Annotated in this window: 118 protein-coding genes and 1 riboswitch (2 of these 119 only partly in view); of the genes, 47 read left to right on the top strand and 71 right to left on the bottom strand. The window is 70.1% G+C overall.

All coding sequences use genetic code 11. From position 1 onward, the window contains the following. The 5 genes from IEZ09_RS07755 to IEZ09_RS07735 all read right to left on the bottom strand — a co-directional run. Positions 1-188, bottom strand: the start of a protein-coding gene (locus IEZ09_RS07755) for a Gfo/Idh/MocA family protein (protein ID WP_189252898.1). The gene continues 724 nt to the left of window position 1, outside the view; 188 of the gene's 912 nt are visible here — the first part of the coding sequence; its start codon is at positions 186-188; the stop codon falls past the left edge of the window. Positions 189-192: 4 nt separating this feature from the next. Then, positions 193-1,260, bottom strand: a complete 1,068-nt coding sequence (locus tag IEZ09_RS07750; protein ID WP_189252897.1) for an ABC transporter permease — start codon at positions 1,258-1,260, stop codon at positions 193-195. A gap of 1 nt (position 1,261) precedes the next feature. Continuing rightward, positions 1,262-2,131: an ABC transporter ATP-binding protein gene (locus tag IEZ09_RS07745; RefSeq protein ID WP_189252896.1), complete on the bottom strand. Its 870-nt coding sequence runs from the start codon at positions 2,129-2,131 to the stop codon at positions 1,262-1,264. A 70-nt stretch (positions 2,132-2,201) separates the two neighbouring features. Beyond that, entirely contained in the window at positions 2,202-3,047 is an 846-nt protein-coding gene (gene fdhD, locus IEZ09_RS07740; protein ID WP_189252895.1) for a formate dehydrogenase accessory sulfurtransferase FdhD, read from the bottom strand. A 393-nt stretch (positions 3,048-3,440) separates the two neighbouring features. Continuing rightward, on the bottom strand, positions 3,441-4,688 hold the full coding sequence (locus IEZ09_RS07735) for an MFS transporter (protein ID WP_189252894.1): 1,248 nt from the start codon (positions 4,686-4,688) through the stop codon (positions 3,441-3,443). Positions 4,689-4,750: 62 nt separating this feature from the next. On the opposite strand from IEZ09_RS07735, the gene IEZ09_RS07730 reads away from it, so the two are divergent. Continuing rightward, complete coding sequence (locus IEZ09_RS07730) at positions 4,751-5,920, top strand: molybdopterin molybdotransferase MoeA (protein WP_189252893.1); 1,170 nt, start codon at positions 4,751-4,753, stop codon at positions 5,918-5,920. On the opposite strand, the gene IEZ09_RS07725 is transcribed toward IEZ09_RS07730, so the two are convergent. The 9 genes from IEZ09_RS07725 to IEZ09_RS46275 form a co-directional block, all read right to left on the bottom strand. Then, positions 5,906-7,087 carry a 4-hydroxybenzoate 3-monooxygenase gene (locus IEZ09_RS07725; protein WP_189252892.1) on the bottom strand — a complete coding sequence of 394 codons (1,182 nt, stop codon included), beginning with the start codon at positions 7,085-7,087 and terminating at the stop codon, positions 5,906-5,908. The genes IEZ09_RS07730 and IEZ09_RS07725 overlap by 15 nt on opposite strands. Beyond that, positions 7,084-7,719, bottom strand: a complete 636-nt coding sequence (locus tag IEZ09_RS07720; protein WP_189252891.1) for a 3-oxoacid CoA-transferase subunit B — start codon at positions 7,717-7,719, stop codon at positions 7,084-7,086. Before IEZ09_RS07720 ends, IEZ09_RS07725 begins: the two co-directional genes overlap by 4 nt. Continuing rightward, complete coding sequence (locus IEZ09_RS07715; RefSeq protein WP_189252890.1) at positions 7,716-8,360, bottom strand: 3-oxoacid CoA-transferase subunit A; 645 nt, start codon at positions 8,358-8,360, stop codon at positions 7,716-7,718. Before IEZ09_RS07715 ends, IEZ09_RS07720 begins: the two co-directional genes overlap by 4 nt. Further along, on the bottom strand, positions 8,357-8,698 hold the full coding sequence (locus tag IEZ09_RS07710) for a carboxymuconolactone decarboxylase family protein (protein WP_189252988.1): 342 nt from the start codon (positions 8,696-8,698) through the stop codon (positions 8,357-8,359). The genes IEZ09_RS07715 and IEZ09_RS07710 overlap by 4 nt, the downstream gene beginning before the upstream one ends. Further along, positions 8,695-9,432 (bottom strand): alpha/beta fold hydrolase, encoded by a 738-nt coding sequence (locus IEZ09_RS07705; RefSeq protein ID WP_189252889.1) that lies wholly within the window; start codon positions 9,430-9,432, stop codon positions 8,695-8,697. Before IEZ09_RS07705 ends, IEZ09_RS07710 begins: the two co-directional genes overlap by 4 nt. Continuing rightward, positions 9,429-10,544, bottom strand: coding sequence for a lyase family protein (locus IEZ09_RS07700; protein ID WP_229812329.1), 1,116 nt, complete (start codon positions 10,542-10,544; stop codon positions 9,429-9,431). Before IEZ09_RS07700 ends, IEZ09_RS07705 begins: the two co-directional genes overlap by 4 nt. Positions 10,545-10,546: 2 nt before the next feature. Beyond that, positions 10,547-11,038, bottom strand: coding sequence for a dioxygenase family protein (locus IEZ09_RS07695; protein WP_189252888.1), 492 nt, complete (start codon positions 11,036-11,038; stop codon positions 10,547-10,549). Continuing rightward, positions 11,031-11,768: a protocatechuate 3,4-dioxygenase subunit beta gene (gene pcaH, locus IEZ09_RS07690; protein WP_189252887.1), complete on the bottom strand. Its 738-nt coding sequence runs from the start codon at positions 11,766-11,768 to the stop codon at positions 11,031-11,033. The genes IEZ09_RS07695 and pcaH overlap by 8 nt, the downstream gene beginning before the upstream one ends. 65 nt (positions 11,769-11,833) lie before the next feature. Continuing rightward, complete coding sequence (locus tag IEZ09_RS46275) at positions 11,834-12,661, bottom strand: cellulose binding domain-containing protein (protein ID WP_229812328.1); 828 nt, start codon at positions 12,659-12,661, stop codon at positions 11,834-11,836. Positions 12,662-12,887: 226 nt separating this feature from the next. Between IEZ09_RS46275 and IEZ09_RS07680 the strand changes: the two genes are divergently transcribed. Next, positions 12,888-13,295: a ribonuclease domain-containing protein gene (locus IEZ09_RS07680; RefSeq protein WP_189252886.1), complete on the top strand. Its 408-nt coding sequence runs from the start codon at positions 12,888-12,890 to the stop codon at positions 13,293-13,295. 36 nt (positions 13,296-13,331) lie between these two features. On the opposite strand, the gene IEZ09_RS07675 is transcribed toward IEZ09_RS07680, so the two are convergent. Beyond that, on the bottom strand, positions 13,332-13,901 hold the full coding sequence (locus tag IEZ09_RS07675; protein ID WP_189252885.1) for a P-loop nucleotide/nucleoside kinase family protein: 570 nt from the start codon (positions 13,899-13,901) through the stop codon (positions 13,332-13,334). A 131-nt stretch (positions 13,902-14,032) separates the two neighbouring features. On the opposite strand from IEZ09_RS07675, the gene IEZ09_RS07670 reads away from it, so the two are divergent. Both IEZ09_RS07670 and IEZ09_RS07665 read left to right on the top strand, forming a co-directional pair. Then, positions 14,033-14,872 carry an SGNH/GDSL hydrolase family protein gene (locus IEZ09_RS07670; protein WP_189252884.1) on the top strand — a complete coding sequence of 280 codons (840 nt, stop codon included), beginning with the start codon at positions 14,033-14,035 and terminating at the stop codon, positions 14,870-14,872. Between the two features lie 100 nt (positions 14,873-14,972). After that, positions 14,973-15,920 carry a class I SAM-dependent methyltransferase gene (locus tag IEZ09_RS07665; protein ID WP_189252883.1) on the top strand — a complete coding sequence of 316 codons (948 nt, stop codon included), beginning with the start codon at positions 14,973-14,975 and terminating at the stop codon, positions 15,918-15,920. A 9-nt stretch (positions 15,921-15,929) separates the two neighbouring features. Here the strand turns inward: IEZ09_RS07665 and IEZ09_RS07660 are convergent, their stop codons facing one another. Continuing rightward, entirely contained in the window at positions 15,930-16,541 is a 612-nt protein-coding gene (locus IEZ09_RS07660; protein ID WP_189252882.1) for a TetR/AcrR family transcriptional regulator, read from the bottom strand. 70 nt (positions 16,542-16,611) lie between these two features. Between IEZ09_RS07660 and IEZ09_RS07655 the strand changes: the two genes are divergently transcribed. The 3 genes from IEZ09_RS07655 to IEZ09_RS07645 are packed head-to-tail and all read left to right on the top strand — an operon-like array spanning position 16,612 to position 19,981. Next, positions 16,612-17,469: a metal-dependent hydrolase gene (locus IEZ09_RS07655; RefSeq protein WP_189252881.1), complete on the top strand. Its 858-nt coding sequence runs from the start codon at positions 16,612-16,614 to the stop codon at positions 17,467-17,469. Then, complete coding sequence (locus IEZ09_RS07650) at positions 17,469-18,365, top strand: PDR/VanB family oxidoreductase (protein ID WP_189252880.1); 897 nt, start codon at positions 17,469-17,471, stop codon at positions 18,363-18,365. The genes IEZ09_RS07655 and IEZ09_RS07650 overlap by 1 nt, the downstream gene beginning before the upstream one ends. Next, positions 18,362-19,981 carry an SDR family oxidoreductase gene (locus IEZ09_RS07645; RefSeq protein ID WP_189252879.1) on the top strand — a complete coding sequence of 540 codons (1,620 nt, stop codon included), beginning with the start codon at positions 18,362-18,364 and terminating at the stop codon, positions 19,979-19,981. Before IEZ09_RS07650 ends, IEZ09_RS07645 begins: the two co-directional genes overlap by 4 nt. Here IEZ09_RS07645 and IEZ09_RS07640 read toward each other — a convergent pair. The 10 genes from IEZ09_RS07640 to IEZ09_RS07600 all read right to left on the bottom strand — a co-directional run bounded on the left by IEZ09_RS07640 (position 19,967) and on the right by IEZ09_RS07600 (position 26,898). Continuing rightward, the gene (locus tag IEZ09_RS07640; RefSeq protein ID WP_189252878.1) at positions 19,967-20,383 is read right to left on the bottom strand and encodes a tetratricopeptide repeat protein; all 417 of its coding nucleotides are present in this window, start codon (positions 20,381-20,383) and stop codon (positions 19,967-19,969) included. The two genes, IEZ09_RS07645 and IEZ09_RS07640, sit on opposite strands and share 15 nt — an antisense overlap. 56 nt (positions 20,384-20,439) lie before the next feature. Beyond that, the gene (locus IEZ09_RS07635; protein ID WP_189252877.1) at positions 20,440-20,871 is read right to left on the bottom strand and encodes a YbaB/EbfC family nucleoid-associated protein; all 432 of its coding nucleotides are present in this window, start codon (positions 20,869-20,871) and stop codon (positions 20,440-20,442) included. Then, positions 20,868-21,836 (bottom strand): hypothetical protein, encoded by a 969-nt coding sequence (locus IEZ09_RS07630; RefSeq protein WP_189252876.1) that lies wholly within the window; start codon positions 21,834-21,836, stop codon positions 20,868-20,870. The genes IEZ09_RS07635 and IEZ09_RS07630 overlap by 4 nt, the downstream gene beginning before the upstream one ends. Beyond that, on the bottom strand, positions 21,833-22,126 hold the full coding sequence (locus IEZ09_RS07625) for a hypothetical protein (protein ID WP_189252875.1): 294 nt from the start codon (positions 22,124-22,126) through the stop codon (positions 21,833-21,835). The genes IEZ09_RS07630 and IEZ09_RS07625 overlap by 4 nt, the downstream gene beginning before the upstream one ends. A 48-nt stretch (positions 22,127-22,174) precedes the next feature. After that, positions 22,175-23,656, bottom strand: coding sequence for a carboxylesterase/lipase family protein (locus tag IEZ09_RS07620; protein ID WP_189252874.1), 1,482 nt, complete (start codon positions 23,654-23,656; stop codon positions 22,175-22,177). Between the two features lie 47 nt (positions 23,657-23,703). Then, positions 23,704-24,672, bottom strand: a complete 969-nt coding sequence (locus tag IEZ09_RS07615) for an NAD(P)-dependent alcohol dehydrogenase (RefSeq protein WP_189252873.1) — start codon at positions 24,670-24,672, stop codon at positions 23,704-23,706. Positions 24,673-24,948: 276 nt separating this feature from the next. Continuing rightward, a complete protein-coding gene (locus IEZ09_RS07610; RefSeq protein ID WP_229812327.1) occupies positions 24,949-25,545 on the bottom strand; it encodes a VOC family protein in 597 nt (198 codons plus the stop codon). Beyond that, a complete protein-coding gene (locus IEZ09_RS46270) occupies positions 25,542-25,982 on the bottom strand; it encodes an oxidoreductase dimerization domain-containing protein (protein WP_229812326.1) in 441 nt (146 codons plus the stop codon). The genes IEZ09_RS07610 and IEZ09_RS46270 overlap by 4 nt, the downstream gene beginning before the upstream one ends. After that, the gene (locus IEZ09_RS46265; RefSeq protein ID WP_229812325.1) at positions 25,979-26,443 is read right to left on the bottom strand and encodes an FAD-dependent oxidoreductase; all 465 of its coding nucleotides are present in this window, start codon (positions 26,441-26,443) and stop codon (positions 25,979-25,981) included. The genes IEZ09_RS46270 and IEZ09_RS46265 overlap by 4 nt, the downstream gene beginning before the upstream one ends. Next, on the bottom strand, positions 26,443-26,898 hold the full coding sequence (locus tag IEZ09_RS07600; RefSeq protein ID WP_308202377.1) for a VOC family protein: 456 nt from the start codon (positions 26,896-26,898) through the stop codon (positions 26,443-26,445). Before IEZ09_RS07600 ends, IEZ09_RS46265 begins: the two co-directional genes overlap by 1 nt. Positions 26,899-26,995: 97 nt before the next feature. On the opposite strand from IEZ09_RS07600, the gene IEZ09_RS07595 reads away from it, so the two are divergent. Further along, a complete protein-coding gene (locus tag IEZ09_RS07595; RefSeq protein WP_229812324.1) occupies positions 26,996-29,650 on the top strand; it encodes a helix-turn-helix transcriptional regulator in 2,655 nt (884 codons plus the stop codon). A gap of 167 nt (positions 29,651-29,817) precedes the next feature. Here the strand turns inward: IEZ09_RS07595 and IEZ09_RS07590 are convergent, their stop codons facing one another. The 7 genes from IEZ09_RS07590 to IEZ09_RS07560 all read right to left on the bottom strand — a co-directional run bounded on the left by IEZ09_RS07590 (position 29,818) and on the right by IEZ09_RS07560 (position 39,176). After that, positions 29,818-30,813 (bottom strand): hypothetical protein, encoded by a 996-nt coding sequence (locus IEZ09_RS07590; protein WP_189252870.1) that lies wholly within the window; start codon positions 30,811-30,813, stop codon positions 29,818-29,820. A gap of 40 nt (positions 30,814-30,853) precedes the next feature. Next, entirely contained in the window at positions 30,854-32,140 is a 1,287-nt protein-coding gene (locus IEZ09_RS07585) for an L-serine ammonia-lyase (protein WP_189252869.1), read from the bottom strand. Continuing rightward, a complete protein-coding gene (locus IEZ09_RS07580; RefSeq protein WP_189252868.1) occupies positions 32,137-33,096 on the bottom strand; it encodes a hypothetical protein in 960 nt (319 codons plus the stop codon). The genes IEZ09_RS07585 and IEZ09_RS07580 overlap by 4 nt, the downstream gene beginning before the upstream one ends. Continuing rightward, positions 33,093-33,995 carry a TolB family protein gene (locus tag IEZ09_RS07575; RefSeq protein WP_189252867.1) on the bottom strand — a complete coding sequence of 301 codons (903 nt, stop codon included), beginning with the start codon at positions 33,993-33,995 and terminating at the stop codon, positions 33,093-33,095. Before IEZ09_RS07575 ends, IEZ09_RS07580 begins: the two co-directional genes overlap by 4 nt. Continuing rightward, positions 33,992-35,191 carry an MFS transporter gene (locus tag IEZ09_RS07570; RefSeq protein WP_189252866.1) on the bottom strand — a complete coding sequence of 400 codons (1,200 nt, stop codon included), beginning with the start codon at positions 35,189-35,191 and terminating at the stop codon, positions 33,992-33,994. The genes IEZ09_RS07575 and IEZ09_RS07570 overlap by 4 nt, the downstream gene beginning before the upstream one ends. Positions 35,192-35,263: 72 nt before the next feature. Further along, positions 35,264-37,360 carry a metallophosphoesterase family protein gene (locus tag IEZ09_RS07565; protein ID WP_189252865.1) on the bottom strand — a complete coding sequence of 699 codons (2,097 nt, stop codon included), beginning with the start codon at positions 37,358-37,360 and terminating at the stop codon, positions 35,264-35,266. A gap of 139 nt (positions 37,361-37,499) precedes the next feature. Beyond that, positions 37,500-39,176, bottom strand: coding sequence for a S8 family serine peptidase (locus tag IEZ09_RS07560; protein ID WP_229812323.1), 1,677 nt, complete (start codon positions 39,174-39,176; stop codon positions 37,500-37,502). Between the two features lie 192 nt (positions 39,177-39,368). On the opposite strand from IEZ09_RS07560, the gene IEZ09_RS07555 reads away from it, so the two are divergent. After that, positions 39,369-40,289 carry an XRE family transcriptional regulator gene (locus IEZ09_RS07555; RefSeq protein WP_189252864.1) on the top strand — a complete coding sequence of 307 codons (921 nt, stop codon included), beginning with the start codon at positions 39,369-39,371 and terminating at the stop codon, positions 40,287-40,289. Here IEZ09_RS07555 and IEZ09_RS07550 read toward each other — a convergent pair. From IEZ09_RS07550 to IEZ09_RS47810, 10 genes are all read right to left on the bottom strand, one after another. Beyond that, a complete protein-coding gene (locus IEZ09_RS07550; protein ID WP_189252863.1) occupies positions 40,280-40,924 on the bottom strand; it encodes a TIGR03943 family putative permease subunit in 645 nt (214 codons plus the stop codon). The two genes, IEZ09_RS07555 and IEZ09_RS07550, sit on opposite strands and share 10 nt — an antisense overlap. Continuing rightward, positions 40,921-41,850 carry a permease gene (locus IEZ09_RS07545; protein ID WP_189252862.1) on the bottom strand — a complete coding sequence of 310 codons (930 nt, stop codon included), beginning with the start codon at positions 41,848-41,850 and terminating at the stop codon, positions 40,921-40,923. Before IEZ09_RS07545 ends, IEZ09_RS07550 begins: the two co-directional genes overlap by 4 nt. Before the next feature lie 149 nt (positions 41,851-41,999). After that, a complete protein-coding gene (locus IEZ09_RS07540; protein ID WP_268247608.1) occupies positions 42,000-43,322 on the bottom strand; it encodes an LLM class flavin-dependent oxidoreductase in 1,323 nt (440 codons plus the stop codon). A gap of 2 nt (positions 43,323-43,324) precedes the next feature. Continuing rightward, positions 43,325-44,482 carry an ROK family transcriptional regulator gene (locus IEZ09_RS07535; RefSeq protein WP_189252861.1) on the bottom strand — a complete coding sequence of 386 codons (1,158 nt, stop codon included), beginning with the start codon at positions 44,480-44,482 and terminating at the stop codon, positions 43,325-43,327. Beyond that, complete coding sequence (locus tag IEZ09_RS07530) at positions 44,479-44,832, bottom strand: 4Fe-4S dicluster domain-containing protein (RefSeq protein ID WP_189252860.1); 354 nt, start codon at positions 44,830-44,832, stop codon at positions 44,479-44,481. Before IEZ09_RS07530 ends, IEZ09_RS07535 begins: the two co-directional genes overlap by 4 nt. Continuing rightward, complete coding sequence (locus IEZ09_RS07525) at positions 44,829-46,382, bottom strand: FAD-dependent oxidoreductase (protein WP_189252859.1); 1,554 nt, start codon at positions 46,380-46,382, stop codon at positions 44,829-44,831. The genes IEZ09_RS07530 and IEZ09_RS07525 overlap by 4 nt, the downstream gene beginning before the upstream one ends. 11 nt (positions 46,383-46,393) lie before the next feature. Further along, positions 46,394-47,236, bottom strand: a complete 843-nt coding sequence (locus IEZ09_RS07520) for an ABC transporter permease (protein WP_189252858.1) — start codon at positions 47,234-47,236, stop codon at positions 46,394-46,396. Beyond that, positions 47,233-48,036, bottom strand: a complete 804-nt coding sequence (locus IEZ09_RS07515) for an ABC transporter ATP-binding protein (protein ID WP_189252857.1) — start codon at positions 48,034-48,036, stop codon at positions 47,233-47,235. The genes IEZ09_RS07520 and IEZ09_RS07515 overlap by 4 nt, the downstream gene beginning before the upstream one ends. Next, entirely contained in the window at positions 48,033-49,037 is a 1,005-nt protein-coding gene (locus tag IEZ09_RS07510) for an ABC transporter substrate-binding protein (protein ID WP_189252856.1), read from the bottom strand. Before IEZ09_RS07510 ends, IEZ09_RS07515 begins: the two co-directional genes overlap by 4 nt. A gap of 43 nt (positions 49,038-49,080) precedes the next feature. Further along, entirely contained in the window at positions 49,081-49,164 is an 84-nt protein-coding gene (locus IEZ09_RS47810; RefSeq protein ID WP_368856141.1) for a putative leader peptide, read from the bottom strand. Between the two features lie 187 nt (positions 49,165-49,351). On the opposite strand from IEZ09_RS47810, the gene IEZ09_RS07505 reads away from it, so the two are divergent. After that, positions 49,352-50,269, top strand: a complete 918-nt coding sequence (locus tag IEZ09_RS07505) for a TauD/TfdA dioxygenase family protein (protein WP_189252855.1) — start codon at positions 49,352-49,354, stop codon at positions 50,267-50,269. Positions 50,270-50,315: 46 nt separating this feature from the next. Here the strand turns inward: IEZ09_RS07505 and IEZ09_RS07500 are convergent, their stop codons facing one another. Beyond that, on the bottom strand, positions 50,316-51,062 hold the full coding sequence (locus tag IEZ09_RS07500) for an SDR family oxidoreductase (RefSeq protein ID WP_189252854.1): 747 nt from the start codon (positions 51,060-51,062) through the stop codon (positions 50,316-50,318). A 79-nt stretch (positions 51,063-51,141) separates the two neighbouring features. Next, entirely contained in the window at positions 51,142-52,005 is an 864-nt protein-coding gene (locus IEZ09_RS07495; RefSeq protein WP_189252853.1) for an RNA polymerase sigma-70 factor, read from the bottom strand. A gap of 202 nt (positions 52,006-52,207) precedes the next feature. On the opposite strand from IEZ09_RS07495, the gene IEZ09_RS07490 reads away from it, so the two are divergent. Then, positions 52,208-52,711 carry a DinB family protein gene (locus IEZ09_RS07490; protein WP_189252852.1) on the top strand — a complete coding sequence of 168 codons (504 nt, stop codon included), beginning with the start codon at positions 52,208-52,210 and terminating at the stop codon, positions 52,709-52,711. 6 nt (positions 52,712-52,717) lie between these two features. Here IEZ09_RS07490 and IEZ09_RS07485 read toward each other — a convergent pair whose 3' ends face one another. Next, complete coding sequence (locus IEZ09_RS07485) at positions 52,718-53,515, bottom strand: IclR family transcriptional regulator domain-containing protein (protein WP_189252851.1); 798 nt, start codon at positions 53,513-53,515, stop codon at positions 52,718-52,720. Positions 53,516-53,638: 123 nt separating this feature from the next. On the opposite strand from IEZ09_RS07485, the gene IEZ09_RS07480 reads away from it, so the two are divergent. From IEZ09_RS07480 to IEZ09_RS07400, 17 genes are all read left to right on the top strand, one after another. Continuing rightward, positions 53,639-54,157 carry an enolase C-terminal domain-like protein gene (locus IEZ09_RS07480; protein ID WP_229812322.1) on the top strand — a complete coding sequence of 173 codons (519 nt, stop codon included), beginning with the start codon at positions 53,639-53,641 and terminating at the stop codon, positions 54,155-54,157. Between the two features lie 3 nt (positions 54,158-54,160). Further along, entirely contained in the window at positions 54,161-54,448 is a 288-nt protein-coding gene (locus tag IEZ09_RS07475; RefSeq protein ID WP_189252850.1) for a muconolactone Delta-isomerase, read from the top strand. 100 nt (positions 54,449-54,548) lie between these two features. Beyond that, a complete protein-coding gene (locus tag IEZ09_RS07470) occupies positions 54,549-54,836 on the top strand; it encodes a hypothetical protein (protein ID WP_229812321.1) in 288 nt (95 codons plus the stop codon). Then, positions 54,833-55,597 (top strand): 3-oxoadipate enol-lactonase, encoded by a 765-nt coding sequence (gene pcaD / locus IEZ09_RS07465; protein ID WP_189252849.1) that lies wholly within the window; start codon positions 54,833-54,835, stop codon positions 55,595-55,597. The genes IEZ09_RS07470 and pcaD overlap by 4 nt, the downstream gene beginning before the upstream one ends. Next, a complete protein-coding gene (locus IEZ09_RS07460; RefSeq protein WP_189252848.1) occupies positions 55,590-56,708 on the top strand; it encodes an acetyl-CoA C-acetyltransferase in 1,119 nt (372 codons plus the stop codon). Before pcaD ends, IEZ09_RS07460 begins: the two co-directional genes overlap by 8 nt. Continuing rightward, a complete protein-coding gene (locus IEZ09_RS07455) occupies positions 56,705-57,463 on the top strand; it encodes a CoA transferase subunit A (RefSeq protein ID WP_189252847.1) in 759 nt (252 codons plus the stop codon). Before IEZ09_RS07460 ends, IEZ09_RS07455 begins: the two co-directional genes overlap by 4 nt. Before the next feature lie 4 nt (positions 57,464-57,467). Next, entirely contained in the window at positions 57,468-58,076 is a 609-nt protein-coding gene (locus IEZ09_RS07450) for a CoA transferase subunit B (protein ID WP_189252982.1), read from the top strand. 27 nt (positions 58,077-58,103) lie between these two features. After that, positions 58,104-58,517, top strand: coding sequence for a hypothetical protein (locus tag IEZ09_RS07445; RefSeq protein ID WP_189252846.1), 414 nt, complete (start codon positions 58,104-58,106; stop codon positions 58,515-58,517). Positions 58,518-58,634: 117 nt separating this feature from the next. After that, positions 58,635-58,949 carry an ArsR/SmtB family transcription factor gene (locus IEZ09_RS07440; protein ID WP_189252845.1) on the top strand — a complete coding sequence of 105 codons (315 nt, stop codon included), beginning with the start codon at positions 58,635-58,637 and terminating at the stop codon, positions 58,947-58,949. A 1-nt stretch (position 58,950) separates the two neighbouring features. Then, positions 58,951-59,301, top strand: a complete 351-nt coding sequence (locus IEZ09_RS07435) for a VOC family protein (protein ID WP_189252844.1) — start codon at positions 58,951-58,953, stop codon at positions 59,299-59,301. Next, complete coding sequence (locus IEZ09_RS07430; RefSeq protein WP_189252843.1) at positions 59,298-59,726, top strand: DUF3052 domain-containing protein; 429 nt, start codon at positions 59,298-59,300, stop codon at positions 59,724-59,726. The genes IEZ09_RS07435 and IEZ09_RS07430 overlap by 4 nt, the downstream gene beginning before the upstream one ends. Before the next feature lie 21 nt (positions 59,727-59,747). Continuing rightward, positions 59,748-60,647, top strand: coding sequence for an LLM class flavin-dependent oxidoreductase (locus IEZ09_RS07425; protein WP_189252842.1), 900 nt, complete (start codon positions 59,748-59,750; stop codon positions 60,645-60,647). 72 nt (positions 60,648-60,719) lie between these two features. Continuing rightward, positions 60,720-61,091, top strand: a complete 372-nt coding sequence (locus tag IEZ09_RS07420) for a YciI family protein (RefSeq protein WP_189252841.1) — start codon at positions 60,720-60,722, stop codon at positions 61,089-61,091. Continuing rightward, complete coding sequence (locus tag IEZ09_RS07415) at positions 61,088-62,281, top strand: RNA polymerase sigma factor (protein ID WP_189252840.1); 1,194 nt, start codon at positions 61,088-61,090, stop codon at positions 62,279-62,281. The genes IEZ09_RS07420 and IEZ09_RS07415 overlap by 4 nt, the downstream gene beginning before the upstream one ends. Further along, positions 62,281-63,075 (top strand): carboxymuconolactone decarboxylase family protein, encoded by a 795-nt coding sequence (locus IEZ09_RS07410; protein ID WP_189252839.1) that lies wholly within the window; start codon positions 62,281-62,283, stop codon positions 63,073-63,075. Before IEZ09_RS07415 ends, IEZ09_RS07410 begins: the two co-directional genes overlap by 1 nt. 64 nt (positions 63,076-63,139) lie before the next feature. After that, positions 63,140-63,475, top strand: coding sequence for a VOC family protein (locus tag IEZ09_RS07405; RefSeq protein WP_189252838.1), 336 nt, complete (start codon positions 63,140-63,142; stop codon positions 63,473-63,475). A gap of 89 nt (positions 63,476-63,564) precedes the next feature. After that, on the top strand, positions 63,565-63,975 hold the full coding sequence (locus tag IEZ09_RS07400) for a MarR family winged helix-turn-helix transcriptional regulator (protein ID WP_268247607.1): 411 nt from the start codon (positions 63,565-63,567) through the stop codon (positions 63,973-63,975). Here IEZ09_RS07400 and IEZ09_RS07395 read toward each other — a convergent pair. Beyond that, on the bottom strand, positions 63,972-64,907 hold the full coding sequence (locus IEZ09_RS07395) for an NmrA/HSCARG family protein (RefSeq protein WP_189252836.1): 936 nt from the start codon (positions 64,905-64,907) through the stop codon (positions 63,972-63,974). The two genes, IEZ09_RS07400 and IEZ09_RS07395, sit on opposite strands and share 4 nt — an antisense overlap. Before the next feature lie 49 nt (positions 64,908-64,956). Next, positions 64,957-65,334 carry a winged helix-turn-helix transcriptional regulator gene (locus IEZ09_RS07390; RefSeq protein WP_229812320.1) on the bottom strand — a complete coding sequence of 126 codons (378 nt, stop codon included), beginning with the start codon at positions 65,332-65,334 and terminating at the stop codon, positions 64,957-64,959. Positions 65,335-65,408: 74 nt separating this feature from the next. On the opposite strand from IEZ09_RS07390, the gene IEZ09_RS07385 reads away from it, so the two are divergent. Continuing rightward, positions 65,409-65,795 (top strand): RidA family protein, encoded by a 387-nt coding sequence (locus tag IEZ09_RS07385; protein WP_189252835.1) that lies wholly within the window; start codon positions 65,409-65,411, stop codon positions 65,793-65,795. 11 nt (positions 65,796-65,806) lie between these two features. Here IEZ09_RS07385 and IEZ09_RS07380 read toward each other — a convergent pair whose 3' ends face one another. From IEZ09_RS07380 to IEZ09_RS07370, 3 genes are read right to left on the bottom strand one after another with little or no spacing between them, the layout of a single operon-like run. Next, on the bottom strand, positions 65,807-66,241 hold the full coding sequence (locus IEZ09_RS07380; RefSeq protein WP_189252834.1) for a hypothetical protein: 435 nt from the start codon (positions 66,239-66,241) through the stop codon (positions 65,807-65,809). Further along, entirely contained in the window at positions 66,238-66,603 is a 366-nt protein-coding gene (locus IEZ09_RS07375; protein ID WP_189252833.1) for a hypothetical protein, read from the bottom strand. The genes IEZ09_RS07380 and IEZ09_RS07375 overlap by 4 nt, the downstream gene beginning before the upstream one ends. A gap of 40 nt (positions 66,604-66,643) precedes the next feature. Then, positions 66,644-67,432 carry a polysaccharide lyase family protein gene (locus tag IEZ09_RS07370; protein ID WP_189252832.1) on the bottom strand — a complete coding sequence of 263 codons (789 nt, stop codon included), beginning with the start codon at positions 67,430-67,432 and terminating at the stop codon, positions 66,644-66,646. 83 nt (positions 67,433-67,515) lie between these two features. On the opposite strand from IEZ09_RS07370, the gene IEZ09_RS07365 reads away from it, so the two are divergent. Continuing rightward, positions 67,516-68,031 carry a geranylgeranyl reductase family protein gene (locus IEZ09_RS07365; RefSeq protein ID WP_189252831.1) on the top strand — a complete coding sequence of 172 codons (516 nt, stop codon included), beginning with the start codon at positions 67,516-67,518 and terminating at the stop codon, positions 68,029-68,031. On the opposite strand, the gene IEZ09_RS07360 is transcribed toward IEZ09_RS07365, so the two are convergent. From IEZ09_RS07360 to IEZ09_RS07330, 7 genes are all read right to left on the bottom strand, one after another. Beyond that, the gene (locus IEZ09_RS07360) at positions 68,028-68,531 is read right to left on the bottom strand and encodes an SRPBCC domain-containing protein (protein ID WP_189252830.1); all 504 of its coding nucleotides are present in this window, start codon (positions 68,529-68,531) and stop codon (positions 68,028-68,030) included. The two genes, IEZ09_RS07365 and IEZ09_RS07360, sit on opposite strands and share 4 nt — an antisense overlap. A 76-nt stretch (positions 68,532-68,607) precedes the next feature. After that, positions 68,608-69,681, bottom strand: a complete 1,074-nt coding sequence (locus IEZ09_RS07355; RefSeq protein ID WP_189252829.1) for a S1 family peptidase — start codon at positions 69,679-69,681, stop codon at positions 68,608-68,610. 8 nt (positions 69,682-69,689) lie between these two features. Continuing rightward, positions 69,690-72,404, bottom strand: a complete 2,715-nt coding sequence (locus tag IEZ09_RS07350; RefSeq protein WP_189252828.1) for an AbfB domain-containing protein — start codon at positions 72,402-72,404, stop codon at positions 69,690-69,692. A gap of 8 nt (positions 72,405-72,412) precedes the next feature. Further along, positions 72,413-73,363 (bottom strand): ABC transporter permease, encoded by a 951-nt coding sequence (locus IEZ09_RS07345; protein WP_189252827.1) that lies wholly within the window; start codon positions 73,361-73,363, stop codon positions 72,413-72,415. Next, a complete protein-coding gene (locus IEZ09_RS07340) occupies positions 73,360-74,292 on the bottom strand; it encodes an ABC transporter permease (protein ID WP_189252826.1) in 933 nt (310 codons plus the stop codon). Before IEZ09_RS07340 ends, IEZ09_RS07345 begins: the two co-directional genes overlap by 4 nt. Then, on the bottom strand, positions 74,273-75,763 hold the full coding sequence (locus tag IEZ09_RS07335) for a sugar ABC transporter ATP-binding protein (protein WP_189252825.1): 1,491 nt from the start codon (positions 75,761-75,763) through the stop codon (positions 74,273-74,275). Before IEZ09_RS07335 ends, IEZ09_RS07340 begins: the two co-directional genes overlap by 20 nt. Continuing rightward, on the bottom strand, positions 75,753-76,790 hold the full coding sequence (locus IEZ09_RS07330; protein WP_189252824.1) for an ABC transporter substrate-binding protein: 1,038 nt from the start codon (positions 76,788-76,790) through the stop codon (positions 75,753-75,755). Before IEZ09_RS07330 ends, IEZ09_RS07335 begins: the two co-directional genes overlap by 11 nt. A gap of 136 nt (positions 76,791-76,926) precedes the next feature. Here IEZ09_RS07330 and IEZ09_RS07325 point away from each other — a divergent pair, with 136 nt between their 5' ends. Then, on the top strand, positions 76,927-77,916 hold the full coding sequence (locus IEZ09_RS07325) for a LacI family DNA-binding transcriptional regulator (RefSeq protein ID WP_189252823.1): 990 nt from the start codon (positions 76,927-76,929) through the stop codon (positions 77,914-77,916). 34 nt (positions 77,917-77,950) lie between these two features. On the opposite strand, the gene IEZ09_RS07320 is transcribed toward IEZ09_RS07325, so the two are convergent. From IEZ09_RS07320 to IEZ09_RS07305, 4 genes are all read right to left on the bottom strand, one after another. Beyond that, positions 77,951-78,448 (bottom strand): O-acetyl-ADP-ribose deacetylase, encoded by a 498-nt coding sequence (locus IEZ09_RS07320; RefSeq protein ID WP_189252822.1) that lies wholly within the window; start codon positions 78,446-78,448, stop codon positions 77,951-77,953. A gap of 13 nt (positions 78,449-78,461) precedes the next feature. Then, positions 78,462-79,727, bottom strand: coding sequence for a prolyl oligopeptidase family serine peptidase (locus IEZ09_RS07315; RefSeq protein ID WP_189252821.1), 1,266 nt, complete (start codon positions 79,725-79,727; stop codon positions 78,462-78,464). Between the two features lie 6 nt (positions 79,728-79,733). After that, the gene (locus IEZ09_RS07310) at positions 79,734-80,108 is read right to left on the bottom strand and encodes an STAS domain-containing protein (protein WP_189252820.1); all 375 of its coding nucleotides are present in this window, start codon (positions 80,106-80,108) and stop codon (positions 79,734-79,736) included. 98 nt (positions 80,109-80,206) lie between these two features. Beyond that, on the bottom strand, positions 80,207-81,151 hold the full coding sequence (locus IEZ09_RS07305) for a helix-turn-helix transcriptional regulator (protein WP_189252819.1): 945 nt from the start codon (positions 81,149-81,151) through the stop codon (positions 80,207-80,209). A gap of 172 nt (positions 81,152-81,323) precedes the next feature. Here IEZ09_RS07305 and IEZ09_RS07300 point away from each other — a divergent pair, with 172 nt between their 5' ends. Both IEZ09_RS07300 and IEZ09_RS07295 read left to right on the top strand, forming a co-directional pair. Next, a complete protein-coding gene (locus IEZ09_RS07300; RefSeq protein ID WP_189252818.1) occupies positions 81,324-81,845 on the top strand; it encodes an isochorismatase family protein in 522 nt (173 codons plus the stop codon). Positions 81,846-81,910: 65 nt separating this feature from the next. After that, positions 81,911-84,226: a hypothetical protein gene (locus IEZ09_RS07295; protein ID WP_229812319.1), complete on the top strand. Its 2,316-nt coding sequence runs from the start codon at positions 81,911-81,913 to the stop codon at positions 84,224-84,226. A gap of 41 nt (positions 84,227-84,267) precedes the next feature. On the opposite strand, the gene IEZ09_RS07290 is transcribed toward IEZ09_RS07295, so the two are convergent. Then, positions 84,268-84,471: a hypothetical protein gene (locus tag IEZ09_RS07290; RefSeq protein ID WP_189252816.1), complete on the bottom strand. Its 204-nt coding sequence runs from the start codon at positions 84,469-84,471 to the stop codon at positions 84,268-84,270. Here IEZ09_RS07290 and IEZ09_RS07285 point away from each other — a divergent pair. The 4 genes from IEZ09_RS07285 to IEZ09_RS07270 all read left to right on the top strand — a co-directional run bounded on the left by IEZ09_RS07285 (position 84,470) and on the right by IEZ09_RS07270 (position 88,991). After that, positions 84,470-84,949 (top strand): nucleotidyltransferase domain-containing protein, encoded by a 480-nt coding sequence (locus IEZ09_RS07285; RefSeq protein WP_189252815.1) that lies wholly within the window; start codon positions 84,470-84,472, stop codon positions 84,947-84,949. The genes IEZ09_RS07290 and IEZ09_RS07285 overlap by 2 nt on opposite strands. 233 nt (positions 84,950-85,182) lie before the next feature. Next, positions 85,183-86,445, top strand: coding sequence for a cytochrome P450 (locus IEZ09_RS07280; protein ID WP_189252814.1), 1,263 nt, complete (start codon positions 85,183-85,185; stop codon positions 86,443-86,445). Positions 86,446-86,468: 23 nt separating this feature from the next. After that, entirely contained in the window at positions 86,469-87,191 is a 723-nt protein-coding gene (locus tag IEZ09_RS07275) for a class I SAM-dependent DNA methyltransferase (protein WP_189252813.1), read from the top strand. A gap of 60 nt (positions 87,192-87,251) precedes the next feature. Then, complete coding sequence (locus IEZ09_RS07270; RefSeq protein WP_189252812.1) at positions 87,252-88,991, top strand: hypothetical protein; 1,740 nt, start codon at positions 87,252-87,254, stop codon at positions 88,989-88,991. Here IEZ09_RS07270 and IEZ09_RS07265 read toward each other — a convergent pair. After that, entirely contained in the window at positions 88,971-89,366 is a 396-nt protein-coding gene (locus tag IEZ09_RS07265; protein ID WP_189252811.1) for a nuclear transport factor 2 family protein, read from the bottom strand. The genes IEZ09_RS07270 and IEZ09_RS07265 overlap by 21 nt on opposite strands. A 55-nt stretch (positions 89,367-89,421) precedes the next feature. On the opposite strand from IEZ09_RS07265, the gene IEZ09_RS07260 reads away from it, so the two are divergent. Both IEZ09_RS07260 and IEZ09_RS07255 read left to right on the top strand, forming a co-directional pair. Further along, the gene (locus tag IEZ09_RS07260; RefSeq protein WP_189252810.1) at positions 89,422-89,994 is read left to right on the top strand and encodes a PadR family transcriptional regulator; all 573 of its coding nucleotides are present in this window, start codon (positions 89,422-89,424) and stop codon (positions 89,992-89,994) included. 15 nt (positions 89,995-90,009) lie between these two features. Further along, positions 90,010-90,318: a hypothetical protein gene (locus IEZ09_RS07255; protein WP_189252809.1), complete on the top strand. Its 309-nt coding sequence runs from the start codon at positions 90,010-90,012 to the stop codon at positions 90,316-90,318. On the opposite strand, the gene IEZ09_RS46260 is transcribed toward IEZ09_RS07255, so the two are convergent. Next, positions 90,272-90,706 (bottom strand): GNAT family N-acetyltransferase, encoded by a 435-nt coding sequence (locus tag IEZ09_RS46260; protein WP_229812318.1) that lies wholly within the window; start codon positions 90,704-90,706, stop codon positions 90,272-90,274. The genes IEZ09_RS07255 and IEZ09_RS46260 overlap by 47 nt on opposite strands. Before the next feature lie 73 nt (positions 90,707-90,779). Between IEZ09_RS46260 and IEZ09_RS46255 the strand changes: the two genes are divergently transcribed. From IEZ09_RS46255 to IEZ09_RS07230, 4 genes are all read left to right on the top strand, one after another. Beyond that, positions 90,780-91,292: a hypothetical protein gene (locus IEZ09_RS46255; RefSeq protein WP_229812317.1), complete on the top strand. Its 513-nt coding sequence runs from the start codon at positions 90,780-90,782 to the stop codon at positions 91,290-91,292. A 60-nt stretch (positions 91,293-91,352) separates the two neighbouring features. Beyond that, positions 91,353-92,645: a PepSY-associated TM helix domain-containing protein gene (locus tag IEZ09_RS07240; protein ID WP_189252806.1), complete on the top strand. Its 1,293-nt coding sequence runs from the start codon at positions 91,353-91,355 to the stop codon at positions 92,643-92,645. 133 nt (positions 92,646-92,778) lie between these two features. Next, positions 92,779-93,786, top strand: coding sequence for a YbaB/EbfC family nucleoid-associated protein (locus tag IEZ09_RS07235; RefSeq protein WP_189252805.1), 1,008 nt, complete (start codon positions 92,779-92,781; stop codon positions 93,784-93,786). A 65-nt stretch (positions 93,787-93,851) separates the two neighbouring features. Then, complete coding sequence (locus tag IEZ09_RS07230) at positions 93,852-95,171, top strand: M28 family peptidase (protein ID WP_189252804.1); 1,320 nt, start codon at positions 93,852-93,854, stop codon at positions 95,169-95,171. 27 nt (positions 95,172-95,198) lie between these two features. Here the strand turns inward: IEZ09_RS07230 and IEZ09_RS07225 are convergent, their stop codons facing one another. Further along, positions 95,199-97,163, bottom strand: coding sequence for a putative bifunctional diguanylate cyclase/phosphodiesterase (locus IEZ09_RS07225; protein WP_189252803.1), 1,965 nt, complete (start codon positions 97,161-97,163; stop codon positions 95,199-95,201). Positions 97,164-97,347: 184 nt separating this feature from the next. On the opposite strand from IEZ09_RS07225, the gene IEZ09_RS07220 reads away from it, so the two are divergent. Together IEZ09_RS07220 and IEZ09_RS07215 are read left to right on the top strand one after the other, a co-directional pair. Further along, positions 97,348-98,349 carry a sugar ABC transporter substrate-binding protein gene (locus IEZ09_RS07220; RefSeq protein ID WP_189252802.1) on the top strand — a complete coding sequence of 334 codons (1,002 nt, stop codon included), beginning with the start codon at positions 97,348-97,350 and terminating at the stop codon, positions 98,347-98,349. Positions 98,350-98,417: 68 nt separating this feature from the next. Beyond that, the gene (locus tag IEZ09_RS07215) at positions 98,418-99,791 is read left to right on the top strand and encodes an amidohydrolase family protein (RefSeq protein ID WP_189252801.1); all 1,374 of its coding nucleotides are present in this window, start codon (positions 98,418-98,420) and stop codon (positions 99,789-99,791) included. On the opposite strand, the gene IEZ09_RS07210 is transcribed toward IEZ09_RS07215, so the two are convergent. The 5 genes from IEZ09_RS07210 to IEZ09_RS07190 all read right to left on the bottom strand — a co-directional run bounded on the left by IEZ09_RS07210 (position 99,788) and on the right by IEZ09_RS07190 (position 106,942). Continuing rightward, complete coding sequence (locus IEZ09_RS07210; RefSeq protein ID WP_189252800.1) at positions 99,788-100,771, bottom strand: alpha/beta fold hydrolase; 984 nt, start codon at positions 100,769-100,771, stop codon at positions 99,788-99,790. The two genes, IEZ09_RS07215 and IEZ09_RS07210, sit on opposite strands and share 4 nt — an antisense overlap. Positions 100,772-100,811: 40 nt before the next feature. Beyond that, positions 100,812-103,304, bottom strand: a complete 2,493-nt coding sequence (locus IEZ09_RS07205) for a helix-turn-helix transcriptional regulator (protein ID WP_189252799.1) — start codon at positions 103,302-103,304, stop codon at positions 100,812-100,814. Positions 103,305-103,338: 34 nt separating this feature from the next. Further along, a complete protein-coding gene (locus IEZ09_RS07200; RefSeq protein WP_229812316.1) occupies positions 103,339-104,223 on the bottom strand; it encodes a DUF5829 family protein in 885 nt (294 codons plus the stop codon). Positions 104,224-104,303: 80 nt separating this feature from the next. Continuing rightward, positions 104,304-105,998 carry a glycosyl hydrolase family 8 gene (locus IEZ09_RS07195; protein ID WP_189252798.1) on the bottom strand — a complete coding sequence of 565 codons (1,695 nt, stop codon included), beginning with the start codon at positions 105,996-105,998 and terminating at the stop codon, positions 104,304-104,306. 113 nt (positions 105,999-106,111) lie between these two features. Next, positions 106,112-106,942 (bottom strand): patatin-like phospholipase family protein, encoded by an 831-nt coding sequence (locus tag IEZ09_RS07190; protein WP_229812315.1) that lies wholly within the window; start codon positions 106,940-106,942, stop codon positions 106,112-106,114. Positions 106,943-107,006: 64 nt separating this feature from the next. Then, positions 107,007-107,087, top strand: a riboswitch (S-adenosyl-L-homocysteine riboswitch). A 13-nt stretch (positions 107,088-107,100) separates the two neighbouring features. Here IEZ09_RS07190 and metH point away from each other — a divergent pair. Together metH and IEZ09_RS07180 are read left to right on the top strand one after the other, a co-directional pair. Next, positions 107,101-110,673: a methionine synthase gene (gene metH / locus IEZ09_RS07185; RefSeq protein WP_189252796.1), complete on the top strand. Its 3,573-nt coding sequence runs from the start codon at positions 107,101-107,103 to the stop codon at positions 110,671-110,673. 116 nt (positions 110,674-110,789) lie between these two features. Further along, positions 110,790-110,807: the 5' end (the start) of a sugar ABC transporter substrate-binding protein gene (locus IEZ09_RS07180; RefSeq protein WP_189252795.1), read on the top strand. 1,017 nt of this gene lie beyond the right edge of the window; 18 of the gene's 1,035 nt are visible here — the first part of the coding sequence; its start codon is at positions 110,790-110,792; the stop codon falls past the right edge of the window.

The following is a 110,807-nucleotide window of genomic DNA, read 5'->3' as shown; positions in this document are numbered from 1 at the left end:
ACGTACACCGCGTCCACATCGGACAGCACGTCGGCCAGCGACGTGACGACGGGGACGTCGAGCGTGCGGGGTGCGACGTCGACGCCCGCGACGACGGTGTAGTCGGGATGCGACCGCGCCGCCGTCAGCATCCGGGTGCCCATGGCGCCCAGGCCGACGACGGCGAGGCGAATCGGATCAGCGATCATGCGCCTATTCTGCCGGTGCCCAGGCCCGCGACAGCTTCACCCGCGCGCCGGTCTGCAACAACGATCCGGTGTAGAGCCTGGACGCGACCAGCAGGATCACCACGACGGTCGTGGCCAGGAGACCGAGCGACACCAGCGCCTCCCACGGCTGCGCCTGCTGGGCGAACATCCGCACCGGCATCGCCACCGCCGCCGTGAACGGCACGAACGACATCACGGAGAGCACCGCGGCGTTCTCGTAGAAGAACTGCACCCCGAAGTACGGCCCCATCACCGCGAGCATCACCAGGCCCATCGTCGAGCCGAGGTCCTCCTGACGGCTGACCAGCGCGCCCGCCACCGCCCACATCGACGAGATCAGCACGAACCCGAGCATCAGGAACGGCACGAACCACCCCAGCGCGGGCACCACCACGGCGAGCAGCTCGGCCAGCCCGGCGACGCGCAGTGCGATCGGTGCGGCGAGCGCCAGCACCACGACCTGGCACAGCGTGAGGATCGTGTGCCCGAGGATCTTGCCGGCGAGCAGCGCCCGCACCGGCACCGTCGACACGAGGATCTCCACGATCCTGGTCTGCTTCTCGGTCACGGTGCTCTGCGCGATCGCCGCGCCGCCCATGCCGAACATCAGGAACACCAGCCCGAACACGATCACCGTGACGGACCGCTGGCCGGAGCTCACCGCCGAGGCGTCCAGCAGTTCGACGGGAGGCGAGGCGACGAGCTGCCGGATCACGTCGTTCGGCGGGTCGTTCAACGCGATGACCTTGATGCCGCTGCCGTCCGGCACGATCGCCGCCTCGACCTCGTCGGCCCTGACCAGGTCCGCGGCCGCCTGCACGTCCGCGACCTCGCGGACGTCGAGGTGCTTGCCCTGCACCACCTGCACGGCCGAGCCGACCGCAGCGACCTTCGGGTCGTCGTCGCCGAACACCGTCGGCAGCACGGTCAGCGCGAAGAGGCCGACGATCGTGGCGACGAACCCGATCCAGAACCCCTTGGTGCTGACGAAGGTCTTCATCTCGCGCTCGGCGACCAGCCAGGTCGCCTGGGCGAAGGAAGCACGGGCCATCTCAGATCACTTCCTTGAAGATCTCGTCGAGCGTGGGGACGACCGGCGTGAACGAGCAGACCTCACCGCGTTCCAGAGCCGCTTTGAGCACCTGCTGGGGCTCGGACTCGAACACCGCGCGCGGCCCGTCGAGCTCCACGAGCGTCGTGCCGGGCACGTCGCGGACCCAGCCCGCGTCCTCCGCGACGACGATCTCGTAGCGGTCTCCCGCGTGCGTCCTGCGCAGTTCCTCGCGCGACCCGTTCGCCGCGATCCGTCCCTTCGAGATGATCACGACGTCGTCGCAGAGCCGCTCCACGATCGCGAGCTGGTGGCTGGAGAACAGCACCGGCACGCCGTTCGCGGCCCGCTTGCGCAGCACGTCGAGCACGGTCTCGACGGCGATCGGGTCGAGGCCGGAGAACGGCTCGTCGAGGATCAGCACGTCCGGGTCGTGCACCAGCGCGGCCGCGATCTGCACGCGCTGCTGGTTGCCCAGCGACAGCTGCTCCAGCCGGTCGTTCGCGCGGTCGGTCAGCTCCAGGTCGTCGAGCAGCCGGTCGGTGTTGCGCTGCGCGACCTCCCGGTCGACGCCGTGCAACCGCCCGAGCCACGTGATCTGCTCGCGCACCTTCATCTTCGGGTACAGGCCGCGTTCTTCCGGCATGTACCCGAAGTGCGGCCGGTTCTGCGCGGTGACCGGCTTCCCCTGCCAGCTCACCGAACCCCCGTGCGCGGCGAGCACCCCCAGCACGATCCGCATCGTCGTCGTCTTGCCGGATCCGTTGGCACCCAGGAAGCCGGTCATCCGGCCGGGCTTCACGTCGAAGCTCACCTCGTCGAGGACGCGGTGGTCGCCGAAGCTCCGGCTGATCCCCCTCACAGTCAACATGCCAGGAAGGGTAGGCGGGTGCCGTTCAAGATCGCGTCCGTCGCGGGGCATCATCCGCGCGGAGGACTCCTTACGGACTAACGGGCCCCTGTGTCACTCCCAGGCGGTGGCCTCCTGTGTAGACGTTCATCGACGTGCCGCGCAGGAACCCGACCAGCGTGACCCCCATCTCCTCGGCCAGGTCGCCGGCGAGCGACGACGGCGCGGACACCGCGGTGAGCACCGGAATCCCGGCCATGACCGCTTTCTGCACGAGTTCGAACGACGCCCGGCCGCTGACCATCAGCACGGTGCTCGTGAGCGGCAGCCGTCCGGTGCGGGTGGCCCAGCCGACGACCTTGTCCACCGCGTTGTGCCGGCCGACGTCCTCGCGCAGGCACAGCAGATTTCCCTTGTCGTCGAACAACCCCGCGGCGTGCAGGCCGCCCGTGCGGTCGAAGACCCGTTGTGCGGCACGGAGTTTCGCGGGGAACTCGGTGATCGTCCTCGGGTCGAGCCTGATCGGGTCGGCCGCCACCTGCCAGGTCGCGGTGGTGCGCACGGCGTCCAGGCTCGCCTTGCCGCACAGCCCGCACGACGACGTGGTGTAGAAGTTGCGCTCGATCGACGGGTCGGGTGGCGCGACGCCGTCTCCGAGTCCGACGTCGAGCACGTTGTAGGTGTTGCCGCCGTCCGCCGTGGCGCCCGCGCAGTAGCGGATCGACGCGATGTCGGACGGGCTGCGCACCACGCCCTCGCTGACCAGGAAGCCCGCGGCGAGGTCGAAGTCGTCACCGGGCGTGCGCATGGTCACGGCGAGCGACCTGCCCCGCACGCGGATCTCCAGCGGTTCCTCGACCGCCAGCGTGTCCGGCCGCGCGGTGGCCGCGTCGTCCACCAGCCGCACCACGCGCCGCCTGCTCGTCACCCGTCCCATCACTTGCCTCCCTGCAGATCGCGACGCACTCGTCGAGCAGGCGCCGCAACACCTCGTCCCCGCTCAACGCCCGCACCGCCCTGGCCACCACCCAGCTGCGCGGCCACCACCCCGGCGCGTCGATCCCGCTCCGGCGCACGCAATGGGCAACCAGTTCGTGTGCGGCCGGCGCGTTGTCCGTGCCGATCATCCTGGTGGCGAACGGCAACAACTTCCTCCGGCCGTCCCTTGTGGACTGGTCGTTGACGCACCGCGCCACACAGGCCAGCACCGGGTGCACGCAGGCGGGCCGGTCCGACCACACCTCGCCCGCGAGCACCGACGTGAGCTCCATCAGGCAACAGCCCTCGGCTGGAGTCCGGTGCCAGCCCCTGGACAGGACGGGCACGCGGTTCACAGCCGCGGCCTTCCCGGCTGCGAGAGGTGACGCGTGAGCACCGCGCCCGCGAGCCCCAGCACCCCGGCCGCGACGAACGCGAACCCAGGGCCCTGCGACGCGAGCACGATCGCCGCGATGAGCGCCCCCGCCGCCTTCGCGGTGTAGAGCACGCCGAAGTTCTGGGCCCCGTTCGTCTCGCCGAAGTACTCCCTGGTGACGCCGACCAGCACCGAGTAGCAGCACCCGGTGCCGAGGCCCGCGAGCGTCGCGCCCAGCAGCAGCCCGGCGACGTTCTGGGAGTACAGCAACACGAACTGCGCGAAACCCCCGGTCGCCAGCGTCCAGACCAGCGCCCTGCGGCGGCCGACCCGGTCGGAGATCCACCCGACCAGCACCCGTCCGGTCCCGGTGGCGGCGGCGAGCGTGGCCAGCGCGACCGCCCCGAGCACCTTGTCACCCACGAACAAAGGCAAGTAGGCCAGGTCGTAGAGCGAAACCGCCGCCGCGAACGCCACACCGCCGTACAGCCACCAGAACGTGCCGCACCGCATCGCTTCGTGCGTCCGGAACTCCTTGAGCGCGAACCGGTTCGGCACCCGCGCCCGGTCCAGGGCCCATTCCCGCGGCCGGACGTGCGGCGGCCACCAGTGCTCGGGCGGGTCCTTCATCACCGCGCCCGCGACGGCCACCACCGCGGTGATCGCGATCGCCGCCGGCGTGAGGAACCCGTCGACGTTCGTGAGCAGGAACCCCGCCGCGAGCACGAACGGCACCGACCCGTACGCGAAGGCACCGCTGACGAACGCGACCTTCCGCGTGACGCGCTCCGGGTACCAGCGGACGATCGTGCCGAGACAGGTCGCGTAGACCAGGCCCGCGCCGACGCCCCCGAGCACCGAATACCCGACGAGCCGGCCCTGCCCGAGCGTCACCAGCCCGGCGCCGCACAGGATCGCGCCGATCCACAGCGCGCCGGTCGGCGTCAGCCTGTTCTGCCGCCGCAACCAGGCCGCCGGAAACGCCGTGCCCGCCTGGCACACGGTCCACAGGGCCAGCGCCCAGAACAGCTCCGGCACACTCCACCGGTCCTGCAGCCGAGGGATCAGCGCCCCGAACCCGTACTGCCCGATGCCGGCCGCGAGCATCGCCGCCCAGGCCGCCCACAACACCGCGCGACGCGACCGCCCCGACACCTCGACGTCGGTCTCCCCCACCCGGTAGAGCCTGCCGACGTGATCACGCACGTAAGTCGCGACTGGCATGCCCTTCACCCCGTTCCGAGGATTGCATACAGTATGAGGTAGGCTATACCACGGGAGCCCTGATGACCATGCCCTGGAATCTCGCCCGCCAGACGGCACGCGAGGCGGTCAAGCCGCTGGAGGCCGTCGAGGTCGCGCTCGCCGACGCGCTGGGCCTCGCCCTTGCGTCCGGGGTGCGGGCCTTGGCGAGTCAGCCGGCCTGTGACACGTCGGCGATGGACGGGTACGCGGTCGCCGGGTCTGGGCCGTGGACTGTCGTGGGGCGGGTGGCTGCCGGTGATCCGGTGCCTGGGGCGACGGGAGCGCCGGTGCCGGGCAGGGCGGCCACCGGTGAGCCGGTGCCGGGGATGATCCGGGCTGGTGAGGCGTTCGGGGTGGCGACGGGAGCGCCGGTGCCGGGCGGGGCGGACTCGGTGGTCCCGGTCGAGGTGTGTTCGGTCGAGGGTTCGCGGCTGCACGGCGAGGCCGTGGTGGGCAAACACATCCGCCGCCGTGGCGAGGACTGGTCAGCCGGCGACGAACTCGTCCCCGCAGGTTCCGCCGTCACCCCTGCCGTGCTGGGCCTGGCGGCGGGCGCGGGCCACGACACCCTCCTGGTCCACCGCCGGCCCCGCGTGGCCGTGGTCGTGACGGGCGACGAACTCCTCCACTCCGGCCCGCCGCGCCCAGGCCGGGTCCGTGACGCGATCGGCCCGATGCTGCCCGGTCTGCTCGCTGGAGCGGACCTGCTCGGCACCGTTCACCTGCGTGACGACCCGTCCGCTCTGACGGATGCGCTGACATCCGCCAGAGCCGACGTCCTCGTCACCTGCGGCGCGACCTCCGTCGGCCCTGCCGATCACTTGCGACGAGTCCTCCACGAACTGGACGCGGACATCCTCGTCAGCGGCGTGGCCTGCCGCCCCGGTCACCCGATGCTGCTCGCCGCCCTCCCCGACGGCCGCCACGTGATCGGCCTGCCGGGCAACCCGTTCGCCGCACTCGCCGCCGCCCTCACCCTGCTCCGCCCCCTGCTCGACACCCTGGGCGGCCACGCGATCCGTCCACCGATCACCGCCACACTGAACGCAGGCGCGCACTCCACAGACACCCGCCTGATCCCGGTCACCAGAACCGGGATCCCGACAGGCCACGACCGGCCAGGCTCGCTGTGGGGCGCCGCGCTGGCCGACGCCCTCGCGGTCATCCCGCCCGGTCACGGCGCCGGCGAGGTCGAGCTACTTCCGTTGTGACACGGGCCAGCAGCCGGTGTACCCCTCCGCCAGGAACCGCGACCCCGCCTCCGACCCGACCACGGACGCCAGCTCACCGAGCTGGCGCCGCACGTCGAAGTCGGTCGCTCCCGGCAGCGCGTGCAGCATGGTCGTCATCCAGTACGAGAAGTGCTGCGCCTTCCACACGCGGTCCAGCGCTCGCGGGCCGTACTCGTCCAGGGCGTCGCCGTCGTTCTTCAGCAGCGCGCGTTCGATGAGCTCCGCCAGCACGCGGACGTCCTGCAGCGCCAGGTTGAGGCCCTTCGCGCCGGTCGGCGGCACCGTGTGGGCGGCGTCGCCCGCGAGCAGCAAAGGGCCGTGGCGCATCGGTTCCGCGACGAATGACCGGAAGCGCAGCACCGTCTTCTCGGTGATCGGACCTTCCTTCAGCGTGAAGCCGTCGGGGCCCGCGACCCGTGCCTGCAGCTCCTCCCAGATCCGGTCGGCCGACCACGAGTCGGGATCGGTCTCCGGGTCGCACTGGAAGTACATGCGCTGGTGGGTCTCGGTGCGCTGGCTGATCAACGCGAACCCGCGCGGCGAGTGCGAGTAGATCAGCTCGGGTGCGCTGCGCGGGGCCTCGGTGATGATCCCGAACCAGGCGAACGGGTACTCGCGGAAGCTGTGGGTGCGCACGGATTCCGGTACCTGAGCTCGGCAGATCGACCGTGAGCCGTCGGCACCGACGAGCAGATCGCAGCGCACCTCCCGGCGGACGCCGTCGCTGTCGGTGAACCGGATCGCGGGCTCGGTGATGTCGACCGCCGTGTCGCTGACGCCGAACCGCACGTCGCCGCCGTCGCGCTCGCGTGCGTTGGCCAGGTCCACGAACACGTCGGTCTGCGGGTACAGCCACACCGACTCGCCCACCAGCGCGCGGAAGTCGATGCGATGGCTCTCGCCGCCGAACCGCAGGTCGATGCCCTCGTGCGGATGTCCGTCGCGCAGCACGCGATCGGACACCCCGGTGTCGACGAGCAACCGGGCGCTGTCGGCCTCCAGAATGCCCGCACGGACGGTGTTCTCGATTTCCAGCCGTGTCCGGAAGTCGACCACGACGCTGTCGATTCCGTTGAGGGACAACAGGTGCGAGAGCATCAGCCCGGCCGGTCCCGCGCCGACGATGCCGACCTGGGTGCGCGTCATGACAGCTCCTCGGTGAGCGGGACGTCCAGCAACGACTGGAGATCGGCGAACTCGACACCGTGCAGGTCGCGCACGACGACGCCGTTCTCGGTGATCAGGAAGGTCGCGAGGTCGGTGTAGACGCGGCTGACGCAGCGCAGCCCGGTGAGCGGGTACGTGCACTCCGGCAGCAGTTTCGGCTTTCCGTCGCGGGTCAGCAGGTTCATCATCACGAACACCTGCTTGGCGCCCACCGCGAGGTCCATCGCGCCACCGACCGCGGGGATCGCGTCGGGTGCCCCGCTGTGCCAGTTCGCGAGGTCGCCCCGCGCCGAGACCTGGTACGCGCCGAGCACGCACACGTCGAGGTGGCCGCCGCGCATCATCGCGAACGAGTCGGCGTGGTGGAAGTACGACGCCCCCGGCAGCTCCGTGACGGGGATCTTGCCGGCGTTGATCAGGTCGAGGTCGACGTCGTCGCCGTGCGCCTGCGGGCCCATCCCGAGCATGCCGTTCTCGGTGTGCAGCACCACTGCGCTGTCCGGCGCGAGGTGGTCAGCGACCTCGGTGGGCTGGCCGATGCCGAGGTTCACGAACGCCCCGGCCGGGATGTCCGCCGCGACCAGCTTCGCGAGCGTCTGCCGGTCGATCATGCCGCACGTCCGATGTGGACGATCCGGTTGACGTAGATGCCCGGCGTGACGACGTGTTCCGGGTCGATCTCCCCGAACTCCTCGACCTGCACGACGGTCGTGGTCGCGGCGGCGGCCATGATCGGCCCGAAGTTCCTGCCCGTCTTGCGGTAGACGAGGTTGCCGAACCGGTCCGCCCGGTGCGCCTTGACGAGCGCCAGGTCGCCCTTGATCGGGTACTCCAGCACGTACCCCTTGCCGTCGATCACGCGGGTTTCCTTGCCCTCCGCCAGCATCGTCCCGTAGCCGGTCGGCGTGAAGAACGCCCCGATGCCCGCGCCACCTGCCCGGATCCGTTCGGCGAGGTTGCCCTGCGGCACCAGGTCGAGCTCGAGCCGCCCGGCCCGGTACGCCTCGTCGAAGTGCCGCGAGTCGACCTGCCGCGGATACGAGCACACGATCTTCACCACCCGCTTCTCCCTGATCAGGGCAGCGATTCCGGTCTCGCCGGAGCCGGCGTTGTTGCTGACCACCGTCAGCTCCTTCGCCCCGCTGTCGAGCAGCGCCTCGATCAGCTGTACGGGCTCCCCGGCAGGCCCGAACCCGCCGATCAGCACGGTCGACCCGTCCGCCGTGTCCGCCACGGCCTCCAGCGCGTTCACGCCTCCTCCTTCAGGGCCTGCCGCGCGACCGAGAACGCGTGGTTGGCAGAGGGAACCCCGCAGTAGATCGCGCTCTGCAGGATCACCTCACCGATCTCCTCGACGCTCAACCCGTTGCGCCGCGCCGCCTTCACGTGCAGCGCGAGTTCTTCCCAATGTCCCCGCGCGATCAACGCCGTCAGCGTGATCGCACTCCGCATCCGCCGGTCCAGCCCCGGCCGCGTCCAGATCTCGCCCCACGCGTACCGCGTGATGAAGTCCTGGAAGTCCCGCGTGAACTCGTCCGGCGCCGCCCGGTCCACGTGCGCGTCCCCGAGCACCTCGCGCCGCACCTTCATGCCGTCGTCGTAGGACACCGCATCTCCTCGATCAACACCGCCGCCACGCCCGCCGGATCCTCTGCGGGCGGCAGGTGCCCGCAGCCCGCGAGCACCCGGTCGGCCGTCTCCGGCGACACCACGACGTCGTGCTCTCCGACCAACACCCGCACGGGCTTCACCGCGTCGCCTGCCCGGTAGCGGCCCAACGCCTCGCACGCCAGCGCGTACGACTCCTGGTCCGCGTCGGCCAACGCCCGCAGCAACGCCCCGGCGACCTGTGGCGCCCGCTCGACGAACCCCGGCGCGAACCACCGCTGCGCCGATCCCTCGACCATCACCGGCGTCCCTGCCCTGCGCACCAGCGCGGCCCGCTCCCGCCACATCGCCGGCTCGCCGATCCGCGGCGCCGCCCCGATGCACACGAGCGTCTCGAACGGACTCCCGGCACGCGTCGCCAGTTCGAACCCGACAGCGCCGCCGAACGACACACCGGCATACGCGACGGGCCTTCCACCGGCCAACGCCTCGACGCGACCTGTCAGCTCGTCGGCGATGTCCTGCACGGTGAACGGCTCCGCGGCCGGTGTGCCGGAGCCGTGGCCGGGCAGATCCCAGCCGATCACCTCGAACCCGCTCAGCGCCCTTGCGCAGTCCCGCCACAGCAGGGCGACGGACGTTCCCAGCGAAGGCCCGACGACCAGCAGCCGCTCCGAGTCCTCCGCACCGGCGAGTCTCGTCAAGGCCAGCGTCACCTCGCCTCCCACCGCTTCAGCACCTCGTCCACGAACGACTCGGCCGCCCCGAGATACGAGGCCGGATCCGTCCCGCCACCCCGCTCGGCCAGCAGCTCGCCGGCGGCGTCGGCGGCCCGGCGCGCCATCACGTCCGCGTGCACCTCGAGCCCCTCGACCAGTTCAGCCGCCTGCGACGCCGCCACGACCGTCAGCTCCAGCAACGCGCGCAACGCCGGCCACTCCGCGTGCCAGGCGCCGTCAGGCCGTTCGTCCACGGCCCGCGCCGAACACAAGTGCAGCTGGGCTCCCAGCTGCGGAGCCTGCAACGCGGCGCTGTTCACCAGCACCGACAACACCGGGTTCCGCTTGTGCGGCATGGTCGACGAGCCACCCCGCCCGGCCACCGCACCCTCGCGCACCTCGCCGATCTCCGGCCGTCCCAGCGTGAGCAGATCCGCGGCCATCACGCCGAGCGCGTCGCACGTGCGCACCAACGCGTCGCCGAGCTTCGTGACCGGAGCGCGGTAGGTGTGCCAGGGCAGGCCGGGCCACACCAGTCCCAGGTGGTCCGCGAACTGGGCGGCAGCCGCGATCGGGTCCACGACCGACGCCGCCTTGGACAACGTCCCTGCCGCACCTCCGCACTGCACCGGCAGGGTGCGCGACACCACGTCCAGTTCGTCGAGGACGTCCAGCACACCCACCAGCCACCGGGCGGCCTTCAGCCCGAACGTGATCGGCACGGCGAACTGCGTCAGCGTCCGCCCGGCCATCACGCTCGACCGGTGCTCGCCGGCCAGCCGGGCGAGCGCCGAGCCCACCAGCCGCAGATCCCCGGACACCCGGCCCAGCACGCGGCGGGCCAGCACCATCAACGCCGTGTCCAGCACGTCCTGACTGGTCAGTCCGGTGTGGACAGTTCCGGTGACCCGTTCCCGCAGGGCCGAGACCAGCGGCAGCACCGGATTGCCCGCCGCCTCGACCTCGACGGGATCCAGCGAGGGCTCCCACGACCCGAGCGAGACCTCGGTCCCGAGCACCCGAGCCCACGCGACCTCGACGTCCAGCATCGCCCTGACCAGCGCGGCGTCCTCCACCAGTCCGGCAGCGCGATACGACCCCGGCAGCACGATCAGGTCCGCGGGAAGGTGAGGAACACCGTCTCGGACGGCCCCTGCAGGTGGATGTCGAACCGGAGACGGCCGTCCGCCTCCCGCGTGGCGATCAGGCCCTCCATCGCGCCGGGGGCGTCCGGCAGGTAGATGCGCGTGAACAACCGGTCGAGCAGCCCGCGGGCGAACACCGTCACCGCGAAGAACGGCAGGCCGGGCTCGACCGTGCTGAACCAGTAGTGCCCTGCCGCGTCCGTGCAGGACCGGCCCCAGCCCGTGAAGGCCGCCCCGCCCCGCCGCAGCGAGCCGCCGACGGCAGGCACCACGCCGGACGCGTCGGCCTGCCGGATCTCGATCATCGCGTCCGGCACGGGGTCCCCGGCGCCGTCGTGGACGTACCCGTGCAGCACCACGGACCCCGCCGAGCCGAAGGGCACCAGCTCGGAGTCGCCGGGATAGGCGAGCGCGTGGTGGAAGAACGGCCCGACCGTCTGGCCAGGGGTTTCAGTCATCGGACGGCTCCAGGTAGGTCGCGTGGCTGCCGGTCAGCACGATGTCCCAGCGGTAGCCGAGCAGCCACTCGTGCTCGGAGTGCTCGTGGTCGTAGGTGGCGATCAGCCGGGACAGCGCGGCCGGGTCGGTGATCGACTGGGCGATCGGGTCCAGCGCCAGCAGCTGGTCGCCGGGGAAGTACATCTGCGTGATCAGTCGTTGGGTGAAGTCGGTGCCGAACAACGAGAAGTGGATGTGCGCGGGACGCCAGGCGTTGTGGTGGTTGCGCCACGGGTAGGGGCCCGGCTTGATCGACGTGAACGAGTACCAGCCGTCGTCGTCGGTGAGGCAGCGGCCGACGCCGGTGAAGTGCGGGTCCAGCGGCGCTGGATGCTGGTCGCCCTGGTGGGAGTAGCGACCGGCGGCGTTGGCCTGCCAGATCTCGACGAGCTGGCGGCGCACCGGGCGGCCGTCGCCGTCGAGCACCCTGCCGTGCACGCGGATGCGTTCGCCGATGGGCTCGCCGCCGCGCTGGATCGTCAGGTCGGCTTCGACCGGCGCGACGTCGGAGTGGCCGAAGACCGGGGCGAGCAGCTCCGCACCCTCGGGGTCGACGAGCCGCAGTTCCTTGGTCGGATGGCGCAGCAGGGTGCTGCGGTAGGGCGGGAAGTCCAGCAGCGGCGCACCCTTCGGTGAGTCGGCCTGGATCTTCGCGATCTCGTCGCTGATCTCGTGCTGGCTGGTCGTCACGGGATCGAACGCTAGGGACGCGCACCGGATCCCGTCGACCACCGGTTTCCACTGAGTGGAAGACCTCAGCCGGTTGTGCAGGCAGCGCCGTTCAGCGTGAAGGCGGTCGGCACCGAGTTGGGGCCGGTCACCGAGCCGTTGAAGCCGAGCGACACCGAACCGTCGGGCACGATCAACGCGGTGTAGCCGGCGTTGGTGACCGTCACGTCCGCGCCGGACTGGGACACCGCGGCGTTCCACATCTGCGTCACGGTCTGCCCGTCGGCGAACCGCCACCGCAGCGTCCAGCCCTCGATCAGCGCACCGCTGACGTTGCGCACCGTCACCTCGGCCTGGAACGCGCCGGGCCATTCACTGTTGACCCGGTACACGACGACACAAATGGGCGCCGGTGGAGGCGGCGTGGTGGAGGTGGACGGAGGTGCGGGTGTCGACTTTGGACATTCCTGCGCCCACAGTCCGAGCTTCGCCTGCTGCGCCTTGGTTTCCGCTTCGACAAGCGGCCCACCGTCCACGCCGGAGGTCCGCAGCATGCCGCTGCGCACGGCCAGCAACGCGAAGTCGGTGCCGTCGGGCAGGAGCAGCGACACTTCCCCCGGCGTGATGCTGGAGACGCGAACTTCCTTGTTCAGCAAGGTCTTGGTCGTGAAGTCCAGCGCGGCGGCGGCAGCGCAGGAGGACGGCTCGGCGAGCGACGAGATGCGCGCACGGGTGCCGTCGGCCAGTTCCACGGTGCGGCCGTCGAGGACGGCACGCACCTTTGTGGACGAACCCGGCTCGGCAGGCGAAGAGGAAGTCGCTCGTGGTGCCGGCGAGGGCTTGCCGTCCTGCGCGGCCGTGCATGCCGCGGTGAACAGGATCAACAGCACCACCAAGTGCTTCCGTGCTGCCATAACGCAAATCTATCCCCGGTGGCAGCGCACGCAATCGCCTGTTCGGAGTTGATCAACTCGGGCGTTCAGAGGCGTGGTTGATCCAAAACAGCGCACGACGGCGCCGACTGTGCGAACGTGAAGAGGCCACAGCCGTTCCGCGGCCGGTTTCCTGCCGTTCACCGGCTCGTGGTGATCAACAGAAAAGATCACGACATCCACGATCCCTGCCGATGGAGGTCTTGAAGTGCAAACCCTGCAACCGCACCGGACTCGTCGTCTGTTCGCCGCTCTCGCCGTCGTCGCGGCCGTGCTCGGCGTGACCACCGCGATCGCACCCGCCGCCGACGCCGCCGTGTACAGCTCCTGCACGCAATCGCGCTGTTCGGCCGCGCGCTCCGCCAACTCGACCTGGGCGTCGATGGGCTACCCGGGCCGCGGCTGGCACGACTGGCCGAACGGGCAGTGCAACTACACCGGTGGCACGTTCTTCAACCGCGAGGGCCAGCTGCCGGCCGGCCACAGCTACCAGGAGCTCGACGTCTACCCGCGGCGCTGCAACGCCTCCCGGGACGCGTACCGGATCGTCGTCGACCACACCACCGGCGTCGTCTACTTCTCGCCGGACCACTACGCGAACTTCTACCGCCTCTGAGAGGACGAACCGGCCGGGGCGCGCGTCCCGGCCGGTTCACCTTCCCAGCGCGTCCAGAACGCGTTCGAGCGAGCTGTCCGGCGTCTCGACAGCCGAGTCGAGCACCAGGTGGGCTTCCTCCCACGGCTCCCACAGGCCGCGCATCCGCTCGACGTGCGCCCAGGGAACCGTTGCGTGCCAACCGGGAATGCCCCGCGACCGGCCTTCGACCCGTTCGCGGTGCAGGCGTTCGTCCGAGCAGACGCACTCGACCCCGACGAACACGCCGCCGAGCCGTCCGGTGAGCTCACGCAGGCGTGCGCGCGCCTCTCGGGTGTGCCCGGCCACGTCGACGACCACGTCGATCCCGAGCTGCACGTGCCGGGCGATCGAGGCGACGACGTTCAGGTCCACCAGCGCCCTCGCGGTCTCGTCGCTCAGCTCGCGGAACGGCGTCATCGTGCCCAGCAGCCAGTCCATCGAGACGATCGGCCACTTCAGGTGGCGGGCGAGCGACTCCGCGAGGGTGCTCTTGCCCGCGCCCGGGATGCCCGCCACCAGCACCACACTGGGGCGCTCGGCGGTCGGCGTGAGGTCGAGGTACTGGGCGTGGGCACGCTCGGTCATACCCCCATCTGAACATCAACCGGGGCCTCCGGTGATCGCTGTTCGCTCTCGGAGCAATCCGCCGTCAACACAGAGTCCTCACGGCGCGTTTCGTAGCCTCGGCACATCGGTTCCGGCGAAAGGGAGTGGGTGTGCGGAGGTTTGCGCTGGTCGCGGCGTTGTTGACGGCGCTGGGCGCATGCACCTCGACTCCGCCCACGCCGGCTCCCACGCCTGAGCCGACGACGAGCACCCCGCCCGTTCAGCGGACCTACGTGTCGATCGGCGACTCCTACGCCACCGGCTTCGCCCCCGGCGGCACCGGGGAGAGCTTCGCCCAGATCCTCGCCAAGCAGTCCGGCCTCGAGCTGGTCAACTTCGCGTGCAACGGCGCCACCTCCGCCGACCTCGCCACGAAACCCGCGTGCGGGCAGGGCGCGGGCGGCAAGACCCAGCTCGACGCGGCCGTGGACACCTTGCGCGCCGGCAGGACCAGCCTCGTCACCATCGTGATCGGCGGCAACGACCTGGCACCGTGCGCGATCGCCCAGGACCCGCTGCAGTGCGCGACCACGACCGTCGCCGGCATCAGGACCAACGTCGCCGCCACGCTCGCCAAGCTCCGCGCGGCCGCGCCGGACGTGAAGATCATCGGCCTCACCTACCCGGACGTCTTCCTCGGCGCGTGGGTGAACCCGTCGATCCCGAACGGCAAGAACATCGCCCGCCTGTCGGTCTCGATGTTCCAGGACTTCAACAGCACGATCGCCGCCGAGTACGCCAAAGCCGGCGCCAAGTTCGCCGACGTCACGAGCACGACCGGCGGCTACGGCGCCCTGACCGACCTCACCCAGGACCCGAAGTACGGCCAGATCCCGGCCTCGGTGGCCAAGGTGTGCACGCTCACCTACTTCTGCGACCGCACCGACGTGCACCCGACGCCCGCCGGCCACCAGGCGATCGCGGACGCCGTCAGCGCCGCCGGTCGCTGAACTCCCTGCGGGGTCGGCCCCGTATTACCCGAAAGACTCTGTCGGTGGACAGCGCCGCCTGACAGGCTCTGGAACCGTTGCCGCAGCGAGGAAGTGTTCGATGACAGTGCTCCCGCAAAGCATGGACGCCCTGCACCGGCTCAGCGACGCCGTCGACGGCTTCCTGCGCAGTGAGAAGGAGTTCAACCTCGGCGATCCCGCGACGCAGATGCTGGTCGGCGGCCGCTTCCGCACTCTCGGCACGCAGATCGGTGCCGCCGCGCTCGCGGGCGTGCCGGACGAGGACATCGCCGCGATCGTCCAGCCGGCCAGGTCCGCGTGCGCGCGTTCACCCTTCATGCGCAGCGAACAGGAATGGGCCCGCGGCTATCCCGGCGACCACCAGCTGGTCGAGCACGTGATGGCCCAGGCCAACGGCGCCGCACCGGGCACGCTCGCCTGGCACGTCGAGGCCAGCCTGCAGCACTCGGCGATCACCCAGCAGCTGCGCAACCGGGTGATGCACCAGGCCAGGCTGATCAGCGACGTGCTCACCGCACCGCGCAACGGCCCGCACTCGGTGCTGCTGATCGCGTCCGGCGCCGCCCCCGACCTGCGGCTCATCCCGCCGGGCATCGTCCGTCCCGGCGACAGGTTCGTGCTCACCGACGTCGACCCGGACGCGTTGTCCCTGGCCCAGAAACGCCTCGGCCTGTTGAACGACTTCACCACCGTCGTGCCGGGCAACGTCTTCCGCGCTCTCGGCCCGCTGGCCGAACTCGGCCCGTTCGACCTCGTCGTGGTGAACGGCCTCTACGACTACCTCAACGACCGCGCGGCTGTTCGGCTGACCGAGGCCGTGCTGACCAGGTTGTGCCGTCCGGGCAGCACGTTCTACTTCTCCTGCACCGCGGTGGGGAACCCGTTCCGGTGGCCGTTGGAATTCCTGATGGAGTGGTCGCTGATCGAGCGCGACGAAGCGGCCGTGCGCGCCCTGCTGCCGGGACGCAACGTGTCCGTCGGCGCCGACCCGACCGGTCTGGCACTGCTCACCCACGTGCGGGTGTGAACCCCTTCATCACCGCAGCCCGTGCGCGATCCGGGCTACGAACGCCACCAGCCGGTCAGGCGTGAACTTCTCCGGATCGGTCAGCACCAGACGGCCGGACATCTCGGCGAGCGCGAGCATCGCGTGTCCCAGCAACGCCGAGTCCAGGTCGTCCAGCCCGCCCAGTTCCTTGAGACCCAGGGCCGCCAGGTCCTCGATCTGGGCGAGCACCCCGGCGCGCACCAGTTCGACCTGCGCCCGGAACTCGCGGGGCGTGCCTTCCGGCGGCAGCAGCACGAGCCGCCACCGGTCCGGAGCCTCGACGACGGCGTTCACGAAGACGCGGACCGCGTCGGCGAACGCGTCGTCCGGTGAGCGGGTCGCGAAGTCGGTCGGGAGAGCGGCCAGGACCTGTTCGGTCGCGCGGGCCGCCTCGCGTTCCAGCAGGGCGCTGATCAGTTCGGCGCGGTTGGCGAAGAGGTCGTAGAGGACGGGTTTGGTCACGGCGGCCTGTTTGGCGACGGATTCCATCGTCACCGTGTCGAAGCCTGCCGGAATCAGGCTCAGGGCGGCGTCCAGCAGCTGCTCGCGGCGCTGTTCGGGTGGCAGGCGGCGGGCGTACTTCCGGCGCGTTGTGCTCACGAACCCATATTGCTACGGTGGCGTAGCTTTCACAAAGCTACGCGGGCGTAGTAATTGGCGGAGGTACGTGATGGAGCCGGACAACCTCGTTCTGCAGCCTCGTGACGTGCGGTTCGACTGGTCGACCCTGCCGATGCACTGGGTGCCGGACGAGCCGGTGGCCACGCACGTCATGAACGTCCTGCACCTGCTGTTGCCCGAAGGCGAGCGGTGGTTCGTGCGAACGTTCCAGCAGGCCGTGCCGTTGATCAGCGACGACACGTTGCGCGAGGACGTGCTCGGCTTCATCGGGCAGGAGGCGATGCACGCCGAGGCGCACAGCGAGGTGCTCGACCACCTGCTCGCGAACGGGCTCGACCCGCGGCCGTTCACGCGGCAGATGGAGCACGTGTTCCGCCGGATCCTCGGGCCCAGGGCCGGGCTCAGCGACGAGCAGGCGCGCGAGCAGCTGATCGAACGGGTCGCGATCGTGGCGGCCGTCGAGCACTTCACGGCCTACCTGGGCGACTGGATGCTGAACGCCGACGCGCTCGACCGCGCCGGCATCCACCCGGTCATGCTGGACCTGCTGCGCTGGCACGCGGCCGAGGAGGTCGAGCACCGCAGCGTCGCGTACGACCTGATGTGCCACCTCGACCGCCGGTACGTGCGCCGGGCGCGGACCATGCTGCTGGTGGCGCCGGTGTTGTTCTGGCTGTGGGTGCGGGGCGCGCGGTTCATGGTCAAGGCCGACAGGACCACGAAGGTGCGGCTGACCTGGCGCGAGGCGATGCGGGCCGGGCGGCGCGGGCTCCTGCCGAAGCTGTCGGAGATCTTCCGGGCGTTCCTGCGGTACTTCCACCCCGCCTACCACCCGAAGCAGGAGGGCTCGACGGCGCAGGCCGTCGCCTATCTCGCGTCCTCCCCCGCCGCCCGCGAGGCGCACTGATGCTGCGAGGGCTCACGAGGTTCGGCACCCTCTACGACGCCGCGGTGCTGCGGATCGGCGGCCGGGCGCGCCCCGGAACGGCGCGGGATGCCTTGTGGCTCACGGTGGTCGGCCGAGAGGAGGTCGCGGACGGCGTCGTCAGCCTGAGGCTCGGCGGACCCGCGCTGCCCGCGTGGCAGCCCGGTTGCCACGTCGACCTGCACCTGCCGTCCGGCCTGCGCCGCCAGTACTCGCTGTGCGGCGACCCGGAGGACGACACGTACCGGATCGCGGTGCGCGCGGTCGGCGCGGGCTCGCGCGAGGTGCAGGCACTCGGCGTCGGCGACCGGATCCAGGTCAGGGGACCGCGCAACGCCTTCCCGTTCGCGGGCATCGGGCCTGTCGTGTTCGTGGCGGGCGGCATCGGGATCACGCCGATCCTGCCGATGGTCCACGCGGCCGCGCGGGCGGGCCTCGACTGGCGGCTCGTCTACTGCGGCCGGTCGACCACAGCCATGCCGTTCCTGGACGAACTGCCGATCGGCCGGGTCGACATCAGGATCGGGCGCGGCGGACCGCTCCTGACCGACGCGGACCCGAACGGCGCCGTCTACTGCTGCGGCCCGGCATCGATGCTCGCCCAGGTGCGGGAGGAGTTCTCCTCGCGCTGGCTGCACTTCGAGCGCTTCAGCCCGCCGCCGATCGTCGGCGGGCGGCCGTTCACGGTGGAACTGCGGCGCAGCGGGGTATCCCTGCACGTACCCGCCGACCGGTCGGCGCTGGACGTGATCAGAGACTTCCGGCCGTCGGTCGCCTACTCGTGCCGGCAGGGGTTCTGCGGCACGTGCGACGTCGGCGGCGTGCGGATCTGCGTGGACAGGCCAACCGGTGACCGGCTCGTCGTGGAGGAACTGTGAACGTGCGCTCCGGAGAAGTCGACCTCGCCGTCCAGGTGCGCGGCACGAGCGGCCCGACGGTCGTGCTCGTGCACGGCTATCCCGACACGCACACCGTGTGGGACAGGGTCGCGGCGATCCTGGAGAAGGACTTCCGGGTCGTCACCTACGACGTGCGCGGGGCCGGCGAGTCGACACCACCGTCCACTGAGGACGGTTACCGGCTCGAACACCTGGCGCGGGACCTGTTCGCGGTGATCGACGCGGTCAGCCCCGACGAACCGGTGCACCTGGTCGGCCACGACTGGGGCTCGATCCAGTCGTGGGAGGCGGTGACCGAGCCGGGAGCGCGGATCGCCACGTTCACCTCGATCTCCGGGCCGTGCCTCGACCACATGGGCCACTGGTCGCGCCAACGCCTGTCGATCGCTCACCTCCGGCAGTTCCTGGGGTCCTGGTACATCGGCACGTTCCACCTGCCGGTGCTCGCGCCGCTGTTCTGGCGCCTCTACCTCGGCCCGCGCTGGGGAGGCGTGCTCCGGCGCATGGAGGGCGTCAGGACGACGCCCGCGCCCACGATCACCAGGGACGCGGTGCGCGGAATCGCGTTGTACCGGGCCAACATCCGGCGGGTCATGCGCGCACCGCGACACCGCCACGCGCCCATGCCGGTGCAGGTGATCCAGCCGACCCGCGACCGCTTCATCCAGACCGGTCCCCTCGACCTGGAGCGCTGGGTGCCGTCGCTGCGCAGGCGCAGGATCGTGGCAGGGCACTGGGCCCCGCTCAGCCACCCGGAACCGCTCGCCAGGATGATCAGCGAGTTCATCACGGACTCCGCTCCCCCGCGCGAGCTCGTCGTGATCACCGGTGGCGGCAGCGGCATCGGCAGGGCGACCGCGGTGGCGTTCGCCGAGACCGGCGCGAAGGTCGTGGTGTCCGATGTGGACTTCACGGCGGCCAAGGCCACCGCCGAGATGATCGACGGCCACGCCTACGAGGTCGACGTGCGCGACGAGGCGGCGGTGAGGGCCTGGGCCCGGCAGGTCGCCGACGAGCACGGCGTGCCGGACGTGGTCGTGAACAACGCCGGCATCGGGCACTCCGGGTCGTTCCTGTCGACGTCGACCGAGCAGTGGCAACGGGTGCTGGACGTCAACCTGTGGGGCGTCGTGCACGGTTGCCGTGCATTCGGCGAACTGATGGTGGAACGCGGAGAGGGCGGTCACATCGTGAACCTGTCCTCGGCGGCGGCCTACACGCCGTCGAAGATCCTCTCCGCGTACGCGACCAGCAAAGCCGCGGTGTTCATGCTGTCGGACTGCCTGCGGGCAGAGCTCGCGCCGCACGCCATCGGCGTCAGCGCGATCTGTCCCGGCCTGGTGAACACGAACATCACGGCCACCACGACGTTCTCCGGCGTGAGCGCCGAGGAGCAGAGCCGCAAGCAGGCCCGCGCGTCCCGCCTCTACGCCCGCCGCGGCTTCGGCCCCGAGGGTGTGGCGCGCGAGATCGTGCGCGCGGTTCGCCGCAACCGTCCCGTGGTGCCGGTGACGGCGGAGGCGAAGGCGGCACGACTCGCCAGCCGTGCGGCGCCGGGCCTGCTGCGCGCGTTCGCCAAGCTAGACGTCGGCTAGCTCCCCGCCGAACGCGGCGGCGAGCCGGAGCCAGGGCGCGGCCTCCTCCGGCCTGCCCTGCCGCTCCAGCGTGCGTCCGAGCAGCAGGTGCGCGTAGTGCTCGACCGGGTCGCGGTCCACGATCACGCGGAGCTGCGCCTCGGCCTTCCCGAGCTGCGCCGAGTGGTAGTAGGCGCGGGCCAGCAGCAGGCAGAGGTCCGTCTGGAACGGCACTTCCTCGACGATCCCGGCCAGCAGCTGCGCGGCCCTGGTGTAGTCCTTGGCGGCGAACAGCAGTTGTGCTCGTTCCCACCGCTCGGCCGTCGTCTCGACGTGATCGGTGTCGAACAGGTGCGTCGCGGTGACCCAGCGGTCGGCCGCGACCTCACCGTTCGCCTGGTACTCGGTGAAGTTGTCCCTCATCGAACCTCCCTTCCGGACGACTGCAACGTCGCCCGGCGGGAGGTATTCCCGTGCCGCTACCAGGCCTCGTCGCGCATGATCGGCCGGTCCGTCTCCTCCTCGCGCGGCTCCGGCCGACGTGAACGTGCGGGCGGCGGCGCGGGCGGTTCCGGCAGCAGCGGGGGCATCTGCTTGACCAGCCCCTCGTTGTGCAGCTGGGTGTAGGTGCGCCGCACGGCGGCTCGCGGACCGGCCGCCGCCTGCTGCGTCACGGACGTGATCAGCGCCGCGAGCTCGCGCGGGTCCAGCCGGTGCACGCCCGGCGCGAGGAACAGCGACGTCAGCATGCCGCCCGCGTCGACACGAGCCCGCACCAGACCGTCCGGAGAGGACGCTTCGCCGGTCTCGGTCACCGACTGCCGTTCCGCCGCGTGCAACGCCTCCCGGCGGCGCTTCGCCTTCTCCAGCAGGAAAGCGCCCTGGGCCACCAGATCCTGCGGCGAGGTCATCGCATCACCTGCTCCGGGTAGACGTCCAGGCCGGTCTCGTCGTCGATGTCGCTGTCCGGACCGGTGTCCTTCGGCGGCTGCTCGACCAGCGGGCCGCCCGGTGCGGGCAGCTGGTGGCCGCGCTGGTACTCCTCGGGCAGCCCGAAGTCCTTCGGGTCGAAGCTCGGCGCCGTCACGATCTCCGGACGCGGGGGCCGCGTCTCCTCCATGTGCGACCCGATCATCGACTCGGTCACGGCGCGGAAACCCGCCTCGATCTTCTTGCGCGCGTGGCGCACCTCTTCGATGATCTGCTCGCCCTGATCCACCATGCTCGCCAGGACGTGGAACTCGTCGGACGCCCCGATCTGCTCCATCGAGACGCCGATGGTGCCGGACAGCGCCTCGACCGCCAGTCCCGTCGCGGCGCCGCCGGTCACCACGGAGCCGATCGCGGCGACGAAGGCGGTCGCGATCGCCAGGCTGATCTTGAGCTGGGCCTGTTCCGCCGCCTCGAGGCCGGAGAAGACGCGCTGCACCATGGCCACCACGTCCTTGCGCATCGCGACGACCAGGCCGCGGTAGGCCTCCACCAGGACGGCGATCGCGTCGAGGGCGTCCTCGTACCTCCTGATCGCCAGGGTCATGGAGTTCAGGTACACCTCGAACTGCTCCGCCGCGGCTCCGTGCCACTCGCCGACGTAGGTCTTCACGTCCGCGAGGTGCTTCTCCTTCACCGCGATCATCAGGTCACGGCCGGCGCGCATCGCCTTGGCGATCTCGTCGGCCGGGTGCTGGGACCCGGAGGCGAAGAGCCGGAACATCTCCTCCATGCGCGGGATGTAGTTCGGGAGCTGGTCCTCTTCACCCTCGAAGTCCGCGTAGACGGAGAGAAGCTGCATCATCGCCGGGCCGAGCTGCTCGACGGCCCGGCGCCACTCGCCGTCGTCCTCGACGTTCGCGTCGAAGTGCCCCTCGAAACTCATGCCTGACCATCCGCCTCTCGGTACCTCTGGGCGATCTCGCGCAGGGCGCCGGCGGCGAGCCGCACGGTCTCGCTGTTGTCCGCCGCCAGGCGCTTCATGAACTCGGCGGTGATCCGGAACTCGGTGCCGACCTGGTCGAACAGGTACCTGCCACCGGGCCCGTGGTCGTCGCCGCTGAGGAAGGCCTCGTTCTCCTTCTCCAGGGCGCCCGAGATCCACCCGTGCACCGAGTCGAGCGAACCCGCGACGTGCGATTCCAGCGTCTTCGCGGCCTCAACGAGGTTGGTCACTTCGACGGCGAATCCATCCATGGCCGCAAACTAGCGCCAATGGGTAGATCAACTTCGCAGATCAGCGGAAATGGGCACGAACCGGTGGTCCTGCCAGATCCGCCGGGACTCCTCCTCTGGGTACGCGGTCACCTGGTCCTCGACGTCGAAGACCCGCGTCAGGCGATCGGCCGAGTAGGCGGGCCAGCCGGGATCGCCGCTGGTCGCGAACGCCGTCCACGCGCCACGCAGGCGGTCCGACAGTGCCTGCGCTTCCGGCGTCACGTCACCGATCAGCATCGCGGGCTGCCCGCGGTCGAGGTTGCCGAACATCAGCGGCACGTCGAGACCGTGGCACGCGCCCAGCACGCCGCCCATGCCGGGCGCGGGCCAGGCCAGCACGTACACGTGAGCCTTGCCTCCCGCCGCGACCTGGGCCTCCGCCAGCCGCAACGACGGCATCCGGAACAGCCAGTCCGAGCAGACCAGCTCGTACAGCTCGTCCGGGCCCGCGTCCGGGAAGCTCTCGCGGTAGCGGCGGGCGCCGTCCCTGCCGGGCGCGAAGACGTCCAGCGCGGTGGCCGCGTGCTCCTCGGTCACCTCGCCGAGCATGCCGTCGATCATGGTGAGGATGCGCTGCTCGTGCCGCGTGTGGCCGACGATCAGCTCGACGTCCTTCGCCGCGCCGGCGGCGACCGCCTCCCACGGGGTGACCGGGAGGATCTCGCCGTCGACGACCGGCGCGAACGGGACCTGCTTGTGCGCCGCCTGGCCCCACCGCCCGGTGAACTGCCCGATCTTGGCCAGGATCTCGTCGCACACGGTCGCGAGCAGCTCCGGCTCCACAGTGGACAGTTCGGCGGGCAGCAGGCCCAGTTCGGCGGCGCAGGCGGCCGCGACGTCCGCGGCCAGCTCCGGCGTGAAGAACGGGCCGGGCACGCTGCAGGCGATCGCGCGGTGGAAGAGCCCTGCCGCACGCGGCATCGCGAGCAGGGCGGCGACCGAGCCACCGCCCGCGGACTGGCCGAAGATCGTGACCCGGCCGGGGTCGCCGCCGAACGCGCTGATGTTGTCGCGCACCCACTCCAGGGCGGCGACCTGGTCCAGCAGGCCCCGGTTCGGCGGCGCGCCCTCGACGTGCGCGAAGCCCTCGATGCCGACGCGGTAGTTGAACGTCACGACCACCACGCCGTCCTCGGTGAGGCGCGTGCCGTCGTACTCGGGGAGGCCGGAGGTGCCGAACACGTAGGCACCGCCCTGGATCCACACCATGACGGGGAGATCAGCGGTGATGTCCGGCGACCAGACGTTCACGGTGAGCCAGTCGTCACCGACGGCGCCCATCCGGTCCATGCCGAAGATGCCCGGCTGCGGTGGCGGCGGTCCGAAGGCCAGCGCCTCCCGCACGCCCTCCCACTCGGGCGCCGGGTGGGGTGCGGCGAAGCGCAGAGCACCGACCGGGGGCGCGGCGAACGGGATGCCGCGGAACACCGCGACGCCCGATTCCATCGCGCCCCGAACCATTCCGCCGCTGACTCGAACCTCGACCATGCGCGGATAGTGGTCGTTGGGCCCGCGCGGCGCCACGCAATTTCCGATCAGGCGGTGACCACGACCTTCGCCCGCGCGTGCTCCTTCTCGACGTGCCGGATCGCGTCGGGCGCGTCGGTCAGCGGATACGTCCGCTCGATCACCGGCACCAGCTTCCCCGACTCGGCGAGCTCGCGCAGCGCGGCCAGGTTCTCCTTGCCGGGCTTGGCTTCCAGCACCACGATCCGCTGCCGGGCGAACGGCGCGAGCACCTTGCCCTGGATGATCAGCCGGTACGGCCCGAACAACGCGCCGCCGGTGAAGCTGCCTCCCCCGGACAGCACGAGCGTCCCGTCCGGGGTCAGCACACCCCGCAGCTCGCTCATCGACCGGTTGCCCACGAGGTCGAAGACCAGGTCGTACCGCTCGCCGCCGCGAGCGAAGTCCTCAGCCGTGTAGTCGATCACGTGGTCCGCACCGGCCGAACGCACCTGCTCCACGTTGCGCGTGCTGCACACGCCGGTGACAACAGCCTTGCGCGCCTTGGCGATCTGCACCGCCATCAGCCCGACCCCGCCGGACGCACCGTTGATCAGCACCTTCTGCCCGGCCTGCAGCTCGCGCAGCCCCAGCCACGCGGTGTTGCCCGCCAGCGGCAGCGTCGCCGCCTGCTCGAACGTCAGGTTCGACGGCTTGCGTTCCACCCGGTCCTGCGACACGCACACGTACTCGGCGAAGGACCCCTCGACCTCACCGAACACCTCGTCCCCCGCCCGCAGCAGCCCGTTCACCCCAGGCCCGACCGCCTCGACCACACCCGCGAAGTCGAGACCGCGGATCCGCGTCTTCGGCCCGCGCAACCCCAGGAACAGCCGCGCGAAGTACGGGTCGCCCCGCATCACGTGCCAGTCGGCGGCGTTCACCGACGACGCCCGCACCCGCACGAGCACCTCACCGGCGCCCGGCACGGGCCGGTCGACCTCGCGCAGCTCCAGCACGTCCGCCGAGCCGTATCTGTCCTGGACGATCGCCTTCATCGCGGCCTCCCTCGCGTTGGCACGAAAGGTAGGCCGCGACTGCGCGCGTTCACATCAGGGACGACCCCTAGTGGCAGCACAAAGCGCGCTTGTTCTTCGTGACACCCCGCGACCTAGTGGCGCGTCTCGGAACGTTGGCGAGGTAATCCACGCTCAGCAGGGCACCTCGCGGCACCGCCCCCACGCCCCCGTACAACCAGTACGAGGACGTGGGGGCGGTGCCGCGATGCACCCGTCTGACCGCGAATTCCCCCGGCAACGTTCCGAGCCACACCACTAGCGCGGCAGCTCCTCGCCCGTCTGCTCCTTCACCAGGTACTCGGCGTACCAGTCGGGCCAGTTCTCGTCGTACTCCCCGCCGTTGCGCTTCTCGTGCTCGCCGTGGGCCAGAGCGGCCCTGCGCAACGCCGACGCGAGGTCGGCGATCGACCCGTAGGACGTGTCGTCGGCGTCGACCCGGCCGGGCAGACGCGTGGTCACCTCCTGCAGGATCCACGTGTTGCCGTCCGGATCCGCGAATTCCGCGCGGGTGAAGTAACTGCGGCGCTCGGGGTCCGCGCCCTCGACCGGGCCGTCCGGGCCGCCGTGGTAGAGCGGACCGACCTTGATTCCGGCGGCGAGCAGGGCCTCGTGCGTCTCCACGATGTCCGAGACGACGAGGAAGTGCCGTCCTGAACCGGGTTCCGCGGTCGTGACGCCCTCACCGAAGTGGATGGACGTGTCGGAGCCGTGGGGGGTGAACTGCACGACCCACGGCGGCGTGACGTCGAGCCTCCAGCCGAGGCGGCTGTAGAACTCCTTGGCGCGCTCCACGTCCGTGACGGGGATGACGGTGACCTCGAGCTTCATGTCGATCTCTGCGAGCTTCTTCACTTCGCTGCTTCCTTTGCCAGATCGCGGAGGGCGTTGAGGAACGCCTCGGAGAAGGTGGGGAACGGTTGGATGACGTCGAGCAACACGGACAGCGGGACCTTCGCGCGGATCGCGAGGGTGGCCTGCTGGAGCCACTCGCCCGCCTCGGGGCCGACGGCGTGGGCGCCCGTGAGGACTTCGCCGTCGGAGACGAGGGTCAGGAAGCCGGGCCGCGTGGCGTACTCACGGGTGTAGGTGGCCGTGCGCGCGACGCCGGACAGGTGGACGGTTGCGGTGTACTTTCCTTCTGCCGCACCGACTGCGGCCACCTGCGGGTCGGTGAACACCACCCGCGGGACGGCGTCGTAGTTCACCTCGGTGTCGTGGCCGAGGATGTTCGCGGCGGCGACCCGGCCCTGGTACTTGCCGGCGTGGGTGAGGTTCCACTGGCCGGTCACGTCGCCTTGTCGCCGCGCAACCGCGTGCCGTCCGGGAGGTCGAGCACGTACTCGTCGTTCTCGGAACGGGCCGCGGTGGCGTGCACGCCGAGGTGCAACTCGACACCGTCCGCGGTCAGTTCCTCGCCGAGCGCGCGGCCGGTCGCCTCCGGCTCACGTGGCAGCAGCCGGTCCGCACCCTCGACGAGGGCGACCTCGGACCTCGACACTCGTCGCCTCAGCTCCTCGTCGCCACCGGCAGGCGGCCGCGGGTCGAGGGCATAGGGCTCGAAACCGTTGGCGTCGAACCGGATCCGCGCGGCATCGCCACGGACGCCACGATGAACTTCGGCCCCGGCCTGTGGGCCGTCGAGCAGCTCGCGCTCGATGATCGCCACCCGCAGTCCTCCGCCGGCGACGGCGGCGGCGAAGTGCTCGCCGGGTGATCCGCCACCGATGACGATCACGTCGTAGGAGTTCATCACACCCGTCCGGGAAGGCGAGTCGTGACCTCCTGCAGCACCCAGCCGTTGCCGTCGGGGTCGCTGAACGAGGCGTAGGAGGAGTAGCTGCGGCGCTGCGGGTCAGGCCCCTCGACCCGCGCGGTGGTGCCCGCGTGGTGGAAGACACCACCCTGGTCGTGGAAGACCTCGCTGATCCGCACACCGCGGCTCGCCAGTTCCTCACGGGCGGCGACGATGTCGTCGACGATCAGGTACAGGCCCTGCGCGCTGCCCGGCTCGGCGTCGGTGACGCCGCTGCCGAAGATCACCGACGCGCCCGATCCCGGCGGGGTGAGCTGCACGACGCGCAGCCCGTCCTCGGCAGTGAAGTCGGCGTCGAGGCGCCAGCCCAGCGTCTTGTAGAAGTGCTGGGCGCGGTCCACGTCCGCCACCGGGATGACCGCCACCTCGAGCTTGAAGTCCATCTCGTTCATCTCCTTCGTCGTCGATGACCCGAGACTGCTCCGGCCAGGGACCCCTTCGAACCCGTGGAACACCCTGGTGTCCCCCCTGGCACGTAGGCTCGGGCCCGTGTCGGACGATCTCCTGGGCAGACGCACAGAGGGCGAAACGCTGGACCGCCTGTTGACGCAGGCCAAGTCGGGTGCGGGCCAGGTGCTGGTGCTGCGGGGCGAGGCAGGGATCGGCAAGACCGCGCTGCTCGACCACGTGTCGGCGCGGGCCACGGGGTTCCGCGTGACCAGGGCAGCGGGTGTCGAGGCCGAGAGCGCGTTCCCGTACGCGGGCCTGCACCAGCTGTGCGTGCCGTTCCTCGACCGGCTCGACAAGCTGCCCGCACCCCAGCGCGAGGCGCTCGGCACGGCGTTCGGGATGGCGTCCGGGCCTCGGCCGACGCGGTTCATGGTCGGTCTGGCGGTGCTGACGCTGCTCGCCGAGGTCGCCGACGAACAGCCGCTGGTGTGCCTGGTCGACGACGCGCAGTGGCTCGACTCGATGTCGTCGGCGGTGCTCGGGTTCGTCGCGCGCAGGCTGCTCGCCGAACGGATCGTGCTGGTCTTCGGGCTGCGCGAGGACAACGACTACCTCGACGGGCTGCCGGAGCTCCTGGTGCGGGGTCTGGACGACGCGGACGCCCGCGCGTTGCTCGACTCGGTGATCAAGGGGCCGGTGGACGGCCGGGTGCGCGACCGGATCGTCGCCGAGGCCCGCGGCAACCCGCTCGCGTTGCTGGAGCTGCCGCGCGAGATCGCCGACGGGCTCGACGCCGGGCCGCTGACCAGCAGGATCGAGCAGAGCTTCGTCCGCCAGATCGAACCGCTGCCCGCCGGCACACGTCTGCTCATGCTGACCGCGGCCGCCGAACCGCTCGGGGACGCGACCCTGCTGTGGCGCGCGGCCGGGCTGCTCGGGCTGGGCGCGGACCCGGCAGCGGCGGCGCTGGGGACCGGGCTGATCGAGTTCGGGGCGCGGATCCGGTTCCGGCACCCGCTGGTGCGGTCGGCCGTGTACCGGTCGGCGTCCGCTGTGGACCGTCAGCGCGTGCACCGGGCGCTGGCGGACGTGACCGATCCCGCGATCGACCCCGACCGCCGCGCGTGGCACCGCGCCCAGGGCACCACGTCACCGGACGAGGAGGTCGCCGCCGATCTGGAGAACACCGCGTCACGCGCCCAGGCCCGCGGCGGGCTGCTCGCCGCGGCCGCGTTCCTCGAACAGGCGGCGGTGCTCACCCCGGAACCCGGCCGCAGGGCCTCCCGCGAGCTCGCCGCCGCGCGCGCCAAGCGTGACGCGGGTGCGCTGGACGCCGCGCTGCGGTTGCTGTCGGCGGTGGAGGCCGGTCCCCCGGACGAGCGCCGCAGCGCCGAGGTCGAGCACCTGCGCGGGCACATCGCGTTCGACCAGCGCCGCGTCGCCGAGGCCGCTCCCCTGCTGTTCAGCGCGGCCAGCCGGCTCACCCCGTTCGACGCCGACCTCGCCCGCGAGACGCACCTGGAGGCGCTGTCCGCGGCGATCTGGGCCGGGTCCGCACAGGCCGGCGCCGCCCGCACCGCTCCGCCGCCGCGCACCCCGCCGTGCGCGATCGACCTGGTCCTGGAGGCGCTCAGCACCCGCGTCACGTCGGGCTACGCGGCGTCCGTTCCGCACATGACCCGCGCCTTGGACGAGGTGCGCGCCTTGAAGGTCGGCGCGGAGGACATCAGGCGCCTGCCGTGGCTCTTCGGCTACCGCGCGGGCGGCATCCTCGCCACGGAGATGTGGGACTTCGAGACGCGCCACGCGTTCGCCCAGCAGCAGGTCCGCCTGGCCCGCGACGCCGGTGCCCTGGTGCAGCTGCAGTTCGCGGTGAACTTCCTGGCGGACAACGAACTCCTGGCGGGCGAACCGGCGGCCGCGCAGGCGTTGATCGAGGAGGACCAGCGGATCTCCGAGGTCACCGGCACGCCGCCGGTCGCCTACGCGGTGCTGCTGCAGGCCGCCTACCGCGGTGAGGACCTGGCCACCACCGTTGGCGCGCAAGCACGTGCGGACGGCCAGGGACGCCTGGCGGTCATCGCGGACTGGACGCTCGCGATCCTCCACAACGGACTGGGCCGGCACGACCTCGCCCGCGACGCCGCGGCGCGCGTGGTCAACTCCGACGCCCTGGTCTACAGCGGACTGGCCACCGCCGAACTCGCCGAGGCCGCCTCCCGCACCGGTGACGCCGGGCTGGTTTCCGAGGCGTTGGAACGGTCTTCGGCATGGGTCGACACCGGCTGGTCGTTGGGCCTCAAGGCTCGTCTGCGCGCGTTGAACGGTTCCCCTGACGGCTTCCGGGAGTCGATCGACTGCTTCGCCCGCACGGGGCTGAAGACCGAACTTGCCCGTGCTCACCTGCTGTACGGCGAGTGGTTGCGCCGCGAAGGCCACCGCGTCGAGGCTCGCGACCACCTCCGCACGGCCCACGAAATGCTTGTGGCGTGCGGGATGCAGTCGTTCGCCGAGCGGGCCTGGCGTGAGCTGCAGGCCACCGGCGAGACGGCCCGCAAGCGCACAGCCGAGCCCACCGACGAGCTGACCGCGCAGGAGTACCAGATCGCTCGGCTGGCGCGCGAAGGGTACTCGAACCCCGAGATCGGCACGCGGCTGTTCATCAGCCCACGCACCGTGGAATGGCACCTGCGCAAGGTGTTCGGCAAGCTCGGGGTGACGTCGCGGAGGCAGCTCCGCGACGCCACGTTCTGAGGTTCTAGTGGTGTGGCTCGGAACGTTGCCGGGGGAATTCGCGGTCAGACGGGTGCATCGCGGCACCGCCCCCACGTCCTCGTACTGGTTGTACGGGGGCGTGGGGGCGGTGCCGCGAGGTGCCCTGCTGAGCGTGGATTACCTCGCCAACGTTCCGAGACGCGCCACTAGCTCCACTTCACCGCGGTCAGCGGTGCCGTGCCCTCGCCGGTGTAGCCGACGATCACGCCGTTGTTGTTGATGCTGACGGCTTCGGCCTTGCGAGCGCCGTTCGGGCGGCCGAGGTCGGTCCCGTTGCCACTGGTGTCCCAGCGCATCGGGATGTTGTCCGACGTCGTGACCGTGGTGAAGCCGACCGCGACGCCGTGGTCGTTGATGCCCCGCGGGTGGGTGTTGCCGTGGCCGTACATCGTGACGATCTTGCCGTCGACGTCCCACCGCACGCCGGACACGGCCTGGTTGTTCGCGGTGAAGGCCTCACCGACCACCTCGCCGTGCCGGTTGACCGCCCTGGCGTAGCTCGTGGCGCGGTCGGCCAGGCCGGCGAGCCTGGTGAAGGTGCCGTCGGGGTTCCAGCGCACCGCGGTGGACTCCCGCCCGAGCGCGTAGACGTAGCCGACGGCGTACCCGTTCGAGGCGCCGGTCAGCACCGCGCTGGTCATGCCGTCGGGCATGGGCAGCAGGGTGAGCGCGCCGGTGCCGTCCCACTTGACCGGCAGTTGCGAGCTGTTCCCGTCGAACACCGTGCCGTAGACGGTGCCGCTGTCGTCGATCGCCTGCCCGCTCGCGAAGGCGTAGCCGGGGTACGAGTCCAGCAGCTGGTACGTGCCGTCCGGGTAGAACCGCGTCGCCGTGCTGCTGACCCACGGCTCGAACGCGCTACCCGCCATCACACCGTTGTTGTTGATCGACGTGAGCCTGGTGTTCAGTCCCGCCGGACCGGCCACCTCGGTGGGCGCGCCGTCGTACTTGACGCCGCGTTCGGGCTTGCCGCTGGCACGGGATCTGCCCACCGCCACGCCCGCGTCGTTGATCGCCTGCGCGGAGTGCCACGTGCCGCCTTCGAGGCCACCGAGGTCGGTGGCGGCCGCGTGGGCCGGCGTGGTGACGACGACCGTCGCCAGGAGTGCCGCGGACAGCGCAAAGCCGAGCCTTCGGCTCATCGAAACCCCCAGAGTTCGCAAATCGAGCGTGGCCACCGTATCAGCACTCCACGACGTTCACCGCCAGGCCGCCGCGCGCGGTCTCCTTGTACTTGTCGCTCATGTCGGCACCGGTTTCGCGCAACGTGGCGATGGCATCGTCGAGGTGGACGAAATGGGCGCCGTCCCCGCGCAACGCCAGGCGTGCCGCGGTGATCGCGGTCACGGCGGCCACGGCGTTGCGTTCGATGCACGGGATCTGGACCAGGCCGCCGATCGGGTCGCAGGTGAGGCCCAGGTGGTGTTCGAGGCCGATCTCGGCGGCGTTCTCGATCTGGCGGACCGTTCCGCCCAGCACGGCGCAGAGCCCGGCCGCGGCCATCGCGCACGCCGAGCCGACCTCGCCCTGGCAGCCGACCTCGGCACCGGAGATCGAGCCGGTTTCCTTCAGCACCACGCCGATCGCGCCCGCGGTCAGCAGGAAGTCGGAGACGCCCGACGCCGAGACGAAGCGCGTGTAGTAGTGCAGCACGGCGGGCACGATTCCGGCGGCGCCGTTCGTCGGCGCGGTCACCACGCGGCCACCGGAGGCGTTCTCCTCGTTCACCGCCAACGCGTAGAGGCTCACCCAGTCCTGCGGTTCGGCGTCGCTGACGGACAACGTCTCCAGCAACGCCTTGGCCCGGCGCGGCACGTTCAGGCCACCGGGGAGCACGCCGTCACGGGCACAGCCCCACCGCACGCACTCCTGCATCACGCGCCAGATCGCGGCAAGCCCACTGTCCACTTCGGACTCCGGACGCCACGCGCACTCGTTGCGCCGCATCAGCTCGGCGATCGACAGTCCGGCGGACTCGCACGCGGTGACCAGATCGGCGCCGGAGCGGAACGGATGCGGCACCGGCGGCGGGTCGGCGACCTCGTCCAGCGACGACACCACGAACCCGCCCCCGACCGAGTAGTAGGTGCGGGAGTGATCACCGGCCTCGAACACCATGCCGTTCGGGTGCTCGGGCAACGGGCGGGAGTCCAGCACCACGCACGCCCGCACGTACCGCTCCCCCAGCAGCCGCACCTCGCCGCTCGCGCGAATGCGGGCGATCCTGGCCGGGATCGACGCGATGTCCACGTCCTCCGGGCGGCTGCCCTCCAAGCCCAGCAGCACGGCGACGTCCGAGCCGTGGCCGAGACCGGTCGCGCCCAGCGAACCGTGCAGGCGGACCGTCACCGACGAGGCGCCCGGCGGCACCGTGAGCGCGAACATCCGAGCCGCGCGCATCGGGCCCACCGTGTGCGAGCTCGACGGGCCGATGCCGATGCTGAACAGGTCGAACACGCTGGTCTTCACAGTTCCCCCACGTCGATCGTGTGCCAGGTCAACGCTGTGTTGTCGCCGGTCGACCACCACACGGCGTTCCCGCGCGCGACGACGGTGCCGAACGACGAGGCGAGGTCGGCGAGCTGGCCGCGATCCACGTCGTACAGGCACAGCGCGCCCCGCGAGTCGTCCACCAGCACGGCGAAGCGGTCGAGCAGCAGGACGTCCGGAACCGCCGGGCGCAGGCCGGAACCGCCGACGCGGCGCCGCTCGGTGCCGTCCGGGCGCATCAGGTCGAGCCGTGCGCTGCCGCCCTGGCGCAGCACCTGGACGCGGCACCACGACGGCGTGCAGTCGATCAGCTCGAAGCTCTGGCCGTGCACCACCGTCCTGGCCGCCGTGCGCACGTCGACCAACGTCGACGGGCCGCCCTGCTCGATCTCGGCACTGGTCGCGTACGGCCACTCCGTGAGCGCCAGCTTTCCTTGCAGCACAACCGTTTCCACCGCTCCCCCGGTCAGCGCGACCGTGCGGATCTCGGTGCTGCCTTCCGGCCCGGCAGCAGCCCAGCTGACATGGTCGTCGTGCACGACCACGTCGTACTGCGACTCCAGCACCACCACGTTGCCGATGTCCGCGGTGATCAGCTCGGCCACGGAGTCGGCCATCCTGAACAGCCCGGTGCCGCGCTCCAGCCACACCAGCGACGTCGCGGCCAGCGCGTACTGCGCAGGGCCCTCGCGCACCACGGAACCGTCGACCACCAGCCGGCCACCGGACTCGCCCGCACGCAGATCCGGTGACAGCGGGGCGAAAACGGCGCCGCCGGGCAGGTTTCCCGGCACCGTGGAGATCCGCGCACCCGGCCAGGCATCGGTCACGGCCGGTGCCACCGCGGGACGGCCGGGTGCGCGGACCGGCCCCGGCGCGACGACCAGTGCAGCCGCTGCCAGGGCAGCCACGACCAGCGCCACCCGGTGCGTCATCGGGCCACCGCTGGTGAAGCCGCGTCCGCGTGGACGAGCTCGGGACTCCCGCCACCGGACGCGGGCACCTTCCAGATGGCCCTGTCCCGCCCGTAGGCCACCCAGGAGTCGTCGAGCCACTGCGGCTGGTCGTCGACGTGCTGCGGCTCGGCCAGCGCGACATCCGTGCCGGAAGCCAGGTCCAGCACGTGCAACCGCCAGAGGTCGCCGGTCCGGAACTTGTAGGCGATGCGGCGACCGTCAGGCGACAGCGACGGGCACTCCACGTTCTCCCGCACCGACGTCAGGACACGCGTGTCCAGCGAACCGCGCACCAGCCACGTCTTCCCGCCGGACGCCGCCGTGGCGTAGAACGACCGGTCGTCCCGCGTGAACGTGATCCCCCAGTAGTTCACGTCGTCCGCGGTGTGGTCGACACCGTCCACCACGAGCCTGAAGTCCTCCAACGAGCCGTAGTGCTCACCGCGCTTCAGGTCGTAGATGCCGGCCGTCGTGGAGAACGTGCCCACGCCGCCCAGGTAGGAGTCACCGGCGCGGAACACGGTCCACATCACGACCTTGCCCGACGGCGACACCCGTGCCCGGCTCGGGGCGCCCCACTCGCTCAGCCGGAGACGTTCCCCGGCCGCGTCGAGCACCACGATCTCCGACTGCGCGGGTATCGCCGTGGCCCGCAGGCACACCAGGGTGCCCGCGGCGACGTCGACCCGCTGGCAGGCGGGCCCGGTGCGACCCGCCTGGCGCACCCGGCCCGCCGGATCGACGTACACCAGCTCGCCGCTGCGCAGGTCCAGCGACGCTTCCGCGGGCCGCGCACCGACGGCCCGCATGCCGACGAACACCGCACCCGCCACCAGCACGGCGGCCATCAGCACCACCCCCAGCACGGTTCGCTTCATCGGCGTGCTCCCACCACGACGGCGACCGCGAGCAACGCGGCGAACACCCCGAACGCGGGCGCCAGCGACAACCCGGTCGCCACCACGCCGAACAGCACCGCGCCGGCCGCACGAGCGAGCGCCTGTCCTGTTTGGACGAACGCCAGCCCGGTCGCGCGCACCGGCTCCGGCACCAACGGTCCGACGTACGCCATCAGCACTCCGTCCGTGCAGGCGTAGAACACACCGTGCGCCAGCAGGACCACCGCAGCGGAAATCCATCCGCCCCAGGAGAAAGCCATCAGCGCATAGGCGAGGAACAACACGACGTGCCCCGCGAGGAAAACCTTCCAGCGCCCGAGACGGTCGGCCATCTTCCCGATCGGCGCCGCCGCCACCATGAACGTCAACGCGGTCACCAGCGGCAGCAACGGCAGCACACCGGCCGGCAGCCCGGCGGTCTTCTGCACACCGACGAACAGGAACATGTCGCCGACCGTGCACGCGCCGAGCAGCGCGACGATCAGCACCGCCCGCCGCACCTGACGATCCCGCAGGACGTTCCACGACAACCCGGGCCGCCGGGCCGCGACCCCGGCGGGCTGACGGACGAACACCGCCAGCACCACCACGGCGAGCACCGCGCAGCAGAAGCTCACCGCGAACACCGACGTGTAGTCCATGAACAGCAGGCTCAACAACCCGAACGCCACCAGGGGCCCGAGCAGCGCACCCGCCGTGTCCAGCGCCCGATGCACGCCGAACGCCCGGCCCAGCGCGTCCGACGGCGTGGCCAGCGTGATCATCGCGTCGCGCGGCCCCGTCCGGATCCCCTTGCCCGCGCGGTCGACGCCGATCACCAACCCCATTCCGGCGACCGACGACCCGGCGAGAGGAAACCCGAGCTTCGTCAGTGCGGACAGGCCGTAACCGAAGAGCGCCACGGCTTTCGGCCGCTGCAGCCGATCGGCCAGGTGCCCACCGGCCAGCCGCAGCAACGCCGTGGCACCGGTGTAAAGCCCGTCGATCGCGCCGAGCTGCAGGTACCCGACGCCCAGCCCGTAGACCAGGTACAGCGGCAACACCGCGGTGACCATCTCGGCCGACAGGTCGGTGATCAGGCTGACGACGCCGAGCCCGATGACCGTCGCGGGAATCGGGTGGGACGACCGGTCACGATCCGAAGGTGTGCCGGCACGAACAGAGGAGACGTACATGGGGAAGCCCTTCCGGTCGAGAACGCGCGCACGGCCCCGGTGCAGGGTCCGAGACCGTGCGCACGTCTTCCCTCATCCAGTGACGCGAACGTCATCCACGGCGGACTCCCACAGCGACGCGGTGCTCGCGTCCGCCGCCTCGATGACGAGCTTCACGCTGCGCCCGGCGAACTGTGCGAGGTCGACGGTGGCGGTCTGCCACCCGCCCGCGACCTTCACACCGGACGCGCCGAGCTTCTCGAACACCTTCACCTTCGACGTCCCGTCCAGCACGTGGACCCGGAAGAAGTCCGATGTGGACGAGTTGTCGCCGTGGGCGAAGGTGTAGGAGAACGTGAGCTTGCCGCCGGACGGGACGGAGATCTGCGGCGAGGTCATCGACGTCAGGCCTCCGTCCACGTCGTTGGCGCCGTCACTGGCGCCGGCGAGCCGGCCCGTCACCAAGCAGTTCGTGCCGCTCGTGGTGGTGCCGAGCTGCTTGACCGACCCGTCGGCCTCCCTGGTCTCCTCCGGATCACCGCGTTCCCATTTGCCGGTGGTCGCGGTGTCGGAGCCGGAGGCGTTGACGACCCAGCCCTTGTCGGACTCGAAGTCGTCGGTGAAACCCGCCGGCGTGTCACCGGCGGTGACGCTGACCGACGCCGTCTTGCTGACGCCGCCCGACGTACCGGTGATCGTCGCCGTCGCCGAGCCGGACGCGGTCGCCGACGCGGTGAGCGTCAACGTGGAGGTGCCGGGCGCGGTCACCGAGGAGGGCGAGAAGGAACCGGTGACGCCCGAGGGCAGACCGGACACCGACAAGGCCACGCTGCCCGTGAAGCCACCGGTCGCGCCGACGTCGACGCTCACGGTCCTGGACGTGCCGGCGGGGACGGCCACCGACGACGGCGTGGCGCCGACGGAGAAGCTCGGCGAGCTGGCGGCCTTGTGGCACGTACCGGACACCGTGTCGGTGTAGTCGCGCCCGGACACGGGCACGAAGTCGCTGCGGTAGCCGGTCGCGGTGAGCGTGAGCTTGCCGACGCCGAAGGTGTTGTCGTTGCTGGCCTCCACCGGCCCGACCGTGCTCTGGTTGAACCTGTACAGCGCCTTGCCACCGGTGCCGATGAGCAACTGCCGCACGCCGTTCGCGTCCCTCGTGCCGTTCGACTTCGCGGGCGCGTACCGCTGGTAGTTGTGGTCGTGGCCGACGATGATCAGGTCTGCCTTGGCGTTGTAGAGCGCGTCGAAGAACGGCGTCACCGAGGTGTTGTCGCCGTGGTCGCCGCGGCTGAACCGCGGGTGGTGCCAGTAGGCCGCGGTGCACGGCTTGGTGTTCGCCGCGAGGTCGTTCTTCAGCCATGTCACCTGCGCCGAGCTCGCGTCGCGCGTGATGTTGGAGTTCAACGCGATGAAGTGCCAGTCGCCGACGTCGTAGCTGTAGTAGCCCTTGCCGCGTTCGCCCGCCCGCGCGCCGAAGTAGTCGAAGTAGCCCGCCGCGCCGGACGTGCCGTACTCGTGGTTGCCCGGCGACGGGTAGGTGATCGACTTGAACTGACCGTAGTACGGGTCGTACCTGTCCCTGAAGTCCGAGGACGAACCGCTGTCGTAGGCGATGTCGCCGGCCAGGATCAGCGCCTGCGGGTTGATGTTCTTCACCACCGGCGCCGTCTGGTTGCACGCGGAGCCGCACACGTCGCCGATCGCCGCCACGGTCGCCGTCGCCGCGGCGAGCGCCTGGGTGCCGTACTGGTAGGAGTCGACCGCGTACCTGCTGCCGCTGTCGGCGAAGCTGGGGCTCACCCGCACGCAGTCGCCCTCGAAAGCCTTGGTGTGGAAGGCTTTTCCCGGCCAGTGCGCGGCGGTGAACGTGTAGGAGCCCGACTTCGTCCCGGTGACGGTGACGGAGTCGTTGCCGCGCAACGTCAGGTCGGTGAAGCGCAACCTCAGCCACTGCGCTCCCGGCTGGCAGACCTGCCCGCCGCCGGCCGAGTTCGCGAACGCCACCGCGGCCGACTGCGTGCCGGGCTCCGCGAGCTGCGGCACCTGCGGCACGTCGGGTACCGCGGCCGCGAGCGGCTTGACGTCACCGCCGGACGGCAGCGCGACGACGGCCGCCGCCACCGTCACCACGGCCGCCGCCGCGTAAATCGTCGATGCGCGCCATCGTCCGCGCAGGAGAGATTTCATGGTGGTTCCTCTGAATGCAGGGGGAATTCCGGGAACTGGAATCGCGGGCCGATCCGCCGAGGAGTGCCGGACCGGCACGCGATTTATTCTGTTTGAGGTGACCTTAACGAGCGTTCAACGACCGTCAACGAACTGACTTTCAGGCAGCTGGATAACTCTGAATGCCGAAGTCGTCCACAGCCGCCTCCCACAACGACGCCCCGCTCGCGTCCGCGGTCTCGACGAGGAGCCTGATCTGCCTGCCCGCGTACGGGGAGAGGTCCACCGTCGCGCTCTGCCAGGAGCCCGCGCGTTCGGAAGCCGCGCCGAGCCGCTCGAACACCGTCGTGGCGGTGCCGCCGTCGAGAACCTTGATCCGCAGGTAGTCCGCGCTCGACGAGTTGGAGCCGTGCGCGTAGGTGTAGGAGAAGGTGAGCTTGCCGCCGGCCGGGATGCTGATCAGCGGCGAGGCGGCGGAGGTGACACCGCCGTCGACGTCGTTCGCACCGTCGCCGCTGCCCGCGAGACGGCCGGTCACGAGACAGTTCGTCCCGCTCACCGTCGTGCCGAGCTGCTTGATCTGGCCGTTGCTCGCGGTCGTCTGCTCCGGGTCGCCGCGCTCGAACCGGCCGGTGGTCGCGGTGTCCGTGCCGGCCGGGTTCATCGTCCAGCCCTTGTCGGACTCGAAGTCGTCCGCCCACACCGGCGGCGTGACCGGCGCGCACAGCGCGTGGAGCAGGCGGTCCGGCGAACCGGATCCCGCACTGCCGACGACACCCGTTGTGGCGCAGGAAATCAGCGCGTCGCGCACCTGCTGCGGCGTGGCGGCAGGGTTCTTCTCGAGGTACAGCGCGGCGGCGGAGGCCACCAGCGGTGAGGCCATCGAGGTGCCGCTCTTGGTGGCCGTGGCGGTGTCGCTGGTGTTCGTCGCCGAGACCACGCTCGTGCCCGGCGCGAAGATGTCCAGGCAGGACCCGTAGTTCGAACTGCTGTTGCGGGTGTCGGAACTGGTGGTGTTGCCGACGGTGATCGCCTCGGGAACGCGGGCGGGGCTGTAGTTGCACGCGTTGGCGCCGTCGTTGCCCGCCGCGACGACGTAGGTGAGGCCGGCGGCGATCGAGTTGCGGACTGCCGTGTCCTGCACCTGGTTCGCGGTGCCGCGCAGGCTCATGTTCACCACCGCGGGCTTGACCGCGTTGCGCGTCACCCAGTCGACACCGGCGGTGACGACCGAGTCGGGGCTGGAGCCGCCACATCCCAGCACTCTGACGGCGTGGATGGTCACGTTCTTCGCGCCGCCGTAGGTCGTGCCGCCGATCGTGCCGGCGACGTGCGTGCCGTGGCTGTTGCAGTCGCTCGCGTCGCTGTCGTTGTCGACGACGTCCCAGCCGTGCGAAGCCCGCCCGCCGAACTCGCGGTGGGTGATCCGGACCCCCGTGTCGACGACGTAGACGTGCACACCCTGGCCGGTCGCGTCGTAGTTGTACGTGCCGTTCAACGGCAGATTGCGCTGGTCGACGCGGTCGAGGTTCCACGGCGCGTTGGTCTGCGTGGCCGTTGCCTGGACGTAGGTGTCCTGGACGACCTTCGTCACGGCCGGGTCAGCCGCGAGCCTCCTCGCCTGAGCCGCGGTCATGCGGGCCGAGAAACCCTTCACCGCGGACGAGTAGACGTGTGTGGCGCCGTGGCGCGCGGCCAGGTCGAGCCGGTCGGTCAGCACGATGTAGCTGTCGGGCACGGCCTGCGCGCCCTGCGGCACCACGACCTCACCCGCCTTCGCGGGTGCGGGGACCAGAACCGCGGCGACGAGCGCCACGGCAAGAGGGAGTGTTCGCACGGAATGCTCCTGGAACTGAGGAGGACGAATGATCTCCTCGGTACCGGCCATCCCGGTCGAGCGATGACGATAGGAACGCCCGGTTGAACGGTCAATTGACCGGAGCGTCAAATCTGGAAATTCTCTGAACGCGATCTCAGAGGTATTGTCTGCGCGTACGATCTGGCGCGCCGCCCGAGAAGGGAGCCGCTTGTGACAGCTGAAGCGACAGTCAGAGCGGGCGCCGAGTTCGGCGCCGCGCTGCGGTGTGCGATCGAGCGCAGCGGCCTCAGCCTCAACGAGATCAGCCAGCGGTTGCGCGAACAGGACACGCCGGTCAGCGTGAGCGCGCTCAGCTACTGGCAGAACGGCGAGAACCGGCCGGAACGGGCGAGTTCCCTGGCCGCCGTGGCCGCGCTCGAAGCCATCCTGGGCCAGGCCCCCTCGACGCTCACGGCGCTGCTGGGCCCGCGCAGGCCTCGTGGCCGGTGGACGAACCGGCAGGGCCTCGCGCTGACGTACGACCAGATCTGGCAACGGCCGGACAGCGTCGCGAAGGCGCTGGCGAAGGTCGACGCGACACCGGACGACCTGGACACGCCGCACCGGCTCTCGCAGTACATCTCCTACCGGGTCAACGCGCAGGGCTTCGAGGAGTCCATGCGGGTCCGCCGGATCGTGCGGGCCGACCACGACGACACGACGCGGTTCGTGTTCGTCACCCGGTGCATCACGCTGCCGCAGCCGCCGGCGGTCACGTTCACCGAAGGCTGCCGGGTCGCCCGGTTCCGCGCGGACGTGCCCAGCTCGACGTGCGTGTTCGAGTTCGTGCTCGACAGGCCGTTGCAGGCCGGTGAGCTCGCGGCCGTCGAGTTCGCGTTGCGCTTCCCGCCCGGCCAGGCGAGCAGGCACGCGCAGATCGCGCTCTACCGGCCCGCACGGGAGATGGTGCTGCACATCGCGTTCGACCCGGCCAACCTGCCGGAGACGTGCTTCGGCTTCTTCCAGCCGCGCAGCGCACTCCCGCGCGAGCACCAGCCGGCGGTGACGTTCGACGAGCACACGACGACGTACCAGTTCATCACGCTGGACCCGATGCCCGGCCAGTACGGCATCAAGTGGAGCTACTCGTAGGGCCGTTCCGGCTGCGCGATCTCGACCGTGCTCTCCACGTCGACGAACGGGATCTTCTCGCCGTTCACCCCGTCCTCGATCGCCGAGTCCACATAGGACCCGACGATCTCGATCCAGGTGTCGTCCGGCAGCGGTTCGGCGTTGCGCAACGCGATCTTCACCGGCCTGCCGTCGGCGGCGCAGCAGGTGAGGATCATCCGCACCAGCAGCGGTTCCCCGTTCGGCCCGGTCGCGGTGAAGCCGACGAGCTTGATCCTGCGGCCCCTCAGGGTGCGGCCGCCGTCGAACACCGCGCGGCTCGCGTAGTCGAAGACCTTGACCTCCACCGGATCCCCGTCCGGCAGCGGCGGGTACTCGTCGGCCTGCTTCAGCACCGTGCCCGCGTTGTTCGCGGCGTAACTGCCGAGCGACGGAGGCGAGACGAGCACCAGCGCCAGCACCGGAACCAGCAGCAACCAACCGGCACGCGGCTGATGTCCTTTCGCGGTGGCGAACAACACGATCAGCACGACCGAGATCACCAGCAACGGCCAGAGTCCCGCCTTGACGTAGCTGACGTACTGGCCCGTCACCCAGACCCGTGCCGTCGCACCGGCCAGCAGCAGGAGGATCACGACCGCCGCGGCCCGGTTCACAGCAGCACCCCCACGGCCACCGCCGACGCGGTCGCGACCACGAGCGTGGCCGGAGCGAAGCGGATCGCGAACCCGCGGCCGAACATCCCCGCCTGCATCGCGAAGAGCTTCATGTCGACCATCGGCCCCACGACGAGGAACGCGAGCTTCGCCGTCGTCGAGAACTGGGTGAAGCTCGCCGCCACGAACGCGTCGGCCTCGGAGCAGATGGACAGCAGCACCGCCAGTCCCGCCATCGCGACCACCGCGAGCCACGGCTCGTCGGCGACGATCTGCAACCACCGCCCCGGCACCAGCACGTTGAGCGTCGCCGCCACCATCGCGCCGAGCACGAGAGACCCGCCCGCGTGCAGGAAGTCGTGCCGCGCCCGGCTCAGAAACCCGTGCGCGTGGTCGTGCTCGGGCATCCTGATCCACTCGGTGCGCCCCCTGCGCAACCACAACCAGCCCATGACGGTCGAGGCGAGCAGGCTGGCGGCAGCGCGGCCGAGCACCATCCCCGGCTGCCCGGGAAACGCCACCGCCGTCGCCACCAGCACGACCGGGTTCACCGCAGGCGCCGCCAGCAGGAACGTCAACGCCACCGAGGGCGCGATCCCCTTGCGCAGCAACGCCCCCGCCACCGGCACCGACCCGCACTCGCAGCCGGGCAGCACCACACCGGCGGCCGCCGCGGCGGGCACAGCGAGCACAGGCCGGCGCGGCAGCACCCTCACCAGGAGGTCACGCGACACGAACACCGCGATGGCGGCCGACAGCGCGACCCCCAGGGTGAGGAACGGCAAGGCCTGCAACACGATCGAGACGAACACCGCCGCCCACGTCTGGACGATCGGTGCCTGGAAGATCTCGTGGCCGCGCAGCAGCAGGCCGGCGAGGAGGACCGCGGCCAGCACCTCCACCGGCCCGATCCGTCGTTCGCCCATGGTGAGTGACGGTAGGGGGTGGACGAGGTGCTGGGCGCAAAACCGTTCGCGGCACTGGACAATGTCTGGACGGTCAGCCCGCAGCGCCAGGCCGTAGTGGTCGCGCAGGGTGCGCCCGGTGTGCTCGGTGCGAAACACCGCCCAGACGGTCAGCCGACCGCGTACCGGCTCACCGGCCGCGCCAACCCGTAGTGGTCACGCAACGTACGCCCGGTGTACTCGGTGCGGAACAGCCCCCGCGCCCGCAACAACGGCACCACGTGGTCAACGAACTCCTCCAGCCCGGACGGCAGCAGCGGCGCCATCACGTTGAACCCGTCCGCCGCACCGCTGCGGAACCACAGCTCGATGTGGTCGGCGATCTGCTCGGGCGTGCCGGCCACCACCTGGTGCCCGCGCCCACCACCCAGCCTGCCGAGCAGCTGGCGCAACGTCAGCCGCTCGCGCACCGCCAGGTCGCGCACCAGCTCGAACCGGCTCTTCGCGCCGTTGATGTCGGTCACCGGCGGCAGTTCCGGCAGCGGCGCGTCGAGCGGATGGCCGGTGAGGTCCACGCCGATCATGTCGGTGAGCTGCCGCACCGCGCGTTCCGGAATGATCAGTGACGTGAGCTCGTCGGCGAGCGCCGCCGCCTCCCGTTCCGTGCCGCCGAGCACCGGCACGATGCCGGGGAGCACCTTCAGGCTGTCGGTGGAGCGGCCGGCGGCGACGACGCGGCCCTTGAGGTCGCGGTAGAACGCCACGGCTTCCTCGTGGGTCTGCTGGGCGGTGAAGACCGCCTCCGCCCAGCGCGCGGCGAAGGCCTTGCCGTCCTCGCTCGACCCCGCCTGCACGAGCAGCGGATGTCCCTGCGGGCTGCGCACGGCGTTCAGCGGGCCGCGCACGGAGAAGAACCGGCCCTTGTGCCCGATCTCGTGGACCTTGGTCTCGTCGGCGAACACGCCGGAGTCCTGGTCGACGATCAGCGCGTCGTCCTCCCACGAGTCCCACAGCGCGGTGACCACGTCGAGGAACTCGTCCGCGCGTTGATAACGCTCGCCGTGCTCGGTGTTCTTCTCGCGGTTGAAGTTCTGCGCCGACCGGTCCTGCGCGGTGGTGACGATGTTCCACCCCGCCCTGCCGCCGCTGATGTGGTCGAGCGACGAGAACAGCCGCGCCAGGTTGTACGGCTCGCTGAACCCGGTCGACGCGGTGGCGATCAGTCCGATGTGGTCGGTCACCTGGGACAGCGCGGTCAGCAGGGTGAGCGGTTCGAACCGGCCGGCCGCGGTGTGCCGGACATCGCCCCAGATCTGGACGCCGTCGGCGAGGAACACCGAGTCGAACGTGCCGCGTTCGGCGATCTGGGCGAGGTTCTGGAAGTGCGCGACGTCGTCGAGCGCCTTCGGGTCGGTGCGCGGATGCCGCCAGGCCGCCTCGTGGTGGCCCACACCCATCAGGAACGCGTTGAGGTGCAGCTGACGTTCGGTCACTTTCAGACTCCTGCCAACGAGAATTGCAGCGGATCGGCGTACAGGGCGCCGAGCTGGACGGCACCGGCTGCCACCCCGAGCACGTCCACGCCGAAGCTGCTCGGCAGCACGAGCTCTCCGGACGTGCACAGGCTCGACGCCGCCGCCACCTCGGCGCGCAGGGCGTCGACGCACTCGGGCAGCCAGTTCGTGCCGATCTCGGTCACGACGAGCACGTCGGGGTTGATGAAGTCGAACAGCACGGCGGCGGCCCTGCCGATGATCCCGGCGCGTTCCACCAGCACCGCGACGGCGGCGGGATCACCGGCCTTGGCGAGGTGGGCGAGGTCCATCATGGACGGTCGCCCCACCACGCCGGCCTGCCAGGCCCTACGTGCCCACGCCTGGTCGGCCACGGTGGCCTGCAGACAGCCGGAACGGCCGCACGGGCAGTCGACCGCGGGATCACCCAGCGCCAGGTGCGCCACGTCGCCCGCGGCCGATCGCGCTCCGCGGTGGGGTGTGCCGCCGGTGACGATGGCCGCGTCGACCACGTTGCCGACGAACAGGTGCAGCATCGACTCCCGGTTCCCCGCGCGGCCGAAGAGCTGCTCGGCCTGGGCGAGCGCACGGGCGTGGCTGTCCACGAGCACGGGCAGCCCGGTGCGCGCGGTCAGCAGCTCCCGCAACCGCACGTCGCGCCACCCGAGCGAGGCGTGCTGGACCAGCACGCCCTGCTCGGTGTCCACCCAGCCGCCCGCCGCCACGCCGAGCCCGATCGGCACGAGGCCGGGCAGCTGCTTCTCGTGCAGCCGCAGCAACCGGTCGGCGGCCGTGGTCAGCACGGCGAGCGGGTCGGACGGGTCGCGGTGCGCGATCTCCTCCCGGGTGAGCGTCCGGCCGCGCAGGTCGAGGAACGCCAGCGTGCAGTACTCGTGCGCGACGTGCAGTGCCGCCACGACGTGCCTGCCGGTGTCGATGTCCACCGGCACGTGCGGCCGTCCGATGCCCTGGTACGGCACGGGATGGGCGGCCTCGACCAGCAGGCCGGCGTCGGCGAGCGCCGAACAGGTGCGGGTGACCGCGGCGGGGCTCAGTCCCGTTTCGCGGGCGATCGTGCTGCGGGCGATCGGGCCGTGCCGCAGCAGGGCCCGCAGCGCCGTTCCGGCCGGCGTGGTCATGAGATCAGCGGCGGGCCGGACGGGGACAGCGCGGGCCCGACCGCCCGCGCGGCTGCGGGCGTGCGGCCCCTGCCCCAGCCGATGTCCCTGCGGTAGCTGCCGAGCAGTCCGGTGCGGCGCAGGTGTTCCTCGTCGTGCGCGAACGACGCCTCCGGCAGCGGATGCGTGTGCGGGGCGACGAACAGCGCGTCGGCCGGGCAGTTCGCCTCGCACTGGAAGCACGTCTGGCAGTCCGACTGCCTGCTGATCACCGGCAGACCGTCGGCGCCCCGGTCGAAGACGTTGGTGGGGCACACGAGGATGCACTTGTCGCAGGCGATGCACTGCTGCGTCGAGATCAGTTCGATCATGCCGCCACCTCCGGGCGCGCCCACACCCGGTCCAGGCCGCCACTCGTGATCCTGTGGTGCTGCGACGGATCCAGCTCGGGGTGGTCCAGCCGCTTGGCCATGCCCCGGCTTTCGTTGCGCACCAGGGCCGACGTGTACATCCACCGGGCATGAGCGACCATCGCTGCGGCCTGCCGTGCCGGCACCGACGCGATGCCCGCCGACTCCACCGAGCGCAACGACTCCCAGACACCGTCCAGCACGCCCAGTGCGTCGCGCAGCACATCGCCGTGCCGCAGGTAGTTCTTGTCGTACGGCAGCACCTCGGCCTGAACCGTGCGCACGGCCTCGGCGATGTCGACGTCCGACGACCTCCCGGCAGGCCGCAACCCGGCACCACCGGCGGCCTGGACGCGCCGGGCACCCCTGCCGATCGAGCGGGCGAACCGGGCCGCGGCACGCCCCGACCACGACCCGGACGAGATCGCCCAGGCCGCGTTGTGGCTGCCACCGCCGGTGAACCCGCCGCAGATCAGCTCCCTGGTCGCCGCGTCACCGGCCGCGTACAGGCCGGGCACGGTGGTGGCGCAGCCGTCGTCGACGATGCGGATGCCGCCGGTGCCGCGGACCGTGCCCTCGGCGAGCAAGGTGACCGCGAACGGGTCGGTGAACGGGTTGACGCCCAGCCGGTCGAACGTCAGGAAGAAGTTGGGCTGCGCCAGGCGCATCGCCTTCTGGGCGGCCTCGTCGGCGAGGTCGAGCTTGCAGAAGACCTTCTCGGACAACAGGGTGCGTGCGATCACCGACCGGCCGCGCTGGCTGCCCGCTCCCTCCAGCACCGAGCCGTCGGCGCGGTAGAAGGTCGCGTAGTTGTAGAACGCGGTCTTGGTGACCGACGTGTGCTCCGGCGCGATGCCGTAGGAGTTGGAGAACTCCATTCCGGACAGTTCGGCGCCCGCCTCGGCCGCGAACAACGCGCCGTCGCCGGTGTTCACGTTGCAGCCGAAGGCCTTGCTCAGGAACGCGCACCCGCCGGTCGCGAGCACCACCGCACCGGCGCGGACCCGGAACGGCCGGTCCGCCTGCCGCTGGTGCCCCGCCGCTCCGGCCACCGCGCCGTCGAACGAGGTCAGCAGCTCGGTGACCGGGCTGTGGTCCAGAATCGTGACACCGGCCCTGCGCACGCGGATCCGTTGCCGTCGCATGTACTCGGGGCCCTGCAGGCCGTTGCGCAGCGACGTGCCGTCCGGCCCGACGGGAAACGGGTACTTCGCGTCGGCCAGCTCGTTGACCCGCTCGTAGGTCTCGTCGAGCACCCTGGCCATCCAGCGCCGGTCGGCGAGATAGCCGCCGAGCGCCTCCCTGCTCGCCATCGCGGCCTCACGGGCATCGGGTTCCGGCGGCACGTACCAGACTCCGGTGCCGACCGAGGCCGTCGCACCGCTGGTGCCGCAGTAGCCCTTGTCGGCCAGCACGACAGCGGCACCTTCCTCGGCCGCCTTCAACGCGGCCCAGGTCGCGGCCGGTCCTCCGCCGACGACCAGCACGTCCGTGGTGAGTTCGAGGGTCATGGCACGCCTCCTCAGGCTCCGACGGGAACGCGCCACGAGGTGAAGCGGCGTTCCAGGGCGACCAGCAACTGGTTGAACAGCACACCGATGGCGGAGATCGTGATGATGCCCGCGTACATCTGCGGGATGGCGAAGTTGTACTGCGAGGCGTTGATCAGGTAGCCGAGCCCCGCCTTGGCGCCGATCATCTCCGCGGCCACCAGCACCAGGATCGACACCGCGCCCGCCAGCCGGATGCCGGTGAACACCGTGGGCACCGCCGCGGGCAGGATCACCTTCTGGAACAGCCGGAAGCCGCCCAGGTTCATCGACTTCGCGAGGCGCAGCAACGTCGGGTCGACACCGCCGACCGCGCTGATCGTGTTCAGCAGGATCGGCCAGGTGCAGGCGTAGAAGACGATCGCGATCTTCGAGGTCTCGCCGATGCCGAGCAGCAGCACGAAGACCGGCAGCAACGCGAGTGCCGCGGTGTTGCGGAACACCTCCAGCAGCGGGCCGAGCACCGTGGACACCGGCTTGTACCAGCCGATCAGCAACCCGAGCGGGACCGCGCCCGCCACCGCGAGGCCGAAGCCCGACAGCGACCGCACGAGGCTCGCCCGCGTGTTCTCCAGCAGCTGACCGCTCACCAGGAGGTCCCACCACGCGCCCAGCACCGTGGAGAACGGCGGCAGGAAGGTGGCGTCGACCAGGCCGAGCCTTGGCGCGACCTCCCACACCACCAGCAGTGCCGCGATCGCGACGGTCTTGCCGGCGCCGGTCAGCAGCGCGTCCAGTGCGCGGCGAGTCCGTTGTGGACGGACGGCGACCGGTGTGGTCCTGGTCGCGGGACGGGCTTCCAGCAGTGCGGTCATGTGCCCACCACCTCCTTCTCGAGTTGCTGTGCGCGGGTGACCTCGTCGTGCAGCAGGTCCCAGATGCGGTGCCGGTAGCGGGCGAACTCCGGACTCGACCGCGGGTCGTCGGTGCTGAGCCGGTCGCCGAGGTCGATCGGCACGACCTCCTTCACGCGGCCCGGCCGCGACGTCAGCACCGCCACGCGCTGGCCGAGCAGCACGGCCTCGTCGATGGCGTGCGTGATGAACACGATCGTCTTGCCGGTGCGCTGCCAGATGCGCACCAGCTCGTCCTGCAACGATTCCCTGGTCTGCGCGTCGAGCGCGGCGAACGGCTCGTCCATCAGCAGGACGGCCGGGTCGTACGCGAGGCTGCGGGCGATCGCGACCCGCTGCCGCATGCCGCCGGAGAGCTGGTGCGGGTGCCTGTCCTCGAACCCGCTGAGGCCCACCAGGTTCAGGAACTCCGCGGCGCGCTCCGCCCGTTGCCTGCGCGGCACACCCGTGGCCTCCAGGCCGAACTCGACGTTGCCCTGCGCGGTCCGCCACGGCAGCAGTGCGTACTGCTGGAACACGATGCCGCGGTCCAGCCCCGGTCCGGTGATCGGGGTGCCGTCGAGCAGGATCTCGCCCTCGGAAGGCGAGGTGAGGCCGCCCAGCAGGTCCAGCAGGGTGGACTTGCCGCAGCCGCTCGGGCCGACGAGCACCAGGAACTCGCCGCGGGCGACGTCGAGGTCGATGCCGTCGACGGCGGTGAACTCGGTGCCCTTGACCGGAAAACGCTTCGTGACGCCGCGGAAGCTGATGTGCGGGCTCATTTCGCGAGCTCGTTGTACTCGTTGGTGTAGAGGTCGGCGAGCGTGACCTGACCGGCCTTGATCTCACCGCGTTCGGTGAGCCAGTCGACCCAGACCTGCAGCTCCCTGTCGAGGATCTTGCCGCCCTTCTCCGCGACGCCGGTGGACTTCCAGTACTTGAGTGCGCCGGGGTCCTCGTTGCGGCCGCGCCTGGTGAGGATCTCGACCTTGCGCGCGACGACCTGCTCCGGTGGTGTGGTGCGGCTCCACTCGATCGCCTTGGCGACGCCGGAAACGAAGGTGCGCACGGTGTTCGGGTTGTCCCGCAGGAACTTCTCGGTGAACACGTAGGTGCCGGCGGTGAACGCGCCGAGGAGGTCGAAGTCGGAGAAGAGCTTGCGGATGCCGCCCTTCTCCAGTGCCTTGTCCCGCAGGATTCCGCCGAGCACACCGACGTCGATCTGCTTCTGCCGCACCGCCTGTTCGGTGTTGACCGGCGGCACGACCGTCGCCTCGACCTTCTTGGCCTCGTCCTGGCTCAGCCCGTTGCGCTTGAGGTAGATGCCGAGCATCGCCTCGTGGTGCGCTCCGAGGGTGTTCATGCCGATCTTCTTGCCGATGAGGTCCCGCGCCGTCCTGATCGGACTGTCCTCCAGCACGTAGAAACCGCTGTAGGCCTGGGCGTCGGACCCGTAGTAGCCGATCACGGACCTGATCGGCGCTCCGGCGGCCTTGAGCTTCACGACCGCGCCGTTGAAGGCACCGCCGAAGTCGACCTGGCCGGTGGCCGCCGACTGGATGTCCTGCGGGCCGCTGGTGGTGTTGCCGACCCACTCGAGCTTGACGTCACCCAAGTAGCCGAGGTCGGCGGCGAGCTCCGGCAGGGTGACGTCGCCCGCCCAGCCCTGGTAGCGCAGGGTCCTGGTCTCCTGCCCGGCCCCGGCGGCGGTCGAGCAGCCGACGGTGGCCGTCGTGAGACCGAGCAGGGTGAGTCCGAGGAAGTTCCGTCGTGTGGTGGTCACGGCCGATTCCTTTGCTGAACGGGGGGGAATTGACGGTTGGGGTTCAGCGACCGGCGCGACAGAATGCGCTGGCGTGCCGTCGGAGATCGACGTGCCGGCGCGAGGTGAGGAAGGCGGCTTGGCTCACGGCGCAGAGCGTCACATCAGCCCGGACCAGGGTCAACGACGCGAGCGGACGTCTCACATGGTGAAGCCGCCCTGGACAGCTGGACCTAAATTTCCCGCCGCAAGAAAGTCGTCCGCTTCGTGGGACGAACTTATTTTCCCAGCGTGCAAACTAGATCCGGCCGACGCACAGCCGGAATGGTTGAGGCATGACAGCGCAACTCACCAGAACGATCACCGTCCACCGACTGGGAGCGCACATCGGTGCGCGCATCGACGGCGTTCAGCTCTCCGGCGACCTGCCGGCGGACACCGTGGCCGAGATCAGGGCCGCGTTGCTGGCGCACAAGGTGGTGTTCTTCTCCGGCCAGCAGCACCTCGACGACGCGGGGCAGCTCGCGTTCGCCCGCCTGCTCGGCCAGCCGACACTCGCCCACCCCACCGTCAAGGGTCAGGACCACGCTCAGGTCCTCGCCATCGACTCGGAGTACGGCAAGGCCAACAGCTGGCACACCGACGTGACGTTCGTCGACAGGGTGCCCGCGATCAGCATCCTGCGCGCGATCGAACTGCCCCCGTACGGCGGCAGCACCGTGTGGGCCAACACCGTGCAGGCGTACGCGGATCTGCCGGAAGCGTTGCGGGCGCTGGTGGACCGGTTGTGGGCGGTGCACACCAACCTCTACGACTACGCGGGACACGTGGACTCGACCCGCATCGGCGGCATCGACGTCAAGGAGCAGTCGTACCGCGACGAGTTCCGCTCGCACGTGTTCGAGACCGAGCACCCGCTGGTGCGCGTCCACCCGGAGACCGGCGAACGCGCGTTGTTGCTGGGCCACTTCGTGAAGCGGATCGTGGGCGTGACGCCGGCGGAGTCGCAGGCGATCTTCGCCCTGCTGCAGCAGCGGGTGACCCGGCTGGAGAACACGGTGCGCTGGCAGTGGTCCGACGGCGACATCGCCATCTGGGACAACCGCGCCACCCAGCACTACGGTGTCGCGGACTACGACGACCAGCGCCGCCGGCTGCACCGGGTCACCATCGCGGGTGACGTGCCGGTCAGCGTCGACGGCGTGGCCAGCACGCCGGTCACCGGGGACGCGGCCCACTTCTCCGCGCTGTGACGGCCGTTGCGGTGGACGGGCCGCCCGGCCCGTCCACTGTGGACGCTCAGTTGCCCGCGGCCAGCCACTCCTTCAGGCTGGTCGGCTGCAGCTGCGCGCCCGCGTTCGGCACGAGCTGCTTGCCGGTCAGCGGCGTGCCGAAGTACCGGGCCTGCGGGTCGCCCACGACCTCGCGCGCGTCGTCGCGCGCCTGGAGCACCGTGCGGATCCAGCCGTCGAGCGTGAACTCCTCCGGTCCGCCGATCTCCTGCACGCCGTTGATCGGGCCGGCCGCCGCGGTCCTGGCGACCACCGCCGCGACCTCGGAGGCCGCGATCGGCTGCACGCCGCCGTGGGGCAGGCGCACGACGCCGTCGACGGTGGCCGAGTCCGCGATCGCGCCCGCGAACTCGAAGAACTGGGTCGCGCGGACGATCGAGTACGGCAGCCCGGACGAGGTGATCAGCTTCTCCTGAGCCACCTTCGCCCGCAGGTAGCCGGAGTCGGGCAGCTCGTCGGTGCCGACGATCGACAGCGCGACGTAGTGGCCGACGCCCGCTTCCTTGGCTGCCGTCGTCAGGTTCGTCGTGGCGGTGGTGAAGAAGTTCATGACGTCGTCGTCGGCGAACGACGGCGAGTTCGACACGTCGACGAGCACGTCGGCGCCCCGCAGGACCTCCTCGACGCCCTCACCGGTCACCGTGTTGACGCCGCTGTCCGGGGACGCGGGCACGGCGTCGTGCCCGTGCTCGGCGAGCCGCTTCACCACCTGGCTGCCGATCAAGCCGGTGCCGCCGATGACAACGATCCTCATGAGTCCGTCCCTCTCGTCAGCCCGCCCCGTGCGGGTGTTCACGAGCTAAGACCGGACAGCCCTCGCCGTTGTGACAGGCCTACTGGAAGGCGTTCAGCTTTTCCGGGTTGACCAGCCACATCACCTGATCGATCCCCTCCGAGGAGGCCGTCACGGTGATCACCGCGTAGGTGGTGCCGTCCTTGCGCAACCGGACCGCGCTCAGGCCGTTCGCGTCGACGAAACCGACGTCCGCGCCCGCCCAGAACTTCGGCGCCCACGCCGCGAAGATCTTCGCGAGGGTCGCCGCGCCGAACAGCGGCCGCCCGGCCGCGCGCACCGCGCCGTTGCTGTCGGAGTAGCTCACGACGTCCTCGGCGAACAGCTTCTCGAGTGCGGCCAGGTCGCCGGCCTGCGCGGCCGCCACGAACGCCTCCAGCAACTTGCGCTGCTCGGCGGGTTCGACGGGCACCCTGCGCTCGTCGGCGAGGTGCTTGCGCGCCCTGCTGACGAGCTGCCGCGCCGCGACCTCGCTGGTCTGCACGATCTCGGCGATCTCCCGGTACGGGTAGTCGAACGCCTCGCGCAGCACGTACGCGGCCCGCTCGGTCGGCGTGAGCTTTTCCAGCAGCAGCAACACCGCGAGCTCCAGCACAGCGCCCCGCTCGGCACCGAGCTGCGGGTCGGCGGCCGTGTCGACCGGCTCCGGCAGCCACGGTCCGACGTAGGTCTCCCTGCGGGCGCGCGCCGTCTGCGACTCGTTGATCGCGAGCCGGGTGATCGCCGTCGCCAGGTAGGCCTCGGGATTGATCACCGACGCGCGGTCCGCGAGCTGCCAGCGCACCCAGACCTCCTGCACCAGGTCCTCGGCGTCGGCCACGCTGCCGGTCATGCGGTAGGCGATGCCGAACAGCCTCGGCCGAGCCGCCGCGAACGCCGACTCGGCCTGCTCCAGCTGCGTCATCGCACCGCTCCCCTCGTTCGATCGCCACCGTAGCGCCGATCGTCGAAGCGGTTCATGTGGCGGCCGGCACGCGGGTCGCTCACACGTCCAGCAGCACCGAGACGATCGCCAGCCCGATGCCGCGACTGCCGCCCGTGACCACGTACGGCGCGTCCCGCCAATCCCAGGCCCACGAGATCATCGTGGTGAAAGACTTGGCCGCGTGACCGAACGAATCAGCCCGCCGCTTCAGGGAGACGAGCGCGAGACCCTGCGCGCGTTCCTCGACTTCCACCGCGCCACCCTCGCGATGAAGTGCGAAGGCCTGTCCGACGACGACCTGCGCCGCCGTTCGATGCCCCCGTCCACGCTGACGTTGCTCGGCCTGGTGCGGCACATGGCGGAGGTCGAGCGCACCTGGTTCCGCAAGGTGATCAACGGCGAGGACATCCCGCTGGTGTGGTCGGACGAGAACGACTACCAGGTCGCCTACGACGGCTCGCGGTCGAGCCGCAGCGAGGCGTTCTCCGCCTGGCAGAACGAGGTCGAGCACGCGCGCAGGATCGAGCGCGAGGCCGAGTCGCTGGACGTCACGGGCTACCAGCCGCGGTGGGAGGAGCACGTGTCGCTGCGGCTCGTGATGCACCACCTGTGCCACGAGTACGCGCGCCACAACGGCCACGCGGACTTCCTGCGCGAGGGCATCGACGGCGTCACGGGGGTGTGACGAACCTCAGTAGAAACCGTCGCGTCGCGCCGTGCTGCGGTGCCCCAGGTCGGCGCTGATCCGTTCCGCGGCGTCCAGCAGCAACGGCACCACGTCGCTGCGGAGCGCCTCGACGGACGACCGCCCGACGGACGTGGAGGACGCGAGGGCCGCCACGACCTCGCCGGTGCGGTCGCGGACCGGCGCGGACACCGAGAGCAGGCCGATCTCCAGCTCCTCCGCCACGATCGACCAGCCGTCCGAGCGAACCTGCCGCAGCACGGCGCGAAACGCGTCGGCGTCGGTGACCGTGTGCTTGGTCAACGCGGGCAGTCCTGCCGCGATGACCTCGTCGACCACGACGTCGGGCGCCCACGCGAGCAGCACCCGGCCCATCGACGTCGCGTACGCGGGGATCCGGGTGCCGATCGACACGTTGATGCTCATGATCCGCCGCACCGGCACGCGCGCCACGTACGCCGCGTCGCGTCCGTCCAGCGCCGCCAGCGACGCCGATTCACCGGTTTTCGCGGACAGCTCCAGCAGGTGCGGCTGCGCGATCTCGATCATCGCGTGCGACGCCGAGTAGTGCTGCCCGATGCTCAGCACCCGAGGCGTCAGCGACCACCTGCTGCCCGTGGACCGCACGTAGCCGAGTCGTTGCAGCGTCAGGAGAATCCGTCGGACGGCCGGGCGTGACAGCCCCGTGGCCGTGGCCAGCTCGGCCAGGGTCGGGTTCACCCTCTCCTCGTCGAACGCGAGCAGCACGGCGAACCCGCGTTCGATGCTCTGGATGAAGTCGCGGTCGTCCGGATCGCTCGCCATCGCCCCATCCTCCCGGTTGACAGTTCAACGAACGCGGGGCACCCTCGTGTAACCGCAAGGCGTACAAGGTGTACGCATATCGTACATGAAGGCCGGAGATGGAACTCGATCACCGCACAATCCGTGGGTGCGCAGGACCCAGCCGACGACGTGCGCCGGGTGTGCGCGATCGCGGAGATCGCCGTGATCCGGGTGGACCTGAACGCCCGTGGGGACCGGCTGACGGCGCTGGCCCACCTGCCGAAACCGGTCGACGCGGGTGCCGAGCTGGTCGAGCAACCGGTGCCGGGCGCCGGGGTCGAGTGGCTCGCGGAGATCAACCGCGCGCTGCCGATCCCGGTGATTGCCGACGAGTCGCCGCGCACGCCGTCGGACGTGTTCTCGGTGAAGACCACCAAGTCCGGCGGGTTGCGCGCGACGGCGGCCATCGCATCGATCGCCGTGGTGGCGGGTATTCCGTGTCACGGTGGCACCTCGATCGAGAGCACGTGGGGCAGCGAGCTGTTCGGACCGTTGCTCGTGCGCGAGGAGCTGCCGGCCACGCCGCTGCGTTGCGCAGGCGGCAACCTGCACCTGCCCGACGGACCTGGGCTCGGCATCGAGCTCGACCCCGCCGCCGTCGCGGCCTTCACCAGGAGGTGACCGTTGCTCTTCCACGTGCGCATGGACGTCTCGCTCCCCCACGATCTCGACCACAACCGCCGCGCCGAACTCATCGCCGCCGAGAAGGACCGCGCGGTGGAGCTGCAGAAACTGGGCGTGTTGCCGCATCTGTGGCGAGTTGTCGGACAGTACGGCGACATCGGCATCTTCGACGTGCCGTCCAACGACGAGCTGCACGCGTTCCTGTCGTCGTTGCCGCTGTGGGAGTTCATGCGGGTCGAGGTGACGCCGCTGGCGCAACACCCCTCCGACCTGGCGGCTCAACCATGACGGCGGTCCGCGAGAGCCCGACCTGGCGATCCCCTGGCCGACGTGCCCGCGGACCGGCCGGGCTGATCGCGGCAGCGCGGGAGGTGGCGGAGGATCGCCGGTGGTGCTGGTGACCTTCGACCCGCATCCCGCGCGCGTCCTCTGGCCGCCGCGCGACACCGCCGCGTTGTCCACCGTCGACCGGCGCACCGAGCTCGGGCGCTCCCTCGGCGTGGACGCGGTGCTGGTGCTGCCGTTCACCCGCCGTTCCGCCGCGCTCTCGCCGGCGCGGGGGACGCCGGACGGGCGGCTCGCGCACTTGATCGTCTCTTCTGGTTCTGTGGTGGTGGCCGGTCCGGATGGTCCGGCCGTGCTCGAGTTCATCGACCGCCAGGGGGAACATCAGTGATCCACTACACCGTCGACGGTCCGGACGACGCCGAGGTGCTCGTGCTCGGCCCGTCGATCGGGACCTCGCTCGGCCTCTTCGACGCCCAGGTCGCGGCTTTCGCCGACCGGTGGCGCGTGGTCAGGTTCGACCTGCGCGGCCACGGCGGCTCCCCGGTGCTGCCCGGCCCGTACACGGTCGCCGACCTCGCCGGTGACGTCCTGGAGCTGCTCGACCACCTGCGGGTGCGGCGGTTCCACTACCTGGGCGTGTCCATCGGCGGAGCGATCGGCCAGTGGCTCGCGCTGCACAGCGACCGGCTGCTGACGCTGACGATCTGCGCCTCGGCCGCCCAGTTCGCCGATCCGCCGCAGTGGCCGGCGCGTGCGGCGACGGTGCGTGCGCAGGGCACGTCGGTCATGGTGCCGTCCCGCCTGGGCACCTGGTTCACACAGGAGTTCGCGGAGCGCGAGCCTGCCGAGGCCGAGCGCCTGCTGGACATGCTGCGCGCCACCGCCGCCGAGGGCTACGCGGGCTGCTGCGAGGCCATCGGCACGTTCGACGTGCGGGACGAGCTGGGCCGGATCACCGTGCCGACGCTCGTGCTCGCGGGCGGTGACGACCCGGCCACCCCGATCGACACGGTCCGGGCGATCGCGGACGGGATTCCCGGCGCGTCGTTCGCGGTCGTGCCGGACGCAGCGCACCTGCTCACCGCCGAACGCCCCGAAGTTGTGAACGCGATGGTCGCGGACCATCTGACAAGGAGAGTTCATGCGTGACGCCGTCATCTGCGAGCCCATCCGCACACCGGTGGGCCGCTACAACGGTGCGATCAAGGAGCGCACGGCCCAGGAGCTCGGGGCGATCGTCGTGCAGGAGCTGATGCGCCGCACCGGACTTGATCCGTCCGATGTGGACGATCTGGTCCTCGGCCACTGCTATCCCACCATGGACGCTCCGGCGATCGGCCGCGTGGTCGCTCTGGACGCGGGCCTCGGTGTCGGTGTACCGGGTGTGCAGCTGGACCGCCGGTGCGGGTCCGGCCTGCAGGCCGTGATCAACGCGGCGATGGCCGTGCAGACCGGTGCGCAGGACCTCGTGCTCGCGGGTGGCGTGGAGAGCATGTCGAACGCGGGCGTGGAGGCCCTGTCGCGCGGCAGGGTCACCGCGGGCGGGGTCAACTTCCCGGTGCCGGGCGGGATGCTGGAGACCGCGGAGAACCTCCGGCGCGAGTACGGCATCTCCCGCTCCGAGCAGGACGAACTGGCGTTGCGCAGCCACGAACGCGCGGTCGCCGCACGGGATCGTTTCGCGGACGAGCTGGTCCCGGTCGGCGACTTCGCCGTGGACGAGCACCCGAGGCCGGGTTCGACGCTGGAGAAGCTCGCGTCGTTGAAGCCGGTCATGGACGTCGAGGGCGCGACCGTCACGGCGGGCAACGCGAGCGGGCAGAACGACGGCGCCGCGATCTGCGTCGTCACGCACCCGTCCAGGGCCGCCGCGCTGGGTCTGCGTCCGCTGGCGCGGCTGGTGTCGTGGGCCTCTGCCGGTGTCGAGCCCTCGCGGATGGGCATCGGGCCGGTGCCGTCGTCCGCGCGGGCGTTGCGGATCGCCGGTCTGAAGCTCGACGACATGGACCTGATCGAGCTGAACGAGGCGTTCGCCGCGCAGGTGCTGGCCGTGACGCGCGAGTGGGGACTCTCCGACTTCGAGCGGCTCAACGTCAACGGCTCCGGCATCGCGCTCGGCCACCCCGTCGGCGCGACCGGTGCGCGGATCCTCGCGACGATGCTGCGCGAGCTGGAGCGTCGTGACGGCCGCTACGCCCTGGAAACGATGTGCATCGGCGGCGGGCAGGGGCTCGCGGCGGTCTTCGAGAGGGTGTCATGAACAAGGTCGTGGCGTCCGCGGCGGATGCGGTGTCCGATGTGGACGACGGTGCCACCATCGCCGTGGGCGGGTTCGGGTTGTGCGGGGTGCCGAAGGTGCTCATCAACGCCCTGTACGACAAGGGTGTCGGCTCGCTGGGCATCGTGTCGAACAACTGCGGCGCGATGGACCAGGGCCTCGCGGTCCTGCTGTCCGCGGGCCGGATCGCCCGCGTCACGGGCTCCTACATCGGCCAGAACAAGGAGTTCGCCCGCCAGTACCTCGCGGGCGAGATCGAGGTCGAGCTGATCCCCCAGGGCACGCTCGCCGAACGGTTGCGCGCGGGCGGCACCGGCATCCCGGCGTTCTACACGCCCGCCGGTGTCGGCACGCTCGTCGCCGACGGCGGCCTGCCGTGGCGCTACCACCCGGACGGCACCGTCGCGGTCGCCTCGCCGGCCAAGGAGGTTCGGGAGTTCGACGGTCGCGAATACGTCCTGGAGCACAGCATCCGCACCGACTTCGCGCTGGTGCGGGCCGCTCGTGCCGACCGGTTCGGCAACCTGGTGTTCGAGAAGTCGGCCCGCAACTTCAACCCGCTCGCCGCGATGGCGGGCCGCGTCACGATCGCCGAGGCCGAGGAGCTCGTCGACGTCATCGACCCCGACGAGGTGCATCTGCCGGGCATCTTCGTGCAACGGGTCGTGGAGCTGTCGCCGGAGCAGGTCGCCGACAAGAGCGTGGAGTTCAGGACGGTGCGCCGTGTGGAGTCGTGACGAGATGGCGGCCCGCGCGGCCGCGGAGCTGCGTGACGGCGAGTACGTCAACCTCGGCATCGGCGTGCCGACGCTGATCCCGAACCACCTGCCACCCGGCGTCGAGGTGGTGCTGGAGTCGGAGAACGGCATCCTCGGCGTCGGCCCGTACCCGCTCGACTCCGAAGTGGACCCGGACCTGATCAACGCGGGCAAGGAGACGGTGACCGTCCTTCCGGGAGCGTCGTTCTTCGACTCGGCGCTGTCGTTCGGCATGATCCGCGGCGGCCACGTCGACGTGGCGGTGCTCGGCGCGATGCAGGTGTCGGCCCACGGCGACCTGGCGAACTGGGCGGTACCTGGCAAGCTCGTCACCGGCATCGGCGGCGCGATGGACCTCGTGCACGGCGCGCGCCGGGTGATCGTCGTGATGACGCACAACGCCAAGGACGGCAGCCCGAAGCTCGTCGGCGAGTGCACGCTTCCGTTGACCGGCAAGGCGTGCGTGGACCGCGTGATCACCGACCTGGGCGTGTTCGACGTGACCACGGACGGTCTGCGACTCGTCGAACTCGCGCCGGACGTCACGTTCGACATGGTGCTGGAACGAACCGATGCGGCGATTTACCGCTGACTAACCGGCACGCGCCACCGTGGGGCAATGCGCAAAGTCATGGTGATCCTGCCCGCGGTGGCGCTCTCCGTGCTGGGCCTCACGAGCACCGCCCAGGCCGAACAGGCGCCGGGGTGCTCGTCGACGGTGCAGATCGGCTCCACCGGGTACGTGAAGAAGGGCAGCACGATCATCGCCTCGGTGAAGCAGTTCAAGGGCTGCGGCAAGAACTGGGCCTACACCTACGTGTGGGACTCGTGGGCGGCCAAGCCGGGCAGCTTCTCCTCCAGCGCCGAGATGGTCGTGAACGGCAGGCGCGACCTGAGCAGCACCGTCAACGGCACCAACGACCAGGACGTCTGGTCCAAGGGCACCAACACGCTCACCAAGTGCACCAGGGCGTACGGCGAGGTGTGGGGCGACGGCAACGTCTACTGGGGACAGACCGACGAACGCTGCTAGTAGTTGCTGATGTTGCCGTCCGGATCGCGGACGTGGACGCCGTGTCCGGCGGTCAGACGGGCGGTGGGCAACAGCAGCGGTTGTTATTTCGGATTGTTCCTAAGTAGCCTGGTGGGCGTGACCGAGCCGGTTGATCTCGACGAGCTGTTGCGGGCGGCGGCCAGCAAACCTCGACGACGCATCCTCGCCGAGGTGTGGGGACGCGAACGGGGCGCGGGCGAACTCGCCGACCAGCTCGGCCTGGCTCCCGCGAGCGTGTCGGAGCACCTCAAGGTGCTGCGCAAAGCCGGACTGGTGACCATGCGAGTCGATCACACGTACCGGCTCTACCGAGCCTGTCCCGAGCGGTTGCACCGGCTTGCCGACCTGCTGCGGACCTTCCCGGCTCGCGATGACTCCCGTACCGGCGACCAGGCTTCCGGAAGGACATGACATGGACGAACAAGCAGGGCCCCGAGCGAACGCGGTGGTGCACTTCGACATCAGCGGCCCCGCCGACGAGGACCTCCGCCGTTTCTACGGCGGCCTGCTGGACTGGCAGGTCGACGCCAAGGGCCCTGGTTATGCGCTGGTGCAGACGCCCGGCGGGTTGCGCGGCGCGATCGTCGGCAGCGAACAGCCCGGCCTCGCGCTGGGTGTCGCGGTCCCCGATCTCGATCAGGCCGTGCAGAGCGCCCTGGAGCTGGGCGAAGCCGTGGTCATGCCACCCACCGACAACGGCTGGGTGACCAAGGCGCAGGTCACCGATCCCGCGGGCAACCTCCTCACCCTCATCCAGGCGTGACCGGCCGCAGCGGCGCGGGAGGGTACTCGGGCACGCCCCTCGCCAAGAAGATCGGGATCAGGCCGGGTGACCACGTCCGCTTCGTTCACCGGCCCAGCCAGTGGGAAGTGCCGGACATGGCCGACAGCTGCCGGGTGTCGGAGGGCACCGGCGGAGCCGACGACACCGATGTCACCCTCGCCTTTCACACGTCGTTCGCCGCTCTGGCCACCGAAGCCCCCGGTTTGGTCGACGACCTTGCCGATCACGCGATGCTCTGGATCGCCTGGCCCCGCCGCGCGGCGGGGCACCACAGCGACATCACCGAAAACGCCCTGCGCGAACTCTTCCTCCCGCTCGGTGTCGTCGATGTGAAGGTCGCCGCGCTCGGTGACGACTGGTCGGGGCTGAAGTTCGTCCGCCGCAAGGAGAACCGGCGTTCCTGACCAGGCCCTAGGGTGGCGGTCATGGGGATTCGCCTGTCGGTGCTGGACACGTCGCCGATCGTCCAGGGCTCGACACCGCGGGAGGCGCTGCACAACACGATCGATCTCGCGGAGCTGGCGGAAGAGCTGGGGTTTCACCGGTACTGGGTGCCGGAGCACCACGGCATGCGCGGGGTCGCCAGCTCCGCGCCCGCCGTGCTGGTCGGACACCTGGCGACCGTCACGTCCCGCCTGCGCGTCGGCGCGGGCGGGGTGCTGCTGCCGAACCACCCGCCGCTCGTGGTGGCCGAGCAGTTCGGCACGCTCGCGGCGCTGCACCCCGGCCGGATCGACCTCGGCATCGGGCGTGCGCCTGGCGGGCCGCCGCACGTCGTCGCCGCGTTGCGCCGGAGCGCGGAGCCGTACCGCGACCAGGTGGCGCAGCTGCTGGCGTTGCTCGACCCGGCGGACACCGTCGCGGTGCCGGTGCAGGGCGGCAACGTGCCGGAGCTGTGGCTGCTCGGTTCCTCTCCCGGCACCGCGGAACTCGCCGCCTCGCTGGGCGTGCCGTTCGCGTTCGCCCGGCACCTCAGCCCCGATCTGTCGTGCAAAGCCGACCTGGTCAGCGTCTCGGTGATCGCCGCGGACGATGACGAACGGGCCGAGTGGCTGGCCGGGCCGATCAGGACGAAGGTGCGCAGCCGCCGGGAGGGCACCCGGATCCTGTTGCCCAGCCCGGAGGAGGCGGCCGCGCATCCCGGCCCCGACGACGGCCGTGTGCTGGTCGGCGGGCCGGAGACGATCACGCGCAAGCTCCAGGCGGTGCTCGACGAGACGGGCACCCCCGAGCTGATGATCACCTCGCCGATCTACCACCACGCGGACCGTCGCCGCAGCTACGAGCTGGTCTCGTCGATCGCGGGGGCGCTCACCGCGCCGTGAGAAACAGGTCGTGCTCGAATGTCGAGTTCCGGAGAGCTCGTTCGTCCTCGGAACGACGACTGGAGGGCACGCATGCACTACATGTTTTTGATCTACAACTGCGAGGACCGGCCGAAGCCCGGTGACCCGCGGTTCGAGGAGATCCTCACGCGGGTCAACGCGTTCGCCGACGAGTGCCGGCGGCGGGGTGTCTTCGTGGGCGGCGACCCGCTCAAGCCGGTCAGCACGGCGACGACAGTGCGGGTGAAGGCAGGCAAGGCGGTGCTGACGGACGGGCCGTTCGCCGAGACGCACGAGCACCTCGGCGGGTACTACCTGCTCGACTGCCGTGATCTCGACGAGGCGCTGGAGCTGGCCGAGATGGTGCCGCAGGCGCACTACGGCGCCACGATCGAGGTGCGCCCGGTCGACCACATCCCCGGCCTGAACCACGGGGTGGCATGAGCGACCTGGCGTCGGCCGCGGTCGAACGGGTGTACCGCGAGCACCGGTCCCGGATGCTCGCGGCGCTCGTGCGGGCGCTCGGCGACTTCGAGCTGGCCGAGGACGCGCTGCAGGAGGCGTGCTCGCGGGCGTTGCGCACCTGGCCGCGTTCACAGGTACCGGACGACCCGTTCGCGTGGCTGCTCACCGTCGCCCGCAACCACGCGCTCGACCGGCTGCGGCATGTCCAGATGGCCCGCACCAGGCTGCCCGCGCCTCCGGAGCCGGTCACGATGACCGAGAAGCAGCTGGTCGACCTCGGTGACGAACGGCTGAGCCTGATCTTCACCTGCTGCCACCCCGCCCTCAACGAGGAAGCGCGGCTGGCGCTGACGCTGCAGGCGGTGGCGGGTTTCACGGCGGCACAGATCGCGCGGGCGTTCCTCGTCGCCGAACCAGCGCTGGCGCAGCGCCTGGTCAGGGCCAAGCGCAAGATCCGCGACGCCGGCATCACCTTCGAGGTGCCCGCGGACCACCTGCTGCCCGAACGGCTCTCGGGCGTGCTCACGGTGATCTACCTGATCTTCACCAGGGGCTACACGACGGCGGACGCCGAGCTGCGCCAGGAGGCGATCCGGCTCGCCAAGCTCGTCGCCACCCTGATGCCGGACGAACCGGAGGCGCACGGGCTGGTCGCGTTGCTGCTGCTGCACAACTCCCGCAGCGCCGCGCGACTGACGACCGAAGGCGACGTCGTGCTGCTCGAAGACCAGGACCGCGCGCTCTGGAACGTCGAGGAGATCGCCGAGGGCATGACGCTGCTCGACCGCGCACTGCGGTTCGGCACGCCCGGCCCGTACGTGCTGCACGCCGTGATCGCCGCCCTGCACGTGCAGGACCCCGTCGACTGGTCGCGGATCGCCGCCCTCTACGCCGAACTCCTGACCGTGGCACCGACCCCGGTGATCGAGCTCAACCACGCGGTCGCCGTCGCGATGGCCGACGGACCGGAGGCGGGGCTGAAGCTGATCGACGGCATCACCGGCCTGAACGACTACCACCTGCTGCACTCCGCCCGCGCCGACCTGCTGCGCCGCCTGGGCCGGCGCGACGAGGCCGTCGCGGCGTACCGGCTCGCCCACGAACTGGCGGTCAGTCCCGCCGATCGCCGCTTCCTCGCCGGGCGCCTGCGTTCCCTGGAGGTTCCCTGATGAGGCTCACCGTGCTCGACCGCGGCCACCGCCTGCCCGCCCGGTTGTTCTTCGGCTTCACCGGGCTGGTGTCGCGCGTGCCGATGTCCGACGTGCCGAAAACCCTGTTGTACCGCCCCGATTTCTTCGGTGCGGTGTTCCTCGACCTGAGCGCGAAGGCGATGCGCGGCCCGTCGTTCTGGACGGCGGGCGAACGCGAGTACCTGGCGAAGCGCACGGCAGAGCGCCTGCAATGCCCGTACTGCGCGGTCACCCACACCGAACTGGTCCGGATCGCCGGTGATCCTTCCCCGTTGCGCCAGGAACTTCTCGCCGCGTTGTCCTTTCTCGACGACCTCACGCCACCGGACCTGCCGCGCGACGCCGCGGTCGACGCGTTGAACGTGAGCCTGATCTGGCAGGTCGTGAACCGGCTCGCGAACGCGTTCGGCTTCCGGCTGTTGCCGGGCCAGCTGGAATCCGGCACCCGCTCGCTGCACAGGTTCGGTTACCGCTTCCCGCGCTTCCTCACCGGTCCGGGCGAAGGCAGCACCGCCGAGCTGCGTCGCGCGGTGCTGGAGGCTCCTGCCCACACGCCGCCGGAACTGCGCAGGGCCGCCGCGGCCGGTGACGCCTGGGGTTCTTACGCCGCAACGGTTCGCACCGCCTCCCACCGCATCACCGACGAGGACGTCGAGCGGCTCAAACACGACCACACCGAGGACGAGATCTTCGAGGTCACCGTCGCCGCCGCCGTCGGCGTCGGCGCGGCTCTGGACCACCAAGAAAAAGGTCTCGAAGTTCTCGGCGGCTGATGTCGAGTTCCGGCCCGTTCGCTCGTCCTCCGCTCAAAGCACGACAAACCAGAAGGAGCGAGAGATGTCCGGACAGGTCAACTGGTTCGAGCTGCCCGCGGAGGACACGGCACGGGCACGGGCGTTCTTCGCCGGCGTGTTCGGCTGGGAAACGAGCCCGATGGGCGAGGACTACCACGTGATCACCAACGGCGCGTCGGGCGCGATCGCCGCCAAGGACGCCCAGCTCACCCAGCCGCGCATCTACTTCCACACCACCGACATCGAGGCGTCCGTGCGCAAGGTCGCCGAGCTCGGCGGCAAGAGCGACGACGTCCAGACCGTGCCGGACGTCGGCCGCATCGCCCACTGCTGGGACGACCAGGGCACGCCGTTCAGCCTCTACGAACCGCGGAACTGATCACCGGAGCGGCCCGTCCGGCGACGGGCCGCTCGATCCCGCGTTCAGTCCTCTTCGGACTGACGTCCAGGCGGGCTACCATGCTGGGCATGTCGGACATCGGCGTGCTCTCCGCGCACCTGCTCTCGAGCTTCCAGAAGGAACTCTTCACCCGCCTCGCCGAGGCCGGCCACGAGCACCTGCGCCCACGCCACGGCGCGATCATGGCCTACCTCACCGCAGAAGGCGCCCGCGCGAGCGAACTGTCCGAACGCTCCGGCCAGCACAAGCAGGTCGTCGGCACGCTGATCGACGAGCTGGAACGCCTCGGCTACGTCACCCGCCTGCCCGACCCGGCGGACCGGCGGGCGAAACTCGTCGTGCCCACGGAGCTGGGCCGCGACCAGATCGTCCAGGCCGCGAAGATCATCAAGGACATCGAGGCCAGGTTCGCCCGCCAGGTCGGCGCGGAGCGGTTCGCCGCGTTCAAGGAGGTGTTCGCGGAGATCGCCGGGCGTTAGACCGCGATCTCCGCACGGTGTGCGGCGAGGAACTCCTTGAGCGTCAGCCACGACGGCACGAACGACCGCGTCAGCTCGACGTCGCGACGGCTCAGGACGTGCTCGGAAAACTCCGTGTAGTACTGGAACATGTTGCCCAGCTCCTCAGCGGCGGGAAACCCGAGCGCCCGGAAGTCGTTGTGCGACAGGGGCGCGTACTCGACCTTCTCGCCCAGCACCTCGCTGAACGCGGCCGCCACCTCGTCCCCGGTGAGGTGCTCGGAGCCGAGCCCGATCGTGCGCCCGATGGTCTCCGCCGGCCGCTTGAGCACGCTCACCACCGCTTTGCCGATGTCCTCACCGGCGATCCCGGAGATCCGGCTCTCCCCCATCGGCAACGACAGCCGCAACGTGCCGTCCTCACCCCGCCGGGGCGCCAGGTCGCGCAGCAGGTTGTTCCAGTAGAACGACAACCGCACGTACGTCGTCGGCAGCCCTGCCTGCTCGAACAACGCGTCCGCCTCGCCACCCTTCACGTCGAAGTGCGGCACCTTGTACTTCCCGTCCAGCGTGGGCATCCGGTCGTCGTCCAGCGAGATCGCCTCGCGGGTGTCCTCCAGCGTCGACCACACCACGTGCTCGAGCCCCCTCGCCGCCTCGACGAGGTTGCCGACCTCCTCCAGCTCCTTGGCCGCCGACAGGTGCGTGAAGAACGGCGTCACCAGGTAGGCCCCGTACGCGCCGTCGAACGCCTTGCGCAGGCTGCCGACGTCGTACAGATCCGCCGCCACGACCTCGGCCCCCAGGCCGGCGAGCTCCTCCGCCGCGGCCGAGGAGGTGCTGCGGCTCAACGCCCGCACCGCGAACTCCCCGTCCGCCAGCAACGCCCGCGCCACCGCTCCGCCCTGCACGCCGGTAGCGCCCACCACAGCCACGATCTTCTTCTCGGTCATGCCACCACCATATAGTCACTAGTCAGTGACTATCAAGTTTGATGACCACCTAACCGTCGAACCGGCTTCGTGCCTCCTCGATCTCCCCGAGATACCGCTGCGTCCAGTCGCACATCGCGTCAACGGTCGCCCGCAACGCCTGCCCCGGCTCGGTGAGCGTGTAGTCCACTCGGGGCGGCACAGTCGGATGCACGACGCGGGTCACCAGCCCATTGCGCTCCAACAGCCGCAAGTTCTGGGTCAGCATCTTGTGGCTGATGCCGTCGACCTCGACCTTCAGCTCGGTGAAGCGCTTGGTCGAGTCGCCGATCGTCTCGATGATCAGCAACGCCCACTTGTTGGCGATGTCGGAGAAGATCTCGCGCGCCAGCGAATCCGCACGCGCCAGATCCCCGCTGAGCTGCTTGCTCACCTTCAGGTTCCCCACTCACGAAAAAGTGCGTTCTTCCAGTTCAGCGTTCACTCTCCTACGGTTCCCCAGTAACCACAAGAGAGGAATTCATGCCCATCACGCTGATCAACCCCGAGGGCCTGCCGGAGATCGACGTCTACCACCAGGTGGCCGTCGCGACCGGGACGAAGACGATTTACGTGGCCGGCCAGGTCGCCTGGGACGCCGAGCCGGACCTGACAACGCAGACACAGCAGGCCTACGGAAGCGTTCACACCGCGCTCAAGGCCGCGGGCGCGTCCTTGAAGGACCTCGTCAAGATCACGGTGTACGTCGTGGACTGGACGCCGGACAAGATGCCGGAGCTGCTCAAGGGCATCGAGAACGCCATGAGTGCAGTGGGCGAGACCGCGAAGCCGCCCGCGACGCTGATCGGTGTGGCCGCGCTGGACGTGCCGGAGCACCTGGTCGAGATCGAAGCGGTCGCGGTGATCTGACCGGCCGAGTCTCAGCAGAACTCCGCGAGACCGTCGGTCACCCTGACCGACGCGGTGGTGCGCCCGGCCGGACTGTGCCGGTCGGGCCCGTACTCGGGCAGCCGCTTCATGCCGAGGCGCACGCTCGTTTCGTGGGCCAGGACGTGCTGTGCGCACTCGCAGCCGTGGTCGAGCGGAGCAGGACACGCGAAGGCGGAGCGCAGCCGGTCGATGTCGGCGGTGACGAGAACCGCCGACCAGACCATGACGTCGTCCTCTTCGCCGAACACCACGAAGTCGTCGTAGTCGAACGAGCGGAGCTCGCCCACGTCACAGGCGGCGCAGAACAGGACCCGCGAGTAGTTGTGCTGACGCTCCCAAGGCCCGCGCTCGCGGATGCCGATCACGACTTCCTGTTCGCCGTGGCAGATCAGGCAGTTGTCCGACGGCGTGCGCCACTTGTTCATCGGCGCACGCTGATCAGCAAGGCCAGCGCCGCGGACAAGGCGACCAGCGCCGAAACGACGAGCTGGTTGAGCCAAACGACCCAAATGCCGCCGTCTGCCGCGCGCAACGCCACGATCAGCAGCCACAGCGCCAAAGCGATCGTGATCGGTTGCGCGAGCGGCACGTCCAGCGGTGCCATCGCCCGCACCATGCCGAGCAGCATCAGCACGACGGCCAGCCCCATCGACCACCAGTAGGGCCGGAATGCGTGTGTGGACGCGCTGAAGTGCAGGACCGGTGGCGCGGCGATCAGCCACACGCCGGCCAGGAAGGCGGCGACACCGGCCCTGCTCTCGACAGTCCGTCCGTGCAGGTCCCCCACGCGAACAATTCTCACCTCCGGCGGACCTGAAGGGAACACCTCATTCGTCGCGGAACGCCTTCATGTTGCGCAGCAACAGGTAGGTGTCCTGCAGTTGCGCGGAGTCGCCGAGCGACCGGTAGATGCCCCACTTCGGATGCGCCTGGTCACCGCCCAGCCACGTGTCGAAACCGGACCGCGACGCGTCGACGACCGTGGTCGCGCCGTCCTTCAGCGTGAAGCGCAGCCTGCCGGAGTCGGCGACCTTGATCTCGATCGCGACGTCGATCCACCTGTTGCGCAACGGCGACAACGGCGTGCTGCCGAGTTTCGCCTGTCCCGCACCGAAAAGCCGCATCTCGACCGACTCGGCCGAGCCCGAGCGGAACAACGACATCGTCACGACGGGCGAGGCCACGCCGGAGTGCTTGACCTGGAAGATGTGCGTGAAGCTGGTGGTGCCCTTCAACGAGCTGGGGATGTACATCTGGTAGGTGTAGCGCCAGGTCTCGCCCTTCTTCATGTCGTGGCGGGTGCCGCCCGTCTGGATCGCGCGGACCTCCTGGCGCTGCCGGTCGGATCCGTCCCGATCGGACTTGTGCATCACGAACCGGTACTGGTCCTGCTCGGCGAAGATGTGCGTGGCGGACGGGTGCGAGTTGGCGCGGTCGTCCTCGATGCCGACGAACGCCTTGAGGCCGGCCGTCGCGGGGTTCGCCGCCCACTTCTGCACGAACGCCGTGGCGCCCACGTCGGCGGACGCGACACCGGACGCGACACCGGCGGCGAACGGCGTCGCCGCGACGGCGAGCGCTCCTCGCAAAGCCGTGCGGCGGGTGAACAACTCCATCGGTTCCTCCTCGAACCAGAAGTTCGAGGCGGCGGTGCAGACCACGATCTGCGACAGACCTCCGACGTGTCAAGGGCTCACATTTGTGGAGCGCCCCCGGCTACATCGCGTGGGTCATCGACGACGGCGAGCACGCTCACGTCGGGCTGGCCGGACGCGCCGACCGGTTCACCGCGCCACTCCCCCAGCTGCTGCAACGGTTCCGCGACAGCTTCCCCACGCCGGAACCCGCCGGACCGGTCCAGCGGCGTGGCGGGCCGATCCCGGTCGGCGGGCTGCTGCGCAGAATCGTGTCGCCGCAAGGGCTGCTGGTCGGGGACGCGGCGGGCGCGGTCTCCCCGCTCACCGCCGGCGGGCTCGACCCGTGCATGCGGATGTCCGAGCTCGCCGCCTCGGTCACGTTCGACTACCTGCGCAGCGGCAACAGGTACGTCCTCGAGCACTACGACGCCGCGGCGATGCGCCGCCGCTACCTCGTCCGGTCGACGATGCGCCGCGGGCTGTCACTGGTCCGCGGCCCCGGCCTGGCGGAGTTGGCGTTCACCGGGCTGCGCACCCCGATCGGGAAGGCCGCCGCCAAGCGGATTCTGTTCACTTAGGACTCGGCGATGCGCTTCAGGGCGGCGTTCTCGGCCTGCATGCCGTCCCGCATCGCCTTGCCCATGAAGTGGTCCGTCCCGCCGGACAGGATGCCGTCGATCAGCAGCTCGTTGGACAGCAGCACGGTCCCGTCCGGCTGCGTCGTGAGCGTGCGACAACGCTGGCCGTAGACGAACCACGCGTTCCACCCGGCGTCCTTCCAGCAGAACCGCTGGCCGGGAACGCCGTTCAGCACGGTGTGCTTCGCGGCCATGGTGATCGAGCCGAGGACGACGTCGACCTTCACCTCGTCGCCGGGCGAGGTGCCGCCCGCTGCCCTGACCACCCACGGGTTCCAGCTCGCGTACCCGGGAAAGTCCGTGATGAGGCCGTAGACACGCTCCTGCGACGCCGAGATGACCGTGTCGACCCGGTAGACCACCGAGTGCTCGCCGGGTGCACGGGGATCCAGCGGGGAACCGCTCGCCAGCACCGCGAGCACCAGACCTGCTGCCAGCACGTGATCACCTCGGAAGATCCACCGGGACGCAGACGTGAAGAAAATACGCGTTAGCGTCCCGGTGGACAACGGCCGATCAGGCGGTCAGCAGGGTGAGCCCGTAAACACGCAGGATCTCGTTGACGGGCTGGAACCAGGTGCGGCCGCCGCTGGAGCAGTTGCCGTACCCGCCGGACGTCACGCCCTGGGCCTGGTCACCGGTGATGAACGAGCCACCGGAGTCGCCCGGCTCCGCGCAGACGCTGGTGCCGACCATCTCGTAGACGGCGCCCTGCTGATAGTTGACCGTCTCGTTGCGGCCCTGCACGACGCCGCAGTGCCAGTGCGTGGTCGAGCCCGAACGGCACACCGACGTGCCGGGCGGAGCCTCCCACGAACCGCGGACGAGCGCGTCGCTCACCTGGCCCCAGCCGAGCACGACGGGCACGTTCCACCAGCCGCCGCCGGTGCGGACCCAGCCGTAGTCGTTGGTGGGGAAGGAAGAACCGACGAACTCGCCCTGCCACGACCGGTCCCAGCCGTAGACGTTCCAGGCACCGACGTTGCAGTGACCTGCGGTGACGTACCCGCCGTGCACCGAGAAGCCGATCGAGCACCGGACGTTGCCGGTGTAGAACGGGTCACCGCCCACGGTCCCCGCCGCGAACGGCTCGGGTCGCTGGACGCCGTCGGTGTTGACGACGACATCCTTGGGCAGGGCCGAGACATCGGCACCCGGCAGTGCGTCGACGACCACGGCGCCGCGCTGGACGTCGACCCGCCACCCGACGACGTCCTTCGACACCGCACCGGCCTTCGACAGTCTGTCGATGCCCGTCTTCACCGCGTTCAGCGACGCGAAGGTCTTCGTCCGCACAACGGGTTCGGCGCCCGCGGCCCTGACGGCGTCGGCCTTCGCCGGGTCGGTCACCGCGACCCGCAGCTTGCCGTCGGCGAACCAGCTGCCGCCGTACGCGTCGGCGGCGGCTTCCCTGGCGGCGGGCTCGATCTTCAGCGCCACCTTCTCCTGGCGGATCCTGGTCAGCGCCTGCGCGGTGCTGATCCCGAAGTCGCGGCTCATGGCGTCGACGACTTCCGCGGAAGCCGCCGCGGCAGGGACGGTGATCGTGCCCAACACGATCGCGGACACGGAAACTATGCGTAGCAGCATGTTTTCTCCTACGGTGCCCAGGGTGAGCCCACGGCCCAGCTCACGTCCTGGTTGTACGAGGCAGGGTTGTCGTACGTGTGTGCGCCGCCGTTCGAGGCGACCCAGACCTCCTCTGCGTAGTGCCGGATGTTGGTGCCGAGCTCGTTGACCGACTCCAGCCGCACACCGCCCTCGCCCGGCTGGGCGCAGAACGTGGCGTCGCGGCGGAACAGGTCGGTGTTGTCGTTGCCGTTGAGGCGCACGCGGAAGTCCGCGTGCCGCAGGTAGTTGCCGGGGAAGTTGCGGGATTCGAGCGAGTAGCAGGTCGCGTCGGCGAGCCCGCGCCTGATCACGAACGTCGCGTCGGCCTTCAGCAGGCCGCTGCTCGATCCGGTCACGACGTCGGTGCGGGCCAGCCCGTCGCGGTGCCGCAGGTAGCGGTCCGTGAAACCGGGCGTGGTGACCCGGAACGACCGGGCCTGGTCCAGCGGCAGGTCCGCGCCGCTGCGCCACAACGCCACGCCGATCGCCCACGTGGTGTCCGCGGCGAACAGGTTCGGCGTGTCCCAGGGGTTCGGGCCGCCGCTGCGCGCCAGGTACACGTTCTCGTTGAAGTGCCGCACGAAGGAGCCGCGCAGGTTGTACGACTCCAGCGCGGTGCCGCCGAAGCCCTCGCGCGCGCAGAACGTGGCGTCGCCGGCGAACGTGCCGTCGTAGCGGTCCTTGCGGATCCTCCCGTTGCTGTGCCTCAGGAACTCGCCGGGGAAGTTGCGCGACTCGAACGAGAGGCAGGCCGCGTCGGCGAGTCCTGGCCGGACGTGGAACGTGGCGTCCAGCCTGCCGAGGTCGGTGCCGATCACGTCGGTGCGGGCGAGGCCGTCCTGGTGGCGCAGGTAGCGGTCGGTGTAGCCGGTCGTGGTGACGCGCAACGACACCAGGTCGTCCGGCCCCACCGCCGTGCCGCGCGCGATGGCGAGGACCTTCAGGTTGATGTCCCGCACGCGCGCCTCGGTCATCTTCAGCACGCGGCGGTCGTAGGTGTAGAAGCCGTTGACCTCGTTCTCCACGTCGTACGGCTCGGTGTAGACCGACGCGGACAGCCCGCGCGTGTGCACCAGCCGTGCGACCTGCTTGACGATCTCCTCGTACCGCTTGGTCAGCGACTGTTCGTCCGGATACAGGGCGCCGTAGGCGAATCCCTTGCCCGGCTCGTACTCGTGGCCGACGACCCGGCGACCCAGGCCACCGAACTCGCCGAGCACCGCGACCCTGGTCGCGTCGGGCGGCCGGGTGGCCGTCGTGATCTGGTAGGCGTGGTCGTCGATCACGTCGCCGTTGCCGGGATCGGGATCCGAGACGCAGCAGTTGGAGCCCGAGTTGTGGTTGACCAGCCGGGTGTTGTCGATTCCCCGGACCAGGTCGACGATGCGCCCGGCGTCGTACTCGCCCCAGCCCTCGTTGAACGGCACCCACTGCACGATCGACGTGATTCCCTTGAGCTGGTCGAGGATTCTCCTCAGCTCGGACTCGTAGTTCGCGCGCCCGTTCGGCACCTCGTCGACGGCGTCCAGCGCCGGCATGTCCTGCCAGACCATCAGGCCGAGCCGGTCGGCGTGGTAGAACCAGCGCGCGGGTTCGACCTTGATGTGTTTGCGGACCATGTTGAACCCCAGCGCTTTCTGACGTTCGAGGTCCCACCGCAGCGCCTCGTCGGTCGGCGCCGTGTAGATGCCGTCCGGCCAGTAGCCCTGGTCGAGCGTGCCGAGCTGGAAGACGAACTTCCCGTTCAGCAGCGGCCTCATGACACCGCCCACCACGGCCTTGCCGAGCGAGCGCATGCCGAAGTAGCCGGTCACGACGTCACCACTGCCCAGCGTCACGCGCAGGTCGTAGAGGAACGGGTCGTCCGGCGACCACAGCCTGGCGTTGGGCACCGGGATCCGCAGGTGGGTGCCTGTCGTGCCGGTGCCGGAGCCGACCGTGGTGGAGCCGGTGCGCACCTCGGCGGTGACGGACTGGCCCGCGGTGCCCTGGACGACGAGGTCCAGCACCCCTGCGGCCACGTCCGGGGTGGTGTCGAGGCGCGTGATGTGGGCGCTCCGCACGGGTTCCAGCCACACCGTCTGCCAGATGCCGGACGCCGCGGTGTAGAAGATTCCGCTGGGAGTGCGGCGTTGCTTGCCAATGGGATAGCGGCTGCCGTCGACCGGAGAGTGAACGCCCACAATGATCTCGTTGGTGCCTGCCCTGAGCGCGGGCGTGATGTCGAACGAGAACGCGTCGTAGCCGCCGGTGTGCGTGCCGACCTGCGTGCCGTTGACCCAGACCCGCGTCTCCCAGGTCACTGCGCCGAAGTTGAGCTTGACGTTCCGGCCGTTCCAAGTGGACGGAACGGTGAACGTGCGGCGGTAGAACATGTTGTCCTCGTGCCGTTTGATGCCCGAAAGCGCGGACTCGATCGGGTAGGGCACGAGGACGCCTTCGGCGAGCGGCCTGCCGAAGGGCGGGCTGGTGAGGTCCGGTGCGCCGGCGAACTCCCAGACGCCGTTGAGGTTCTGCCACTCGGTGCGGACGAGCTGCGGGCGCGGGTATTCGGGCAGGGCGTTGGCCGGCGACACCTGACTCGTCCAGGGTGTCGTGAGCGGAGGGGTTTTCGGCACCCACTCCGCGGCGTGCGCGCTTGTCGGGCTGATGGTGGCTGCGATCAGGATTCCGGCCAGCACGCTCAGGATGCGTCTGGTCACGGTGCCTCCTATCTCCGGAGCATTCGTTGCAGGACGACGACGATGAGCAGGAAGACGCCGCTCACCACGGACTGGTAGTTGCTGTCGAGCGTACCGATCTGGTTGATCACGTTCTGGATGACCTTGATCAGGCCCACGCCGATCACGGTGCCGAGGACCGTGCCCATGCCGCCGGTCAGCAGGGTGCCGCCGATGACCACGACCGAGATGGCGTCCAGTTCGGTGCCGACGCCGATGACCGTGACGCCGCTTTGCAGGTAGGCCGCGGTCAGGGCGCCCGCGAGGCCCGCCAGCGTCCCGCTCGCCGTGTAGACACCGATCTTCGTCCTGGCGACGGGCACACCCATCAGGACGGCCGACTGCTCGGCGCCGCCGGTGGCGAACACGTTCTGCCCGAAATTGGTGCGGTTCAGGACCACACCGCCCAGAGCGCACAGCGCGGCCGCGATGAAGATCGGGTAGCCGAAGCCGAACACCGTGCCGCGGCCCAGCTCGACGAACGCGCTGTCCGGCGCGATCTGGTAGGTGGTGGCGCCCTCGTCGGTGATGGCGAGCAGGAGTCCGCGGGCGAACAGCAGTGACGCCAGCGTGACGATGAACGGCGCCATGTTGGTGCGGGCGATCAGCAGGCCGTTGATCAGCCCGATCGCGCCGCAGACGGCGAGCGGCAGGGTGAGCGCTGCCAGGAACCCGTACTGCGAGCCCCAGGCCGCCAGCACACCGCCCAGCGCGTAGAGCGAGCCGACGGACAGGTCGATGCCGCCGGTGATGATCACGAACGTCATGCCGAGCGCGATCACCGCCAGGAACGAGCCCTGCAGGGCGAGGTCGCGCAGGTTGTCGAGGCTGCCGAAACGCGGGAAGACCAGCCAGGACACCGTCACCATCAAGATCAGGGCAACAGCGGCGCCCTGGCGTTGCAGGACCTTGGTTCTCGTTGCCGCGGTCAGGGTGGTCATCGGCGCTCCCGTGCCACGTACACGGCGGCGATGATGATCGCGGCCTGGATCATCTGCGCGATCGAGTCCGGCAGGTCGTGCTTGATCAGCGTGGCGCGGACGAGCTGCATCAGCACCACGCCCATCACCGTGCCGAGAACGCGCACCTTGCCGCCGGTGAGCGGGGTTCCGCCGACGACGACCGCGGTGATCGCGGACAGTTCCATCAGCAGGCCCATGTCGGCCGGGTCGCTGGCGGCGAGCCGGGACGTCGCGAGGACACCGGAGATCGCCGCCAGCACGCCGCAGATGGTGTAGACGCCGACCAGCACCCCGGTGACCGGCAGACCGGCCAGCGTGGCGGCCCTGCGGTTGCCGCCGATGGCAACGAGCTGGCGGCCGAACGTCGTCCTGTTGGTCAGCGCGGCGACCATGAGCGCCAGCAGTCCCGCGATCAGCACGCTGATGGGGATGCCGAGGACGTCGTCGGTGCCGAGGGCGAGGAACGCGGGGTCGTGCAGCTGGACGAGCTGGCCGTTCGCGATGACCAGCGCCAGTCCGCGGCCGCCGACGAGCAGGGCGAGGGTGGCGACGATCGGCTGGATGCCCACCCTGGCGACGAGGAACCCGTTGAACGCTCCCACCGCCAGCCCGGCCACGAGCGCCATCAGGATCGCGGGCAGCGGTCCGGCACCGAGGTAGAGCGGGATGACCGCGGCGGCCAGCGCCATGACCGCGCCGACCGACAGGTCGACGCCCTCGGTGCCGATCACCAGCGCCATGCCGAGCGCGACGATCAGGACGGGCGCGGCCTGGACGAGCTGGGTGGTGAAATTGCCCAGCGTCAGGAAGTTGGCCGTGAACAGCGCGTTGAAGAGCAGCAGAACGCCTACCGCGACGTAGACACCGTTGTCCTGCAGCCAGCGCGTTCTAGTGGCTGTCAGCGTCATCCATCACCTCCGCCGCGATCGCCGCGAGCACGTGCTCACGGCTGAGCTGGGCTCCCTCCAGCTCACCCGCGACCTCCCCGTCCCTGAGCACGACGAGCCGGTCCGCGCCGTCGAGCAGCTCGTCCAGCTCGGAGCTGATCAGCAGCACCGCCAGGCCCTCCTTCGCGAGCTCGTCGATCAGGGCCTGCACCTCGGCCTTGGCGCCGACGTCGATGCCGCGCGTGGGTTCGTCGAGCAGGAGGATCCTGGGCTCGGAGCACAACCACCTGGCCAGCAACACCTTCTGCTGGTTGCCGCCGGACAGCTCCGCGACCTTCTGCTCGGGGCTGGACACCTTGATGCGCAGGCGTCTGACGAACGTGTCGACGATCCGGTCCTGCTTCGCCCTGCTGATCACGCCGAACCTGCCGAGCCTCGGCAACGCGGCCAGCACGATGTTCTCGCGCACCGACAGGTTCGGGATGATCCCCTCGGTCTTGCGGTCCTCGGCGAGCATGCTGATGCCTGCTCTGGTTGCCGCTCTGACGTTGTGCGGCACGGGTTTGCCCGCGACGAGCACCGTGCCGTGGTCGAGCGGGAGTGCGCCGATGATCGCTTTGGCGGTCTCGGTGCGGCCCGATCCGAGCAGTCCGGCGAGGCCCACGACCTCGCCCGGCCGGATCGCGACGTTGACACCGTTGATGCGGGGTTTGCTGGTCAGGTCCAGCGCTTCGAGCACCGGTTGCGTGTCGGCGTGGTGGTCTTCACCGAACGCCGTCGTGCCGTGCTTGCGGATCTCGTTGACCGAGCGGCCCAGCATCAGCGAGACCAGTTCGATGCGCGGAAGCTCCCTGAGCGGTCCACTGTGGACACTCCGGCCGTCCCTGAGGACCGTGACGGTGTCGCAGATCCGGTAGAGCTCGTCCATCCGGTGGCTGACGTAGATGATCGCGATTCCTGCCTCGTGCAGCTTGCGCACGACCTCCAGCAGCGTCTCGACCTCGCGCGGCTCCAGCGACGACGTGGGTTCGTCCATGATCACGACGTCCGCGTCCGCCTCGACCGCCCTGGCCAGCGCGACCATCTGCTGTTCGCCGACCGCGAGCGTCCCGAGTGGACTGCGCACGTCCGCCGTGATGCCGTAGCCCCTGAGCAGCTCGGCGGCTTCGGCGTCGCGGCGGGCGCGGTCGATCAGGCCAAGGCGATTGCGCGGCTCCCTGCCCAGGAACAGGTTGGCGGCCACGCTCATCAGCGGGACGAGGTTGACCTCCTGGTAGATCGTGGAGATGCGGCCGGTGCGCCTGATCTGCCCGCTGTCGGGGCTGTGGATGCCGGTCAGCACCTTGATCAGTGTCGACTTGCCGGCGCCGTTCTCGCCGACCAGCGCGTGGATCTCGCCCCGGTTGAGGGTGAAGTCCACGTCGTCGAGTGCGCGGACGCCGGCGAACGTCTTGGTGACGCCGGCGACCTCGATCACCGGATCAGTAGGCATTGCCGAGCTTCTGCGCGGCGTTGGCCGTGTCGTACTCGTCGTCGGAGATCACGATGTTCTGCGGGATCTCGTCACCCTTCGCGAACTTCTCCAGCGTCTCGAACGCGAGCGGCCCGAACCGCGGGTTGGACTCGATCACCGCGGTGTAGCTGCCGTCCGCGACGAGCTGCACGGCGTTGCGCGTGCCGTCGACCGACACGATCTTGACGTCCTTGCCGGGCGACTTGCCCGCGGCTTTGAGAGCGGTGACAGCGCCGACGCCCATCTCGTCGTTCTCGGCGTAGACGGCGGTGATGTCCGGGTTGCTCTGGATCAGCTGTTCCATCACGGCCTGTCCCTTGGACCGGTCGAACTCGCCGGTCTGCTCGGCGACCACCTGCAGACCGCTGCCCGCGATCCCGTCCTTGAAGCCCTTGGTCCGGTCGACCGTCACGTTGTTGCCGGAGCTGCCGAGCAGGATCGCGACCTTGCCGCTGCCGCCGGTCGCCTTGATCATCTGCTGCGCGGCCCGCTTGCCCTGCTCGACGAAGTCGCTGCCGATGAACGTCAGGTAGTCGGTGCAGGGCTGCGAGGTCACCTTGCGGTCGATGGTGATCACCGGCACCTGCTTGGCCTTGGCCGCGTCGAACGCGGGTTGCAGCCCGTCGGAGTTCAGCGGGGCCACGATGAGCAGCTTCGCCCCGCGGTCCAGCAACGACTTGATGTCGCTGATCTGCTTGTTGAGGTCGCTCTGCGCGTTCGTGACGAGCAGGTTCACGCCCTTCTTGGCAGCCTCGTCCTTGATCGACTGCGTCTCGGCGATCCGGAACGGGTTCGCCTCCTTCTCCGACTGCGAGAAGCCGACGGTCGCACCCTTCACGTCGACCTGCGGATAGCCGACCTTGCTCCGCGCACAGCCGGGACCGGCGCTCTGCTGCTGTGCGGCGGACGCGGCTGGCCCGCCACTGGCCGCGGTCTGTTGGCTCTCTCTGCTGGTGCAGCCGGTGACGAGCAGGGCGGCGACGGCGATGAGCAGGATGCGAGACATCGTTGGCTCCTACACGGACTGTGCGTGGACGCGCTCTCACAGCTAGATTTGCATCGTTGTTCCAACGATGTAAAGACCGCGACTTCCCGGTACTTTTCCCGGTACTGGTACCGGTCCTTCCCGCTAGGAGGCTGCGTTGGCCACGCTCAAGGACGTCGCCCGGCTGGCGGGCGTCTCGGTGAAGACCGTGTCGAACGTGGTCAACGGGTACTCGTTCGTCAAACCCGACAACCGCCGCCGGGTCGAGGAGGCGCTGGAGGCCACCGGCTACCGCCCCAACCTGGGCGCCCGCAACCTCCGCCGCGGCCGCACGGGTTTCATCGCCCTGGTCCTGCCGGAGCTCTCGATCCCGTACTTCGCGGAACTGGCCGGCCTCGTGATCGCCGCCGCCCAGGAGCACGAGTGGAACGTGCTCATCGAGCAGACCTTCGGCACCCTGACCGGCGAGCGCCAGGCGCTGGCGTCACTGGGCCCGCACCTGGTGGACGCCGCGATCCTGAGCCCGGAGGCGTTGCACGTCGAGGACTTCCAGCTGTCCGTCCCCGCGGTGATGCTGGGCGAGCACGCGGTGGACGTCCCGATCTCCCGCGTCGGCATCGACAACGTGGCCGCCGCCACGACCGCCGTCCGCCACCTGGTCTCGCTGGGCCGCAAGCGAATCGCCGCGATCGGCGCCCACCCCCACCGCGGCACCGCGGCGTTGCGCCTGGAGGGCTACCGGGCAGCTCTGGCGGAAGCCGGCCTGCCTTTCGACTCCGAGCTCGTCGTGCCCGCGCTGAACTACCACCGCGCGGACGGCGCCGCCGCGATGAAGGCGTTGCTGGACCTGCGAAACCCACCGGACGCGGTGTTCTGCTTCAACGACCTGCTGGCCGTCGGCGCCATGCGCACCGCCGCCGAACGTTTCGTGCGCGTGCCCCACGACCTCGCCGTCGTCGGCTTCGACAACAACGACGAGAGCGCTTACAGCTCCCCGTCCCTGACGACCATCGCTCCCGACAAGGCCGCCATCGCCCGCGCCGCCGTCGACCTGCTGCACCAGCGCGCCGGTGCGCCCGACGTGGCGTTGGACGACGTCCAGACGCCGTTCTCGTTGCTGGTCAGGGAGAGCACGGTGAGCCGGTGACGGTGTTCGGGGCCGGACGGGCCGGAGCTGCGGGCTACGGCCGGGCGTAAGCCTCGTACGCCGCCCGGTCGAACAGCACGAACCGGACGAGGTCGACGGGCGCGTCCGCCACAGCGGCCCGTGCGATCTCCGCCGCCGATTCCAGCGGCCACCGGTAGATGCCCGTCGAGATCGCCGGGAAGGCCACGGTCTTCGCACCGAGCCCGGCCGCGACCGCCAGCGAGTTGCGGTGGCAGGCGGCCAGCAGCTCGGACCGGTCCTCGGTGGCCGACCACACCGGGCCGACGGTGTGCACGACCCACCGCGCGGGCAGCCGGCCGGCCGTCGTCGCCACGGCCTGGCCGGTCTTGAGGCCGCTCCCGTAGTGGCCCGCCCGGAGCTTGCGGCATTCGGCGAGGATCTCGGGGCCGCCCTTGCGGTGGATCGCGCCGTCCACGCCTCCGCCGCCGAGGAGCGAGGAGTTGGCGGCGTTCACGATCACGTCGACGTGCTGCTCGGTGATGTCGCCCAGGACGTACTCGATGGTGGCCACGCCTCCGATTGGATCACGACAGCGGACAGTTGGCGACGTCAGACGGCCTGGGCAGGGTCGCGGACTTCGGCGGCGCGATGCCGTCCAGCCACCGCTCCAAAGCCACGAACGCCGCCCGGTGGCACGGCGCGAGCGGCCGCAACCGGTCCGGATAGGCGTCCACGAGCCCGTCCACGTGCGTGCCCTGCTCGACCCGGTAGTACCGGTGCAGCCGATCGGGCGTCATCGACGCGTACACGTCCGAATCCTGGCTGATCGGCAACAACACGTCATACGTCCCGTGCACGGTCAGCAGCGGCCTCTTCACCTTGCCCGTCAAGGCGATCAGCGACACCGCGGGCCCCGCCACACGACGCCGGGCGGCGTACGAGTAGTCGGCGTCGCAGGAAGGCGTTCCCGAAGCGCAGAACGGGACCCCTGCCTCCAGAGCGCCGTCGTAGCCGGGGTCGAACTCCTCGCGGTAGATGCGTTGGGTGAGGTCCCAGTAGTAGCGGTAGTGGTAGTCCCACAGGAACTCCGTGCCCGCGGGGAAGCCGGCCGCCACCATCGCGGCGTGGGCTGACGGGTCGCCGGCGAGGTGGGCCGGGTAGGCGCGGAGCACGGGAGGCAGGAACGTCAACGGGTTCGGGCCGTTGACCGTCCACAGTGTCCCCTCCCAGTCGACGCCGCCGTCGTAGAGGTGGGCGCGGTTTTCGAGTTGCCACCTCACCAGGTAGCCGCCGTTGGAGATGCCGGTCGCGATCGTCCGGCGCGGGGCGTGGCCGTAGCGCTGGGTGACGGCCGCGCGCGCCGCGATGGTGAGCTGGGTGAAGCGGTGGTTCCACTCCTCCATCGCGTGGCCGTCGCGGTAGAACTGGGCGCCGGTGTTGCCCTTGTCGGTGGCGGCGAAGGCGTAGCCGCGGGAGAGGACCCAGTCGGAGATGGCCCGGTCGTTGGCGTACTGCTCGCGCACGCCGGGGGCGCCGGTGACGACCAGGCCGCCGTTCCAGCGGTCCGGCAGTCTCAGCACGAACTGGGAGTCGTGCCAGCCGTGGTTGGTGTTGGTGCGGGACGTGTCCGGGAAGTAGCCGTCGACCTGGATGCCGGGAACGGCGGCGGGCACGGGCAGGGCCGCGCTCGTGAGGCCCGCCCAGTCGGCCGGATCAGTGTGGCCGGTGGCAGTGGTGCCGGTGGTGGTGAGGTCGGCGAGGCGGGCCAGTTGCTGATGTTCGGCGCTTGGGACCGTCAGCCCCGCTGTGGGCGGGGTCAGCGCGAGTACGAGTACCAGCGGGAGCAACATAGCTGGTCAAGCTAGTGAACGGCCCTCCTTGGGCGACATGGTCGCGTCCCACACAAGGCCCGCCTTGAAGGTGGTGAAGCCGAACAGGTCCAGCACGCGGCGGACCTGGGGCTGGGTGCGGTGCAGGTCGAACGACTTGCCGTTGTAGTGCGCGGCGCACAGCACGAGCAGGAGGCTGCGCAGGCCGCTCGCGGACATGAAGGTCACCTCGGCCAGGTCCACGGACACGCGGTCGACGGTGTGGTCGGTGATTCCTGGCAGCACCGCGGCGAAGAACAGTTCACAGGTCGTCACGTCCATCTCGCCGCGGCAGCTGGCCACGAAACGGGTGCCCGTGCGCTGCGTCCGCACGTCGAACGGGCTGGTCTCACTGGCGGTCATCAGACCTCACATCGGGGAATGGGCCTTCACTTCACCGCACCGCGAGACCGAGCGATAGCAGCGGAAGCGAACCCCCGCGACCGGGAAAGCGAAGTGCGTCAGCCTGACCGCAGGGTCTGCGACGGCGAGACTCCGTAGGCAGCGCGGTAGTGAGCGGCGAAGACACTCGGACGGGCGTAGCCCCACCGGGCTGCGATTGTCGTGACGGACCCGTTGCGCGCGCACAAATCGGCATGAGCGCATGAGATTCGCACGCGCCGGAGGTAGGCCATCGGCGTCATGTCCAGGTGACGGCGGAATGCCATCTGCGTCGCCCGAATCGACACGCGTGCGGCACGAGCGATGTCGGCGGCGGTGATGTCCCGCGCGGCGTTGTCCGCGATGAACGCGATGGCGCGCTTCAAAGCCGCAGGGTGCGCGTCACGACGATCGGTCGCCGTCATACCAGCGAGTGTGGTGTTGGGGAAAGTGGCCAATGTCGTGGCCACCAGCAGACGTCTCGCGTTCGCCACGACCAACGGGTTGTCCGCGAACACCGGCAACAGGTCGTGGCGCAGGTACTCGCACGTCGACTGCCACGCGGCGGCTGCCCGAGGCGAGATGGGGAAACAGCCCTCGAAACGGACGTTGTCGGCGACCTCGTCGACGACGTCCTGGCCGAACATGACCATGTCCGCCTGCGGGTCCTCAGCCCCCGCCGTGAACGGGCTGTCCGCAGGTGCGGTGAGGAACGCGTCACCGGCGGTGTGGAACCGGTCCTCCCCGTCGGACCTGTACCAGATCCGGCCGGACCTCAGGTACCCGAAGAGGTGGGCACCCGGCGGCTCGCTGTCGACCTCGACGCCGACATGCCCGCCGAGCTGGTCGAACCGGATCGATCCGAACGCCCTGGACGCCATCCGCAGACTCGCCCGCTGTTGACCTCCGTTGAGCCGCATCCTGCCGTACGCCGCGCTCAGCAACTCGTGCACCGCGTCCAAGTCCATCGCCTCGACGACTTGTTCCACGGCAGCAGGATGCTCGCCCTCAGCGGCGCTGTCCATCGCCAGGACGGTCGTTTCTCCTGCACCCCCGGCCCGCGAAGTGGGGGCGTCGAGGGCTCAGCCTGGTACGCGGCCGGCCGGAAGGCTGTCCGAAGTGGACACTGGCGGATGCGGTGACGTCGCTGCCCCGATGCGGCCACCATCCTGCCGGGGACGGGATAGCGTGGGAGGCATGAAGGCGGCATTGGTGATCGTCGACATGCAAGAGGTGCTGATCCCGGTCGTGTGGAATGGCGCCGAGCTGGCGGACCGGATCGCCCGGCTCGCGGACAGGGCGCGCGAACGCGGCACGCCGGTCGTCGCGCTGCAGCAGGTCGGCGGGCCGATGTTCGAGCCCGGCGCGCCGGGTACCCGGCTCTGCCACCGCCTGCGCCTGCAGCCGGCCGACACGATCATCCAGAAGACCGCGACCGACGGCTTCTACGAGAGCGGCCTCGCCGAGGTGCTCGACGGCGTCGACACGATCGTCCTCACGGGAGTGGGCACCGACTACTGCGTCGACGCGACCGTGCGGTCGGCCGTGAGCCGCGGGTTCGACGTCGTGCTGGTGGAGGACGGCCACTCGACGGTGCCCGATCCCGAGGCCGGGCTCACCGCCGAGCAGATCATCGCCCGGCACAACCGGATTCTCAGCGCGGCCGTCCATCCTGGAGGGACGGTCACGGTCCGGCCGGCCGACGAGATCTTCCGCTGAACCCCGGTGACAAAACGTCCTGCGGATGGCACGATCCGCCGGACAATGTGGTTCTAGGGGGATCAGTGAGATCATCTGGCAGACCCCGGCGTGGCGCCGGGGCACTCGTTGCTGCGCTCATCGCGGGTCTCGCGGTGGTACCCGGCACCGCGCATGCCGCACAGCCGCCGAGCTCGGCCTTGCTCAGCCCGGCCAAGTGGGTCACGACCGACTCCAAGCAGCCGAGCACGTCCATCACCACAGGTGACGCCAGGGTCGGCGCGTGGCGGGACGACAAGCACCACCTCGGCAAGACCTACCTCACGTTCGACATCGCGCGGTTCCAGGGCACGCAGCTGTTCACCGCGAGCCTGCGCACCCCGGAGAAGGCCGCGAACGACTGCACCAGGCCGCGTTCCACCCAGCTGTGGGTCGTGCGGCCGCAGGGCCAGATCACCTGGGACAACCAGCCGCAGGAGCTCGCGGACGTCGCCGCGAACCCGAACCAGGACTGCGTCACGCCGTGGCTCACCTGGAACGTCGCCGAGCCGATCAAGCAGGCGCTCGAGCAGGGCAGCACGGAGATCACCTTCGCGCTGCGCATCGCCGAGCAGTTCCAGGGCGACACGGCGTACGGGCGCACGTACGACCCGGCCGCGGTGCTCAGCACGACGTTCAACACGCCTCCTGGCACGCCGACCGACCTGATGCTCGACATCCACAACTGCGGCAGCACAACGCCTTTCGTCGCGAGCCCGCAGCCGCGCGTCCGGGCGATCGTGCACGACGCCGACGGCACCTACGGGCTCGAAGGGCGCTTCGCGTTCTGGCCCGTCGACGCGCCGGAGCAGCGCGTGGAGCCGGCTCCGCTCTGGGCGGGTTCCGGGTCGATCGACAGCTACTTCCCCGCCGGGATGGTCAAGGACGGCGGCACGTACGCGTTCGCCGCCCGCACCGAGGACGGGTCCGCGAACTCCGAGTGGTCCGCGCCGTGCCGGTTCACGGCCGACCTCACCGCGCCGAAGAACGCGCCGAAGATCTCCTCGACCACCTACCGCGAGGACGGTGCCCCGCCCGGTGACGGTGGCGAGGGCCTGCCGGGTGACTTCACCTTCGACGCCAACGGTGACACGGACGTCGTCGCGTTCGAGTACGACGGTATCGGCATCGAAGCGGGCCGCGTGACGGCGGACGCTCCCGGTGGCAAGGCCACGGTCACGGTCACGCCGCGCACCGACGGGCCGACGTACATCCAGGCCCGCGGCATCGACCGGGCCGGGCTCCGGTCGCCGAGCGCGTCGTACCGCTACTGGGTGCGCACGACCGCCCCGTCCGTCGAGACGCCGTGGCTGGAGATCGGTGTGCCGGCCGAGTTCGTGTTCACCGCCAACCAGGACGGTGCCACGCGGTTCGTCCACCAGCTCGACGGCGGCGAGGAGAAGTCCCTGCCCGTCGGCGAGGACCGCAAGGCGCGCCTCACGCTCACGTTCACCGAGCCCGGCGCCGAGCGGCACACGCTCAAGATCTGGACGGTCGACGGCGCGGGCACCAAGTCCGGCATCGTGGACCACACCTTCAACGTCGAGCAGATGCGGCCCGAGGTCGAGGTCAGCCCGTGGTCCGGTGTCGTGGGCCAGAAGCGCACGATCACCGCGACACCGTGGCGCGAGAACGTCGTGTCCTATGTGTACAAGGTCGGCAGCGGAGCCGAGCAGCAGGCGCCCGCCGCCGAGGACGGGTCGTTGACGTTCGAGTACACGCCGACGACGAAGGGACGTCACAAGGTGCTGGTGGCGAGCGTCAACGCGGCCGGAATCCGTTCCGGCTGGGGCGAAGCCTCGCTGTCCGCCAGCACGCCGGCCCCCGACGTCACGAGCAACGACTACCGGTACGAACCCGCCGGCGCTCCTGGCCAGGCCGGCACGTTCACGTTCTCGTCGCCGCAGATCCCCGTCGTGTCGTACAGGTACAGGTTCGACGACGAACCGTGGCAGACCACGACGGCCACGCAGATCCAGTGGGCGCCCAGGAACCCGGGCCACCACTACCTGTACGTGCGCGGCGTGACGGAGAGCGGCCTGGAGACCGACGAGCGGTCGTACCTGTTCCAGGTGAAGCCGTTGCCGCCCACCGTGACCAGCCCGCAGTACCCGGACGGCGGCCCGATCACCGCGCGGCCGGGTCAGCCGGTCGAGTTCGTGGTGACGCCGGCGCTGCCGGGTTCGCACGAGGTGTTGTGGTACATCTCGTTCAACACTCCGCAGGTCGTCCCGGTCGGCGAGGACGGCAAGGCGCGGTTCACCTACACGCCAGCCGGGGCGTTCGAGATGACCGTGTCCAGCAGGACTCCGGACGGCATCGTGTCCGGTGAGGTCCGGCGCACCTACCAGGTGCCGCAGTAGGTGACGTGGCCCGCCGGGCGAGAACCGGCGGGCCACCGCACTCACATCGCTGCCTGCACCGCGGAAATCTCCTCCAGCAACGAAGTCTTGCGCGTGTTGGGCAGGAACGAGGCCAGCACGGCGTTCTCCGCCAGCCGGGCGACGTCCGCGTGGTGACGCACCGGGTGCGCCTCGATCGACGCCACCTGCGGCGTGCGGACGTTCGACGTTTCCGCCCCGCACGAGAGCGCTAACGTTCGTCGCATGATCGCTGAGGACGTCCTGGAGATCTTGGCCGCACTGTCGGGGCACGACGTCTGGATCGGCGGCGGCTGGGGCGTCGACGCGCTGGTGGGCGAGCAGACCCGCCCGCACGGCGACCTCGACCTCATGCACCGCGAGGACCAGGAACCCGCTGTCCTCGCCGCCCTGGCCGCGCTGGGGTTCGCCGAGACGTTGTCGTGGCGGCCGGTGCGTTTCGTCCTCACGGACCCCGGCGGCAGGGAGATCGACCTGCACCCGCTGCGGTTCTTCCCGGACGGCAGCGCCGAGCAGTCCTCGCTGACGCCGGGCGACCCGTTTCGCTACCCCGCGAGGTGCTTCGTCACCGGCACGATTCTCGGCACGACCGTGCCGTGCCTGTCCGCGGAGCAACAGCTGCACTTCCACCAGGGCTACGAACCGCGCGAGCGCGATCTGCACGACCTGGCCCTGTTGCGCCATCTGCCGCAACAATCGATTTGAAAAACGAATGGGAAAGCCTGCCCAAAAGGGCATTCTTTCGAACCGAACCTTCCGGATGACAAAAGAAGTCATTCTCGTGTCAACCACGTAAGCGCTGGTCACGGCGCCGAACCAGCAGATCCGATTGGGCGCGAACCAGTTTTGCCCTTTCGGAACGCGCGGCGATTCAGTTCTTTCCCCAGTTTCTTCCGGCCTAGAAATCGCACATCCCACTCCCCCGAAGAGGATTCGCGATGACAACAGCCTCGACACCGGACGCCGCCCTCGAAGCCATGAGACCCGTACTGCCCGCCGACCTCATGGACCGCGCGAGCACGTTCGACCCGGCGCCACGCCTCGCCCGCCTGAGCGAGGCCGGGCCGATCCACCTCGTCGAGCACAACGACGAGCCGCTCTGGCTGGTCACCGGCCAGGACGCCGCCCGCACGCTGCTGGCCGACCCGCGGATGAGCGCGGACAGGTTCAAGGTGAAGCGGTTGCGGGACAAGCTCAGCACGGAGATGCGCGACAAGTTCGCGGCCGCCGAGAGCCGGGCCGGGTCGTTCATCACGACCGACCCGCCCGAGCACACCCGCTACCGCAGGTTGCTCGCCCGGCAGTTCACGATGCGCCGGATGCGGGCGCTCACCGCGCAGATCGAGGAGATCGTCTCCGGCCGCATCGACGCGATGATCGCCGCGGGGCCGCCGTCGGACCTGATCCGCGACTTCGCGCTGCCGGTGCCGTCCCTGGTGATCTGCGAGCTGCTCGGCGTGCCGGTCGCCGACCGCGGGCACTTCCAGGACGACACGATCGAACTGCTCGACCTGGCCACCGACCTGGAGGGCCTGATCGAGGTGGGCACCCGCATGCACCGCTACATGTGGGGCCTGGTGCAGGAGAAACGCGCCCACCGCGAGGACGACCTGCTGTCGGAGCTGGCCCACACGAGCGACATGTCCGACGACGAGATGGTCGGGCTCGCGAACCTGCTGCTGATCGCCGGCCACGAGACGACGACGAACATGCTCGGCCTCGGCGTGCTCGCGTTGCTGGACCACCCGGACCAGCTCGACGCCCTGCGCGCCGATCCCGACGGACTGATGGAGACCGCCGTCGAGGAGATGCTGCGGTATCTGTCCATTGTCGACACCGGGATCGTGCGCTACGCGTTGGAGGACGTGGAGATCGGCGACGTGACGATCAGCGAGGGCGACACGGTGATGTGCTCGGTGATCGCCACCAACCGCGATCCCGCCGAGTGCGAGGAGCCGCACCGGTTCCGCATCGACCGGCCGCGCACCAGGCACCTCTCGTTCGGCCACGGCGTGCACCAGTGCCTGGGCAACGAACTCGCGCGCATCGAGATGTCGGTCAGCTTCCGCGAACTGCTGCGGCGCCTGCCGGGGATCAGGCTCGCCGTGCCCGCGCAGGACGTGCACGTGCGCACGACGTCGACGATCTTCGGCGTGAAGCACCTGCCGATCACCTGGGACGCGGACGAGAAAACTCGGTAGCCGCGGTGGCTAACGTGGACGACGTGAAGGGATTCAACCCGAGCTTCGGTCCCGAAACAGCGAGCACCTACGACAACTCGCCCCGCGGCGACGAGGTCGACACCGTCCGGTTCCTCGCGGGCTTCGGCGCGAACGCGCTGGAGTTCGCGATCGGCACCGGCCGCATCGCGTTGCCCCTCAAGGAAGCCGGTGTCGACGTCGGCGGCATCGAGCTCTCCCCCCACATGGTCGCGCGCCTGCGGGAGAAACCCGGCAACGAAGGCATCGACGTGGTCATCGGCGACATGTCGCGCGCGACCACCGGCCGCACCTACGAGCTGGTGTACCTGGTCTACAACACGATCACGAACCTGCTCACCCAGGACGACCAGGTCCGCTGCTTCGAGAACGCGGCACGGCACCTCGCCCCCGGCGGCGTGTTCGTGATCGAGTGCGGCCTGCCGAGCTGGGCCGCGCGGCGACGCCACCAGTTCATCGACGTGGAGAGCCTGGAGATCGACCGCGTCGGGCTCGACGTCAACCGCTACGACCCCGTCACCCAGATCCTCGACGAGAACCACGTGGAGATCAGCGCGGACGGCATCCGGTTCGGCGCGATCCGCCAGCGCCTCGCCTACCCCGCCGAGTTCGACCTCATGGCGCGCATCGCCGGACTGCGGCTGCGCGACCGGTGGGGCGGCTGGAACGGTGAGGAGTTCACGGCCACCAGCACGCGGCACGTGAGCGTGTACGAGGCCGCCGCGTAACGTTCCGCCGCGGCGACCGAGTTCCTCTGTGTCCACTCAGGCGGCACGGAGGAGACGGCCATGATCGCAGTCGTTCCGGTGCGGTACGCGGCGACGGACAGCGTCTGGTCGCGCGAACAGTTCGAGAACTGGATGCGGCCGGGTGTCGAGTTCGGCCTGGGTGACTTCTGGTGGCGCTCCTCACGCGGGATCTTCGACGTGAGCAGCCAGGTGTACGACCCGGTCGAGATCCCCGATCCGGGCCAGGTGCCGAACGACAAGCGCGGCGACCTGCACTCCGCCGTGGTGAAGGCCGCCACGCAGGTGGACTGGGAGCACACCGGCGTCCTGCTGGTCTGGCTCGCGCGGCCGACCGGCTGGTGGGGCGGTGGCACCGTGTCCGTGCCGGTTCCCGGTGGTGAGAAACAGATCCCCGTGACCGTGGTCGACTCGATCACGCCGTTCGACGCGGCGTGCCAGGAGCTCGGCCACAGCTACGGCCTGCACCACGAGCTCGGCACCGACGGCACGACCGACTACGGCTCGCCGTACTCGATGATGAGCGCGCGGGTCTACGGCATGCCCATCCAGTTCCAGCCGAGCTTCATCCGCGCCCCGAAACCCGAACTGCCCGACGGTGGGCCGAACAAGCAGGCACCGCACCTCGGCCAGCCCGCGAACCGCATCGTCGGCCCGATGCTGCCCGCGGCACAGCTCTACCGCGAACCGGTGTTCCGCGACAGCTCGTCGGTGGTCCACGTGCGCGACTTCCCGGCGAGAACACGCCTGTACGCGATCAACTACGTGTCGCCGGGGTCGGGCAAACCCGTGTTGCTCGCCGTGCCGTCGCTCAAACGCGATGGACGGATGTTCTTCGTGGAGCTGCGCCAGCGCCGCGGCTACGACAGCGCGATCAGGTTCGAAGGCCTGGCCGTGCATTCCCGCAACCCCGACGGCCGCATCAGGTACGAGGGCGTCGCCCGGTTGACGGAGACCGACTGGGCCTGTCCCGCCGGTGACTTCACCTTGCGTCTCAACGGTGTCGGCGGCGACTTCGCCGACGTGGAGGTGCGCGCGGGGTCGGTGATCTCGTTCCCCATCCGCGGTGTGCTGCTCGCGGGCGGGTTCCGCACCCAGCACGAGCTCAACGCGATGTCCCACGAGGACATGCGCAACACGCTCATCGTCGAGATGACGGCCCACAGCAACCAGAACGACTACCAGCGCTACGACAACGACACGCTCGCCGGCATGGGTGCGGTGATGGTCTTCCTGCGCCGCAACGGGTTGCGTGACGACGACGCCCTGAAGCAGATGTCGTCCGACGACCAGCGCAACACGCTCATCGTGGAACTGGCCGCCCAGACCGGGGCCGGCCGCGAGCTGCAGGGGTTCACGAACCTCCAGCTCGTCCAAATCGGACTGGGCAGCGACCTCGCCGTGCGCGGCCGGCGTCCCGGCCTCGTGAGCTTCTACATCCGGGGTGTGCTGCTGGCCGGGCGGTTCCGGACGCAGCACGAGCTCAACGCGATGTCCCGCGACGACATGCGCAACACGCTGATCGTCGAGATGACCGCGCACAGCAACCAGAACGACTACCAGGCCTACGCCGACGCGGACCTCGCCGGTGTGGGCGCGGTGATGGTGTTCCTGCGGGAGACCGGGATTCGCGACGACGCCGCGTTGCGGCAGATGTCGGCGGACGACCAGCGCAACACGGCGATCGTGGAGCTGGACGCGCAGACCGGGCGGGGCAGGGCCCTGCAGGGGTTGAGCAACCTCGACCTGGCGCTGACCGCGCTAGGCGTTGAACGCTTCTAGCGCCTCTGCCTTGATCTGCTCGAACTGCGCGCCCATGGCCTCCGACAGGGCCTGGGCGGCGGAAAGAGGCCGCACCATCACGGTGAACTCGTCGATCAGCCCGTCCGCGTCGAGGTGCAGGAAGTCGCAGCCCTGGATCTCCTTGCCGCCGACCTCTGCGCGGAACACCAGCGCGTGGTTCTGACCGTCGACGATCTCCCGTTCGTAGCGGAAGTTCTCGAACACCCGCATCACACCGCGCAGGATCGCGGCGGTCAGGGGCTTGCCGGGGTACGGCGCGAACGCGACGGGGCTGGTGAACACCACGTTGTCCGCGAGGCAGGCGGCCATCGCGTCGGTGTCCCGTGCCTCGACGGCTGCTCGAAACGCGTTCATGTCGACCCCACATACTCAACTTGTTGACTAGGTCGCCAGACCGTAACCTGCGAGTATGTCGCTGCGCAACGCCATGATGGCCGTCCTGCTCGACGGGGAGGCGTCCGGTTACGACCTGGCCAAGGCGTTCGACGCCTCCGTGGCCAACTTCTGGATGTGCACGCCGCAGCAGCTCTACCGCGAGCTCGACCGGATGGAGGCCGACAACCTCGTCCAGGCCCGCACGGTCGAGCAGGAACGCCGCCCGAACAAGCGGCTGTTCTCCCTGACGCCGCAGGGCCTGGAGGCGCTTGCCGCCTTCACCGCCGAGCCGCACAAGCCCACCGCGATCCGCGACGAGCTGATGGTCGCGGTGATGGCGGCGGACGCCGGTGACGTCGAGAAGGTCAAGGCGTCACTGCGGGAACGCAGGCAGTGGGCCGAGGCGAAGATCGCGCGGTACGAGCGGATCAAGGCCAAGCTGCTCGACGGCCGCACCGAGGAGGAGTTCCTGACCACGGCCGACCGCGTCGGGCCGTACCTGACATTGTTGCGCGGCTTGTCCTTCGAGCGGGACAACGTGCGCTGGTGTGCGCGCTGCCTCACGGTCCTGGAGCGGCGTGGTGCGCGGCTCGACGCGTCCCCGTGAGGTTGAATCAGCTCCATGAACGGCATTTCGGTGTTGCAGGAGGCTCTCAGCGCGCCCGCGGAAGAGGCGCGCAACCGGTTCGCGGGACGGCTCAACGGCTACCTCGAGGGCTCCGACGTCGTGCACGCCGTGCGGCTGCAGGGCTGGCTCGGGCTGGAGGTGCCCGGCCCCGGTTGTCACGTCGGCACCGGCAGCTGGGACTTCACCCGCTTCAAGCCGACGACGTCCCCGGTCTCGTGCGGGCGCTGCCGCAGCGCGGGACTGCTCACCAGCTCGTTCACGGGCGGCCCTCACCAGCAGACGCTCGACCTGGAAGGGATCTGATCGCGTCGCGGTTGCGCAGCATCATGCCGGTCCACGCCGTCATGCCGAGGCGTTCGTAGAAGGGCTTCAGCTCCTCGTCGCAGATCAGGTCCACCGAGTACATCTGCTCCGCCTCGGCCAGGATCCTGCGCACCAGCTCGGTGCCGACGCCCTGCCCCTGGAACTCCGGCAGCACCTCCAGCCACGGGATGAACGCCGTGAGCACGCCGTCGCTGATCATGTTCACGAAGCCGACGACGGTGCTGTCCGACCGCGCGATCACGACGCGGTAGCTCCCGCGCAGCACGGCGAGGTGTTGCGCGCGGGACGGCGGTGCAGGCCAGCCCACGAAGAAGCCACCGAGATCGTCCTCGGCGAGAGCGCTGACGTCGGTGCTGTAGGAGATCACTGCGCCATTGAACCGTTTCCGCGGAACTTCCGTAGGGCTGGTTTTGATCGTTCCGGCAGCTAAACTCCTGTTCGTGCCCCTGCCCACAGCTCCGCTGCGCCGTGCGCGCTGTGCTGCTGTCGGCGTTGTCACCGGGGCGCTCGCCGTTCTCGCGCACACGTCGGCGGACGGCCACCTGCCCGACGCGGGGCTGGTCTTCTCGCTCGTCGCGCTGCTCACGTGGGCCTGCTCCGGTTTCGCCAGGCACGAGCTCACGCCCGGCCGGCTGCTGGTGCTGATCGGCGGCGGCCAGCTGGCGATGCACCTCATGATGTCGCTCGCGTCGTCCCGGCACGTGCACGAACCGGACCCGTCGCGCATGGTCGCCGCGCACGTCGTGGCCACCGCGGCAACGGTGGTCGTCCTCGCCGTCGCCGAACGCGCTGTGCTGGCGGTCGCCCGCGCCCTCGCCTCGGTCCTCCCGCGCAGGCTCGCTTCCCTGCCCGCCACGGCACCCCTGGTCGTCGCCACACCGCGGCTCGCGCCCGCGCAGGTCGTCTTCCTGGACGTGCTGTCGTGGCGCGGTCCTCCGGCTGAACAGGTCTGAAACCCCTTCACAGGGCCGTCTCCCGGCGGTCCTGCACCTGTTCACGCCCATTGGAGCCTCATGACCACCACAGCAACTCCGCCGCGCACGTCGTTCGCGTGGCGGGGACTCTTCCTGCGCCTGCACTTCTACGCCGGTGTCCTCGTCGGCCCGTTCGTCCTGGTCGCCGCGCTGACCGGTGTCCTGTACGCCCTCACCCCGCAACTGGAGTCGTGGGTGTACTCCGATCAGCTGCGCGTTCCCGTTTCCTCCCAGCAACTCCCGCTTTCCAAGCAGATCGACGCCGCCCTCGCGACGTCACCGCAGGGCACGCTCGTGGCCGTGCGGCCCGCACCGGAACCCGGTGACACGACGCGGGTGCTGTTCGCCGAGAAGGGCCTCGGCGAGTCCGAACGCCGGGCGGTGTTCGTCGATCCCAGCACCGGCCGCGTCACCGGTGACCTCGTCGTCTACGGCAGCAGCGGCGCGCTGCCGTTGCGGATGACGCTGAGCCAGCTGCACCGCAACCTGATGCTCGGCGAGCCCGGTCGCCTCTACAGCGAGCTCGCCGCCTCCTGGCTGTGGGTCGTCGCGCTGGGCGGACTCGTCCTGTGGATCACCAGGCCGCGCAACAGCAAGCGCATCCGCACGCACGGTCTGATCGGCATGTGGGTGCTGGTGGGTGCGTTGTTCCTGTCCGCCACGGGGTTGACGTGGTCGGCCTACGCCGGGGAGAACGTCTCGACGCTGCGCCAGGCGTTCGGCTGGACCACGCCGTCGTTGAAGATGCCCGGCGGCAGCGGCGGTGACCACTCGGAACACGGCGAGCACACGTCGTCCGGCAACGGTCACAGCGACATCGACACGGTGCTCTGGGCGGCCAGGACCTCGGGGATCGACGCCAAGCCCGTCGAGATCGGCCTGCCCGCCACGCCCGGCGGTGCGTGGAAGGTCGCCGAGATCGGCCGCAGCTGGCCCACGCAGGTCGACGCGGTGGCGATCCAGGACGGCGCGGTGGTCAGCTCGGTGCGGTTCGCCGACTACCCGTTCGCCGCGAAGCTGACCAGATGGGGCATCGACGCGCACATGGGCGTGCTGTTCGGCTGGCCCAACCAGCTGGTGTTGCTGCTGCTCGGCGGCGGGCTCGTCGCGCTGGTCGCGCTCGGCTACCGGATGTGGTGGAGGCGCAGGCCCACGAGGGGCTTCGGCCGGCCGACCCCGCGCGGTCAGTGGCGCAAGGCACCGCCCGCCGCGTTGGCCGGCCTCGGGGTCGGTGCGCTGGTGGTGGGCTGGTTCGTGCCGTTGCTCGGCATCAGCCTCGTGGTGTTCTTCGCGATCGATCTGCTGCTCGCCAGGCGCGCGAAAACGACCTGACCAGACCGTCCATTGTGGACGAGGCTTGCCTGAGCTGGGCTTTTACGGCATTCTTACGTCTGGAGTGCCGGGAAGCCTGGTCGGCCCGCGCGTCACACCTCGTGACGGCGGCGAGCTGACGAGAGGCGCGCCGATGACGCTCATTCCGCACGCCATTCCGTTGATCAACGATCCCGAGGTCGTGCACGCACTGGCCGCGCGGTGGCGGCGCACCAGGACGTTGCTGCTGCTCTCCGCGGGTGTGCTGCCCGTCACGATCGGCGTCGTCTGCGTCGTGCTCGCCGTGCTGACCTCGGCAGGGCAGCGGATCATGCCGTGGTGGTCGGCGATTCCGGCCGTCGCCGCCGCCGCGTGCGCGTGGGCGCTGCTGACGTGGTTGCGCCGCAACGGGTTGAGCGACCCGCACTCGTGGTTGCCCGCCACCACCCTGATGACCGGCGCGCAGCTGGTCCTCGGGGTGCTGCCGGGCTCCGGCATCGCGCTGCGGCTCAGCCCCGGCGCGGCGCTCGCGGTGAAGGCGTTGTGCGCGGCCGGTGTGCTCGGCGCCGGTTCGGCCTGTTCGCTGGCGCGGCTGGCCAGGCGTTCGCTGCTCGCGGCTCCCGTGCTCGAACTGGGATCGACGGCGTTCCCGCTGGTGCTGGAAGGCCGGGAGGCGCGCGTGGTGATCAGCACCGATCGCATCGACTGGACGAGCAGGCGCGGAGCGCGGGTCGACGCCGGGGTGCCCTTCGCGCGAATCGAGCACGTGACGGCGGAAGCGAGCACTGTCGTGCTGCACACGGCGTCGGGCTCGTGGGCGGTCCCTGTGTCCGACCCGGCGACCGCACTCGCGTTGCTGCGCCGCCGTCTCGCGTGGTGGGAAGAGCGCCGCACGGCCGCCGTCGAACGAGAACGCCGCCGGTACGACGACCTCCTGCAGTTGCTCGCGGCGGTCAGCGGCGAGTCGACGCGTGGCGGCGTCACCGTGACGGTGGACTCGAACGGCGTGACCACCGGCATCTCGCTCAGTCCTGCCGTGCGCGGCCTCGACCCCGATGTGCTGGCCGCGCGTCTGATGGCCTGTGTCGAGGGAGCTCGGTCGGATGCCCGGCGGCAGGTGCAGGACCTCGTGCTCGAGCACGCCGAGAAAGCCAGCCACTAGTCGGTTGTCGCTCACCTCCCGTCCTGCCTACGTTCGCCGGGGAACATCGGGAGATGGGGGACGACATGCGCAGACGTGACTTCCTCGCCGCGGCGGCCGGGGTCGCCGCCGTGGTGGCCAATCCCGCGAGCGCGCTCGCGGCCACCGAGCAGAGACCTGGTGCGACGGGCCTGCCCGACCTGAACCTCGGCGATTTCCCCGTCGTGGCAAGGGTCCGGGCCCGCAGAGCGCTGGAACACCTGAAGGTGCTGAGCGAGCGGATCGGCCCGCGGATCGGCGGCACCGCGTCGGAGCACCAGGCCCGCGACTACCTCGTGCGGGAGCTCAAGTCGTTGCGGTACCAGGTGACGACGCAGCCGTTCACGGTGCCGGACAAGTACCTCGCCGAGATCAACTCGACCTGGCAGGCGGGAGCGTCGCGGTTCGGCGCGCTCGGAGCAACGGTCACGGCGCCGTTCGTCGAGGTGACCGACGGCCAGCTGCCGGACCTGACCGGCAAAATCGCCTTCTACGTCAACGCTCCAGCGGGCTCGGCGCCGACGCACGCGGCGATCGAGCGCGGCGCGGTGGCGGTGATCCTCGGCCGGATCTCCACCACCGCCAGCAAATCCAGCGCGTTCTCACCGACGCTCGACCGCAACGTCTCCGTGCCCGTGATCGGCCTCGCCCAGGTGCACACCGAGAAGCTGCGCGCGCAGGGCTCCGGTCAGCTGACGATCAGCACCACGCACCACCCGAACCTGACGTCCTACAACGTGATCGCCGAGCGGCCGTCGACGTTCCCGTGGCGCGACAACGGTGTTGTGATGGTGACCGCGCACTACGACAGCGTGCCGGGGTCGCCGGGCGCCAACGACGACGGCAGCGGCACCGTGCTGTGCCTGGAGCTGGCGCGAGTGCTGCGCCATCTGCCGACCCACAGGGCGATCCGGTTCGCGCTGTGGGGTTCGGAGGAGCAGGGGCTGCTCGGGTCGCGGCACTACGTCTCGCAGCTGCCTGCCGAGGAGATCGCGCGGATCAAGGGCGTGTTCCAGAACGACATGGTCGCCACGAGCCACGACCCGGCGACGGCGTACTGGCTGCTGTCGGTGGACGGCGCGGACAACGCCACGACGGCGGAGGTCCGGGCGGCAGCGCAACGCCTCGGCTACGACCCGCGGGTGCACGGACCGGTGGCGCGCGGGTCGAGCGACCACGTGCCGTTCCACGAGAAGGGCATGGCGTCGGCGAACTTCAGCTGGCGCGGCGAGGGAGGACCGGCGCAGCTGGAACCGATCTACCACACGCCGGAGGACACGATCCGCGACAACATCAGCCTGGAGCGGTTGCAGGTGTCGCTGGAGCTGATCGGGGCCGCGGCCTACCGGCTCGCCTGCCGGCGCTAGACGCGGTGCCGGCCGCGCCCGCTCCGGTCAGGGAGTGGGCGCGGTCAGCTCGTCGAGCATCCGGTTGCGCAACCAGACGGCGAACTCGTCGGCGGGCAACGGTTTGCTCAGGCAGTATCCCTGCACGATGTCGCACCCCAGCGCGGCCAGCGCGGTCCAGGTCTCCTCGTCCTCGACCCCTTCCGCCACGACCTCCAGCTCCAGGTTGTGCGCCAGCCCGAGCAACGACCGGGTGATCGCGCCGCTGGACGAGTCCGACCGCATGTTCGTGGTGAACGACCGGTCGATCTTCATCTCGTGCACCGGCATGGTCCGCAGGTAGGCGATCGACGAGTAACCGGTGCCGAAGTCGTCGATCGACAACCGCACGCCCAGCTCCCGCAACCGCGTCAGCACGTCAGTGGCCCGGTGGGGATCGGCGATGATCGCCGACTCGGTGATCTCCAGCGTCAGCACGTCCGGCGGCCTGCCGTGGTCCTTCAGCAACCGTTCGACCTGGTCGGGGAACGTGGGGTCCTGCAGGCACTGGGCGCCGACGTTGACCGAGATCGGCACGTCCCAGCCGCCGGCGTGCCAGGTGCGGCACTGCTCCAGCGCGTGGTCCAGCACGTACTGCGTGAGCGGTTCGATCAGTCCCGTCTCCTCGGCGGCCGGGATGAACCGGTCCGGCCCGAGCAGCCCCAGCCGCGGGTGCTGCCACCGGCACAGCACCTCGGCGCCGCACACGGTTCCGGTGCGCAGGTCGGCCTTGGGCTGGTAGTGCAGCACCAGTTCGCCGTGGTCGATCGCCCGGCGCAGGTCGCTGATCACCGTCAGCTGGGCGGCGCTGTGCTGGTCGAGTCCCGGCTCGTAGACGGACGTGCCGAGGCGGGCGCGCTTGGCCGCGTACATCGCGATGTCGGCGTGCTTGAGGAGCTCGTGCGCGTCCGACGAGTCCGTCGGGTACAGCGCGACGCCGATGCTGCAGCCGACGTCGACCGAGAGTCCGTCGATGTCCACGGCCTCCTCCAGCGCCCGGTGCACGCGGTCCGCCACGATCTGGGCGTTCGCGGCGGTGCCGACCGCGGGCAGCAGGACGGCGAACTCGTCGCCGCCGAGGCGAGCCACCGTGTCGAGGTCGCGGACGGCGCCGGTCAGGCGGTTGGCGACGTGCTGGAGCAGGCGGTCGCCGAACACGTGGCCGAGGGTGTCGTTGATCGGCTTGAAGCGGTTGAGGTCGATCAGGAACAGGCCGAGCGGCTCGCCGGACCGGTTGGCGGACTGGATGGCCTGCTGGGTGCGCTGGGTGAGCAACGAGCGGTTGGCGAGGCCGGTCAACGCGTCGTGCATCGCCTCGTGCTCGCTCTTGGCCGCCTGGCGCAGGATCTTGCGGCGGTGGCCGAGCAGGACGACGCCGCACAGGCCCACCAGGCCGAGGTCGATCACGAACGCGATCACGGCGGCCAGCCGGAGCCTGCCGTTCTGCTTCTCCGCGGCACGCAGGTGGTCGGTGGTTTCCAGGCGCTTGAGCTGGACCACGGTGGAGAGCTGTTTGCGCAGGGAGACCAGGGTGAGCTCGGCTTGGTCGGCCTTCTGCGCCGCCGTCGTGGCGTCGCCGCGGTCGCGGGCCGCGACGGTCTCGCGCAGCAGGGTCGCGTAGTCGCCGTAGAGGTCGCCGACGATCGTCGCGGCGCGGACGTCGGACGGGGCTCCCCGCTCGCGCAGCCAGCGGAGACTCTCGTCGGCGGCGCCCGCGGCGGTGAAGACCGGCTGGCCCATGACCGGGATGCCGGAGCGGAGGTAGTCGGTCAGGGCGTGGTCGGCCACGTCGACGTTCTGCACGACCAGGCCCCAGCGGTCGCTGATCTCGTTGAGCTCGTGCAGGTGGGTGGCCGCGCGTTGCATGCTCAGGCTGGTCCACAGCGCGAGGCCCGCCAGCGCGGCGAGGCCGATCGTCAGGCTGACGACGGCCGTCTGCGCGGTGGTGCGGGCCTCGACCCAGTTGGACAGCATCGGGAGCCGCCTGTCTTCTCCGGCGAAGTGCTCATTGGTACGCAGCCAAAGGATCGCACGCAAGCCGACACATCGGACCGATGTGGACTACCCTCGTTCGCTTTCAGTGATCAACGATTGGGCCTTTCCCATGGTTCGTGCGGTCCGAATGTTCCTGCCTGCGGTTTTACTCGTGGTGGTGGGGGTGAGCGGATGCGGCGGCGCGAAGACGTCCGATGACCCGCCCACGATCGGGTTCGTCTCGCAGAACACGTCGAGGGACTTCTCCCGGGAGATGAGCGAGGGGTTCCGTGCGGGCGCCGCCATCGCCGGTGGCGTCAAGACCGAGGTGACGGGGCCGGACACGCACGACGGCCTCAAGCAGGCTGAACTGCTGCGCGACCTCGCCACCAAGGCCAAGGGCGGCATCGGGTTGTCGGCGGTCGCGCCCGAGCTGGTGGCCGAGCCGATGGCGCAGGTGATCGAACAGGGCATTCCGCTGATCGCGGTGGGAGGCGGGCAGGTCGCGCCGGGATCCGGGGTCCGGTTGCTGATCGAGAACGACAACTACGAGCTGGGCAGGATGCTCGCCGACGCCGCGGCCGAGAAGCTGCCGCCGGACAGCGCGGGCAAGGTCGTGATCGGCAGCAACTCCCCCGCGATGCCCGCGCTGGACCAGCGGGCAGCAGGGCTGAGGGCGCGGCTCGTCGAGCGGTTCCCGAAGCTGCAGGTGATCGGGCCGCTCGACACCGGGCGCGATCTGCCGGCGAACCTCGCCACGTGGCAACGGCTGGCCGACGCGAACCCGGACGCGCTCGCCCTGCTCGGGGCGGGTGACGTCGACGCGATCAACCTCGCCGCCGTGCACGCCGAGAAGAACGCGCGGTGGCTGGCCGCGGCCTTCAGCCTGGACATGAAGGCGTTGCAGGGCGTCAAGGACGGGCACCTGTTCGCGTCGGTGTCCGCCGAGCACTTCCTCAAGGGCGCGGTCGCCGGGTGGTTGCTGGCCGAGCACGCCAAGAACGGCCGTGCGCTGCCGGAGGGCTGGCTGGTGGCACCCGGCCTGGTCGTCCGCGAGTCCAATGTGGACGAAATCATCCACCGTCAGGCCGGTGAGACCAACCGGCTGGAGGCCGCCCGGCCGCACATCGACGCCCTGACGGCGGAACCGGCGAAGAACCTGCGTCCCCTCGACCAGGTGCGGTGAAGCCCATGCCGGTGACAGAACGCTGATCCTGAGCCAGCATGACGGCCTTCCCTGCCTTGGAGGGCCGCATGATCAACCGACGGACACTCGCGAAATCTCTTGGCGCCGCACTGGCGATCCCGGCCACCACCACCGCTCCTGCCACCGCTGACACCCGCCGCCGGCGCTACCTGATCCGGGGTGGCGCCGTCGTCACCGTCGACAGGGCGCTCGGGGTGCTGCCCCGCGCGGACGTCCTGGTCGACGACGGCCGGATCGAGGCGGTCGGGCGTGACCTGGACGCTCGGGGTGCGAAGGTCGTCGACGCCACCGACATGATCGTCATGCCGGGGTTCGTCAACACGCACCACCACATGTGGAGCGCAATCGGCCGCAACTACGTGGCCGACGGTTTCCCGTACTTCGCGGCGAAACGCGCGACGTCGACGTTGTACGAGGCGACGGACGTCTACCGCAGCGTGCTCCTCGGACTGGCCGAGCTCGCGAACGCGGGCGTGACGACCGTGCACAACTGGTCGAACAACACCCGCTCCCCCGCGCACGCCGACGCCGAGCTCCGGGCGCACCGCGACGGGTTGCTGCGCGCGCGTTTCTCCTACGGTCACGTGGACCAGATGCCGCGGGACGTGCCGATGGATCTCACGGACGTGGATCGCGTGCGGAGCCAATACTTCGCGAACGGCACGGCGTTCGACGGGCTGGTGCACCTCGGCATCAACCTGCGCGGGTTGTCGCAGAGCACCGAGCCGGCGTTCTTCGCGGACATGGAAGCGGCGTTGCGGCGCGGTCTGCCGATCGCGATCCACGCGGGCCAGGCACCACCGCGGATCGTGGACGCCGCCGACTACGAGAGGCGAGGCTGGCTCGGGCCGAAGACGTTGCTGTGCCACTACCTCACGGCACTGGACAGCGACATGGAGATCCTCGCCCGGACCGGCACGCCGTTGAGCTGGGCGCCGCACTCGGAGTACCGGCTGGGCACCGGCGACCCGCGGGACGCGCTGCTGCGGTTCCGCAAGGCCGGTGTGCTGGTGTCGCTGTCGTCGGACGCCACGTCGATCGCGCCGTCGGACATGTTCGAGACGATGCGGCTGGTGCCGGAGGCCGGTTTCCGGGACGTGCTGGAGATGGCGACGCTGGGCGGCGCCCGCGCGCTGGGGCTCGGTGACGTCACCGGGTCGATCACGGTCGGCAAGCGGGCGGACCTGATCCTGGTGCGCACCAACGACATCAACCTCGCGCCGGGCGGGTTGTTCGAGACGACGCTGGTGCAGGCGGCGACTCCGGCGAACGTCGACACGGTGTTCTCCGACGGCCGGATCGTCAAGCGCGGCGGGCGGTTGGTCGCCTACGACGTGGACCGGATCGTGCGGGGTGCGAAGGCTTCCTCGCTCCGCATCCGCACGGCGGCGGGAGGGATCCTCACCCCTCCGGCGACCTAACGGCTCACGTCGAGAACGGCGCGGGTGAACGCCTCCGGCGCCTCCTGCGGCACGTTGTGCCCGATGCCGTCGAGGATCCGGTGCTCGTAGGACCCGGTGAACCGGTCGCGGTAACCGGCGCCACTCTTGTTCGGCCCGTCGAAGTCGCTGGCGATCGTGATCGCCGGCACGCTGATCACCGGCCTGGCCTGCAGCTTGCGCTCGAGCCCGTCGTAGCGGTGCTCCCCCTGGGCGAGCTGCAGGCGCCAGCGGTAGTTGTGGATGACGATCGCGACGTGGTCCGGGTTCTTCCACGCCGTGGCGCTCTGAGCGTAGGTGGCGTCGTCGAAGTTCCACTGCGGCGAGGCGAGCTTCCAGATCAGCTTGTTGAACTCGGCGGTGTTCTGGGTGTAGCCCTTCACGCCGCGCTCGGTGGCGAAGTAGTACTGGTACCACCAGCCCAGCTCGGCCTGCGGGCTCAGCGGCTCCTGGTTGGCGACGAGGTTGACGATCAGATAGCCGCTGACCGACACCAGCGCCTTCACCCGGTCCGGCCACAGCGCCGCGGTGATGCACGCCGTCCGCGCGCCCCAGTCGAAGCCGCCCAGCGTCGCCTGACGGATCTTGAGGGCGTCCATGAACGCGATGACGTCGGCGGCCAGCGCGGACTGCTGGCCGTTGCGCATCGTGTGCGCGTACAGGAACCGCGTGGACCCGTAGCCGCGCAGGTACGGGATGATCACCCGGTGGCCCTTCGCGGCCAGGGCGGGCGCGACGTCGACGTAGCTGTGGATGTCGTACGGCCAGCCGTGCAGCAGGATCGTGACGGGACCGTCCGCGGGGCCGAGCTCGGCGTACCCGATGTTCAGCAGACCGGCCCTGACCTGCTTGATCGCGCCCCACGCCGGGGTGCTGACCGATGCCTTCGCGGGTGCCGCGACGAGCGGTGCCGCCATGCCCGCCACGGCCAGTGCCTGGGAGAACTGTCGCCTGCTGATCATGGCTTCGACCCTAGGGACGGCGCTCAGGGGCTCGCGACCGTCACGTGACGGTGCCGGCGTACGTCATCAACGCTTCCCTCAGCTCGGACCGTGCCGTCACGCCGAGTTTGGGGAAGATCCGGTGCAGGTGCGTGCTGACCGTGCGGTGCGACAGGTGCAGCCGCTCGCCGATCTCCTTGTTCGTCAGCCCGTCCGCGGCCATGCGTGCGATGGTCAGCTCGTGCTCGGTCAGGTCGCCGTTGCCGTTGCGCGACTCGCCGGACGCCCTGAGCTCCTCGCGGGCGCGTTCCGCCCAGTCCCTGGTGCCGAACGCCTCGAACGCCTCCGCCGCCGCCTTGAGATGGGGCCTGGCCTGCGCTGCCCGGCGCTGCCTGCGCAGCCAGGCGCCGAACGCGAGCTGGACGCGGGCCCGGTCCCAGCGCGAGCTCTTCGCCTCCAGCGCCGCCGTGAACAGGGCTTCGTCCTCCTCCAGCAGGGCGCGCGCGTACCGCAGACCCGCGGCGAGGGCCGGGGAGCTGGTGGCGGTGTCGAGCTCCTCGACGATCTTGCGCGCCTCGTCGGCGTTGCCGCTGCGCGTGGCGGCTTCGACCAGTTCCGGCAGCACGTACCGCCGCAACGCCAGCTGGTGGGCGGGATCGGCGGGGTCGTGGATGCGGCGAACGGCGGCGAACGCGTCGGCGTACCGGCCTTCGCCCAGCGCGGCGAGGCTTCTGGCGAGCTGCACCGTGGCCAGGACGGGGCGGGCGCCGGCGGCGAGACCGATCCGTTCGGCTTCGGCGGCTTTCGCGGCTGCTTCGTCGTAGTCGCCCTTGAGCGCGGCGATCTCGGCCTGGACGGCGGCGGCCAGACCGCGCATGTAGGGCTGACGGGTTTCTTCGGCGAGTGCGGCGGCTTCGGCGGCCGCGGGTTCGGCGGCGGCGATGTCGCCGAGGCGGGTCCGGCTCCACGCTTCGACGGCCAGGGCCCTCGTCAGGAGTCCGAACTGGCCCTGGGCGCGCAGACCTCGTTGTGCGGCAACGGAGAACCGCACGGACTCCTCGAACGCGCCGACCTGCAGCGCCGCGCTGCCGAGCAGCCGGCACGTCGCCGGGTCGTCCGGTGTCCCCGACCGGAGCGCCGTGATCACCGCATCGCCTTGCTCCACGGGGCTCACGTACGCGGCCATCGCCACCATGTGCGGATCGCCGGGATCGATCGGCAACCTCGCCCCCACGGAGGAAATGCGTTGCCTGGCAGCCGTTCCGGGCTCGACCCAGAAGCACCGCATCGCGACGCTCCAGAAGATCCGCATGCCCAGCTCGGCGTCACCGTCGACCACCACGGCCTCGGCCAGCCCGGCCAGCTCGCCCGGCCCAGCGGCGCCGTCCTCCACGCCGTCGTCGAACGCGCTGGGCAGCCACGTCGCCAACGCCCGCTGGCGCGGCGTGAGGCCGAGCCCGCGCACCTCCCGCAGGATCCGCTCGACGTCGTCACGGTTGCCCGCCTCCGCCGACAACTCGGCGGCCCGCAACAACCGGCGCGCCCGCTCGCCGCTATCGCCCAGGCGCGCGGCCCGTTCCAGCGCGCTGACCGCGGCCGCCGCGCCACCACGCCGAAGCGCGCGGTCCGCGGTCTGTTCCAGCAGGCAGGCCACGGTCTCGTCGGTGCCGCTGGCCGCGCCCGCCAGATGCCACGCCCGCCGGTCGGGCTCGTCCGTGGCGGCGAGGCGTCGATGGGCTTCCCTGCGTTCGCCGGCGCTCGCGGCCTGCACGATCGCCGATCTGATCAACGGGTGCCGGAACTCGCCGTTCCGATCGACCAGTCTGGCCTCGACTGCAGGCGCCAGGTCGTCAGCCGGTGGTCCGCCGAGAGCCGTCATGAGCAACGCCATCCGCACGTCGGCGGGCAGCGTCGCGGCGCGCGCGGCTAACGTCTCCTCCAGGGACGTGCCGCCGAAGGGAAGTTCGGTGAGCGCCAACGGGTTTCCGGCGGCCTGGGCGAGCACGTGCTCGCGGCGTTCGGTGTCGAGTTCTGGCGCGACCGCGGTGAGAAGCGCGTGGGCGTCGGCGGGCGCCAACGGTTCCAAGGAAAGGACGGGCACGCCCGCGAACACCGGTGTCCGGGCGGCGACGATGAGCGTCGCACCGGACAACCGGCGTGCCACGAACCCCAGGACGTCCTGGCTGGCCCGGTCCAGCCAGTGCGCGTCATCGACCAGGACAACGGCGTGCGCCGCGCTCAGGAGTTCGAGCGCGGCCAGGCCGACGAGGTGAACGGACGGCGCGGCGCCGTCGGCGAGTCCGAAGACGACCTCCAGCGCGGCACGCCGCACACTGGACAAAGTGGACAGATCGAGGAACGGGTGCAGCACCTGGTGCAACCCGGAGTAGGGCAGGTCCTGTTCGGCCTCGACGCCGACGGCCAGATGACCGTCGAACGACCGCAGCAGCGCGGACTTGCCGACCCCTGGCTCACCCACGACCAGCAGCGACCCGCCCGACGCCACCAGCGCGGCCAGCCGTTCCCGCTCCCGCTCACGCCCGACCAGCGACACGACACCCCGTTCGTCGACCCGTCCGACCAGAGTGTCAGAAAGTCCAGACCGCGTGCGCGCCCGGCCCCACGACCAGCGTCGAAGCCCCGAGCGCCTGCACGTGCGGCGGCACGGCGCGGTTCAGCGCGAACTCGACCCGCTTCAGCCCCGTCCGGCCCATCGCCACCTCGTCGAACCGGATCGTCGTGCCGCCACGCGTCGCGACGACCCCACCCGGCTCGGTCCGCACGGAGAACCCACCAGCGCGCAGCAACGGCGTGGTCGCGGCCAGGTCGCGCGCGGTCACGGCGATCCGGATCAGGCTGACGTCGCGCATCAGCTTGTTCTTGTAGCGGTCGGGCAGGTAGCGCTCGCGGCTGACGTCACCGGGAAAGCGCGCGGGGCCGGTCTGGCTGCGCGGGTCGGCGAAGTACTCGTCGCGGTACTCCATCGCCCAGGCGCCGAACCTGTCGTACTGCTCGGCCAGGTACAGCACGTCGAACCACGGCACGGGTTTGTGGTCGCCGAAGTCGCGCGTCTGCAGGAACTCCATCGGCGTCTGGCCGGACGCGACGAGGCGCGACTTGACCGTCTCGATGTCGCCGTCGCGTTCGGTCGAGAGCCCGAGCCCGGCCGCACCCAGCTCGCCGTCCTGGCCGCCGACGTCGCCCACCCCGAAGATCTCCAGGTAGGTCTCCTTGCCGCGCAGGTAGCGGCCCGTCCACACCTTGCCGTCCGCGCCCGTGGTGGTGCGGACCTCGAAGTCGGCGAACTCCCTGAGGTAGGAGGAGTGTTCGATCGCGTCGGCCGTGGCGCGGTCGAGGGTTCCCCAGGCGTGGTTGTAGTACAGCAGTTGTCGCTCCGCGGCCTGCGCGGGAACGGCACCGATCACGACCAGCAGGACGGTCAGGATCATGCTGAACGAACGTCGATTCCCCATGAATCGATCCTAGGACGGACCAGCTCAAGTCAGGCTCAAGTCGGACGAAGGCGCATCGCGCAGCAACGGCAAGGCGCCGGTCACGGAATCCAGTGGTTCCCGCTCACCGTGATCATCACCTGGAGCTGGATGCTCGCGCCGAAGTACGTGTTCGTGTCGATCGGCGTGTTCAGCATCTTGTTCCACAACGCGTCCAGCCACGCCTGGCTGCCCGCATCCGTCGTCGCCGCGACCGCGAACGGCGCGACGAACGCCGCGTCGGAACCGCTGTTGATCTGCGTGCCGTCCAGGCCGTAACCGACGGCGATCCGGCTCGGGTCACCACCGGTCTTGCTCTTGATCCACGTGTTGAGCTTGCGTGCCGCCGCCAGCGACTTGGCGTCACCGGTCACGGCCGCGTCGGCGCCGATGCGCCACGGGTCGCGGCACGCGTTGTACCAGTACTTGCCGTCCGTCGCGGCCTCCTCGAGCATCTTGCCGACGGACGGCTTCGGCGTGGAGTTGGTGTCCTGCACGAAGTCCGGCAGCAGGCCGGTGTTCGGCGCGTACCTCGACTGCAGCGAGGCGATCAGGTCCTGGTGCTTGGCGCGGATCGTGTCCCACGCGGAGTCGCCGGTCGCCTTGCGGAACGCCCGGAAGTGGTCGGTCATCCAGTCGGAGGACCTGGAGCCGTAGTACTTCCTGCTGTCGTCCGGACCGGACCAGTCGCCCATCAGCAGCAGGTTCGTGGTGGGGTTGATCAGGCTCTTCTTGATCGCGTTGATGTTCCTGAGCGCGATCGACTTGTAGTTGTAGGTGCCGGCGCTGCCCCACTGGCGGTTGGCCAGCAACAACCCGTAGGCCGTGTCCATGTCGCCGTCGGTCGCGCTGTCGCTGCCGTTGACGCTGGTGCAGGAGGTGTCCTGTTCGGCGGCCAGCAGGTCGGGGTTGTTGACCGACGGGTGCGCGAGCTTGTACTTCAGCAGGCCGTCGAAGATCTTCTTCGCGTCCGGGTCGGCGCCCGCCATCGTCGCGGTGATCACCATGCCGTACCCCTGGGCCTCGGCCACGTACGGGAACTCCGCGTCCGGCGAGATGACCTGGTACCAGCCGTTGCCGCAGTTCTGCTTGACGAACGCGGCCTTCCACCGCTGGTAGTAGTCGACGATCTTGGCGTCGAGCGTGGACGTGCTGCCGGACGGTCGCAGGATGCCGGCCGCGTAGGGCTGCAGCCTGCTGCCGAACGGGTAAGCGATGCCGGGCACGGGCGGAGGCGTGGTCGTCGTGGTGGTCGGCGTCGTCGTGGGCGGGTTGGTGCCGCCACCCACGCCGTAGACCTCGAGTTCCCACAGCGAATAGCCGTACGCCGTGCCACGTGCGGTGCCGTAGATCCGCACGTACCGGCCGGAGCCGGACACGGTCAGGTCGTCGATGCCGCCGTCACCCGTGCTGGTCGAGTACACGTCGGTCCACGCCGACCCGTCGGGCGAGGTCTGCACGCGGTAGGCCTTGGCGTACGCGACCTCCCAGGTCAGCTTCACCCTGCTGATCGTGTGCGTCGAGCCGAGGTCGACCCTGATCCACTCGGGATCGTGCCCTTCCACCGAGGCCCAGCGGGTCGACGTGCTGCCGTCGACCGCCTTGGCCGCCTCGAACCCGGAGCCCTCGATCGAGGACGCCAGCACCGCCTTGCCGCGGGAGACCAGCGGATCCGCCGCCGATGCGCTGATCGTTCCCGCCGCGAGGAGGCCGAGCACGATCCCGACCGCCCCCAACGCCAACCGTCTGCCGCCCACGACCGCCTCCAGCAATTAGTTAACAAAGCTGACAATGCGAGTCAGGCGACGGTAGGCAGGTCAGACCCCGTGGACAAGAGGTGCGGACCTTTTGTTGCTCGTTCGGACAGCGGCTAGTGCCAGACCTCACGGACCGCCTCGACGACCGAGGCGGCCTGCGCGCGGCCCGCTTCCGCGGCCGGCCTGCGGCGCGCCGGGTCCAGCAGGTTCGACCCGATCGCCGCCAGCGCCGCCTTGTCGGGGCTCACCACGATCGACGGCACGCCCAGCCGGGCCGCCTGGGCCCCAGGCGTGGCCGCGGCGCTCGCCGCACGGGTTATCGGCGCCACGACCACGACCCGCGAGCACCCCGCCGCGAGATCGACGTTGGCCACCGACCGCATCCCGCCGTCCATGTACCGGCGGCCGCCGATCGTCACGGGCGGCCACACCAGCGGCACCGCGCAGCTCGACGCGACCGCCTTCACCAGCGGCACCCCGCTGTCCCGGTCGAACGCGACGAACTTCCCGTCCGCGGTGTCGACGGCGGTCACCTTCAGCGCGCGGTCCGGCCAGTCCTGAATGGACAGTCGATGCGTGAACACCTCCAGCCGCGACTCCTCCGACGGGGTGCGGGCGTTCACCGCGGCACGACCCAGCCGTGCCCGCTTCCGGGCAGGAGATCCGGGCATCACGTAGGACAGCGCGTAGCGGACCACCATCCACGTGGTCAGCCGGGCCGGAATTTCCCCGTCCGGCGGCAACAACTGGCTCGCGTACAGCTCGCTCACCGGAACACCGCCCGCCACCTGCGTGGCCACCACGGACCCGGCGGACGTCCCCACGAACAGGTCCGCGTCCGTCAGGTCGACACCCGCTTCCGCCAGCCCGTGCAGAATCCCTGTCTCCCAAGCGATCCCGGTGACGCCACCGCCGCCCAGCACCAACGCGCGCTTTTCTGTCACGAGGTCCATCCTAAGAAGTGAGACGGGTTCCTGAACCATGGTCACCCTTGGTAGCCTTGAACGCGAGGCCGAGAAGCGCTGCAACGGGCCCGTTCGCCCGCCACGCTCGGCCTTGCACCACCACGAACAAGGGCGCTTCCGACCTTTCGGGAGCGCGCGTGGATGGTCTCAAGTCCCTGCTGAACCAGCGGATCGCCGTGCTCGACGGCGCCTGGGGCACCATGTTCCAGCAGGCCAAGCTCGCTCCGGACGACTACCGCGGGGCCGAGTTCGCCGACCACCACATGGACGTCACCGGCGATCCGGACCTGCTCAACCTCACGCGACCGGACCTGGTGCTCGACGTGCACCGGCAGTACCTCGCGGCGGGCGCGGACATCACGACCACCAACACGTTCACCGCCACGTCCATCGGCCAGGCCGACTACGGCCTCCAGCACCGCGTCCACGACATGAACGTCGCTGGAGCGCGGCTCGCGCGGCAGGCAGCCGACGAGTTCGGCGGGAAGTACGTCGCCGGGTCGGTCGGGCCGCTCAACGTGACGCTGTCGCTGTCCCCCAAGGTCGAGGACCCCGCGTTCCGCGCCGTCACCTTCGACGAGGTCAAGGCCTCCTACGCCGAGCAGATCGCCGCGCTGCGCGAGGGCGGCGTCGACCTGCTGCTCATCGAGACCATCTTCGACACGCTGAACGCCAAGGCCGCCATCACCGCCGCCGGGGAGGTCGCTCCCGACCTGCCGCTGTGGATCTCGGTGACGATCGTCGACCTGTCCGGCCGCACGCTGTCCGGTCAGACGGTCGAGGCGTTCTGGAACTCCGTCGAGCACGCGAAGCCGCTGGTCGTGGGCGTGAACTGCTCGCTGGGCGCCGAGGAGATGCGCCCGCACGTCACCGAACTGGCGCGGCTCGCGGACACCTACGTCGCCTGCCACCCCAACGCCGGCCTGCCCAACGCGTTCGGCGGCTACGACCAGACGCCGGACGAGACCGCCGCGCTGCTGAAGGACTTCGCCGGCAAGGGCATCGTCAACATCGTCGGCGGCTGCTGCGGCACCACCCCCGCGCACATCGGCGCGATCGCGGAGGCGGTGCGGGCCGAGCAGCCGCGCGAGGTGGTGAAGTCCCGCAACACCACCAGGTTCAGCGGCCTGGAGACGTTCGAGATCGGCGCCGACACCGGTTTCGTGATGATCGGTGAGCGCACCAACGTCACCGGCTCCGCGAAGTTCCGCAGGCTGATCGAGGCCGACGACCACCAGGCTGCGCTCGCGGTGGCGCTCGACCAGGTGCGCGGCGGCGCGAACCTGCTGGACGTCAACATGGACGCCGACCTGCTCGACGGCGAGCAGGCGATGACGACGTTCCTGAACCTGATCGCGACCGAGCCGGAGATCGCCCGCATCCCGGTGATGATCGACAGCTCGCGCTGGGGCGTGCTGCAGGCAGGTCTCAAGTGCGTGCAGGGCAAGGGCGTGGTCAACTCGATCAGCCTCAAGGAGGGCGAGGGCCCGTTCCTGGAGCAGGCCCGCACGATCCGCGCGTACGGCGCCGGTGTCGTCGTGATGGCGTTCGACGAGCAGGGCCAGGCCGACACGACCGAGCGCAAGGTCGAGATCTGCGCCCGCGCGTACGACCTGCTCACGCAGCAGGTCGGTTTCCCTGCCGAGGACATCATCTTCGACCCGAACGTGCTCGCGGTCGCCACCGGCATCGAGGAGCACAACGGCTACGCCAAGGCGTTCATCGACGCGCTGCCGCTGATCAAGCAGCGATGTCCGGGCGCCCGCACCAGCGGTGGCATCTCGAACCTGTCGTTCTCCTTCCGCGGCAACGACGTCGTCCGCGAGGCGATGCACTCGGCGTTCCTGTTCCACGCCGTCAAGGCCGGTCTGGACATGGGCATCGTCAACGCCGGGCAGCTCGTGGTCTACGAGGAGATCGAGCCAGAGCTGCTCGAACTGGTCGAGGACGTCATCTTCAACCGCCGCGAGGACGCCACCGACCGGCTCGTCACGCACGCCGAGACCGTCAAGGGACCCGGCAAGAAGCGCGTCGCCGACCTGTCGTGGCGCGAGGCCCCGGTGGCCAAGCGGCTGGAGCACGCGATCCTGCACGGTGTCGTCGACTTCATCGACGAAGACACCGAAGAGGCCCGCCAGGCCCTCCCCCGCCCCCTCGACGTGATCGAGGGCCCGCTGATGGACGGCATGAAGGTCGTCGGCGACCTGTTCGGCGCCGGCAAGATGTTCCTGCCCCAGGTGGTGAAAAGCGCGCGCGTCATGAAGCGCGCGGTCGCGTACCTGGAGCCGTTCATGGACGCCGAGCCCAAGTCGACGGCCGGCGGCAACGGCAAGGTCGTGCTCGCCACGGTCAAGGGCGACGTGCACGACATCGGCAAGAACATCGTCGGCGTGGTGCTGGGGTGCAACAACTACGAGGTGATCGACCTCGGCGTGATGGTCCCCGCCGCGCAGATCCTCGACACCGCGATCCGCGAGCACGCCGACGTCATCGGCCTGTCCGGGCTGATCACGCCGTCGCTGGACGAGATGGTCTCGGTCGCGGAGGAGATGCAGCGGCGCGGCATGAAGCTGCCGCTGCTGATCGGCGGCGCCACCACGTCCCGCCAGCACACCGCCGTGAAGATCGCCCCGGTCTACGACGAGCCGGTCATCCACGTGCTCGACGCGTCCCGGGTCGTCGGCGTCGTCTCCGACCTGCTCGACGACCGGCGCGCGCACGAGCTCAACGTCGCGAACAGGGCCGAGCAAGCACGGCTGCGGGAACAGCACGAAAACCGCAAGCAGCTGCCGTTGCTGAGCCTGGAAGCCGCGCGCGCCAACGCGGAAAAGGTCGATTTCGCCGAATTGCCGACGCCCGCATTCACCGGCACGCGGGTGATGACGCCCTCGTTGACGGAACTGCGCGAGTTCGTCGACTGGACGTTCCTGTTCCTCGCCTGGGAGCTCAAAGGCAAGTTCCCCGCGATCCTCGACCAGCCGGTCGCGCGCGAACTCTACGACGACGCGACGGCGTTGCTCGACGAAATCATCGAGAAGGACCTGTTCCAGGCAAAGGGCGTGTACGGCTTCTGGCCCGCGCATTCCGCCGGTGACGACATCCAGCTCGACAACGGTGTGCTGATCCCGATGCTGCGCCAGCAGACGCAGAAGCAGGTGTCGCGCCCGAACCGCTCGCTGTCGGACTACGTGGCGCCGGAAGGCGATCACATCGGCGGTTTCGCGGTGACGATCCTGGGCGCCGAGAAGCTGGCGGCGCAGTACGAGGCCAAGCACGACGACTACCGCGCCATCATGGTGAAAGCGCTGGCGGACAGGCTCGCCGAGGCGTTCGCCGAGTGGATCCACCTGCGGGCCCGCCGCGACTGGTTCGAGCCGGACGCCGAGCCGCTGCTGGAAGACCTGCACGCGGAACGGTTCCGCGGCATCCGGCCCGCGCTGGGCTACCCGGCCTGCCCGGACCACACCGTCAAGCGTCAGCTGTTCGATCTGCTCGGGGCGGAGGAAATCGGCGTCGGGCTCACCGAGTCGTTCGCGATGACCCCGGCGGCGAGCGTGAGCGGCCTGATCTTCCAGCACCCGGACGCGAAGTACTTCACCGTCGGGCGTCTCGGTCGTGACCAGGTCGTGGACTACGCCCGCCGGTGCGGTAAGCCCGTCGCCGAGGTCGAGCAGTGGTTGCGCCCCAACCTGGGTTACGAACCGTCCTGACTCTTCGGGAACGTGAAAGCGCTTCCCGGTATTGGGAGGCGTTGTCCCGATTTGGCACCAACCGCTGTAGCATCGGGCCGCTCTGGATCAATCGTCGAGCGAGCCCGAGGTCATGCATGCGAGCTGCGGCGCTG

Source organism: Lentzea flava (assembly GCF_014648475.1).
In the GTDB taxonomy this organism is placed as follows: Bacteria; Actinomycetota; Actinomycetes; order Mycobacteriales; family Pseudonocardiaceae; genus Lentzea; species Lentzea flava.
Note: the sequence above shows the minus strand (reverse complement) of the source record. Positions and strands in the feature narration are given on the sequence as shown.

Excerpts from the sequence above, each read along its gene's own strand:
- IEZ09_RS07750 (WP_189252897.1), bottom strand. The coding sequence starts at position 1,260 with ATGGCCCGTGCTTCCTTCGCCCAGGCGACCTGGCTGGTCGCCGAGCGC.
- IEZ09_RS07745 (WP_189252896.1), bottom strand. The coding sequence starts at position 2,131 with ATGTTGACTGTGAGGGGGATCAGCCGGAGCTTCGGCGACCACCGCGTC.
- fdhD (WP_189252895.1), bottom strand. The coding sequence starts at position 3,047 with ATGGGACGGGTGACGAGCAGGCGGCGCGTGGTGCGGCTGGTGGACGAC.
- IEZ09_RS07735 (WP_189252894.1), bottom strand. The coding sequence starts at position 4,688 with ATGCCAGTCGCGACTTACGTGCGTGATCACGTCGGCAGGCTCTACCGG.
- IEZ09_RS07730 (WP_189252893.1), top strand. The coding sequence starts at position 4,751 with ATGACCATGCCCTGGAATCTCGCCCGCCAGACGGCACGCGAGGCGGTC.
- IEZ09_RS07725 (WP_189252892.1), bottom strand. The coding sequence starts at position 7,087 with ATGACGCGCACCCAGGTCGGCATCGTCGGCGCGGGACCGGCCGGGCTG.
- IEZ09_RS07720 (WP_189252891.1), bottom strand. The coding sequence starts at position 7,719 with ATGATCGACCGGCAGACGCTCGCGAAGCTGGTCGCGGCGGACATCCCG.
- IEZ09_RS07710 (WP_189252988.1), bottom strand. The coding sequence starts at position 8,698 with ATGAAGGTGCGGCGCGAGGTGCTCGGGGACGCGCACGTGGACCGGGCG.
- IEZ09_RS07695 (WP_189252888.1), bottom strand. The coding sequence starts at position 11,038 with ATGACTGAAACCCCTGGCCAGACGGTCGGGCCGTTCTTCCACCACGCG.
- IEZ09_RS46275 (WP_229812328.1), bottom strand. The coding sequence starts at position 12,661 with ATGGCAGCACGGAAGCACTTGGTGGTGCTGTTGATCCTGTTCACCGCG.
- IEZ09_RS07675 (WP_189252885.1), bottom strand. The coding sequence starts at position 13,901 with ATGACCGAGCGTGCCCACGCCCAGTACCTCGACCTCACGCCGACCGCC.
- IEZ09_RS07665 (WP_189252883.1), top strand. The coding sequence starts at position 14,973 with ATGACAGTGCTCCCGCAAAGCATGGACGCCCTGCACCGGCTCAGCGAC.
- IEZ09_RS07655 (WP_189252881.1), top strand. The coding sequence starts at position 16,612 with ATGGAGCCGGACAACCTCGTTCTGCAGCCTCGTGACGTGCGGTTCGAC.
- IEZ09_RS07650 (WP_189252880.1), top strand. The coding sequence starts at position 17,469 with ATGCTGCGAGGGCTCACGAGGTTCGGCACCCTCTACGACGCCGCGGTG.
- IEZ09_RS07640 (WP_189252878.1), bottom strand. The coding sequence starts at position 20,383 with ATGAGGGACAACTTCACCGAGTACCAGGCGAACGGTGAGGTCGCGGCC.
- IEZ09_RS07635 (WP_189252877.1), bottom strand. The coding sequence starts at position 20,871 with ATGACCTCGCCGCAGGATCTGGTGGCCCAGGGCGCTTTCCTGCTGGAG.
- IEZ09_RS07630 (WP_189252876.1), bottom strand. The coding sequence starts at position 21,836 with ATGAGTTTCGAGGGGCACTTCGACGCGAACGTCGAGGACGACGGCGAG.
- IEZ09_RS07620 (WP_189252874.1), bottom strand. The coding sequence starts at position 23,656 with ATGGTCGAGGTTCGAGTCAGCGGCGGAATGGTTCGGGGCGCGATGGAA.
- IEZ09_RS07615 (WP_189252873.1), bottom strand. The coding sequence starts at position 24,672 with ATGAAGGCGATCGTCCAGGACAGATACGGCTCGGCGGACGTGCTGGAG.
- IEZ09_RS46265 (WP_229812325.1), bottom strand. The coding sequence starts at position 26,443 with ATGAACTCCTACGACGTGATCGTCATCGGTGGCGGATCACCCGGCGAG.
- IEZ09_RS07600 (WP_308202377.1), bottom strand. The coding sequence starts at position 26,898 with ATGAACGAGATGGACTTCAAGCTCGAGGTGGCGGTCATCCCGGTGGCG.
- IEZ09_RS07590 (WP_189252870.1), bottom strand. The coding sequence starts at position 30,813 with ATGAGCCGAAGGCTCGGCTTTGCGCTGTCCGCGGCACTCCTGGCGACG.
- IEZ09_RS07580 (WP_189252868.1), bottom strand. The coding sequence starts at position 33,096 with ATGACGCACCGGGTGGCGCTGGTCGTGGCTGCCCTGGCAGCGGCTGCA.
- IEZ09_RS07575 (WP_189252867.1), bottom strand. The coding sequence starts at position 33,995 with ATGAAGCGAACCGTGCTGGGGGTGGTGCTGATGGCCGCCGTGCTGGTG.
- IEZ09_RS07570 (WP_189252866.1), bottom strand. The coding sequence starts at position 35,191 with ATGTACGTCTCCTCTGTTCGTGCCGGCACACCTTCGGATCGTGACCGG.
- IEZ09_RS07565 (WP_189252865.1), bottom strand. The coding sequence starts at position 37,360 with ATGAAATCTCTCCTGCGCGGACGATGGCGCGCATCGACGATTTACGCG.
- IEZ09_RS07545 (WP_189252862.1), bottom strand. The coding sequence starts at position 41,850 with ATGGGCGAACGACGGATCGGGCCGGTGGAGGTGCTGGCCGCGGTCCTC.
- IEZ09_RS07535 (WP_189252861.1), bottom strand. The coding sequence starts at position 44,482 with ATGACCACGCCGGCCGGAACGGCGCTGCGGGCCCTGCTGCGGCACGGC.
- IEZ09_RS07530 (WP_189252860.1), bottom strand. The coding sequence starts at position 44,832 with ATGATCGAACTGATCTCGACGCAGCAGTGCATCGCCTGCGACAAGTGC.
- IEZ09_RS07525 (WP_189252859.1), bottom strand. The coding sequence starts at position 46,382 with ATGACCCTCGAACTCACCACGGACGTGCTGGTCGTCGGCGGAGGACCG.
- IEZ09_RS07520 (WP_189252858.1), bottom strand. The coding sequence starts at position 47,236 with ATGACCGCACTGCTGGAAGCCCGTCCCGCGACCAGGACCACACCGGTC.
- IEZ09_RS07515 (WP_189252857.1), bottom strand. The coding sequence starts at position 48,036 with ATGAGCCCGCACATCAGCTTCCGCGGCGTCACGAAGCGTTTTCCGGTC.
- IEZ09_RS07505 (WP_189252855.1), top strand. The coding sequence starts at position 49,352 with ATGACAGCGCAACTCACCAGAACGATCACCGTCCACCGACTGGGAGCG.
- IEZ09_RS07500 (WP_189252854.1), bottom strand. The coding sequence starts at position 51,062 with ATGAGGATCGTTGTCATCGGCGGCACCGGCTTGATCGGCAGCCAGGTG.
- IEZ09_RS07495 (WP_189252853.1), bottom strand. The coding sequence starts at position 52,005 with ATGACGCAGCTGGAGCAGGCCGAGTCGGCGTTCGCGGCGGCTCGGCCG.
- IEZ09_RS07485 (WP_189252851.1), bottom strand. The coding sequence starts at position 53,515 with ATGGCGAGCGATCCGGACGACCGCGACTTCATCCAGAGCATCGAACGC.
- IEZ09_RS07460 (WP_189252848.1), top strand. The coding sequence starts at position 55,590 with ATGCGTGACGCCGTCATCTGCGAGCCCATCCGCACACCGGTGGGCCGC.
- IEZ09_RS07455 (WP_189252847.1), top strand. The coding sequence starts at position 56,705 with ATGAACAAGGTCGTGGCGTCCGCGGCGGATGCGGTGTCCGATGTGGAC.
- IEZ09_RS07450 (WP_189252982.1), top strand. The coding sequence starts at position 57,468 with ATGGCGGCCCGCGCGGCCGCGGAGCTGCGTGACGGCGAGTACGTCAAC.
- IEZ09_RS07445 (WP_189252846.1), top strand. The coding sequence starts at position 58,104 with ATGCGCAAAGTCATGGTGATCCTGCCCGCGGTGGCGCTCTCCGTGCTG.
- IEZ09_RS07435 (WP_189252844.1), top strand. The coding sequence starts at position 58,951 with ATGGACGAACAAGCAGGGCCCCGAGCGAACGCGGTGGTGCACTTCGAC.
- IEZ09_RS07425 (WP_189252842.1), top strand. The coding sequence starts at position 59,748 with ATGGGGATTCGCCTGTCGGTGCTGGACACGTCGCCGATCGTCCAGGGC.
- IEZ09_RS07420 (WP_189252841.1), top strand. The coding sequence starts at position 60,720 with ATGCACTACATGTTTTTGATCTACAACTGCGAGGACCGGCCGAAGCCC.
- IEZ09_RS07415 (WP_189252840.1), top strand. The coding sequence starts at position 61,088 with ATGAGCGACCTGGCGTCGGCCGCGGTCGAACGGGTGTACCGCGAGCAC.
- IEZ09_RS07410 (WP_189252839.1), top strand. The coding sequence starts at position 62,281 with ATGAGGCTCACCGTGCTCGACCGCGGCCACCGCCTGCCCGCCCGGTTG.
- IEZ09_RS07405 (WP_189252838.1), top strand. The coding sequence starts at position 63,140 with ATGTCCGGACAGGTCAACTGGTTCGAGCTGCCCGCGGAGGACACGGCA.
- IEZ09_RS07400 (WP_268247607.1), top strand. The coding sequence starts at position 63,565 with ATGTCGGACATCGGCGTGCTCTCCGCGCACCTGCTCTCGAGCTTCCAG.
- IEZ09_RS07395 (WP_189252836.1), bottom strand. The coding sequence starts at position 64,907 with ATGACCGAGAAGAAGATCGTGGCTGTGGTGGGCGCTACCGGCGTGCAG.
- IEZ09_RS07385 (WP_189252835.1), top strand. The coding sequence starts at position 65,409 with ATGCCCATCACGCTGATCAACCCCGAGGGCCTGCCGGAGATCGACGTC.
- IEZ09_RS07380 (WP_189252834.1), bottom strand. The coding sequence starts at position 66,241 with ATGAACAAGTGGCGCACGCCGTCGGACAACTGCCTGATCTGCCACGGC.
- IEZ09_RS07370 (WP_189252832.1), bottom strand. The coding sequence starts at position 67,432 with ATGGAGTTGTTCACCCGCCGCACGGCTTTGCGAGGAGCGCTCGCCGTC.
- IEZ09_RS07355 (WP_189252829.1), bottom strand. The coding sequence starts at position 69,681 with ATGCTGCTACGCATAGTTTCCGTGTCCGCGATCGTGTTGGGCACGATC.
- IEZ09_RS07345 (WP_189252827.1), bottom strand. The coding sequence starts at position 73,363 with ATGACCACCCTGACCGCGGCAACGAGAACCAAGGTCCTGCAACGCCAG.
- IEZ09_RS07340 (WP_189252826.1), bottom strand. The coding sequence starts at position 74,292 with ATGACGCTGACAGCCACTAGAACGCGCTGGCTGCAGGACAACGGTGTC.
- IEZ09_RS07335 (WP_189252825.1), bottom strand. The coding sequence starts at position 75,763 with ATGCCTACTGATCCGGTGATCGAGGTCGCCGGCGTCACCAAGACGTTC.
- IEZ09_RS07330 (WP_189252824.1), bottom strand. The coding sequence starts at position 76,790 with ATGTCTCGCATCCTGCTCATCGCCGTCGCCGCCCTGCTCGTCACCGGC.
- IEZ09_RS07315 (WP_189252821.1), bottom strand. The coding sequence starts at position 79,727 with ATGTTGCTCCCGCTGGTACTCGTACTCGCGCTGACCCCGCCCACAGCG.
- IEZ09_RS07310 (WP_189252820.1), bottom strand. The coding sequence starts at position 80,108 with ATGACCGCCAGTGAGACCAGCCCGTTCGACGTGCGGACGCAGCGCACG.
- IEZ09_RS07305 (WP_189252819.1), bottom strand. The coding sequence starts at position 81,151 with ATGGACAGCGCCGCTGAGGGCGAGCATCCTGCTGCCGTGGAACAAGTC.
- IEZ09_RS07300 (WP_189252818.1), top strand. The coding sequence starts at position 81,324 with ATGAAGGCGGCATTGGTGATCGTCGACATGCAAGAGGTGCTGATCCCG.
- IEZ09_RS07285 (WP_189252815.1), top strand. The coding sequence starts at position 84,470 with ATGATCGCTGAGGACGTCCTGGAGATCTTGGCCGCACTGTCGGGGCAC.
- IEZ09_RS07290 (WP_189252816.1), bottom strand. The coding sequence starts at position 84,471 with ATGCGACGAACGTTAGCGCTCTCGTGCGGGGCGGAAACGTCGAACGTC.
- IEZ09_RS07280 (WP_189252814.1), top strand. The coding sequence starts at position 85,183 with ATGACAACAGCCTCGACACCGGACGCCGCCCTCGAAGCCATGAGACCC.
- IEZ09_RS07270 (WP_189252812.1), top strand. The coding sequence starts at position 87,252 with ATGATCGCAGTCGTTCCGGTGCGGTACGCGGCGACGGACAGCGTCTGG.
- IEZ09_RS07265 (WP_189252811.1), bottom strand. The coding sequence starts at position 89,366 with ATGAACGCGTTTCGAGCAGCCGTCGAGGCACGGGACACCGACGCGATG.
- IEZ09_RS07260 (WP_189252810.1), top strand. The coding sequence starts at position 89,422 with ATGTCGCTGCGCAACGCCATGATGGCCGTCCTGCTCGACGGGGAGGCG.
- IEZ09_RS07255 (WP_189252809.1), top strand. The coding sequence starts at position 90,010 with ATGAACGGCATTTCGGTGTTGCAGGAGGCTCTCAGCGCGCCCGCGGAA.
- IEZ09_RS07240 (WP_189252806.1), top strand. The coding sequence starts at position 91,353 with ATGACCACCACAGCAACTCCGCCGCGCACGTCGTTCGCGTGGCGGGGA.
- IEZ09_RS07235 (WP_189252805.1), top strand. The coding sequence starts at position 92,779 with ATGACGCTCATTCCGCACGCCATTCCGTTGATCAACGATCCCGAGGTC.
- IEZ09_RS07230 (WP_189252804.1), top strand. The coding sequence starts at position 93,852 with ATGCGCAGACGTGACTTCCTCGCCGCGGCGGCCGGGGTCGCCGCCGTG.
- IEZ09_RS07225 (WP_189252803.1), bottom strand. The coding sequence starts at position 97,163 with ATGCTGTCCAACTGGGTCGAGGCCCGCACCACCGCGCAGACGGCCGTC.
- IEZ09_RS07215 (WP_189252801.1), top strand. The coding sequence starts at position 98,418 with ATGATCAACCGACGGACACTCGCGAAATCTCTTGGCGCCGCACTGGCG.
- IEZ09_RS07210 (WP_189252800.1), bottom strand. The coding sequence starts at position 100,771 with ATGATCAGCAGGCGACAGTTCTCCCAGGCACTGGCCGTGGCGGGCATG.
- IEZ09_RS07200 (WP_229812316.1), bottom strand. The coding sequence starts at position 104,223 with ATGGGGAATCGACGTTCGTTCAGCATGATCCTGACCGTCCTGCTGGTC.